Below are 88,824 nucleotides of genomic sequence, written 5' to 3' on the forward strand. Positions count from 1 at the left end.
ACCCGGCGGCCCCGCGGCTCCCCCGGCGCGTGCGCCACGGCGGCGAGTTCGACGGCCGGCGCCGTAGCCCGGGCGGAGGCGGCGGGGGGCACGGACCGCGCGGCGCGATGAGGGGCGGGCGCCGTAGCGCCAGCCGAGACGGCGGGGCGCACGGGCCGGGCCGCCGGCCGCAGGCCGGACCAGGTCAGGTCAGGCCAGGTCCGTGCGCAGCACGACCCGGCGGCCCCGCAGCTCCCCCCGCTCCATCCGCGCGTGCGCCTCGGCGGCGGCGCCCAGCGGGAGCACCTCCAGGCTCCGGGGGCGCAGCAGACCCTGCCCCAGCAGGTCGTTGACGGCTCGCGCGGCGGCGGCGAGTTCGGCCGTCGTCGCGTGCGAGATGACGAAGCCCACGACGGAGCCGCCGTTCATGTACAGCGGCCCGGCGGGCAGCACGGGACGGGTCCCCGCACCGGCGAGCAGTACCACCCGGCCACGGCGGGCGAGCAGACCGACCGAGGTCTCCAGGTCGTTCACGCCCGCCGTGTCCAGGTACACGTCGACACCGGCCGGCGCCGCCCGGCGGATCTTCTCGGTCAGCTCCGTGTCGCGGTAGTCGAACACCTCGGCCGCGCCGGACTCGGCGCAGTACGCGGCGTCCCGGGCGCCGGCCGTGGCGAGGACCCGGGCCCCCGCCCGCGCGGCGAACGTCACCAGGGCGCTGCCGACGTTGCCCGCGGCGCCCGCGACCAGCACGGTCTCGCCGAGACGGAGGCGGCCGTGGACGAACAGGGCGAGGTACGCGGTGGCGGCCGGGTGCAGGGCGGCCACGGCGAGGTCCGGGTCGACGCCGCCGGGCAGGGGGTAGAGCCGGTCGGCCGCCACCACCGCCTGCTCGGCGGCCGCGCCCTGCCGCCCCTCGTGCCCGAGGCTGTCGCACCACACGCAGTCACCGGCCCGGAAGCCGGTCACACCGGGTCCGGTCTCCGCGACCGTCCCCACCAGGTCCCGGCCGATGACGAACGGGAACTCCACGGCCGTACGGAAGACCCCCGACCGGACGAGGGCGTCCACCGGGTCCACGGCGGTGGCGAGCACGTCCACCAGGACGTCGGTCGGGCCGGGGCGGGGCGCGGGCAGCTCGCCGTACCGGATGACGTCCGGGGGACCCAGCTGCTCGATGTACGCGGCACGCATGGCCCCCCATGCTGCCACCGGGGGCCGGCACGCGCGCGGCGCCTTCGCGAGCCCCTCGCGGCCACGACTGTTTCTTGACCGACCGGTTCAGTTGGGCCTAGCCTGCCCCCATGCCCCGACCCAAGGAATTCGACCCCGACGCGGCGCTCCAGTCGGCCCTGGAGCTGTTCTGGCGGCGCGGCTACGAGGCGACGTCGATGGCCGACCTGGTCGGGCACCTGGGCATCGGCAAGGCCAGCCTGTACGCCACCTTCGGCAGCAAGCACGAGCTGTACCTGCGGGCGCTGGACCGGTACGGGCGGACACAGGACCCGGTCCTGACGCGGGAGCTGTCCCGCCCCGGCCCGGTGCTGCCGGCCGTGCGCGGGCTGGTCCGGCGGTTCGCCGCCGAGGCCGCCGCCGAGGCGACCCGGGAGCAGGGCTGCCTGGTCACCAACACGGCGGTCGAGCTGGCCCCGCACGACCGGGAGGCCGCCCGCCGGGTGGAGCGCAGCTGGGACACCGTCGAGACCCTGCTGCACTCCGCCCTCGTCCGTGCCCAGGCACAGGGCGAGCTGGCCGGGGACCGCGACCCGCTGACCCTCGCGCGCATGCTGCTGGTCCTGCTCCAGGGCCTGCGGGTGGTGGGCAAGGCCTCGACGGACCCGGCCAGGGTCCGGGACGCGGCGGAGCAGGCCCTGGCACTGCTGGACGGCTGAACAGGGCCACGGAGAACGCGCCCCCTGGACGCGCTCCTTGCGGGGGGCGCGTTCCCGATGCGCCTTTTTCCTCACCCTCATACTGAACCGCTCGGTCTAGAAAAGGGAACCTCATATGACGCACCGCTTCTCCGGCCGGACCGCCCTCGTCACCGGCGCCGGCTCCGGCATCGGCCGCGGGGTGGCCCTCGCCCTGGCCCGGGAGGGCGCCCGGGTCGTCGTCGCCGGCCGGCGCCGGGAGCCGCTGGACGAGACCGTGGCACTGATCGAGGCCGAGGGCGGCAAGGGGCTCGCCGTCACCGCCGACGTCTCCCGCGCCGACGACCTGCGCGCCCTGGTGGACACCACCGTGGACCGGTTCGGCTCCCTGGACGTGGCCGTGAACAACGCCGGGGTGCTTCAGGGCAAGGGGCGGTCCGTGGGCGACCTGGCCGAGGAGGACTGGCGCCGGATGCTCGACATCAACGTCACCGGTGTCTTCCTCGCCCTCCAGGCCGAGATCGCCCGGATGCGCACCCAGCCGGACGGCGGCGCCATCGTGAACATCGCCTCCCGGATCGGCGTGCACAGCAGGCGGCCCGGCACCGGCGGCTACGCCGTCAGCAAGGCGGCCGTGTCCGTCCTCACCCGCGCCGCCGCCCTGGACCACATCGCCGACGGTGTGCGCGTCAACGCCGTCAGCCCCGGCCCCACCGCCACGGACATGTCGTTCCGGGACGGGGAGACCGAGGCCGGCCGGGCCGCGCGCATGCGCGAGGAAGTGCCCCTCGGCCGGGTCTCCACCGTCGCGGAGGTGGCCGCCGCCGTGCTGTACCTGGCCTCGGACGACGCGGCCTCGGTGGTCGGCGCCGACCTGGTGATCGACGGCGGCTCCACGGCCTGACCCCGGCCGCGTCAGTCGATCCCGGACCGCTCCACCCCGGCCACGATCCACCGCTGGAAGCACAGGAACACCAGGAGCAGCGGCAGGATCGACACGGCCGCCGCGACGAACAGTTCGTGCAGCCGTACGACCTGGGCGGTGGTGAACGACGACAGGGCCACCTGCACCGTCCAGGCGCTCTGGTCCTGCCCGATCACCAGCGGCCACAGGAAGGAGTTCCACGCGCCGAGGAACACGATCGTCCCGACGGCCGCGAACACCGGACGGGCGTTGGGTACGACGACGAGCCAGTACGTCCGCCAGTACCCGAGCCCGTCCACCTGTGCCGCGTCCTCCAGCTCCCGGGGGAAGCCCAGGAAGTACTGCCGGAAGACGAAGCAGGCGAAGGCCGGGAACAGGGTCGGCACGATCAGTCCGCGCAGCGTGGAGACCCAGCCCAGCGTCGACACCAGCACGAAGCTGGGCACGAAGGTGACGGCCGCCGGGACGAGCAGGGTGCCCAGGACGGCGTAGAAGACCTTGTTCGCGTGGCGGTAGGGGATGCGGGCGAGGCCGTACCCCGCGAGGGAGGCGAGGAGCAGGGTGCCGAGGGTGGTGGCGACGGCGATCAGCGCGGAGTTGAGCAGGGACCGGGCGAACGGCACGGACGGGTCGCCGAACAGTTCGCGAACGTTGCCCCACCGCACGTGGCGGGGGAAGAAGGTCCACTCGGGGGAGGTGATGTCCTTCTCGTCGGCCAGCCCGTTGCGCACGAGCAGGTAGAAGGGAATCAGGAAGAGCAGGGCCAGCGCGATCAGCAGCACCAGCCGCAGCGCCCGCCCGGCCCGTACCAGGGCGTCATCCATCGCCGTCCGTCCTCCCCAGCCGCAGCCAGCGCGCCTGCCCCACCGTGACGACGCCGATGACCAGCGCGAGGATCACCGCGCCCGCGCTGCCGAGCCCGAGGTTCTGCCCCTGCCCGAGGGCGGTGTAGTAGAGGTAGACCAGCGGGGGCCGGGCGTACGGCGGATAGCCCCGGGCGTCGGACAGCAGGTTGTAGAACTCGTCGAAGGCCTGGAAGGCGCCCACGACGAGCAGCAGCACCACCGCGGCCGACGTGGCCCGCAGCTGGGGCAGGGTGATGTGCCGCAGCACCGTCCAGCCGGGCCGGGCCCCGTCCACCGCCGCCGCCTCGTACAGCGCCGGGTCGATCCGCTGGAGCCCGGCGAGGAACAGGATCATGTAGAACCCGGCCTGGAGCCACAGCCGTACGGTGACGATGACCAGCCAGTACCAGGGCGGATCGGTGGTGGACAGCCAGGCCACGGGATCGCCGCCGAACCATCCCAGCACGGTGTTGGCGAGCCCGAACCGCACCCCGCTGAACAGCGACATCTTCCAGACGAGCGCGGCCACGACGTAACTGCACGCGGCCGGCAGGAAGAACACGGACCGGAAGAAGGCCCGGGCGGCCCTGAGGCGGTTGACCATCAGGGCGAGGGAGAGGGAGAAGACGTAGGTGACGGGCACGATGAAGGCCGTGAAGACGGCGAAGGTCTTCAGGCTGTCCACGAACGCCCCGTCCCGCAGCATGGCCGTGTAGTTGTCCAGCCCGACGAAGCGCGTCGGCGTGACCGTGTTGTGCGCGTCGAAGAGGCTGAGCGCCACGCTCCACAGCAGCGGGACGTACGTGAACAGCGCGAGCCCGAGCGCGAACGGCCCGACGAACACCCAGAACCAGAGTGCCCCGCGCCGCCTCACGACGCCTTCTTCACACGGTCGAGTTCGGCCGACACCTTCCGTACGACGGCCCGCAGTTCCCGCTCCGGCTCGGCCCCGTCCCTGATGATCCGGCTGAGCGCGTCCTGGTAGGCGGTCTGGCTCGCCGGGGTCCACAGCAGCGGCTGGGCGTAGCCGTGGTCGGTGGTGAAGCGGACGGCGTCGGCGGCGGGACCGTCCTTCAGCGCGGTGGCCTTCTCGGCGAGGGAGATCCGGGCGGGGATGTGGAACCCGTAGGAGAGCGCGAAGTCCTCCTGGTGGTCGGTGCGGTCGACCCAGAGCCACTTCACGTACTCCCTGGCCGGTTCCTTGTGCCGGCTGCGGGCGCTGACGGCGGCGCCGTACGCCCCGACGGGCACGGCGGGCCGCCCGTGGCTCCCGTCCCGCGGGAAGGGCAGCACCCCGAAATCGTCACCGAGTTCCTTGCGGATCTGCGGCAGCGCCCACAGCCCGGTCCACTGCATCGCGGTCAGCCCCTGGACGAAGGCGGACGGGTCCGACCAGTCGCTGGGCGCGCCGAGGAGCAGGGACTTGTCGGCGTACAGCCGGTGCAGCTTGCCGAGGGTGCGGGCGGCGGCGGGGTCGTCGAAGCCGACCTTGCCGTCGTCGCCGACGAACCGGAATCCGGCCGCGTACAGGGGGGTCCCGCCGAGCACGCCCGCCCCGCCGTCGTTGCCGAGGAAGAGCCCCTTCACCTTGCCGGTGGTGAGCCGGTGCGCGGCGTCGACCAGGGCGTCCAGGGTGGCGGGCGGCTCGACACCGGCGTCCTCCAGCAGGCTCTTGCGGTAGTAGAGCATCTGCATGTCGATGACCTGCGGAATGCCGTAGACCCTGCCGTCGTGGGTCTTCGGCGTGAGCACGGCCGGATTGAAGTCGTCCTTCACCTCCCGCACCAGGTCGGTGAGGTCGAGCACCTGCCCGCCCCGGATCTGGTCCAGGGTGGGCCCGTTGACCTCGAAGACGTCGGGCCCGGAGTCGGTGAGCAGCGCGGCGGCGATCTGCTGGTCGTAGTTCCCGGGCCGCCACTGCACCGAGACGCGCGCCTTGCCGAAGCCGGCGGCGTAGCGCCGCACGGCCCGCTCGGTGCCGGGCTCGCCGTACTGGTGGTACCACTGCGTCAGCTGCGGCCCCGAACCACCGCCACCCCGGCCGGTGTTGGACCCGCAGGCCGTGAGCGCTCCGGCGCCCACCCCCGCGGCGAGCAGCTCCCTACGGCTGATCGTCATCGTGTGCCCCCTGACGTCCGTCATCGATGCACGGCCCAACGATCAACCATGCGCCCCGATTACGAAAGACGAGTTGCGGCCGTGTGTCACCGGTCCCGCGAGAGGTCCCAGAGCCGGGCGGTCCCGCTCTCGTCCGACGCCACCAGGTGACGTCCGTCCGGGCTGAAGCCGATCTTCGAGACGTCGTCTTCGCAGCCTTCGAGCAGGGCGGTCTCCTCGCGCAGACGCATGTTCCACAGGCGGACGGTCCTGTCGCGGCCCCCGACGGCCAGGAGGGAGTCGTCCGCGCTGAACGCCACCGCCTCCAGCGCGTCCTCGTCCTCGGGCAGGAGGGGGTTGCCCGTGCGCAGGACGGCGACCCTCTCGGCCTGGTCCATGTCCCAGATCCCGATGTCCGGACCGTGTCCCACCGCGGCCATCAGGCGGCCGTCGGAGGTGAAGGCGAAGCGGGACGGCACCGTTCCGTGGCTTTCCGTGGCGATCCGCTGGATCCGGTCGCCGATGTGGAGGTTCCAGCTCCGCTTCTTCCCCGACCGCCTGCCGTAACAGGCCACCGGCACCCCCTGGGGGGATATGCCCCACGAGACGAGCCCGTCGGTCATGCCGTTCACGCCGGGAAACCGGAGCGGAGGCTGCCGTTCGCCCGTGAGCGCGGACCAGCGGTCCGGCGCCTCGTGCCCGAACACGGTGACCACCTGACCACCGCACTCCACCCGGCGCACATAGGCCATGTCGGGTCGCCCGTGTTCCGGACGCTCCCCGACGGTCCGCAGGACGGTGTCGGCTCGCACGTCCCAGATCACCGTCTCGTTGAGGAACGGGAAGTGGACCGCCAGCAGCGCGGGGGCGACGAATTCCAGACCGAGGACCTCGCTGTCCTCGGTGAAGGTCGCGACCTCCGCGCGGCTGGGCCACTCCTCGACGCGTACGGAGGTGAGCGTGTCCTTGTAGGCGATCATCGAGCCGTCCGGGCTGAACTCCGCGTAGTCGCCGTCCAGGAAGACCGGCTCGGTGAACCTCCGCACCGTGCGTGGGGGACCTTCCTCCCCCGCTTCCACGGGCCGGTGCGCGCGCTCCATCAGTTCCCGCGCGGAGGCGTTGCGGGAGGTGACCTCGCCGTCGGACGGCGAGTACTGGAAGCAACGGACACCGAGATCGTCCGCGCACTCCAGGGCCGCCTTCGTGTACCCGGAGTTCGAGAAGAAGAGCATCTCCCCCTCCCGGCGGCCCCGCGCACCGAACAGTTGCTGGATCAGGTTCGGTGCGATGGCCCGGCCGTGGAACTTGACCTGCCCGTACACGCCGGGCCCGTCGATGTCGAGTCCCCTGTCCGCACCGCCCGGCGTCCGCCGCGCTCCCGCGAAACCCAGCCACCGGGCCCACTCCAGGGCGTTCTCCTCGGCGTCCTCCCAGTCCGCCACGGGACGCGGCCGGGGACGCGGCGGTACCCGCGTGGCCTTGTCGTTCATCGTCGTTCTCCCGGCTCTCTCGGACCCCGCCCTTGAATGATCAACTGATCATAGGAAGCGGGAGGTGGTCCGGCCGCACAGAGGGGCGGCACCCCCCGCACCGGGGTGCCGCCCCTCCTCTTTCGTGCGCCGGAGCCGCCGCCGATCGGTGAGGGTCGGGGACCGACGGCGGCTCCGGGGACCGGGTGGGTCAGCGGTGGTCGCTGCCCGCCGACTGGGTGGCCGCGCGGCCCGCCTCCAGGCGGGCGACCGGGATGCGGAACGGGGAGCAGGAGACGTAGTCCAGGCCGGCCTCGTGGAAGAAGTGGACCGACTCCGGGTCACCGCCGTGCTCGCCGCAGACGCCGAGCTTGAGGTCGGGGCGGGTACGACGGCCCGCTTCGGCGGCCGCCTTCACCAGCGAGCCGACGCCGTCCTTGTCGATCGTCTCGAACGGGCTGACGCCGAAGATGCCCTTCTCCAGGTACGCCGTGAAGAACGAGGCCTCCACGTCGTCCCGGCTGAAGCCCCACACCGTCTGCGTCAGGTCGTTCGTGCCGAAGGAGAAGAACTCCGCCGCCTCGGCGATCTGGCCCGCCGTGAGGGCCGCCCGCGGCAGCTCGATCATCGTGCCGATCGCCAGCTTCAGCCGCGTACCGGTCGCCGCCTCGACCTCGGCGACCACCTGGTCCGCCTCCTCGCGGACGATCTCCAGCTCCTGGACCGTACCGACGAGCGGGATCATGATCTCCGCGCGCGGGTCGCCCTTGGCCGCCTTGCGCTCGGCCGCCGCTTCCGCGATGGCCCGGACCTGCATGGTGAACAGGCCGGGGATGACCAGGCCCAGGCGTACGCCGCGCAGGCCCAGCATCGGGTTCTGCTCGTGCAGCCGGTGCACGGCCTGGAGCAGGCGCAGCTCGTTCTCGTGCGGCTCCTGGCGGGACTCCGCGAGGGCCACGCGGACGGAGAGTTCCGTGATGTCGGGCAGGAACTCGTGCAGCGGCGGGTCCAGCAGACGGATCGTCACCGGGAGGCCGTCCATCGCCTCGAAGAGTTCGACGAAGTCCTTCTTCTGCAGGGGCAGCAGGGCCTTCAGGGACTCCTCGCGCTCCTCCTCCGTGTCGGCGAGGATGAGGCGTTCGACCAGCTCACGGCGGTCGCCGAGGAACATGTGCTCCGTGCGGCACAGGCCGATGCCCTGGGCGCCGAAGCGGCGCGCCCGCAGCGCGTCCTCGGCGTTGTCCGCGTTGGCGCGCACCCGCAGGCGGCGCTTGCGGTCGGCGAAGGCCATCATGCGGTGGACCGCCTCGACCAGCTCGTCGGCGTCGTCGGCGCCCGGGTGCATGCGGCCCTCGAAGTACTCCACCACCGGGGAGGGCACGACCGGGACCTCGCCCAGGTAGACCTTGCCGGACGAGCCGTCGATGGAGATCAGGTCGCCCTCCTCCACGACGCGTCCGCCGGGCACCGTCATCCGGCGGCGCTTGGTGTCGACCTCCAGCTCCTCCGCGCCGCAGACACAGGTCTTGCCCATGCCGCGGGCGACGACGGCCGCGTGGGAGGTCTTGCCGCCGCGGGAGGTGAGGATGCCCTCGGCCGCGATCATGCCGTCCAGGTCGTCGGGGTTGGTCTCCCGGCGGACCAGGATCACCTTCTCGCCCGAACGGGACCACTTCACCGCGGTGTACGAGTCGAAGACCGCCTTGCCGACCGCCGCGCCCGGCGAGGCCGCGATGCCCCGGGCGACCTGCTCGACCTTCGCCTGCTCGTCGAAGCGCGGGAACATCAGCTGTGCGAGCTGGGCCCCGGTGACGCGCTGGAGCGCCTCCGTCTCGTCGATGAGGCCCTGGTCCACCAGCTGGGTGGCGATGCGGAAGGCCGCGCCCGCCGTGCGCTTGCCGACGCGCGTCTGGAGCATCCAGAGCTGGCCGCGCTCGATGGTGAACTCGATGTCGCAGAGGTCCTTGTAGTGGTTCTCCAGGGTCTCCATGATCCGCATGAGCTGGTCGTACGACTTCTTGTCGATCTGCTCCAGCTCGGCGAGCGCCACGGTGTTGCGGATGCCCGCGACCACGTCCTCGCCCTGGGCGTTCTGCAGGTAGTCGCCGTAGACGCCCTGGTGGCCGGAGGCGGGGTCGCGGGTGAAGGCGACACCGGTGCCGGAGTCGGGGCCGAGGTTGCCGAAGACCATCGAGCAGACGTTGACGGCCGTGCCCAGGTCGTGCGGGATGCGCTCCTGGCGCCGGTACAGCTTGGCGCGGTCGCCGTTCCAGGAGTCGAAGACCGCCTTGATGGCGAGGTCCATCTGCTCGCGCGGGTCCTGCGGGAAGTCGCGGCCGGCCTCCTTCTTGACGATCTTCTTGAAGGTGGTGACCAGCTTCTTGAGGTCCGCGGCCTCCAGGTCGGTGTCGACCGCGACCTTCTTGGCCGCCTTCGCCTTGTCGAGGGCCTCCTCGAAGAGGTCGCCGTCGACACCGAGGACGGTCTTGCCGAACATCTGGATGAGGCGGCGGTAGGAGTCCCAGGCGAACCGCTCGTCGCCGGCCTGGGCCGCCAGGCCCTGTACCGACGTGTCGGACAGGCCGATGTTCAGGACCGTGTCCATCATGCCGGGCATGGAGAACTTCGCGCCGGAGCGGACGGAGACGAGCAGCGGGTCGTCGGCCTGGCCGAGCTTCTTGCCCATCTTCGCTTCGAGGGCTTCGAGGTGCGCGCTGACCTCGTCACGGAGTGCCGCGGGCTCCTCGCCGCTCTCCAGGTAGACCTTGCAGGCCTCCGTGGTGATCGTGAAGCCGGGAGGGACCGGGAGACCCAGGTTGGTCATCTCGGCGAGATTGGCACCCTTGCCGCCGAGCAGGTCCTTGAGGTCCTTGTTGCCCTCGGTGAAGTCGTAAACGAACTTCGCTGCCTGGGGTTCTTTGTTTTCCGACACGGGTCTCGACTCCTTGAGGCCACGGTGGCTGCCCTGATGGCGAGGAACATACCCAGATCGAAGGTGCCTGGGTACGTCCACTTGCGCGTCATGCGCCTGTAACCACCCGTCCGCCAGCGGATCGAAAGTCAAGGCTTGGCAAGCGAGGCCGGCCATATGTTTTCACTTCTTGAAGACAGCAGTGTCCACAGGTGCATTTTTCTGCTCATGTGAGCGGACCGCAGCACGACTGATTTCGATCGATGAACGATCAAGGGGTGGCACGCAGTGCCACCCCTTGAGGAAGTGCAGCCGCGCATGATCCGCTCATCTGAGCGCAACCCTTATCAAGGGTGGCGAGAATCACGCTGCCACAGACCGCTCCGTTCCACCATGCGGACCGCTCGGCGGACGCCGGTCAGGAGCGGCGGCAGCCCTGTCACACACCCAGCTCCGACAGCCGCTGCTCGACCCGGTCCGGGGCGTACAGGTGCTCCACCACCAGCGCGCCCGCGCCGATCAGCCCGGCCCGATCGCCGAGCCGCGAGGTGACGACGTCCAGGTGACCCGTGGAGCGGGGCAGCGCCCGCTGGTAGAGCAGCTCGCGCACACCGGTCAGGAAGGGGGTTCCGGCCAGGTCACCCGCGATCATCAGCACGCCCGGGTTGAGCAGGGTCACGACCGTCGCCAGCACGTCCCCGACCTGCCGCCCGGCCTCCCGGGCCAGCGCGGCGGCCTCCGGGTGCCCGGCGGCCAGCAGATCCCGCACGTCCGAGCCGGAGGCGGCCGGCACCCCCGCGGCGGCCAGCCGGCGGGCCACGGCACCGCCGCTCGCCACCGCCGCGAGACAGCCGTACGAGCCGCACCGGCACAGCGCGTCGGCGCCGACCCGGATGTGCCCGATGTCGCCCGCGCCGCCGTCGACGCCCCGGTACAGCTCACCGTCCACCACCACCCCGGCACCGATGCCCGTCGACACCTTGACCAGCACGAAGGCCCTGCAGTCGGGGTGTCCGGTGCGCTGTTCGCCGTACGCCATGAGGTTGGCGTCGTTGTCGACCAGGACCGGGACCGCGGGGGCCCCGGTGCGGTCGGTGAGGGCGCGGGAGAGCCGGCCCGGTATGTCGTAGCCGTCCCAGCCCGGCATGATCGGCGGCTGGACCACCCGGCCGGTCTCGCTGTCCACCGGGCCCGGCACCGCCAGCCCGATCCCGCACACCTCCTCGGCGCTCCGCCCCGCCTCGGCCAGCAGCCCGGCGAACCGGTGGCCCAGCTCGCCCAGGACCGCGTCGGGGCCGTCCTCGACCACCAGCGTGCCGGCCTGCTCGGCGAGGATGCGGCCGGTCAGGGTGAGGACGGCCGCGCGGGCGTGCCGGGTGTCCAGGTCGGCGACGAGGACCACCGCGTGGGAGTCGTCGAACTCCAGGGTGATGGAGGGGCGTCCGCCGAGCGGCGAGTCGACCGGGCCGCCGGCGCCCTCGCGCAGCCAGCCCGCCCGGAACAGCCGGTCCAGGCGCTGGCCGACGGTGGCCCGGGACAGTCCGGTCGCCCGCTGGAGCGCGCCGCGCGTCACGGCCCGTCCGCTGCGCACCAGTTCGAGCAGATCGCCGGCGCCCGCCTGGCTCCCGCTCTTGCCGGTCCTTCCCGGACGTCCGGTCATGCGCGCCCCCTTGTGCTTCTCAAGTCTGCCTTACATATTGAGTTTTGCATGCTGAATAGGCGTAACCCTACGGTGGCCGGGGCGGAACCGCGTCGGCCGGACGTCTCCGGGGAGCCCCGAGTGGATCGCACCGCCCAGCTCACTGCCCGTTCCACCCCGTACGAGACGGCATACGATCCACCGGCCACGGCCGTCACCCCGGTCACGACGTCCCTGCCCGCGAGGGCCGCCGGGGTGCTGGAGGCGAACTGGACCGGCGCGTCGACGGTGCCCTCCCGCGCCCTGTACCCGCACCAGTGGTCCTGGGACTCGGCGTTCATCGCCATCGGGCTGCGGCACGTCTCGCCGCGGCGGGCCCAGACGGAGCTGGAGACGCTGCTCGCGGCCCAGTGGGGCGACGGTCGCGTCCCGCACATCGTGTTCAACCCCTCCGTACCGCTCGACGCGTACTTCCCGAGCCCCGACTTCTGGCGCTCCGCCACCGCCGGGCGCACGGCGGGCGCCCCGCGCACGCTGCAGACCTCCGGCATCGTGCAGCCACCGGTGCACGCGCTGGCGGCCTGGCTGGTGCACCGCGCCGACCCCCGGCTGTCCCGGGCCCGCGGCTTCCTGGCCCGCGTCCACCCGCGACTGGCCGCCTGGCACCGGTACCTGCTGCACCGCCGGGACCTGGGCGGCGCAGGGCTGGTGTCCGTGGTCCACCCCTGGGAGCAGGGCATGGACAACAGCCCCTGCTGGGACGCCCCGCTGGCCCGGATCACCCCGGCCCCGGCCCGCTCCTTCCACCGCGCCGACCTCCGGCACGGCGCGGCCGGGGACCGGCCGACGGACCTGGACTACGGGCGGTACGTGCGGCTGGCCGCGGACTACCGGGACGCCGGGTACGCGGACGGGGGCGGCGGGTTCGCCGTGGAGGACCCGGCCTTCAACGCCCTCCTCATCGCCTCCGAGCTCGCGCTGGCCCGGATCGCCGAGGAACTGGGGGCGTCCGGCTCCGCCCGCCGGGCCCGCGCGCACCGGCTGACGGCGACGCTGGTGGAGCGGCTGTGGGACGCGGAGGCGGGGATGTTCCTGTGCCGGGACCTGCGGGACGAGGGCGCCGCCCCCGGACGGGACGCCTCCGGTTCCGGGCCGGGTTCCTCCGGTACCGGCCCCGCCCCCCTCCCCTCTCGCACGCACGGCGGCTCGGGGCGTTCTCGCCTCCTCCCCGAGCGCGCCGTCTCCGGTCTGGTGCCGTTGCTCCTGCCCGGCCTCCCCCGCGACATCGCCGCCGGCCTCGTGCACACCCTGCGCGGGCCGCACTTCTCGGTCGGTGACCGCACCCGGCTCGTGCCCAGTTACGACCTGCTCGGCGCGGCCTTCGACCCGCACCGCTACTGGCGCGGACCGGCCTGGTTCAACACCGGCTGGCTGCTGGAGCGGGGCCTGCGCACGCACGGTGAGACGGCGGCGGCCGAGGCCCTGCGCCGGGCGGTGCTGGACCTCGCCGGCGCCACCGGCTTCGCGGAGTACGTCGACCCGTACACCGGCGCGCCCTGCGGAGCCACGGGCTTCAGCTGGACGGCGGCCCTCGCACTCGACCTGTGCCACCGGCCGGCCGCCCCTCACGAGCGTCAACATCTGGACAAGAGCGGACAAAGAGTCGTACCCCCCACGGACACCGGAACGTTCGACAGGAGTGACAGAGGAGGGGACCGGGGATGACGGACCGGCATCATCTGCTCGTGCACGGCGCCACCTTCGCCGCCGTGGGCGACCGTGGCGACATCAGCGGGGTGCGGGGCGGCAGCTCCCCGGACGGGTTGTTCGTCCGGGACGCCCGGCATCTCAGCCGCTGGCAGCTCACCCTCGACGGCGCGGTGCCCGAGGTGCTCACACCGGTCACGGACGGGGACGAGGCCCGCTGTGCACTGGTCCCGCGCGGCGGCCGGCAGGAGCCCCCGGCGTACACCGTCTTCCGTGAACAGGCCGTCGGGGACAGCTCGTTCGTGGAGTCCGTGAAGGTCACCGGCAACCGCCCGGTGCCCACCACCGTACGGCTCGCGCTCACCGTCGACGCCGACTTCACCGACCAGTTCGAGCTCCGCTCCGACCACCGCACCTACGCCAAGCCCGGCGCCCTGCGCTCCCGCGGCGTCCTCCCCGACGGCATCGAGTTCACCTACCGGCGCGCCGAGTGGCGGTCCTGTACGACCATCACGGCCGACCCGGCCCCCGACGCCGTGGAGGAGACCGGCACCGGCGCCCGCCGCCTGGTGTGGACCCTCGACCTCGCACCCCACGGCACGACCGAGCTGCTGCTGCGGGTGACCGCCCGCCCGCACGGCGAGAAGCGCGCCCTGCGCGTGCCCCGCGACCCCGCCGCCGTACGGGAGCACCTCCTCGCGGAGGAAGCCCGCTTCATGGAGGGCGTGGCCTTCCCGACCGGCTGGCCGGAGCTGGCCGCCGCCTGCGCCCGGGGCCTCGCCGACCTGGCGGCGCTCCAGGTCCCGGCCACCGGGCCGGACGGCGAGGACCTGCGCGTACCGGCGGCCGGCGCCCCCTGGTTCCTCACCCTGCTCGGCCGCGACGCGCTCCTCACCTCCCTGTTCGTCCTGCCGTACCACCCCCGGTCCGCCGCCGCCACGCTCCTCGCCCTGGCCGCCGCCCAGGCCACCGGCACCGGCCGGTCCCCGGTCGCCCAGCCCGGCAAGATCGTGCACGAGGTACGCCACGGTGAGCTGGCCCACTTCGGCCAGGTGCCGTTCGGCCGCTACTACGGCTCGGTCGACGCCACCCCGCTCTTCCTGATCCTGCTCGGCGCGTACGTCGAGCGGACGGGGGACACGGAGCCGGCCCGGCGCCTGGAGCCGCACGCCCGGGCCGCCGTCGGCTGGATGCTCGACCACGGCGGCCTGACCTCGCGCGGCTACCTCGTCTACCGCGCCGACGAGGGCGGCCTCGCCAACCAGAACTGGAAGGACTCCCCCGGCGCGATCTGCTGTGCCGACGGCACCCGGCCCACCGGCGCGGTGATGGCGGCGGGCGCCCAGGGCTACGCCTACGACGCGCTGCGCCGCACGGCCGGGGTGGCGCGGACGGTGTGGGGGGACGAGACGTACGCCGCGCTGCTGGAACAGGCGGCGGCCGACCTCCGGGACCGGTTCCAGCGGGACTTCTGGATGCGGGAGCGGTCCTTCCCGGCGCTGGCCCTGGACGGGCGGGGCCGGCAGATCGACGCGCTGGCCTCCGACGCCGGGCACCTGCTGTGGTCGGGGCTGCTGGACAAGGAGTACGGCGAGGTGGTGGGCCGGCGGCTGCTGGAGCCGGACTTCTTCTCGGGCTGGGGCGTGCGCACGCTGGCCGCCGGCCAGGCCGCGTACCACCCGCTGTCCCACCACCGGGGATCCGTCTGGCCCCATGACAACGCGCTGATCGCCCTGGGCCTGGCGCGGTACGGGCTGCACGACGAGGCCCGCACGGTCGCCCACGCCCTGATCGACGCGGCGACGGCGGGCGGGCACCGGTTGCCGGAGGTGCTGGCCGGGTACGGGCGGGCTCCGGACGCCGCGCCGGTGCCGTATCCGCACGCGTGCGGGCGGGGGGCCCGGTCCGCCGCGGCGCCGCTCGCCCTGCTGACGGCGGTGGGAGGCGCCTAGGGTCTTTCGTTCGCGGCGCCGGGCACCGGGCGGCCCCTCCGGAAAGAAGTCGCGGGCCGCTGTCGATCCGGCCACGTCCCGTTCGACGTCATGGTGTGCGGCGCCCCGCCGCACGAGGACGCGACAGGACCTGACGAGGACAGACGTGGATCAACTGCTGAGAGTCATGAACTTCAGTGTCTCGAGTGAGGGAATCGGTGCGGGTGAGCACCAGAGTCTCGAGCGGCCGTTCGGCCACGACCACCCCGAGAGGCTGCTCGCCTGGGCCGGAGCCACGGCGAGCTGGCCCATGCGCACGGAACCCGGCGGCAGCCGTGGCCTCGACGACTACTTCACGCGGGACTTCGCACGCGGCATCGGTGCCGAGATCATGGGCCGCAACAAGTTCGGCCCCCAGCGTGGGCCCTGGCAGGACCACGAGTGGCGCGGCTGGTGGGGGGAGGAGCCCCCGTTCCGCACTCCGGTGTTCGTCATGACCCACCACGAACGTCCGTCCTTCACGCTCTCCGACACCACGTTCCACTTCGTCGACGGCGACCCGGCCACGGTCCTCGAACGTGCGCGGGAAGCGGCGCAGGGCCGCGACGTCCGACTCGGCGGCGGGGTCACCACCATCCGGCAGTTCCTCGACGCCGGCCTCGTCGACACCATGCATGTGGTGGTCTCGCCGGTGGAGCTCGGGTCCGGACTGCGGCTGTGGGAGTCACCCGACGAGCTGCTCGACCGGTTCCACCTGGAGGTCGTGCCCAGCCCGAGCGGCGTGACGCACCACCTGTTCTGGCGAAGGTGAGGCGAGGGCCGCCCGCGTGTTGACCAGGTGTTTGCCCGGCTGACCTGAACGGTGCCTCCCCGCGGGCCGTACGGGAGGGCATGAGCGCGCTCCAGCCTGCCTCTGCCGCCGCCTCTGCCGATTCCTCCGCCGAGGGCGTGGCCGCAGAGGTCACCGAACCCGCCGTACGCACGTTCCGCCGTCCGTGGGCCGCGTGGTCGGCCCGGCGCAGGCGCTGGCGGGAGGGGCATCCGGAAGCCGCGCGGGCCCTGTCCGTGACCGTCACCGTGCTCGCCGCGGCGCTGGTCGTCGCCGCGCTGGTGATGCCGAACACGGTCGTGCGGCTGGGGCCCGCGAAGTTCTTCCGCATACCCGCCGAGGCCGTCATCGGGGCGGCCGTGCTGCTCGCGCTGCCGCGGCGGCCCCGGGTGGTGCTGACGGCGGTGTCCGGGGTGCTGCTCGGGGCCATGACCGTGCTCAACGCGCTGGACATGGGGTTCCACGAGTACCTGGGCCGCGACTTCAACGTCGTACTGGACTGGGGCCTGTTCGGGGACGCGGAGTCGTATCTGGAGGACTCCCTCGGGCGGACGGCCACCCTCGCCGCCGTGGCCGGGCTGGTCGTGGCCGTCCTGCTGCTCTTCGTGCTGCTGGCCCTGGCGATGGTCCGGCTGGGCAATCTCCTCGCCCGGCACCCCGGCACCGCGACCCGCGGCACCCTGGTCGCCGGGGTCGTCTGGATCACCTGTTCCTCGCTCGGGCTCCAGGTGGCGGGCGTGCCGCTCGCCTCGTCCCGCACCGCGAACGCGATGAAGGTCCAGGCCCGCCGGGTGTCCGACACGCTGAAGGACGAGGCGGAGTTCCGGAAGGTGGCCCGGGTCGACGCGTTCGGGAACACGCCGGGCAGCCAGCTGGTCCCCGACCTGCGCGGCAAGGACGTGATCTTCACCTTCATCGAGAGCTACGGCCGCAGCGCGATCGAGGACCCGATCATGGCGCCCGGCGTGGACCGGACCCTCGACGTCCGCACCAAGGCGCTGGCCAGGGCGGGTTTCCACGCCAAGAGCGGCTGGCTGACCTCGGCGACGTACGGGGGCAGCAGCTGGCTCGGCCATTCCACCACCATGTCGGGGCTGTGGATCAGCAACCAGCAGCGCTACCGCACGGTGATGGCCAGTGACCACCTCAGCCTGACGGAGGCGTTCCGCAAGACCGGCGCGTTCGACACGGTGGGGGTCATGCCGGGGGTGCAGAAGGGGTGGCCGGAGCAGAAGTGGTACGGCCTGGACAAGGTCTACAACGCCTTCCAGCTCGGTTACCGGGGGCCGAAGTTCAGCTGGTCGACCATGCCCGACCAGTACGCCCTCCAGCAGTACCAGGAGCGGGTGCACAGCAAGCCGCCGGCCGCCGGCAAGTCACGGATGTCCCTGCTCATCCTGACGTCGAGCCATCAGCCCTGGGCGCCCATCCCGAAGAGGGTGGGCTGGGACCAGCTCGGCGACGGCTCGGTCTTCAAGGGCATCCAGGCGGCCGGGAACAAGCCGGCCGACGTCATCGCCGACACCACCAAGTCCCGCGAGGAGTACGGAAAGTCGGTCCAGTACTCGGTGACCGCGCTGACCGAGTGGCTGGAGCGGTACGGCACCGAGGACACCGTGCTGGTCTTCCTCGGCGACCACCAGCCCATCGCCCGGGTCAGCGGCAACCACGCCAGCCGAGACGTGCCGGTGTCGATCGTCGCCAAGGACCCCAGGATGCTGGACAAGATCGCCGCCTGGAACTGGACGGACGGGCTCCGTCCCGCCCACGACGCCCCGGTGTGGAAGATGAGCTCCTTCCGCGACCGCTTCCTGACGGCCTACGGCTCAACACCCCACCCGAAGAACGGCTGACGCCGGATCCGCGGACACGGAACCCTCCAGCCGACCGAGTCGGGTGGTGGGTGGGCGAGGCCGGGGTCCAGGGGCGGAGCCCCTGGCGGGATTTGGGGCGGAGCCCCAAGGCGAGGTCCAGCGCGGAGCCCAAGACGCGGGGTCCGGGGCGGAGCCCGGGGCGTTCACCCACCCGACGTGTCGAGCTCCGCTTCCTCGGTGATCCCGGAACAGTCGTACGGATCCCTCAACCACCCGTCCGGCAGCACCACCCGGTTGTTCCCGGACGTCCGCCCCCGAGGCCCCTCCGCACCGACCGGCCACGCCTGGTCCAGATCCAGCTCATCCAGCCCCGCCCGCAGCTCCTGGAGCGACGACGTGATCGCGAGCCGCTTGCGCATCTCGGACCCGACCGCGAACCCCTTCAGGTACCAGGCGACGTGCTTGCGGAAGTCGACCACGCCCTTGGACTCGTCCCCGAGCCACTCCCCGAGCAGGGTCGCGTGCCGCACCATGACGTCGGCGACCTCCCGCAACGTGGGCCGCAGGAAGCCGTCCCGCCCCTCGAACGCGGCGACGAGGTCCGCGAACAGCCAGGGCCTCCCCAGACACCCGCGTCCCACGACCACGCCGTCGCACCCGGTCTCCCGGACCATCCGCAGCGCGTCCTCGGCCGACCAGATGTCACCGTTGCCGAGCACGGGGATCTCCGGCACGTGCTCCTTCAGCCGCGCGATGGCGTCCCAGTCGGCGGTGCCGCCGTAGTGCTGGGCGGCGGTGCGGCCGTGCAGGGCGATGGCCGTCACGCCCTCCTCGACGGCGATGCGGCCGGCGTCGAGGTAGGTGATGTGGTCGTCGTCGATGCCCTTGCGCATCTTCATGGTCACCGGCAGGTCACCGGCCCCGGACACCGCCTCCCGCAGGATCGCCCGCAGCAGGTTCCGCTTGTACGGCAGCGCGGACCCGCCGCCCTTGCGCGTCACCTTCGGCACCGGGCAGCCGAAGTTCAGGTCGATGTGGTCGGCCAGGCCCTCCTCCGCGATCATGCGGACGGCCTTGCCGACGGTCGCGGGGTCGACGCCGTACAGCTGGATCGAGCGCGGCTGCTCGCTCGGGTCGAACCTGATCAGCTGCATGGTCTTCTCGTTGCGCTCGACCAGCGCCCGAGTGGTGATCATCTCGCTGACGAACAGCCCCTTGCCGCCGCTGAACTCCCTGCACAGGGTACGGAAGGGCGCATTGGTGATCCCCGCCATGGGTGCGAGCACGACGGGCGGTGTCACGGCGTGCGGGCCGATGGAGAGCGGGTGGGTCATCGTCAGGACTCCGGGACGGATCTACGGCACAGGACGGACGCGGGAACACTGGGCAAGCACCCATTGTCCCTCACCCGCCGGGCGGCTCGTCCGCGGGCGCCACCGGCCGACACCCAGAGACCATGCATGACTCATTAGTTAGACGCACTATCGAGTTCGGCGTACGATGGGACCCATGCCAGAGCTGAGCCCTCGCCGACGCCTGCTCGTGCTCCTGATCTGCTGCATGAGCCTGCTGATCGTGAGCCTCGACAACACCGCGCTGAACGTGGCCCTCCCCTCCATGCAGCGCGACCTGCACGCCACCACCTCCGGCCTGCAGTGGACGATCGACGCCTACACACTGGTCCTGGCCTCGCTGCTGATGCTGGCGGGCTCCACGGCCGACCGGATCGGCCGCAAACGCGTCTTCATGGCGGGCCTGGTGGTGTTCACCGCCGGCTCCGCGCTGTGCTCCGTCGCCCCGAACCTGGAACTGCTGATCGTGTTCCGCATGGTCCAGGCAGTGGGCGGCTCGATGCTCAACCCGGTCGCCATGTCGATCATCACCAACACCTTCACCGACGCCCGCGAACGCGCCCGCGCGATCGGGGTGTGGGGCGCGGTGGTCGGCATCTCCATGGCGGCGGGTCCGCTGGTCGGCGGACTGCTGGTGCAGTCGGTGAGCTGGCGCTCGATCTTCTGGGTCAACCTCCCGGTCGGCCTCGCGGCCCTGCTGCTCACCCTCCGCTTCGTCCCGGAGTCGCGCGCGCCCAAGGCCCGCCGCCCCGACCCGGTCGGACAGCTGCTGGTGATCGCCCTGTTCGGCTCGCTGACGTACGCGATCATCGAGGCGCCGGAGTCGGGCGCCGGCCCGGTGGCGCCGTTCGCCGTGGTCGCCGTCGCCGCGCTGCTGGCCCTCCTGTGGTACGAGCCCCGCCGCGACGAACCCCTCATCGACCTGCGCTTCTTCCGCTCGGCCCCGTTCAGCGGCGCCACCGTGATCGCGATCAGCGCGTTCGCGGCCCTCGGCGGCTTCCTGTTCCTGTCCACCCTGTACCTGCAGAACGTGCGCGGCCTCGACGCCCTGCACGCGGGCCTGTGGATGCTCCCGATGGCCCTGCCGACGTTCCTGTGCGCCCCGCTGTCCGGCCGCCTGGTGGGCAGCCGCGGCCCCCGCCTGCCGCTGCTGGTGGCGGGTACGGCGATGACCGCGAGCGCTGTCCTGTTCGCCGCGTTCGAGGCGGAGACCTCCGACACCACCCTCCTGCTCGGCTACGTCCTCTTCGGCATCGGCTTCGGCTTCGTGAACGCGCCGATCACCAACACGGCCGTCTCCGGCATGCCGCGCACCCAGGCCGGGGTCGCCGCCGCCGTCGCCTCCACCAGCCGCCAGCTGGGACAGACGCTCGGCGTCGCGGTCATCGGCGCCGTCCTGGCCTCCGGCATCGGCTCGTCCCCGTACCGGCAGGCGTTCGTCTCGGCGGCCCGCCCCGGCTGGTGGATCCTCACCGCCTGCGGCCTGGCCGTCCTGGCCCTCGGCTTCCTGACCAGCGGCCACTGGGCCCGCCGCACCGCCGACCGCACGGCGGAGAGCCTGCGGTCACCGGAGGTGCGCCAGGTCGTGGAAACCGCGAAGCAGGCGTAGCGGCGAGGCCCGGCGGGCCGCCGTTCAGGCTGCCGGCCGGCGCGGCCCGCACCGCGACCGGGGTGGACGGCCGGGCACCGGGGCGGACGGCCGGGGGTCAGCAGGCGCAGGCGATCTCGTACAGCTTCTCCAAGCGTTTCCTGGTTTCCTCGTTCCTCGGTGTGTACGTGACCATCCGGGCGCCCACCTCGGGGGCGAGCCACAGGTCCGTGTGCTCCAGGCTGAGGAGGCCCACGTGGGGGTTGAGGAACTCCTTGGACTTGGAGCGGGTGTCGACCACCTCGTAGCGCCGCCAGTTCTCGCGGAAGGCGGGTGACTCGTCCAGCCGCTTCAGGAGCACCTTCCAGGCGGGCTCGCCGAGATGGCCGGCCAGGGCGGCGCGCAGCCGGGCGGCCATCAGGCGCTGGGTCTTCTCCAGGTGGACGACCGCCGCCTGCCACTCCTTGTTCGTGTGGACGAGGAGCATGCAGTTGCGGTCCTCGGGCGGGACCGCGTCCAGGTCGCCCAGGAGGCGGGCGTAGGTGCGGTTGTAGGCGAGGATGTCGTACCGGCTGTTCTGGATGCAGGCCGGGACCGGCTCCAGCCCGGTCAGCATCTCGCGCAGCGCGGGGGTGACGCTCGGGCAGTTCGCCGCCGGGGTCGGGTCCGTCGCGCCGGCCAGCTGGAAGAGGTGGGCGCGTTCGCTGGCGTCCAGGCGCAGGGCGCGCGCGAGGGCGTCGAGGACCTGGACGGAGACCTGGATGTCACGGGCCTGTTCGAGCCAGGTGTACCAGGTGACGCCGACCGCGGAGAGGTGAGCGACCTCCTCGCGGCGCAGCCCGGGGGTGCGCCGGCGGGCCCCGCGCGGCAGGCCCACCTGCTCCGGCGTGATGCGCTCCCGTCTGCTGCGCAGGAACGCGGCCAGCTCGTGCCGGCGGATCTCCGCTCCCCGGGCGGGCGCCCGGGTTTCCTGGACCGAGGTCGTCATGGGTCCAGGGTGCCGGTCCGGCCAGCCTGTTTCCAGGTGCTCCGAGTACCAGGACAAGGGCCGCAGAGCACCAGCATGACCCGGAGTCGGGTCCGGAAACCGGCCCGGCCTGCTGGTGGTTCCGGGTAGTCCGGCTACCAGGATGAGGAGACTCTGGTACCAGCCTGGGCGGTATTCCAGGCTCGGGAGCATGAGTGAAACCGTCACCGCCCCCGCCGTCCGGCCGACGGCGGCGCCGCCCGCGCTCACCGGGCCCGGGCTGTTCACCGTCCTGCTGGCCGCGGCGCTGCCGCTGGTCGACTTCTTCATCGTCAACGTCGCGCTGCCGACCATCGGCGCCGATCTCGCCGCGGGCGAGGCCGTGCTGGAGCTGGTCGTCGCCGGGTACGGGGTCGCGTACGCCGTGCTGCTGGTGCTCGGCGGGCGGCTCGGGGACCTGTTCGGCCGGCGCCGGCTGTTCCTCGCCGGGATGGCCGCCTTCGGGCTCACCTCACTGGCCTGCGGGCTGGCGCCCGGCGCCTGGAGCCTGGTCGCGGCCCGGGTCGCGCAGGGGGCCTCGGCCGCCGCGATGCTGCCACAGGTGCTCGCCACCATCCAGTCCGCCACGAGTGGCACGCGCCGGGCCAAGGCCATGAGCCTCTACGGCGCCACGGCCGGGCTGTCCATGGTCGCCGGGCAGATCCTCGGCGGGGTGCTGGTCGCCGCCGACATCGCCGGGACCGGGTGGCGGGCCATCTTCCTCGTCAATGTGCCGGTGGTCGTGCTGGGGCTCGTCCTCGCCGCGCGGTTCGTGCCGGAGACCCGGTCGCAGCACCCCGAGCCCGTGGACGGGCCGGGCACCGTACTGCTCGCGGTCTCCCTGCTGACGCTGCTCGCGCCGCTCACCGAGGGGCGGGCGGCCGGCTGGCCGCTGTGGACGTGGCTGTCGCTGGCCGCGTTCCCGTTCGCGGCGGGCGCGTTCTGGGTGGTGGAGCGGCGGGCGGACCGGTCGGGGCGGACGCCGCTGGTGCCGCCGAGCCTGTTCCGGGTGCCGTCGATGCGGCGCGGTCTGGAGCTGATGGTGCCGTTCTCCATCGGCTTCAGCGGGTTCATGTTCATGATCGCGCTGGCGTTGCAGCAGGGCGCCGGGCTCGGTCCGGTGCCGGCCGGGCTGGCGCTGGCGCCGATGGCCGTGGCGTTCCTGCTCGCCTCGCTCGCCGGGCCCCGGCTGATCGCCCGCTTCGGCACGCGGGTGGTCACGGCCGGGTCCGTGCTCCAGGGGGCGGGCGTGCTGCTGATCGCGCTGGCCGCGTGGCGGGACTGGCCGCGGCTGGACATCGTCTCCCTGCTGCCGGGCGCGGCGGTGGCCGGCGCGGGTCAGGCGCTGCAACTGCCCAACATCATGCGGCTGGTGATGTCGGAGGTGCCGCCCGCGCGGGCCGGGGTCGGCAGCGGGGTGATGGTGACGACGCAGCAGTCGGCGCTGGCGCTGGGGGTGGCGACGCTGGGCACGCTGTTCCTGACCCTGGTGCCGCACGTCGGCATGCGGGACGCGCTGGTCAGCACGTTGCTGGTGCAGCTGGCCGGGATCGTGCTGACGGGGCTGCTGAGCCTGCGACTCCCGCGCACGGTGGGCTGAGCGTGGGCCGACCCGGCCGGTTCGCCCCGGCTCACCCCTGCCCGTCGGCCATACCCAGCCCCCGGGAAGACGCTCGCTGGCGACGCCGGGCACGCTGCCGTCCGGGCAGCTGAGCCTCCGGCTCCCGCGCACGGTGGGCTGAGCGCGGGCCGGCCCGAGCGGGTCGCCCCCGCTCAGCCCCGCCCGTCGGCCGTGCGCAACCCCCGTACCAGCAAATCCACGACCGCCTCGAACTCCTCGTCGATGCCGGGGTCCGTCCACTCACGGGCGTAACCGGGGTCGTGGAACCGGCCGGTGGCGTGGAAGACGGCGCGGGCCGCGGTGGCCGGGTCGGACACGCGGAAGACGCCCGCTTCGGCACCCGCGGCGATGATCCGGGTCAGCTGGCCGGTGAGGTCGGCTATGTGCTCCCGGACCACGCCGCCGAGTTCCCCGGCCAGCACGGTGTAGGTGGCGAACAGCTCGGGATCGTCGCCCGCCTTGTGCCGCTTGGCGGCGAACAGGGCGGCGAGCCAGTCCCGCAGCCGCTGCTCCGGTGACCGGTCGTCGGCGCCGGCGATCCCGGCGAGCCGCTGCGAGGTCCGGTCCAGCCAGCGCTTGGTGACCGCTTCGCGCAGCGCCGCCTTGGTGCGGAAGTGCCGGTAGACGCTGCCGTGGCTGACGCCGAGCGCGCGGGCCACGTCGACCACGGTGGCCTTGGCGGGCCCGTGGCGGCGCAGCACCTCCTCGGTGGCTTCGAGGATGCGCTCGGCGGTCAGGGTCTCGCTGGTCGGTGGCATGCCTAGACCGTACCCGGCGTGCCGGTCACCGCTCGCTGTCGAGCTGGGCCATCTGTTCCGAGGCGTACCGCTCGCCGGCCGCCGCGTCCGCCGGTACGGCGCGTTCGATGGCGGCGAGGTCGTCCGCGTCCAGCGTCACGTCCAGCGCGCCCAGCGCTTCGCCGAGCCGCTCGCGGGTGCGGGCGCCGACCAGCGGCACGACGTCCTCGCCGCGCGACAGCACCCAGGCGATGGCGATCTGCGCGACCGTGACGCCCTTCTGCTCCGCGATCTTGCGCAGGGACTCGACGAGGGTCAGGTTGTGCTGGAGGTTGTCGCCCTGGAAGCGGGGCGAGTGGGCGCGGAAGTCGTTCGCGGCGAACTGCCGGCCGGCCGTGACGTGACCGGAGAGCAGCCCCCGCGAGAGCACGCCGTACGCGGTGACGGCGATGCCCAGTTCGCGCAGGACGGGCAGGATCTCCCGCTCGGGGCCGCGGGAGATGAGCGCGTACTCGATCTGGAGGTCGGCGATCGGGGCGGTGGCGGCGGCCCGGCGGATGGTGTCCGCGCCGACCTCGCTGAGGCCGATGTGCCGGACCCAGCCCTTCTCGACCAGTTCGGCGATCGCGCCGACGGTCTCCTCGATCGGCACGTCCGGGTCGAGCCGGGCCGGGCGGTAGACGTCGATGTGGTCGACGCCGAGGCGCTGGAGGGAGTACGCGGCGAAGTTCTTCACGGCGGCCGGGCGTCCGTCGGAGCCGGACCAGCCGCCGTCCGGGTCGCGCAGGGCGCCGAACTTCACGCTCAGCAGCGCGTTGTCGCGCAGGCCGGCCGGGGCGGAGCGCAGCGCCTCGGCGATCAGCAGCTCGTTGTGTCCCATGCCGTAGAAGTCGCCGGTGTCGAGCAGGGTCACTCCGGCGTCCAGGGCGGCGTGGAGGGTGGCGATCGACTCGGCGCGGTCCGCCTCGCCGTACATGCCGGACATGCCCATACAGCCGAGGCCGAGGGCGGAGACCTGGGGGCCGGTGGTGCCGAGGGTTCGGGTTCGCATCGTCATGACCCCACTGTCGCATGACAGGTGACAGATTTCAATATCTGTCACTCCAATCTTGTCAGCGACTCCCCCGCCGCCCCCGGCACACCACCCTCGATCGATTGGTCCAGACCTATTGACGAGAGGTCTGGACCACCCGCACTGTCATGACTACGACACCTCACCGCACCCCCACCGGGAGGCCCCGCATGATCAGACGACTGCTCGCCACCGCGCTCACCGCGGCGTTCCTCGTCCCGCTCGGCATCGCCACCGCGCCCGCCGCCTCCGCCGCCGACACCTGCGCGGTGAAGCCGAAGCCGGCGGGCAAGGTGCTCCAGGGGTACTGGGAGAACTGGGACGGCGCCGCCAACGGGGTCCACCCGCCCTTCGGCTGGACCCCGATCACCGACTCCCGCATCGCCGCGCACGGCTACAACGTGATCGACGCGGCCTTCCCGGTGATCCGCTCCGACGGCACGGCCCTGTGGGAGGACGGCATGGACGCCGGCGTGAAGGTGGCCACCCCGGCGGAGATGTGCGCGGCCAAGGCGTCCGGCCAGACGATCCTGCTGTCCATCGGCGGCGCGGCGGCCGGGATCGACCTCAGCTCCTCCGCCGTGGCCGACCGCTTCGTGGCGACGATCGTGCCCATCCTGAAGAAGTACAACTTCGACGGCATCGACATCGACATCGAGACGGGCCTGGTCGGCAGCGGGAACATCGGCCAGCTCTCCACCTCCCAGGCCAACCTGATCCGCATCATCGACGGGATCCTCGCGCAGATGCCGTCCGGCTTCGGCCTGACGATGGCCCCGGAGACGGCGTACGTCACCGGCGGCAGCGTCACCTACGGCTCCATCTGGGGCGCGTACCTGCCCATCGTCAAGAAGTACGCGGACAACGGCCGCCTGTGGTGGCTGAACATGCAGTACTACAACGGCAGCATGTACGGCTGCTCCGGCGACTCCTACGCGGCCGGCACGGTGCAGGGCTTCACCGCCCAGACCGACTGCCTGAACAAGGGCCTGGTGGTGCAGGGCACCACGATCAGGGTGCCGTACGACAAGCAGGTGCCGGGCCTGCCCGCCCAGTCCGGCGCGGGCGGCGGCTACATGTCCCCGTCGCTGGTCTCCCAGGCGTGGCAGCACTACGGCACGTCGCTCAAGGGCCTGATGACGTGGTCGGTCAACTGGGACGGCGCGAAGAACTGGACCTTCGGCGACAACGTCAAGGCGCTCCAGGGCCGCTGAGCCGGGGGCGGACACACGGATGCCGGGCGGCCCGCGTCGGCGGGCCGCCCGGCATCCGGTGGTGTGACTAGGCGCCGACGAGACGCTGGGCCAGGTAGCCCTCGATCTGGTCGAGCGACACGCGCTCCTGCTTCATGGAGTCACGCTCGCGGACGGTGACCGCGTTGTCCTCGAGGGTGTCGAAGTCGACGGTCACGCAGTACGGCGTACCGATCTCGTCCTGGCGGCGGTAGCGGCGGCCGATGGCACCGGCGTCGTCGAACTCGATGTTCCAGTTCTGCCGCAGCGCCTGGGCGAGGCCCTTGGCCTTCGGGGACAGCTCGGGGTTGCGCGACAGGGGCAGCACGGCGACCTTCACCGGGGCCAGGCGGTGGTCCAGGCGCAGCACCGTGCGCTTCTCCATCTTGCCCTTGGCGTTGGGCGCCTCGTCCTCGACGTAGGCGTCGAGCAGGAAGGCCAGCATGGTGCGGCCGACACCCGCCGCCGGCTCGATGACGTACGGCGTCCAGCGCTCGCCGGCCTCCTGGTCGAAGTAGGAGAGGTCCTGGCCGGAGGCCTTGGAGTGCGCCGAGAGGTCGTAGTCGGTGCGGTTGGCGACACCCTCCAGCTCGCCCCACTCCGAGCCGCCGAACTGGAAGCGGTACTCGATGTCGGCGGTGCGCTTGGAGTAGTGGGAGAGCTTCTCCTTGGGGTGCTCGTACCAGCGCATGTTCTCCTCACGCAGGCCCAGGCCGGTGTACCAGTTCCAGCGCTGCTCCATCCAGTACTCCTGCCACTGCTCGTCCTCGCCCGGCTTGACGAAGAACTCCATCTCCATCTGCTCGAACTCGCGGGTGCGGAAGATGAAGTTGCCCGGCGTGATCTCGTTGCGGAAGGACTTGCCCATCTGGGCGATGCCGAACGGCGGCTTGCGGCGCGAGGTGGTCTGCACCTGGCCGAAGTTGGTGAAGATGCCCTGGGCGGTCTCGGGGCGCAGGTACGCGACCGAGCCGGAGTCCTGGGTCGGGCCGAGGTGCGTGGAGAGCAGACCCGAGAACTGCTTGGGCTCGGTGAACTGGCCCTTGTTGCCGCAGTTCGGGCAGTTGATGTCCGCGAGGCCGTTCGCCGGGGCGTGGCCCTTCTTCTCCTCGTACGCCTCCTCCAGGTGGTCGGCGCGGAACCGCTTGTGACACGCGGTGCACTCGGTCAGCGGGTCCGTGAAGGTGGCGACGTGGCCGGAGGCCACCCAGACCTCGGGGGCCAGGATGACGGACGAGTCGATACCGACGACGTCCTCGCGCGACGTCACCATGTAGCGCCACCACTGGCGCTTGATGTTCTCCTTCAGCTCGACACCGAGCGGTCCGTAGTCCCAGGCGGCACGCTGTCCGCCGTAGATCTCACTGCAGGGGAAAACGAAGCCACGGCGCTTGCTCAGGCTGACGATGGTGTCGATCTTGTCGGCGGCCACGGTGCTCTCTTCATTACGACGACGGGCGTTGAAGCGAGATGCTTCCAGCGAATGATTCAGGTTACCGGCGCATGCTCCCCCACGACCAAATCGGCCCCTGCCCAGACCGCCTGACGAGCGTTGTTGACAACGGTTTCCATCTTTGTTGAAAATGACTGTCATGAACGTACGACGTCACACCCGGTCCCGCGCGCAGCGCCAAATACCCGCCGCCGCGGTCGCCGCGGTCACCGCACTCGGGATCGGCTCGCTGTCCGCCTGCTCCGGCGACAAAGCGGTCGCGGCCAACACGAGCAAGTTCGACGTCGTCGCGTCCTTCTACCCGATGGCCTTCCTCGCCGAGCGGATCGGCGGCGGCCACGTCCACGTCACCACCCTCACCTCGCCCGGCCAGGAGCCCCACGACCTGGAGATCAGCCCCCGGCAGATCGCCTCGCTGGAGGAGTCCGACGCGGTGCTGTACCTGAAGAACCTCCAGCCGTCCGTCGACGACGCCGTGGCCCAGTCCCCGGTCGCGACGAAGATCGACGCGGCCTCCCTGACCACGCTGGAGGAGCACGGCAGCGAGGTCGGCGGCCACGCGCCCGGGCACGACCACGAGGGCGGGGAATCCACCGGCAAGGACCCGCACATCTGGCTCGACCCGGTGCGCTACGCCCAGGTCGCCGAAGGCGTCGGCAAGGCCTTCGAGAAGGGCGACCCGAAGCACGCCGCCGACTACAGGAAGAACACCGCGGCCCTGGTGAAACAGCTGAACGGCCTGAACACGGAGTTCGAGGACGGCCTCGCCCACACCAGGAGCAAGGTCTTCATCACCACGCACGCCGCCTTCGGCTACCTCGCCGAGCGCTACGGGCTCACCGAGGAGGCCATCACCGGCCTCGACCCCGAGTCCGAGCCGAGCGCCGCCCGCGTCCGGGACCTGGAGAGGATGGCCAGGGCCGACGGCGTCTCCACGGTCTTCTACGAGACGCTCGTCAGCGACAAGACCGCCAGGACCATCGCGAAGGACGCGGGCCTGAAGACCGACGTCCTCGACCCGATCGAGGGCATCACCGGCAAGTCCCGCGGCACGGACTACTTCGCGGTCCAGCGGGCCAACCTCAAGGCGCTCCAGCAGGCGCTGGGCGCCAAGTGACAGGAGACGAGATGACCAGCGAGCCTGTCATAGCCCTGCGCGGCGTGACCGCCGAACTCGGCGCGCGCCCCGTACTGCGCGGCATCGACCTCACCGTCGGCCGCGGCGAGGTCGTCGCGCTGCTCGGCGCGAACGGTTCCGGCAAGTCCACGGCGATCCGCACGATCATCGGCCAGGTGCCGGTGAGCGGCGGCACGGTCGAGCTGTTCGGCACCCCGCGCCGGTCCTTCCGGGACTGGGCGCGCGTGGGCTACGTACCGCAGCGGACGACGGCCGCGGGCGGGGTCCCGGCGACGGTCACCGAGATCGTCTCCTCGGGCCGCCTGTCCCGCACCCGCTTCGGCGTCTTCCGCAGGAGCGACCGGGAGGCCGTGCGCTGTGCCCTGGAGCTGGTCGGCATGGCGGACCGCGCCAAGGACTCCGCGGGCGCCCTCTCCGGCGGCCAGCACCAGCGCGTGCTGATCGCCCGCGCGCTGGTCGCCGAGCCCGAGCTGCTGATCATGGACGAGCCGATGGCGGGCGTCGACCTGGCCAGCCAGGAGATCCTGGCGCGCACCCTGGAGCAGCAGGTCGCGGCCGGTACGACGGTCCTGCTCGTGCTGCACGAACTGGGCCCGCTGGAGCCCCTGATCGACCGGGCGGTCGTCCTGCGCGACGGCTGCGTGCTGCACGACGGCCCGCCCCCGCGCGCGGTCGGCCAGCACGCCCTGCCCGGCCACGACCACGTACACCCGCACGCACCCGCGGGCGCCGAACCGATCCGCACGGGACTGCTGAGCTGATGGACTTCCTGAACTACGCCTTCATGCAGCGGGCGCTGCTGGCCGCCGTGCTGGTCGGCATCACCGCGCCCGCGATCGGCATCTACCTGGTCCAGCGCCGCCAGGCCCTGATGGGCGACGGCATCGGGCACGTGGCCATGACGGGCGTCGGCCTCGGCTTCCTGCTGTCCACGTCGCCCGTGTGGATGGCGACGGCCGTCTCCGTCCTGGGCGCGGTCCTGATGGAACTGATCCGCTGGTACGGCAGGACCCGCGGCGACATCGCCCTGGCCATGCTGTTCTACGGCGGTATGGCCGGCGGCGTCATGCTGATCAACCTGGCGCCGGGTGGCTCCACCGCCAACCTGACGTCGTACCTGTTCGGCTCCCTGTCGACGGTGTCCGAGTCCGACGTGACCGCGATCTGCGTGCTCGCCGCGTTCGTCCTGCTGGTCACGCTGGGCGTGCGCCGCCAGCTGTTCGCGGTCAGCCAGGACGAGGAGTTCGCGCGGGTCACGGGCCTGCCGGTGCGCGCGCTGAACCTGCTGACGGCGGTCACCGCGGCCGTCACCGTGACGGTCGCCATGCGGGTCGTCGGCCTGCTGCTGGTGTCCGCGCTGATGGTCGTCCCCGTGGCGGCGGCGCAGCAGCTCGCCCGCAGCTTCACCGTCACCTTCGTCACCGCGGTGGCGATCGGGGTGGTGGTGGCCGTCGGCGGCACGGTCACGTCGTACTACCAGGACGTCCCGCCCGGCGCCACGATCGTCCTGCTCACCATCGCCGCGTTCCTCGCGCTGACCGCGCTGGCCGGTTCGCTGGCCCGGCGACGCGCCCGCGCGGCCGCCGCGGCCCGGCCCGCCGGGGACCCCGCGGAGTGCGTGATTCCGGCCGCGCGGGGTGCCGGAGAGGAAGCCGGCGTCTGACCGCGGACGGCCCGGGCTGGCACAATGGCCCGGGCAGCAGCAGACGTGAGGAGGCAACGGTGACGACCGCTGGACCGCCCGTGAAGGGCCGCGCGACCCGCCAGCGTGCAGCCGTGGCGGCGGCCCTGGACGAGGTCGACGAGTTCCGCAGCGCGCAGGAACTGCACGACATGCTCAAGCACAAGGGCGACTCCGTCGGCCTGACCACGGTCTACCGCACCCTCCAGTCCCTCGCCGAGGCCGGCGAGGTCGACGTCCTGCGCACGTCCGACGGCGAGTCCGTCTACCGCCGCTGCTCCAGCGGCGAACACCACCACCACCTGGTCTGCCGCGCCTGCGGCAAGGCGGTGGAGGTGGAGGGCCCGGCGGTGGAGAAGTGGGCCGAGGCGATCGCCGCCGAGCACGGTTACGTCAACGTGGCCCATACCGTGGAGATCTTCGGCACGTGTGCCGACTGCGCCGGCTGCGCCCAGGGCTGACCGCCCGGGCGCCCGCCCCGGCTCAGCCGCGCCCGAAGCAGCGCTCCAGCTCGTCCAGGTCGTAGAAGGCGCTGCCCTTCGCGACCGGGCGGCAGCCCTCCTTGAACGCCGTCTCCTTCTCGTTGTAGAGCATCCGCACCAGCCAGCGGCCGCCCCCGCGGTAGACGTCCCACTGGATGTTCGCGCCCAGCGGGGAGACGGCGGCGCCCCGCCACGGGTTGTCCGCGTAGGTGTACGGCTCCCCCGGCGCCGCCGGCTTCGTGCTGCCCGGCAGACCCATCAGCGCGGCCAGCGGGATGATCTCCTCGGCGTGGGTGAAGCGCAGCTCGGCGCCGAGCCGGCTGGTGCCGGCGCGCTTGGCCTCCACCTGCCGGAACAGGTCGTCCAGCAGGACGTCCGCCATCTTGTAGGTGATGTCGCTGCCGGCGAAGCCGGGACCCTTCTCGTAGAAGTCCTCCGCGTCCCCGAGGTACCCGAACCAGGCCGCGTCCGCGGGGGAGACGAAGCGCTCCATGCCCCAGCCGGCGCCGCCCGGGCTCTCCTCGGTCATCGCGGGGGCGATGGCGTACAGGTTGTAGACGGCCTCCGCGGCACCCGCCTGGTCGGTGATCCGCTCCACGAAGGCGTCCTTGAAGATCTTCCGCAGCACGCTGCGGGCGGCCTGCCGCGTCCGTGCCTGGCCGGTGATCCGGCTCAGGGTGTCCTTGAGGCGCTGGTCGCCCGCGATGTAGTCGCGGTAGGCGGCACCGCCCGCCGCCTTGTGGAAGTACAGCAGGTCCTTGTCGGTGCGGGCCGGCCCGATGAGCGGCTCCAGCGCCGGGTCGGCCCCGGCGAGGGCGTCCGTGAACGCGGTGCCGCTGTCCACGGCCCGCCCCTGCCCCGAGGTGACGACGTCGATCCGCTCCCCGTCGTCCGCGATCTCCTTGAACAGGGCGGGCAGCCGCCGCTGCATGCGGACGGCCGTGTCCGCCAGCTCCCGCTTGCCGCGCCCGCTGAGGTTGCCGTAGCCGACCTCGGCCATGGCGGCTTCCAGGGCGCGGACCGTCGGGCCGAACTCCTCACCCTTGCGCGTGAGTTGTCCCTCCGCCTCGGCCTTGTCCCACAGCGCGAGGACCAGGTCCCCGTCCTCGCTGTCCGTGGCCGCGCGGGAGCCGTGCCGGGACACGTTCTCGGTGAAGACCGGCTCGAACCCGGCCGGGGGCCGCTGGTACCCGTGCGGGTCCTGCCGCGGCGCGTAGGGCGCCTTGGTGCCGTAACTCCCGCGGTGCGCGGGCCCTTCCGCCGCGTGCGCGGGCAGGGCGGCGAGCAGCAGGGCGCCGAGGGCGAGGACAGGGGTCAGACGTCTCATGGGTCCCGTATCCTCGGCGGCCCGCGTGAACCCCCGGTGGCTACGAGGTGGAATCGCCCTTCATGGCGGCTTCCATGGCGAGCAGTTGCTCGTTCGGGACGGCGCCGCCGAAGCGGCGGTCGCGGGAGGCGAACTCGACGCACGCCCGCCACAGGTCACGGCGGTCGAAGTCGGGCCACAGCACGTCCTGGAAGACCATCTCGGCGTACGCGCTCTGCCAGAGCAGGTAGTTGGACGTGCGCTGCTCACCGCTCGGCCGCAGGAACAGGTCGACGTCCGGCATGTCCGGGTAGTACAGGTACTTCTGGACGGTCTTCTCGTTCACCTTGGACGGGTCGAGCCGGCCCGCCTTCACGTCCTCGGCGAGCCGCTGCGCCGCGTCGGCGATCTCCGCACGGCCGCCGTAGTTCATGCAGAAGTACAGGGTGAGCAGGTCGTTGCCCTTGGTCTGCTCCTGGGCGACCTGGAGCTCCTTCGCCACCGACTTCCACAGCTTCGGCATCCGGCCCACCCAGCGCACCCGGACGCCCAGTTCGTCGAGCTGGTCGCGGGTCTTGCGGATGAAGTCCCGGTTGAAGTTCATCAGGAAGCGGACCTCCTCCGGCGACCGCTTCCAGTTCTCGGTGGAGAAGGCGTACAGGGAGATGTTGCGGACGCCGATCTCGATGGAGCCCTGGAGCACGTCCAGCACCCGCTCGGCGCCGACCTTGTGCCCCTCGGTGCGCGGCAGCCCCCGCTCCTTGGCCCACCGCCCGTTGCCGTCCATGACGATCGCCACGTGCTCCGGGACCAGCTCACCCGGGAGCTTGGGCGCGCGGGCACCGGAGGGGTGCGGCTCCGGCGCCCTGTACTCGCGCCGCTGGCGCCCCAGGATCCCGCGTACGACCATGTGCTTCTCGTCTCCTCGAACGTGCCGTGGTTACTTCTCTACGTACCGCAGGGAGCGCAGCCCGCGCTCCAGGTGCCAGTGCAGGTAGGCGGACACCAGCCCGCTGCCCTCGCGGACGTACCGTGCCTCGCACGCGTCCGCCGTCTCCCAGTCTCCCGTAAGCAGCGCCCCCAGCAGCACCAGGGTCTGCGGGGACGGTACGACACTGCCGGGCACCCGGCAGTCGGCGCAGACGGAGCCGCCGGAGGCCACGGAGAAGAACCGGTTGGGGCCGGGCATCCCGCACTTCGCGCAGTCGCCGAAGCTGGGCGCGTAGCCGTTGACGGCGAGGGAGCGCAGCAGGAAGGCGTCGAGGACGAGGTGCGGCGCGTGCTCGCCCCGGGCGAGCGTCCGCAGGGCCCCGACCAGCAGCAGGTACTGCTGGACGGCCGGCTCGCCCTCGTGGTCCGTGAACCGCTCGGCCGTCTCCAGCATGGCGGTTCCGGCGGTGTAGCGCGCGTAGTCGGTGACGATGCCGCCGCCGTAGGGCGCGATGGTCTCGCTCTGCGTGCACAGCGGCAGTCCGCGTCCGACCAGCTCGCTCCCCCGCGCGAAGAACTGCACGTCGACGTGGGAGAAGGGTTCGAGCCGGGCGCCGAACTTGGACTTCGTACGCCGCACGCCCCGGGCGACGGCCCGCACCCGGCCGTGGCCGCGGGTGAGCAGCGTGATGATCCGGTCCGCCTCACCCAGCTTCTGGGTGCGCAGCACGATGCCGTCGTCGCGGAACAGACTCATGGCCCCATTCTCGCCCATGCCGGGGGCGGCGCCGTCGCGCGCGGGGCGGTGCGGCCGGGCCGACGGTGAGCGGGGTCGCCCCGGCCGGGGTGGAGGTGGCCGCCCGGAGCCCGTCGGACAGCTCGGCCGGGGCCGGACCGGAGGGACCGGAGCCGGCCGCGCGACGGCGCGACGGCGTGGGCCCCAGGGCGGACGCGAGGGCGCGTGCGCGCCGGTGCGCGGTCGCTCGGTCGGTGGCGCGCAGGGGCGTCCGCTCCTCGCCGGACAGGCCCCCTCCGGGCGCGGCCGGTGTCAATCTCCCCTCGTTGCGGGCCCATTGGTGCGACCTCTGGCGGATGCGCCATTCGTGTGTGCCGTCTTGACCGGTTCCGGGGGCCCTCCTATGGTCGCGCTACCGGTCGGACGTAGGACGTAGGACGTCGTATCACCCCCCGCCCTCACCCCTCCCCCACCCCCCTGCTGGAGGACCCGTGCGCGACGACGTGAACCCCGGCGTACCGGCACCGCTTCGCCGGCAGTTCCTGAAGTACTCCGGCGCGCTCGGCGCCGCCGCCGCCCTGCCCCCCGCGCTGGCCGCCTGTTCCGCCGGTCCGCAGTCGACGAACGACACCGGAGGCGGTGGCAGCGGCAAGGACCGGACGCTGACCGCCGTGATCGGGTACGGCAACGACGGCAGCTGGGACCCCACGCAGACCGCGTCGGCGTTCGCGATGGCCGCCAACAACCACATCTACGAGGGGCTGCTGGACACGGACCCGATCACCCGGGAGCCGTATCCGGCGCTGGCCACCGCGATCCCCCGCGACCCGTCCGCCACCACCTGGCGGTTCTCGCTGCGCCCCGGTGCCACCTTCCACGACGGCAAGCCCGTCACCGCCGACGACGTCGTGTTCGTCTTCGACCGGATCCTCGACCCGGACACCCAGACGCTCGCCAAGGGCTTCTTCGCCCCCTGGCTGGACTCCGTGCGGAAGATCGATGCCCGGACGGTCGAGCTCGTCCTCAAGTTCCCCTTCCCGGACGGTCTGTCCCGGCTCACCCTCGCCAAGGTCATGCCCCGGCACGTCTTCTCCCGGCCCGGCGCCTGGGACGACGCGGTCAAGGGGCTGGCCGTGGGCTCGGGACCGTACCGGCAGACCGCGCACCACCCGAAGTCGAACACCGCCTTCGAGGCGTTCGCCGCCTACAACGGTCCCCGCAGGCCCGCCTTCCGGAGGATGAACTGGCTGACCATCGTGGACGCGGCACCCCGCGTCGCGAAGATCTCCGGAACCGGCGCCGGCGCGCAGATCGCCGACAACATCCCCTACGCCAACATCCCCCGGCTGGAGCAGGGCGGGCTGAAGGTGGCCGGCGGCGCCGGGATGAACAACCTCTTCCTGATGTTCAACACCCGGCACAAGCCCTTCGACGACGTCCGCGTCCGCCAGGCGCTGCACTACGCCATCGACACCGAGAAGATGGTGCGGGTCGCGCTGAAGGGCCACGGCAGGCCCGCGTCCTCGTTCCTCAACGAGGGCAATCCGGGCTACCGCCGGGCCGCGACCGTCTACGACCACGACCCCGGCAAGGCCAAGGCCCTGCTGAGGGCCGCCGGTGTCACCGGCCTCAGGGTCGAGATCCTCGCCGTCAACGTCAGCTGGATCGTGGACTGCCTGCCGACCATCAAGTCCTCCTGGGACGCGATCGGCGTGCGGACCACCCTGGCGCCGCAGGAGACCACGGCCGTCTTCACCAAGATGGACCAGAAGCAGGACTACCAGGTGGTCGCTGCGGCCTCCAACCCCAACCAGTTCGGGCGCGACGCCGACCTGATCATGCACTACAACTACGGGCCCGGGAACCTGTGGATGCGGTACACGCGGTGGGAGGGCCACCCCGTCGCCCAGCGGCTCTTCCGGGACATGGACCGGGCGACCCGGGAGCCGGACCCCGCGCGGAAGAAGGCGATGATCCAGGACTACGTCGACGTCGTCGCCGAGCAGGCCGTGCTCTACCCGGTCGTCCACAACGAGCTGATGACCGCCTGGGACCCGCGCGAGCTCAGCGGGATACGGGCCCAGCCGTACCCGGGGATCAACGTGCTCCAGGCCAAGTGGACCTGACGGCATGACGACCGTCGTACGGATCCTGCTGCGCCGCGTCGCCCTGCTCGTGCCCCTGCTCCTCGGCATCGTGCTCTTCGTGTTCCTGGTGATGCGGTTCTCGGACGCCGACCCGGCGTCCGCGTTCTTCCAGGGCGCCAACCCGACCCCCGGGCAGCTCCACGAGTTCCGGGAGCGCAACGGGCTGCTGGACCCGCTGCCCCTGCGGTACGCGCACTTCGTCGGCGACCTGCTCCACGGCGACCTCGGCACCAGCGCCCTCACCCGCGCGCCCGTGGCCGGCCAGGTCACCACCGCGCTGCCGCTCACCCTCCAACTGACCTTCCTCGGTCTCGCGCTCGCGGTCGTGCTGGCGCTGGCGGGCGGGGTGACGGCGGCGGTGTACCGGGACCGGCTGCCGGACCAGGTCATCCGGGTCGTCTCACTGGTCGGGGTGGCCGCGCCCGGCTTCTGGCTGGCGCTGCTGATGATCCAGTACCTGGCCGTGGACCGGGGCTGGTTCCCGACCGGCGGCTACATCAACCCCGCCGACTCCCTCACCGGCTGGCTGAGGACCATGGCCCTGCCCGCGTTCGCGCTGTCCCTGCCGGTCGCCGCCCAGCTCACCCGGATCGTGCGGACCTCCGTGGTGGAGGAGCTGGACAAGGACTACGTCCGGACGGCGATCGGCAACGGGCTGCCGCCCCGGGTCGTCGTCGGCCGCAACGTGCTGCGCAACGCGCTCGTCAATCCGCTCACCGTGCTCGGGCTGCGGGTCGGCTACCTCCTCGGCGGTGCCGTCGTCATCGAGACGATCTTCTCGCTGCCCGGCATGGGCAAGCTGATGATCGACGCCGTGCAGAACGGCGACCCGGCCGTCGTGCAGGGGGTCGTGCTGACCACCGCGACCGGGTTCGTCGTCGTCAACCTGGTCATCGACATCCTGTATCTGCTGGTCAACCCACGCTTGAGGGCGGCCTGATGATCACGCGCGCGCATCTCGGCAAGCGGTTCTCCCGGCCCGGCGGCGTCCGGCCGCGCGGCTGGCGCCGGCTGCCGCCGCTGTCCCGGGCCGCCGTCTGCTTCCTGGCCGTCGTCATCGTCGTCGCCGTCCTCGCCCCCGTCCTCGCCCCGCACGATCCGCTCGACCAGCAGGACCCGGCCGGCGGGACCGGGGCGCCGTCGGCCGCGCACTGGCTGGGGCAGGACAGCCTCGGCCGGGACGTCCTGAGCCGGCTGATGTACGGCGCCCGCTGGTCCCTCGCCATCGGGCTGGGCGCGACCGCGCTCGCGCTCGCCGCCGGCGCCGTCGTCGGGGCGCTGGCCGCCACCTCCCGCAAGGCGGTGGACGAGACGCTGATGCGCTGCCTGGACGTGGTGATGGCGTTCCCGGGCATCGCGCTCGCGGCCGTGCTGGTGGCCGTGTTCGGCGGCGGCATCGGCGTGCTGATCGGTGCGATCGCGTTCCTCTTCACCCCGCCCGTGGCACGGGTCGTACGGGCCAATGTGCTGGACCAGTACGGCGAGGACTACGTCACCGCCGAGCGGGTCATCGGTGCCCGCACCCCGCACATCGTGCTGCGGCACGTGGCCGTCAACTGTGCCGCGCCGGTGCTGGTGTTCTGCACGGTCCAGGTCGCCGAGGCCATCGTGTTCGAGGCGTCGCTGTCCTTCATCGGCGCGGGCGTGCGGCCCCCGGACCCGTCCTGGGGCAGTGTCATCGCCGACGGCAAGAACATGGTGCTGACCGGCGGCTGGTGGGCGACCGTCTTCCCCGGGCTGCTGATCCTGCTCACCGTGCTGGCGCTGAACATCCTCTCCGAGGGCGTCTCGGACGCGTGGGCGGCGCCCGCGCCCCGCGAGGTGGACGGGCCCCCGGCGGACCGCCTGGAGACCCCGGAACCCGGCACCGGCGAGGTGCTGCCGCTGCCCGGTCTCACCGAGGCCGCCCGGCGGCTGCGCGCCCGGGCCCGGCCGCTGCCGGACCGCGGCGGACAGCCGGTGCTCGCCGTGGAGGACCTCGCCATCGGCTTCCCGGACCGGCACCGGGGCGTGGACATCGTGGCCGGGGTCGGTTTCGAGGTGTACCCCGGTGAAGTGCTGGGGCTGGTGGGCGAGTCGGGCTGCGGGAAGTCGCTGACCGCGCTGACCGTGATGGGGCTCCAGCCGAAGGGCGCCCGGGTCGGCGGCCGGGTCCGGTTCCGGCAGCGGGACCTGCTGGCCGAGCCGGCGCGGGCGCGGCGGCGGCTCCTCGGCCACGAGATGGCCATGGTGTACCAGGACGCCCTGTCCTCCCTGAACCCGGCCATGACCGTCCGGGCCCAGCTGAAGCAGCTCGTCCGGCGCGGCGGCAGGCGCGGTCCGCGCGAGCTCGTGGAGCTGGTCGGCCTGGACCCCGACCGCACCCTGAGCAGCTATCCGCACGAGCTGTCCGGCGGGCAGCGCCAGCGGGTGCTCATCGCGATGGCCCTCTCCCGCGACCCCGCGCTGATCGTCGCCGACGAGCCGACCACCGCCCTGGACGTCACCGTGCAGGCCCAGGTCATGGAGCTGCTGCTCAGGCTGCGGGCCGAGCTGGGCTTCGCGCTGATCCTGGTCTCGCACGACCTGGCGCTGGTCGCCGACGTCACCGACCGGGTGGTGGTGATGTACGGCGGGCAGATCGTGGAGACCGGGGTGACCGCCGGCCTGGTGGCGGCACCGGCCCACCACTACACGCGCGGGCTGCTCGGCAGCGTGCTCTCGCTGGAGTCGGCCGCGGAGCGCATGACCCAGATCAAGGGGGTCGTACCGGCCCCGGCCGACTTCCCGGCGGGCTGCCGGTTCGCCGACCGCTGCCCGCTCGCCACCGAGGTCTGCCACACCACCGCCCCGGTCCTGACGGGCACCCCCGCCCACGCGGCCGCCTGCCACCACCCGGCGGTCGGCCTGGCGTCGGCGCAGAGCGAGGAGGCCCTGTGGTGAGCGCTGTCGTGGAGGTGCGGGAGGCGCACGTCGTCCACCGGGCGCGCAGCGGCGGCCTGTTCCGCCGGGACCGGGTGTACGCCCTGACCGGCGCGGATCTGCGCGTCGCGCCCGGTGAGACGGTCGGGGTGGTCGGCGAGTCGGGGTGCGGGAAGTCGACGCTGGCGAAGGTGCTGGTGGGCATCGAGCGGCCGGTGTCCGGGACGGTGGCGTTCCGGGGCCGGGACCTGTGGGCGATGCCGGCCGCCGAGCGCAGGGCCACGGTCGGCGCGGGCACCGGCATGATCTTCCAGGACCCGTCGACCGCGCTGAACCGCCGGCTGACGGTCCGCCGTATCCTGCGCGACCCGCTGGACGTCCACCGGCGCGGCACGCGGGCCGGACGCGAGGAACGGGTGCGGGAGCTGATGGCCCTCGTGGGCCTGCCCCGGGCGCTCGCCGACGCCCTGCCCGGACAGCTCTCCGGCGGACAGCGGCAGCGGGTCGCCATCGCCCGCGCGCTCGCCCTCGACCCGGACCTGGTCGTCGCCGACGAGCCGACCAGCGCCCTGGACGTCTCGGTCCGCGCGCAGATCCTCAACCTGCTGCTCGACCTGAAGGAGCGCCTCGGTCTCGCCCTGGTGTTCGTCTCGCACGACATCCAGACCGTACGGCGGATGAGCGACCGGGTGATCACCATGTACCTCGGCCGGATCGTGGAGGAGACCCCGGCGGACCGGGTCACCGGTGCGGCCCGGCACCCGTACACCCGCGCCCTGTTCTCGGCCACGCCGGGCCTGCTGGACCCCGTCGAACCGATCCCGCTGACCGGGCCCGTCCCCTCGGCGGCCCGCCCGCCGAGCGGCTGCCCGTTCCGCACCCGCTGCTGGAGGGCCGACGGGGTCTGCGCCGCGTCGATGCCGGACTTCTCGGCCGCGTCACGGCCCGGACACCGCTACCGGTGCCACCATCCTGTGCAGGAGGACCAGCCGGTCCGAGACCCAGCGCCCCAGGAGCCGTGAATGACCCTTCCGACCCCGCTCACCGGTGTCGTCCCGCCCGTCTGCACGCCCCTGACGCCGGAACGCGAGGTGGACGTGCCCTCGCTGCTGCGCCTGGTGGACTTCCTGGTGGAGGCCGGGGTGCACGGGCTGTTCCTGCTGGGCTCGACGTCGGAGGCGGCCTTCCTGACGGACGCGCAGCGCGAGCGGGTGGTGGCGGCCGTGACCGCGCACGTGGGCGGTCAGCTCCCCGTGCTCGCCGGGGCCATCGACATGACCACCCCGCGCGTCCTGGACCACGTGGCGGCGGTCACCTCGGCGGGCGCGCGGGCCGTCGTCGTCACCGCGCCGTTCTACGCCCGCACCCACCCGGCGGAGATCGTCCACCACTACCGCCGGATCGCCGCCGCCAGTCCGGTCCCGGTGATCGCCTACGACATCCCCGTCGCCGTGCACGCCAAACTCCCCGCCGACCTGCTGCTGGGGCTCGCCGGGGACGGCGTACTGGCCGGGGTCAAGGACTCCAGCGGGGACCTGGGGGCGTTCCGGGAGGTGGTCACCGGCGCCCGCGCCCACCCCGGGTTCAGCGTGCTGACCGGCTCGGAGCTGATCACCGACGCGGCACTGGCGCTGGGCGCCGACGGGGCCGTGCCGGGCCTGGCCAACGTCGACCCGCACGGATACGTGCGCCTGTACCGCCAGTGCCGGGCGGGCGACGCGGAGGGGGCGCGGGTCGAACAGGAGCGGTTGTGCGCGTTGTTCGGGATCACCGGTGTCGGCGACCCCGCGCGGATGGGCGGCAGTTCGGCGGCGCTGGGCGCGTTCAAGGCGGCGCTGCATCTGCGCGGGATCATCGACTGCCCGGTGACCGCCGAGCCGCAGGTCCCGCTGACCGGCGCGGAGGTCGAGCGCATCGGCAAGCTGATGGCGGCGGCGGGCCTGCTCGGCCTCGACGGCTAGTTCGTGCCGCGGACCCCGCCGGCGGGGACCGGAGCGTCCAGGCGGAGTCTGCGGAACCGAAGGGACTCGTACGGGCCGCGGACGCCGGTCTCGTAGAGGACGCCGATCGTGCCGGGGGCGAGCTGGACCAGGTCGGAGTAGGCGGCCGGGTGGTCGGAGAGGGTGAGCAGCCTGCGGAAGGTGCGGCCGGCGTCCGTGCTCGCCCACAGGGTCAGGGCGCGCCGTGCGGTCGGCACGGAGGGCGCGGAGAACAGCAGGGGCGCGCCCGGCTCGCGCGGCTGGAGGACGCTGCCCTGGACCACCGGGACGGCGTCCAGGGCGGGCTGGACGGCGTAGGGGCGGTCCAGGGTCAGGCCGCCGTCGCCGGAGTAGGTGTCGAGGCGGTTGCCGGGGGCGGTGCCGTTCTGGTCGCGGGAGCTGAAGTAGACGCGGCCGTCGGGGAGCTGCGCGGCGCTGGTCTCGTTGGCGTTGGTCACGCCGTCGTACCCGGCGTCCACGGCACCCAGCTGCCAGGTGCGGCCGGAGTCGTCGCTGTAGAGGACGTGTGCGCCGTAGTACCTGGCCTCCTGGCCGGTGTCCCGGGAGCCGGCGGGCGGGGCGGCGGAGTGGTCGGCGGGGACCAGCAGGCGGCCGGCGGCGCCCCCTCTGGGGGAATGCGGGCCGCGGGTGAGGGCGACGGCGTGGCCGGGACCGGTGGCGTACCAGCGCCAGCCGGGCCGGGTCACCCGGGCCGTGATGTCCCGGGGGGCGGTGAACCGGCGGCCGTCGTCCGAGCTGCGCTGCACGAAGATCCGGCGGCCCTGTTCCGGGGTGACCTCGCCGCGCATGATCCGTGCCTCCGTCACGGTCCCGCCGTTGGCGCAGGTGACCAGGACGACCGCGCCGGTGCGCGGGTCGACCACGGGCGCCGGGTTGCCCCGGGTGCGGCCCCGCCCGGCGGCCACCACGGTCAGCGGGCCCCAGGTGCAGCCGCCGTCGGTGGAGCGGCGCAGGACGACGTCGACGTCACCGGTGTCTCCCGCGCCGTCGCGCCGGCCCTCGGCGAAGGCCAGGACGGTGCCGCGCCGGGTCGTCACCACGGCCGGGATGCGGTAGGCGGCGTACCCGCCCCGCCCGGACACGTACGGCACCGAGGAGGCGCAGCCGGCGGGCGTCGCGTGGGCGGGCAGCCCGGTGGTGAGCGGGGCGAGGAGCGCCAGGCTGGTGAGCAGGGAGCGGCTGCGCGGGGTCACGCCCTGATGCTCCCCAGGATCACCGGGGCGGTCTTACTCCGTCCGGGTGATCAGGGGCGGGTCGCCGGGGACGGGGGCCGGGCGGCCGGTCACCGCGGTGGTCAGGACGGGGTCCGGGCCGCGGCCAGGAGGCGGGTCACGTCGTCGGAGCAGATGGTGAGGGCCGCGCCGACGGTGGCGAGGGCGTCGCGTTCGGCGGGGGTGTAGGGGCCGTCGGCGAGGGCGATGCGGGCGGCCTGGAGCAGCAGGGACTCGCGTCCGGCCGGCGCCAGGTGCGGGGCGAGCGGGTCCAGGGACTCGTGCAGCTCTATGGTCAGCCCGGCCCCGCACGGCTGCTCGAAGTACCGGCCGGTGTCGGCGGCGAGGGCGTCGACCAGGGCGGCCAGCTGGTCCTCGGTGCACTCGGCGAAGCCGGCCGCGCGGACCGTGGCGGCGGCCGTCTCCAGGGCCGTACGGGAACCGGTGCCGCCCGCGGCGAGCACGGCGAGGGCGACGGTGTGCACGGCGTCCCGGAGCATCGCGGAGAACCGGCGGGTGGTGGGGTGGTCCAGCACCTCGGTGCCGAAGTGGTGCTCGCAGGCCGCGCACTCCACGACCGGTCCGGCCGTCCCGCGCGGCAGCACGGGCACGCCGAGCAGGGTGAGCCGGCGTCGTCCGGTGAGCCGCTGGTAGTTGCGGTCGCCGCCGCAGCCGGGGCAGAAGAACTCGCCGTCGCCCACGGCCGTCCACGCGGTGCGGGTGCCCAGGATGCGCGCAGCCCTGGCGGCTTGGCCGTCTCGTCCCCGTACTGGCAGCACGTCGCACCTCCGTAACCGCACGGCAACATCGCCGCGCTGGCGTGATGTTAGCCACATCACCGAGGCGGAGTCAGTACCCCGTAAGAGACCTTTCTGTGACCTGGGGGGCGCGTTGGCCGGAAACAGACGATCCCCGCCCACCGGTGCACGGCGGGCGGGGACCTGTGAACGCCGGGGCGGGACCGCGTCTTGGCCCGCTGCCCGGCGAAGTGCTAGCGCGTCGCGCGGTTCACCGCGGAGACGACCGCCTTCAGCGACGCACGCGTCGTGTTCGCGTCGATGCCGATGCCCCACAGGACCTTGTCGTCGATCGCGCACTCGATGTAGGAGGCGGCCTGCGCGGAGGCTCCCTCGCTCATCGTGTGCTCCTGGTAGTCCAGCAGGCGTACGTCGATGCCGATGGACTGCAGGGCATCGAAGAAGGCCGAGATCGGACCGTTGCCGGAGCCGGTCAGGACCCGGTCCTCGCCGTCGACGGTGGCCTCGACGGTGAGGGTGTCCACACCGTCGGTGTCGGTGGTCGACTGGCCGGTCCTGACCTGGACGCGGCCCCACGGGTTCGCGGGGTTCGGCAGGTACTCGTCCTGGAAGACCTCCCAGATCTCCTTCGGCGTGATCTCGCCGCCCTGGGCGTCGGTCTTCGCCTGGATGATCTTCGAGAACTCGATCTGCATCCGGCGCGGCAGGTCGAGCTTGTGGTCGTTCTTCAGGACGTAGGAGATACCGCCCTTGCCCGACTGCGAGTTGACGCGGATGACGGCCTCGTAGGAGCGGCCGACGTCCTTCGGGTCGATCGGCAGGTACGGCACCGCCCACTCCAGGTCGTCCACGGTGACCCCGCGGGCCGCCGCGTCGGCCTCCATGGCGTCGAAGCCCTTCTTGATGGCGTCCTGGTGGGAGCCGGAGAAGGACGTGTAGACCAGGTCGCCCACGTACGGGTGGCGCGGGTGGACCTCCATCTGGTTGCAGTACTCCCACGTACGACGGATCTCGTCGATGTCGGAGAAGTCGATCTGCGGGTCGACGCCCTGGGAGAACAGGTTCATGCCCAGGGTGACCAGGTCGACGTTGCCGGTGCGCTCGCCCTGCCCGAACAGGCAGCCCTCGACGCGGTCGGCGCCGGCCATCAGCGCCAGCTCGGCGGCGGCCACGGCCGTGCCGCGGTCGTTGTGCGGGTGGACGGACAGGCAGACGTACTCGCGGCGGCTCAGGTTGCGGTGCATCCACTCGAAGCGGTCCGCGTGCGTGGACGGCGTGGAACGCTCCACGGTGGCGGGCAGGTTGAGGATGATCTCGCGGCCCGGGCCCGGCTGGTAGACGTCCATCACCGCCTCGCAGACCTCCAGCGCGAAGTCCAGCTCGGTGTCGGTGAAGATCTCCGGGGAGTACTGGTAGCCGAACTCGGTCTCCGGGCCCAGCAGCTTCTCGGCGTACTCCATCACCAGGCGGGTGCCGTCGACGGCGATCTGCTTGATGTCGTCCTTGGAGCCGCGGAAGACGACCCGGCGGAAGACCGGGGCGGTGGCGTTGTACAGGTGGACGGTGGCGCGGCGCGCGCCCTTCAGGGACTCCACGGTCCGCTCGATCAGGTCCTCGCGGGCCTGGGTGAGGACGGAGATCGTCACGTCCTCGGGGATCGCGCCCTCTTCCTCGATGATCGAGCGCACGAAGTCGAAGTCGGTCTGGCCGGAGGCGGGGAAGCCGACCTCGATCTCCTTGTAGCCCATCTTGACCAGCTGGTCGAACATGCGCCGCTTGCGCTCGGGCGACATGGGGTCGATCAGGGCCTGGTTGCCGTCGCGCAGGTCGGTGGAGAGCCAGCGGGGTGCGGTGGTGATCCGCTTGTTCGGCCAGGTGCGGTCCGGGATGTCGACCTGCTCGTAGCGGCCGTACTTGTGGATCGGCATGGGGCTGGGCTGCTGGCGGTTGGCCATGATGGCGTGGGCTCCTCAGGATGTCCGGATATCCGAGTGGACGGCCGACGACGCAACGCCAAGCTCCGCGGGGAGGGAGTCGGCCTCGACTACAGGCCCTCGCCGCGGCAGCTAAGAAGAAGCAGCCATGAACGCATGATGCTCCGCAGCCTAGCCGAGCCGTTCCGGGTGCGCGGGCCTGTCCCAGTATGCGGGACCGCACGGCAAAACAGGACAAAAAGTGCGACATACCACATCGTCCTACCACACAGTCACGATCTGTCGCGGTTGGTGTCCTGGTATTTCACCAATCATGGTGGCAGGTAGTGACAGTCACATCACGCAGTGCAATGGTGCGGAACATGACGACCAACGGGGGCTTCCAGCCCGTCTTCTGCACGATCGTGCCGCCGCACGTCCTCGACCGGCTCGCCCGCAACGAGGACCCCGCGCTCTCCGGTCCGGCCCGCCGGTCGCTGGAGCACGACGCCTACCAGCGCACCAAGCGCCGCCTGACCACGGTGATCGGTGCCGCCTCCGCCGCCCCGCCCGCGGGCGCCGCCGCCGACAAGCCGCACCGCACCGTCTACGACGCCGGGCACTCCCAGGACCTGCCCGGCACCAAGGTCCGCGAGGAGGGCTCCGAGCCCGGCTCCGACGCCACGGTGAACCGCGCCTACGCGGGCCTCGGCGCCACCTTCGAGCTGTACCTCAAGGCCTACGGCCGGCACTCCATCGACGACAACGGGATGCCGCTCGACGCCACCGTGCACTTCGGCGAGAACTACGACAACGCCTTCTGGAACGGCGAGCAGATGGTGTTCGGCGACGGCGACAACGAGATCTTCCTCGACTTCACCATCCCGGTCGACGTCATCGGGCACGAACTGACCCACGGCGTCACCCAGCACACCGCGAACCTGGAGTACTACGGCCAGTCGGGCGCCCTGAACGAGTCGGTGTCGGACGTCTTCGGCTCGCTGATCAAGCAGTACACCCTCGGCCAGACCGCCGCCGAGGCCGACTGGCTGATCGGCGCCGGGCTCCTCGCACCGCGCGTCACCGGCACCGCCCTGCGCTCGATGAAGGCCCCGGGCACGGCGTACGACGACGACGTCCTCGGCAAGGACCCGCAGCCGGCGAAGATGGAGGACTACGTCCGCACGGGCCGCGACAACGGCGGCGTGCACATCAACTCCGGCATCCCCAACCACGCCTTCTACCTGGCCGCCACCGCCCTCGGCGGCTACGCCTGGGAGAAGGCCGGGCAGATCTGGTACGACGTGCTGACCGGCGGCGAGCTGAAGGAGGACGCCCTCTTCGCCGACTTCGCCACGCTGACGGCGAAGGCGGCCAGGGAGCGGTACGGCGCCGGGGACGAACTCCAGGCCGTGCAGAAAGCCTGGGGACAGGTCGGGGTGCGGACGCTGTAGTTCCGTACTACACAGAGACCCATGCGTATTCGAGTGCGGCGCACGGGCGGTTTCGCGGGGATCGAGCGCCGGGCCGAGGTGGACACCTCGGGCCGGCCCGACGCCCAGGAGTGGCGGTCCCTGGCCGAACGCGCCCTGGTGTCCGGCCGGGGCACCCCTCCGGCGGGCGTCCCGGACGGCTTCAGCTACGAGATCACGGTGGACGGCCGCACGGTGTACACGGCGGATCCCCTGCTGACCGAGGCCCAGCGGGAACTGGTCTCGCGGATCCTGAAGGAGGGCGCGTAACGGCCTTCCCGCGCACGGGCGTTGACTTCCGTTACCGCCGGTACGGATGATCCGGCCATGGCGACTGACACCGGCACGGCGATCCCCCGGTTCCCGCCCGGCTTCCTGTGGGGCGTGTCGACCTCCGCGCACCAGATCGAGGGCGCGGCCGAGGAGCGGGAGCCGTCCGTCTGGGACGTGTTCACGGCCGGGCCCGGGCGGGTGAAGGACGGCTCGACGGCGGCGGTGGCCTGCGACCACTACCACCGGTACCGGGAGGACGTGTCCCTCCTCGCCGGTCTCGGCGTGGACGCCTACCGCTTCTCCGTCTCCTGGCCCCGGGTGAACTCCCCCGGCGGCGCGGACTTCTACGACCGCCTGGTGGACGAGCTGTGCGCGGCCGGCGTCCGGCCGGTCCCGACCCTGTTCCACTGGGACCTGCCGGCGCACCTGGACTGGCTGGACCGGGACACGGCGGCCCGGTTCGCCGACCACGTGGCGGTGGTGGCGGACCGGCTCGGCGACCGGGTGCGCACGTGGATCACCCTCAACGAGCCCGCCGAACACACCCTCCTGGGGCACGCGATCGGCGCCCACGCCCCCGGCCGGCGCCTGCTCTTCGACGCCCTCCCGGTCGCCCACCACCAGCTCCTCGCCCACGGCCTCGCGGTCCGGGCCCTGCGCGCGGCCGGCGCCACGGACATCGGCATCGCCAACTCCCACGGCCCGGCCTGGCCCGCCTCACCGGAGCCGGCGGACGTGGAGGCGGCCGGCTTCTACGACCTGCTGCTCAACCGGCTGTTCGCCGAGCCGGTCATCCTGGGCGCGTACCCGGAGGGCATGGGCGAGCTGATGCCGGGGGACGCCGAGGCCGACCTGGAGGTGATCGCCGAGCCGGTCGACTGGTACGGCGTCAACTACTACGCCCCGACGCGGGTGGGCGCCCCGCAGGGCACCGACACCGAGTTCGGCGGACTGACGGTGCCGGCCGGACTGCCCTTCTCCGTGCGGGAGATCGAGGGCCGGCCGGTGACCGACTTCGGCTGGCCGGTCGTACCGGAAGGGCTGACGGAACTGCTCACCGGGTTCCGTGAGCGCTACGGCGACCGGCTCCCGCCCGTCGTCATCACCGAGAACGGCTGCTCCTACGAGGGCGTCGACGACCAGGACCGCATCGCCTACCTGGACGCCCACGTCCGTGCCCTGCACCGGGCGATCGAGGCCGGCGTCGACGTGCGCGGCTACTTCGTGTGGTCCCTCATGGACAACTTCGAGTGGGCCGAGGGCTACGCCCGCCGGTTCGGCCTGGTGCACGTGGACTTCGCGTCGCTGGAGCGCACGCCCAAGGCCTCCTACCACTGGTTCCGGGAGCTGCTGCGGGCGCAGCACCTGCCCTCATAGGGCGCCGGCGTCCCGCGCGGCCCACAGGGTCGGGAAGTGGGGCCGGTACCCCAGTTCGCGGCGGACGCGGTCGGTGGAGGCGATGCCGTACCAGGGGTCCGGGTCGGGTCCGTCCGCCGGCGGTTCCGCGCCGAGGAGCTGGTGGATCTCCAGCGCGGTGACGGGGGCGTCGTCGGCGATGTTGTAGACGCGACCGCCGGCGCCGGGGGCGTGCAGCAGGCGCAGCAGGCCCTGGGCGGTGTCGGCGACGTGCACCAGGTGGTGCCGCTTGGTGGCCGGCTGGGTCGCGGTCCAGCGGGTGATGCCCGGCAGGTGCGGGTCGCCCTCGCCGTAGACGAAGGCGAGGCGGCCGATCCGGACGTCCAGCCCCTCCAGCGCGAGCAGGCCGTGCTCGGCCTCCAGCTTGGTCTCCGGGTACGTCATCCACATGGGGCCGCCCGGCACGGACGGGTCGTCCTCGACGTGCGGCCGGCCGCGTCCCGCGCCGTACACCAGGATGGTGCTGGCCTGCACGAACCGCCGTACCCCGGAGGCGACGGCCGCCCGGCCCAGCTCCACCGCGGCGTCCCGGTTGACCGCCCGCATCTCCTCGTCCGGCACGCCCCGGAAGGAGGCGGCGATGTTCACGACGGCGTCCGCTCCGGTGAGCGCCTTGCCGAGGACGTCGGTGTCGCGCAGGTCGCCGACGACGACCTCGGCGCCGCGCTCGGCGAGGGCGGCGGCGCGGGTACCGTCGCGGACGATCACCCGCACCCGCTCGCCGGGCCGGGCCTGGGCGAGCAGCCGGGGGACGAAACCGCGGCCCACCTGTCCGGTGGCGCCGGTGACCAGGGTCAGCATGGTGGTGCTCCTTCTCGATCAAGTCTCGTTCGGTGCGCCCAGCCTCTGCGGTGGGCGGCGCCGCCGGGAGAGACCTCCTGATCGGGGGATCGGCAGTCCCTGGATAAGCCGGCCGGTCTGCCGCAGCCTGGAGGGGTGAACCGAGCCGAACTCGCCGACTTCCTGCGCCGTGGCCGCGCCCGTCTGGAACCGTCCGAGGTGGGCCTGGCGCCCGGCGCCCGCCGCCGCACGCCCGGACTGCGCCGGGAGGAGGTGGCGGCGCTGGCCGGGATGTCGGTCGACTACTACACGCGCCTGGAACAGTCCCGGGGCCCGCGTCCGTCCCGTCAGATGCTCACGGCGCTGGCACGGGCGCTGCGGCTGACGGACGACGAACGGGACCACCTGTTCCACCTGGTGGGCGAGGAGCCGCCGCGCCGTGACGCGGCCTCGGCCCATGTCCGGCCGGGGCTGCTGCTGGTCCTGGACCGGCTGTACGACTCACCGGCGCAGGTGGTCACGGACCTGGGGGCGGTGCTGGCACAGAACGCGCTGGCGAAGGCGCTGGTCGGGGACGTGCTCAGCCGTCCGCCACGCGAGCGGAACCTCACCCGCCGGTTCTTCCTGGATCCCACGGCTCGCGCGCTCTTCCCGCCGGAGGACCTTCCGGCCCACGCCCGGGACCATGTGGCCAACCTCCGCGCGGTGGCCGCGGCCCGCCCCGGCGACCCGGAACCGGCGGCCCTGGTGGCCGAACTCCGTGCGGGGAGCGAGGAGTTCGCCCGGCTCTGGGAGGAGCACGAGGTGTCCCTGCGCCGCCCGGGCACCAAGCGCTTCCTGCACCCGGTGGTGGGCCTGCTGGAACTGGACTGCGAGGTCCTGCTGAGCCACCACAGCCACCATCACCTGATCATCCACACGGCTCGCCCCGGCACGGAGTCGCACGAGCGGCTGGAACTGCTGCGGGTGGTGGGGACGCAGGACATGACCCCCATGGGAACCGTCGGTTAGTCAGAAACCCAGCCGGCGCAGCTGCTTGGGGTCGCGCTGCCAGTCCTTGGCCACCTTCACGTGCAGATCGAGGAAGACCGGCGTCCCGAGCAGTGCCTCGATGTGCTTGCGGGACTTGATGCCGACCTCCTTCAGGCGCTTGCCCTTGGGCCCGATGATGATGCCCTTCTGGCTGGGGCGCTCGATGTAGACGTTGGCGTGGATGTCCAGCAGCGGCCGGTCGGCGGGCCGGTCCTCGCGCGGCAGCATCTCCTCGACGACGACCGCGATGGAGTGCGGCAGCTCGTCCCGGACGCCCTCCAGCGCGGCCTCCCGGATCAGCTCGGCCACCATCACCTGCTCGGGCTCGTCCGTCAGGTCGCCCTCGGGGTAGAGCGCGGGTCCCTCCGGCAGCAGCGGTACCAGGAGGTCGGCCAGGAGGTCCACCTGCCTGGACCCGACCGCCGACACCGGGACGATCTCCGCCCACTCGATGCCCAGCTCCTTGCCCAGCTGGTCGACGGCGATGAGCTGTTCGGCGAGGGCCTTGGAGTCGACGAGGTCGGTCTTCGTCACGATGGCCACCTTCGGGGTCTTCCTGATCCCCGCCAGTTCCTTCGCGATGAACCGGTCACCCGGGCCGATCTTCTGGTCCGCCGGCAGGCAGAAGCCGATCACGTCGACCTCGGCCCAGGTGGTGCGGACCACGTCGTTGAGGCGTTCGCCGAGCAGCGTGCGCGGCTTGTGCAGCCCCGGGGTGTCGACCAGGATGAGCTGGGCGTCGGGCCGGTGCACGATGCCCCGTACCGTGTGCCGGGTGGTCTGGGGGCGGTTGGAGGTGATCGCCACCTTCTGCCCGACCAGAGCGTTCGTGAGGGTGGACTTGCCCGCGTTGGGGCGGCCCACGAAGCAGGCGAAGCCGGCGCGGTGGACGGCCTCGGCCGGCTGCTCGGAAGTCTGGGTACGAACGCTCATGCCGCCCATTCTCCCTGATCCACAGAGCGGCGCCGCACCACGGCCACCGCGCACCCCGCGCGGTGAGCTTCCGGAAACCCGCACGCAACGAAACGTCACGGAAACACACCCGTACGCGACCGGAAACGCACACCGGTGACCCTCTGACGCAGCCCCCGCCCGTTGGAGACGCCCGTGACCCACGCCGCAGCCCACGTGAACACCGGCGACACCGCCTGGATGCTCGCCGCAACCGCCCTCGTTCTGCTGATGACCCCGGGCCTCGCCCTGTTCTACGGCGGCATGGTCCGCACGAAGAGCGTCCTCAACATGCTGATGATGAGCTTCGTGTCGATCGCCCTGGTCACGGTGGTGTGGCTGGCGGCCGGCTACTCCCTCGCCTTCGGCGACGACAGCGGCGGCGGGCTGATCGGCGGTCTCCAGCAGGCCGGGATGCGCGGGCTGGGCCCGGACAGCGTGCACGGCACGGTCCCGGCCGTCCTGTTCGCCACCTTTCAGCTGACCTTCGCGATCGTCACGGCCGCCCTGATCAGCGGCGCCGTCGCCGACCGCACGAAGTTCTCGGCGTGGCTGGTCTTCGTGCCGCTGTGGACGCTCCTCGTGTACGTCCCGGTCACCCACTGGGTGTGGGGCCCGGGTGGCTGGATCCTCGGCAGGCTGGGCGCCCTGGACTTCGCGGGCGGTCTGCCCGTCGAGATCACCTCCGGCGCCTCCGGGCTGGCGCTGTGCCTCGTCCTCGGCCCCCGCCTGGGTTTCAGGAGGGACGCCATGCGCCCGCACAACCTGCCGATGGTCGTCCTCGGCGCCGGCCTGCTCTGGTTCGGCTGGTTCGGCTTCAACGCCGGCTCCGCGCTCGGCGCGAACGGCCTGGCCGCCGCCGCGTTCCTCAACACGCTCGCCGCCGGCTGCACCGGCCTGCTCGGCTGGCTCTTCGTCGAGCAGCGGCGCGACGGCCACCCGACCACCCTGGGCGCCGCCTCCGGCGCGGTGGCCGGCCTGGTCGCCATCACCCCCTCCTGCGGCACGGTCTCCCTGCCCGGCGCCCTGGTCGTGGGCCTCGCCGCCGGTGTCGTCTGCTCCTACGCGGTGAGCTGGAAGTTCCGGCTGAACTACGACGACTCCCTGGACGTCGTCGGCGTCCACCTGGTCGGCGGCGTCATCGGCACCCTGCTGATCGGCCTGTTCGCCCAGAAGGCGATGACCGGCGGGACGGAGGGCCTGTTCTACGGCGGCGGACTCGCCCCGCTCGGCAAGCAGCTGCTCGCCGTGGTCGTCGTCGCGGGGTACGCCTTCTGCGTGACGTACGGCCTGGGCAGGCTGCTCGACAAGGCGCTGGGCCTGCGGGCGAGCGAGGAGCAGGAGCACACCGGCCTCGACCTCACGGTGCACGCCGAGACCGCATACGATCACGGCGTCCTGGGCCATGGCGCCCCGGTCGGCTCGTCCGTCCTCTCCCCCTCCGCCCAGAAGGTCGAGTAGCAGGCATGAAGCTCATCACCGCGATCGTCAAGCCGTACCGGCTGGACGAGGTCAAGACCGCCCTGCAGGAGCTGGGGGTGCACGGGCTGACCGTGACCGAGGCGAGCGGCTACGGCCGGCAGCGCGGCCACACCGAGGTGTACCGGGGGGCCGAGTACCGCGTCGACCTGGTGCCGAAGGTGCGCATCGAGGTCGTGGTGGAGGACGCCGCCGCCGACGACGTGATCGACGCGGTCGTCAGGGCCGCGCGGACGGGGAAGATCGGGGACGGGAAGGTGTGGGCCGTTCCCGTGGAGACGGTCGTCCGGGTGCGGACCGGCGAACGCGGACCCGACGCGCTCTGACCGGCAGCGTCCCGGCCGGCACCCCGGCGGCGCACACCGGCGCCACCGGCGGCCGGGGCAGCGCGCGGAAGCCGGCGGACCGCTCAGCCGGCGGAGACGGTGACCCGCACGGTGCCGTCGGGTGCGGCCAGCAGCACCGGCGTCCCGGCACCACCCAGGTCGGCGACGGCGGCCAGGTCCTCCGCCGGCACGGACTCCGCTTCGCTCACCACGGCCGCCGCCTCCAGCGACCGGGCCCCCGAGGCCACGGCCATGGCGACCGCCGTACGCAGCGCGCTCAGCTTCAGCGAGGCCAGCTCCACCGACCCGGCGACATAGGTGCGCCCGGTCTCGTCCCGCACGGCCGCCCCCTCCGGCACGCCGTTGCGGGCCCGCGCGGAACGGGCCAGGGTGACGATCTTGCGGTCCTCGGGATCAAGCGCGGTGCTCTCGGTCATGCCCCGAGCATACGAAGCCCCGGCGGGCCAGCCCGGCGCGGGTGCGCTCACGGACGGTCGAGCCGCAGCCGCTCGGCCCGCGGCAGACCGGCCACCACCAGGTCGTACGAGTCCTCGACCAGCTCCCGGACCAGCCGGTCCGGCAGCCCCCCGTCGACCGTCACGGTGTTCCAGTGCCGCTTGTTCATGTGCCAGCCGGGGACGATCAGCCCCTCGTGCTCCCCGCGCAGCCGGACGGCGTCCTCCGGGTCGCACTTGAGGTTGACCGTCAGGGGCCGCGCGTCCAGGTGGGTCAGGGCGAACATCTTGCCCAGCACCTTGAAGACCGAGATCTCGGGGCTGAACGGGAAGTCCTCGACGGCCGCGTTGAAGGACAGGCACAGGGCGCGCAGCTCCCGGGGCGTCACTCGGCCGTCTCCCCCTCGGCGACGGGCACGGGCACGGGCTCCACCAGCACCGTGACGATCTTGTTGCGGCGGCCGGCCGCGGCCTCCGCCGTCAGCTTCAGCCGGCGCTCGTCGGGCAGCTCGACCTCGGCGGAGGCCCCGGCGATGGGGACGCGGCCGAGCGCCTTGGCGAGCAGCCCGCCGACGGTCTCCACGTCCTCGTCGTCGTACTCCTCCAGGCCGTACAGCTCGCCGAGGTCGGTGATGTCGAGGCGGGCGGTGACCCGGAAGCGGTCGTCGCCCAGGTCCTCCACGGGCGGCAGTTCCCGGTCGTACTCGTCGGTGATCTCGCCGACGATCTCCTCCAGGATGTCCTCGATGGTGACGATCCCGGCCGTGCCGCCGTACTCGTCGATGACGACGGCGACGTGGTTGCGTTCCTTCTGCATCTCGCGCAGCAGGTCGCCCGCGTTCTTGGTGTCGGGCACGAACATCGCCGGGCGCATCGCCGTGGACACCAGGTCGCCCTCCGCCTCCCGGCTGATGTGCGTCTTGCGGACCAGGTCCTTCAGGTACACGATCCCGACGACGTCGTCCTCGCTCTCGCCGGTGACCGGGATGCGGGAGAACCCGGAGCGCAGGGCGAGGGTGAGGGCCTGCCGGATGGTCTTGAAGCGCTCGATGGTGACCAGGTCGGTCCGCGGGACCATGACCTCGCGCACCAGCGTGTCGCCCAGCTCGAAGACCGAGTGCACCATCCGGCGCTCGTCGTCCTCGATCAGCGACTCCTTCTCGGCGAGGTCGACCAGCGCGCGCAGCTCCGCCTCGGAGGCGAAGGGCCCGCGCCGGAAGCCCTTGCCGGGCGTGAGCGCGTTGCCGATGAGGATCAGCAGGGAGGGGACCGGGCCCATGATCCGGGCCAGCGGCAGCAGCACGTAGGCCGCCGCGGTCGCGGTGTTGACCGGGTGCTGGCGGCCGATCGTGCGCGGGGACACCCCCACGGCGACGTACGACACGAGGACCATCACCCCGATGGCGACCAGCAGGGCCTGCCAGGTGGCGGCGAACTCCTGGAGGCATGCGTACGTCACCAGGGCCGCGGCGGCCATCTCGCAGGCCACGCGGACCAGCAGGGCCACGTTCAGATAGCGGGTGGGGTCGGCGGCGACCTGGGCGAGCCGGGCGCTGCCCCGCCGGCCGGACTTCACGGCCTCCTCGGCGCGGAAGCTGGAGACGCGGGCGAGGCCCGCCTCCGCGCAGGCGGCGAGCCAGGCCACGACGACCAGCGCGATCGCGCCGATCACGATCTGCGGAGACATGCGGCCCCTACGAGACGGTCGGCGCCGGGGACGGCCCGGTCAGGCCGTGCTCGGCCCGCCATCCGTCCACGATGGCGGCCTGGAGCCCGAACATCTCGGCCTTCTCGTCGGGCTCCTCGTGGTCGTACCCGAGCAGGTGCAGCACCCCGTGGACGGTGAGCAGCTGGAGCTCCTCGTCCATGGAGTGCCGCGTCGGGGCCTCCGCCCCCTGCTTCGCTGCGACCTCCGGGCACAGCACGATGTCGCCGAGCAGGCCCTGCGGCGGCTCGTCGTCGTCCTTGGACGGCGGGCGCAGCTCGTCCATCGGGAACGACATGACATCGGTGGGGCCCGGCAGGTCCATCCACTGGATGTGCAGCTGCTCCATGGCGTCGGCGTCCACGACGATCACCGAGAGCTCGGAGAGCGGGTGGATGCGCATCCGCGCGAGCGCGTAGCGGGCGATGTCGAGGATCGCCTGCTCGTCTACCTCGGTGCCGGACTCGTTGTTGACGTCGATCGACATGGTCGTGCTGGTCTACTTCCCCTTGGTGCCCTTGACGGCGCCGGACTTGCCACGGACGCCCTTGGGAGCGCCGTTCTCGGTGCCGTTCTTGCTGTCGTACTTCTCGTACGCGTCGACGATACGGCCCACCAGCTTGTGCCGGACGACATCGTGGGACGACAGCCGGGAGAAGTGGACGTCCTCGACGCCCTCCAGGATCTCCTGCACCTGCCTGAGGCCCGACTTCTGCCCGTTCGGCAGGTCGACCTGGGTGACGTCACCCGTGATCACGATCTTCGAGTCGAAGCCGAGGCGGGTGAGGAACATCTTCATCTGTTCGGGGCTCGTGTTCTGGGCCTCGTCCAGGATGATGAAGGCGTCGTTGAGCGTGCGGCCGCGCATGTAGGCGAGCGGCGCGACCTCGATCGTCCCGGCCGCCATCAGCCGCGGGATCGAGTCCGGGTCGATCATGTCGTGCAGCGCGTCGTACAGCGGGCGCAGGTACGGGTCGATCTTCTCGTAGAGCGTGCCGGGCAGAAAGCCGAGCCGCTCCCCCGCCTCCACCGCCGGACGGGTCAGGATGATCCGGTTGACCTGCTTGGACTGCAGGGCCTGCACGGCCTTGGCCATGGCCAGGTAGGTCTTGCCGGTACCGGCGGGGCCGATGCCGAAGACGATCGTGTGCTTGTCGATCGCGTCGACGTACCGCTTCTGGTTGAGCGTCTTCGGGCGGATCGTACGGCCTCGCGAGGACAGGATGTTCTGCGTCAGCACCTCGGCCGGGGTCTCCAGGCCGTCGCTCGTCCCTGCCTCGCTCGCCTTCAGCATGGCGATCGAGCGTTCCACTGCGTCCTCCGTCATCGGCTGCCCGGTGCGGAGCACCAGCATCATCTCTTCGAACACGCGCGAGATGAGGGCGACGTCGACCGGGTCGCCGACCGCGCTGATCTCGTTGCCCCGGACGTGGATGTCGGCCGCCGGGAAGGCCGTCTCGATCACGCGCAGGAGGGAGTCGCCGGAACCCAGCACGGTCACCATGGGGTGCTGGGCGGGGACGGTGAACTGCGCTCTCGCCTGCTCCTGCGCGGGGGTGCGAGCTGTGGGTGTCTGTGTCATGGGCCGGCTCTTAAGGCCTGCGCTTCCTCCTCGTCACGGCCGCGTAGCTGAGGGCGGCCTCGCACTGTCCAGGGTACGACGGGGGGCTGACAACACCGTAGGGCTTTTCATACGAGTCACACGCCGCACGCTTCCCAGCCGCCCCAGCCCCCGGGCCCCACCTCGTGCCCCCGGCCGCCCGAGCCACACCCCGGGCCCCTCGCCCCGGCTGACCGAGCGGCACCCCGGGCGCCTGCCAGCCGCCCGAGCGGCACTCCACCGGCCGCCTCCCGGCCGCCCAAGTCACAACCTCGCGAGCCGCGCCCCCGCCGCCCGAGCGGGCACCGCGCACGCTTCCCAGCCGCCCAAGCGGCACCGCACACGCTTCCCAGCCGCCCGAGCGGCACTCCACCGGCTACCTCACCGCCGACCGGGTCGCGCCTCCCAAGCCTCGGCTCAGCCGACCGAGCCACCCACGCCGGTCCCCAGCCGCCCGACCACACCCCCGCGAGCCTCGGCTCAGCCGAGCGAGCGGCACCCCGCACGCCACCCAGCTGCCCGAGCCACGGCCGACCGGCCGCCCCCAACCCACCCCCGGCCGACCGCGTCACGCCCCGCACGCCTCCCAGGCGACCGAGCCGCACCCCACGGGTCACCTCTCAGCGGGCCGAGTCGGGTGGGCGGGTGGGAAAGAACGGCGAACCCGGCACAGCCCCCGGTCAGCCGGAGCGGCGGAAGCCGATCGTCGGGACGGCCCGCCGCAGCGGCCAGGGCCGGTCCAGTTCCTCCGGCACCAGCCCCTCGAGGAACTCGTACCGCCGGAGCGCCGCAGGCGACTGCCCCGGCAGGGACTGCACGCGCCGCCACCACGCCCCGATCTCCGACCACCCCGGCGCCGACAGGGATCCCCCGAACTCCTGTACCGACAGCGCGGCCGTGAGCCCGGCGAAGGCCAGCCGGTCGGCCAGCGGCCACCCCGCCAGGGACCCGGTCACGAACCCGGCGACGAACACGTCCCCCGCCCCGGTCGGATCCAGCGCCTCCACCTCGATGGCCGGCACCTCCGCCGTCTCCCCGGTCCGCCGGTCCACCGCGTAGGCGCCGTCCGAGCCCAGCGTGACCACGGCGACCGGCACGTACTCGGTCAGGGCGTGCGCGGCGAGCCGCGGACAGTCGGTGCCGGTGTACCGCTTGGCCTCCTCCGCGTTGGGCAGGAAGGCCTCGCAGTGCTCCAGGTCGGCCAGCCCGGCCAGGTCCCACGCGCCCGTCTCGTCCCAGCCGACGTCGGCGAAGATGCGGGTCCCCGCGTGGGCGGCCTGCGCGATCCAGGGCGCGCTGCGGCCGGGCGTGAGGGAGGCGACGGCGGCCCGCGCGCGGGGCGGCCGGACCGTGGCGTCCTCCTGGAGGAGCACGGCCTCCGCCGGCGGCTCGTGCCCGTGGGAGACCATGGTCCGCTCGCCCTCGTAGGCCATGGAGACGGTCACCGGCGAGTGCCAGCCGGGCACGGTCCGCGAGGCGGACAGGTCGATGCCCTCCCCCTGTTCCAGCGCGTCCCAGCAGTACTCGCCGTAGTGGTCGTCGCCGAAGGCCGCCGCGAGCGCGGTCCGCAGGCCGAGCCGGGCCAGGGCGGCGGCCATGTTGGCGACCCCGCCGGGGCTGGAGCCCATGCCCCGCGCCCAGGACTCGGTGCCGCGCACCGGCGCCGACTCCAGGCCGGTGAAGATGATGTCGAGGAAGACCGTGCCGGTGAGGTAGACGTCCCAGGGCGGGTCACCGGGGGCGCGCAGCGCGGCGAGCGGGTCCACCTTGATCTGGCAGCGCGCTGCCTGGGTGAGGTGTTCCGGTTCCTCTCCGGTGAAGGTGTGCGACGGCGTCACGGTGCGCTCCCTGGCGTGGTGCGGTTTCGGCCAGTGTGCACCAGGCCACGCACCGGCATGCCGTGTGGCGCCGGGTCACCAGCGCGGCATCGCCGGTGTCCGCCAGTCCGGTTCGGCGGCGCGCATCGCCGCCGCGTCGTCGCGGTCGCGCAGCGAGCCGTCGTCCTCGGCCCACCGCCGGTGCAGCCGGGCCAGTTCGTCCCGGTCCAGTTCGACGCCGAGGCCCGGCGCGTCGGACACCGCGACCCGGCCGCCGTCGAAGGCGATCCGTTCGGTGAGGACGTCCTCGGACTGCCAGGGGTAGTGGGAGTCGCAGGCGTGGTGGAGGTCGGGGACCGTGGCCGCCACCTGGGTCATCGCGGCGAGGCTGATGCCGAGGTGGGTGTTGGAGTGCATGGACACCCCGACCCCGAAGGCGGCGCAGATCGCGGCGAGGTGCTGGGTGTTGCGCAGTCCGCCCCAGTAGTGGTGGTCGGAGAGGACGACCTGGACGGCGTCCTTCGTGAACGCCTCCTTGATCTCGCCGAAGGTGGTGACGCACATGTTGGTGGCCAGCGGGACGTCCGTGCCGGCGGCCACCCGCGCCATGGCGGGTGTGCCGAGCGTCGGGTCCTCCAGGTACTCCAGGACGTCGCCGAGTTCCTGCGCGACCTTCAGCGAGGTCTCCACCGACCAGGCGCCGTTGGGGTCGAGCCGCAGCGGGCTTCCGGGGAAGGCGGCGGCGAGGGCACGGACGGCGGCGATCTCCTCGTCGGGCGGGAACACCCCGCCCTTGAGCTTGAACGAGCCGAAGCCGTGCCGCTCCTGGAGCCGGCGCGCCTGTTCCACCACACCGGCCGGGTCGAGCGCGGCGCCCCACTCGTCCGGCTCGGCGGGGACGCCCGCCGGGTGCCGGTCCCACTTGTAGAAGAGGTAGGCGCTGTACTCGACCGCGTCCCGGACCCTGCCGCCGAGCAGCGCGTGCACCGGCAGGCCGAGCGCCTTGCCCTGGGCGTCGAGGCAGGCGACCTCGAAGGCGGACAGCACGGAGAGCCGGAGCTTGTCGGCGGTCTGCACCCCGCGCAGCCCGCCCGCGTCCGCCTGCCCCTCGACCCTGGAGGCATCCACGGCGAGGTCGATCCCGAAGAGGCCGTTCACGTCCATGACCGACCGTCCGGTGAGCCGGTCGGCCAGCGGCCGGGCCAGCTCCAGGTACTTGGTGTCGCCGTAGGTCTCGCCGAGCCCGGTGGTCCCGTCGGCGGTGACGACCTCCACGATCAGCCGGGGGGTGTACGGCTGGTGCACGCCCTGGGTGTTGAGCAACGGCGGGTCGGCGACCAGGATCGGCGTCAGCCGCACCTCGGCGATGGTCAGGTCACGGGTCACAGGGGGCTCCTACGAGGTCGGGGCCGGCGGCGAGGAGTGCCTTCGGGCCGACGAGCTTCCCTCCAGCCATCTCCCCTTATGAATAACATCCACATATGAGAACGGAGGCTAGAGCCTCCTACCCGCGGGCACCACCCGCAAACGCCATCGTGATCCGGATCACACCCACCGGTCTTCTTCGGGAACCACGTGCTTGATACAACTTGCTCGCGCGTTCCTGTCCGTCGACGGCCGCAGCCCCTCCCCCTTTTTCTTTCCGAGCCGTGCCGCTCGCCTGCCCTGGGAACCCCCGTGTCCGCCCCCCGCACCCTGCCCTGGCCCCTCGTCGCCCTGTTCGCGGCCGGGTACCTCGCCTCCTACCTGCTGCCCACGACCGTCGGCAGACTCGACAGCGGACTCCCGCTCAGCGCGACCCAGGCGGGGGCCGTCGGCAGCGCCCTGCTGCTGGGTTCGGCGACCGCCGGCTTCCTGCTGGCCTCCCGGGTCGACCGGACCGGCCCGCGTGTCCTCGCCCGTGCCGGCCTCGCGCTCGCCGCCCTCGGCTACGGCGGCGCCGCCCTCACCGGCGCCGTACCGGCCGTCGTCGCGGGCGCGGTCGTCGGGGGCCTCGGATCCGGCACGGTGACGGCGGTGGCCGTGAGCGGCATCGCCGGTCAGCGTGACCCGCACCGGGTCACCACCCTCGGCCTGCTCGGCGTCTCCGCCCTCGCGGGCGCCCTGTACCTGACGATCCCTCACCTGGGCCCCGGCCACGGCCTCCCGCTCGCCGCCCTCGCACTGACCGCGCTCGCCGTCTGGCCGCTCACCGGCCGCCTGTCCGGCCGGAGCGCCCCGGTCCGCCCGGCCGCCGGCTACGACCGGCTCCCCCACCGGCGCTCCGGACTGCTGCTGACCGCCGCGATGCCCTGCTGGTCCCTCGCCCAGAACGCCCTGTGGGGCGTCAGCGGCCGGATCGGCCTCGAACAGGCGCACCTCACCGAGGTCACCGTCGGCGTGGTCTTCGCGGTCGCGCTCGGCGCCGGACTCCTCGGCGTGGTGGGCGCGGGCGCGCTCGGCCCGCGGCTGGGCCGCGCCCTGCCCATCGGTGCCGGGACCGCCGTCATCGCGGGGTGCGTCGCCCTCGGCGCGGCGGCCACGGACCTGTCGGCCTTCGCGGCGGGCGAGATCGCCTGGAACCTGCTCTACCCGGTCGTGCTGTCCTACGTCATCGCCCTGGCCGCGTCCCTGGACCCGCGCGGCCGCTGGACGGTCCTGGTCGGCTCGGCGTCCTCGCTGGGGACGGCGGCGGGGCCGCTGGCGGGCAGTGCGCTGGCGGCCGGGGCGGGCTTCCCGGCGATGGGGCGGGTGCTCGGCGCCGGGCTGCTGCTGATCGCCGTGCCGATGACGGCGGTGGCACTGCGGACGGGCAGGCGCCCGCTGCCGGCCGTGGACGTACCGGTCATGGAGGTACCGGTCATGGGAGTACCGCCCGTGGACGTACCGGTCGCCGGAGTCCCCGTCACCGAAGTCCCGCTCGCCGCCATCCCGGTCGTGGACATCCCGGTCGTCGAGGTCCCGGTGCGGACGCCCGCCGTACCCGCCCGGCGTGCCTACGAGACGGCGTCACCGAACTCGTAGGCGTCCACCTCGGCGAGGTAGCGGGCCCTGCGCTCCTCGTCGTCCTCCAGGAAGGAGGCGAGGAAGGAGTTGCGGGCCAGGTCGCGCAGCCGGTCCCGCGACAGCCCCAGGGCCTCGTGCGCGGCCGCGAAGTTGTCGCCGGCGTACCCGCCGAAGTACGCGGGGTCGTCGGAGTTGACCGTGCACAGCAGACCGGCGTCGAGCATGGCGGGCAGGGGGTGGTCGGCGAGGGTGTCGACGGTCCGCAGCCGGACGTTGGACAGCGGGCACAGGGTGAGCGGGATCCGCTCCCGCACCAGCCGCTCGACCAGCGCCGGGTCCTCCACGCAGCGCAGGCCGTGGTCGACGCGCTCCACGCCGAGCACGTCCAGCGCCTCGGTGATGTACTCCGGCGGCCCCTCCTCGCCGGCGTGCGCGACCCGGCGCAGCCCGAGCGCGGCGGCGGCCTCGTAGACCTCCCGGAACTTCACCGGCGGGTGCCCGACCTCGGCGGAGTCCAGACCGACCCCGGTGATCCGGTCCAGGTAGGGCTTCGCGGCCTCCAGGGTGGCCAGCGCCGACTCGGCGGACTCGTCCCGCAGGAAGCACATGATCAGCCTGGTGGAGACGCCGTGGGTGGTCTCGCTGCCGCCCAGCGCCCGCCACAGCCCCTCCACGACCGTGCCCATGGCCACGCCCCGGGCCAGGTGGGCCTGCGGGTCGAAGAAGATCTCCGCGTGCCGCACGCCCTGCGCCGCGGCCCGCGCGAGGTAGGCGTTCGCCAGGTCGGCGAAGTCCTGCTCGGTGCGCAGGACGGCCATCAGCTCGTAGTACAGGTCCAGGAAGGACTGGAGGTCCTCGAACCGGTAGGCCTCGCGGAGGGCCTCGGTGTCCGCGTACGGGAGGCTCACGCCGTTGCGGGCGGCGAGCTGGAAGGCAAGCTCCGGCTCCAGGGTGCCTTCGATGTGGAGGTGCAGTTCTGCTTTCGGGAGGGGCATCAAAGCATCGTACGGGGGTTTTACCGGCGTTTCGGAACCGGCACCCGCAGCAGGTCGTAGGCCACGGTCAGCTCTCCCGCGAACCCGGCCGCCCGCGCCTGCCGCTCGAACTCCCCGGGGTCGGTGTAGCGCTGGCTGAAGTGGGTGAGCACGAGGTGGCGCACCCCGGCGTCCCGGGCGACGGCGGCGGCCTGTCCGGCCGTCAGGTGCCCGTGCTCGACGGCCAGTTCGACGTCCTCGTCGAGGAAGGTGGACTCGATGACGAGCAGGTCGCAGCCCTCCGCGAGCGCGTGCACGCCGTCGCAGAGCCGGGTGTCCATGACGAACGCGAACCGCTGCCCGCGCCGCACCTCGCTGACGTCCTCCAGCTTCACGTCCCCGAGCCGGCCCTCGCGCTGGAGACGGCCCACGTCCGGTCCCCTGACGCCGTGCGCGGCGAGCCGGTCGGGCAGCATCCGGCGGCCGTCGGGTTCGATCAGCCGGTAGCCGTAGGACTCGACCGGGTGCGAGAGCCGGCGGGCCTCCAGGGTGTACGACCGGGTCACCGCGAGGATGCCGTCGGCGGCGACCGGGGCCTCGGTCAGGCCGACGGTCTCGCGGTAGGCGGTCGCGTAGCGCAGCCGGTCGAAGAAGCGCCGGCCCGAGCGCGGGTAGTGCGCGGTGACCTCGTGCGGCACCTGGTCGAGGTTGATCCGCTGGATGACCCCGGCGAGACCGAGGCAGTGGTCACCGTGGAAGTGCGTGACGCAGATCCGGTTCAGGTCGTGGGCGGCGACCCCGGCGCGCAGCATCTGCCGCTGCGTGCCCTCGCCGGGGTCGAACAGGAGGCCCTCGCCGTCCCACCGCAGCAGGTAGCCGTTGTGGTTGCGGTGCCGGGTCGGGACCTGGCTGGCGGTGCCGAGGACCACCAGTTCACGGACGGACACGGCTGCCTATCCGGGCGGCCACTGCAGGCCGCGGCCGCCGAGGACGTGGGCATGGGCGTGCCAGACGGTCTGGCCGGCGCCGCTGCCGGTGTTGAAGACGAGGCGGTAGCTGTCGAGCTTCTCCTCGTCGGCGACGGCCTTGGTCTCGGCGAGCACGTCGGCCGCGATCCGCGGGGCGCCCGCGGCGAGCTCGGCCGCGTTCTCGTAGTGGGCCTTGGGGATCACCAGGACGTGCGTCGGGGCCTGCGGGTTTATGTCCCGGAAGGCGACGGTCGTCTCCGTCTCGCGGACGATCGTCGCCGGGATCTCGCCCGCGACGATCTTGCAGAACAGGCAGTCGTTCTGCGGCTCTCCGGCCATGGGTGTGCCTCCTGTGATCAATACCGTGGGCATCGTAGTCGGTCAGACGGGCATGTCAGGCGGTGTTTTCGCGGGACTGCCCGCCAGCGCCTCCAGCGCCAGCCGGATCGCCTCGTCCAGCTGGGCGTCCCGGCCGGCCACCCAGTCCTGCGGGCGCTGGACGACCTCCACGTCGGGGTCCACCCCGTGGTTCTCCACGTCCCAGCCCACGCCCTCCAGCCACATCGCGTACTTCGGCTGGGTGACCAGGGTGCCGTCGAGCAGGTGGTAGCGGCTGTCGATGCCGATGACGCCGCCCCAGGTGCGGGTGCCGACGACCGGGCCGATGCCCAGGGCCTTGATCGCCGCGTTGACGATGTCGCCGTCGGAGCCGGAGAACTCGTTGGCGACGGCGACGACCGGGCCGCGCGGGGCGTCCAGCGGATAGCTGGTGGGGCGCATGCCGCGCGGGAGGTCCCAGCCGATGATCCGGCGGGCCAGTTTCTCGACCACGAGCTGGGAGGTGTGGCCGCCGCGGTTCTCCCGGACGTCGACCACGAGGCCCTCGCGGGCGACCTCGACGCGCAGGTCGCGGTGGATCTGCGCCCAGCCGGGGGCCTGCATGTCCGGGACGTGGAGGTAGCCGAGGCGGCCCGCGGAGGCCGTGTGGACGTGGGCGCGGCGATCGGCGACCCAGGCGTGGTAGCGCAGGGCCTCCTCGTCGGCGACGGGGACGACGACCGTGTGCCGGGGTTCGCCGCCGCCGGCCGGGGAGACGGTCAGTTCCACCGGCTGGCCGGCCGTGCCGACGAGCAGCGGGCCGGGGCCCGTGACCGGGTCGACCTGGTGGCCGGCGACCGCGATGATCGCGTCTCCGGGACGGACCGCGGCGCCGGGCGCGGCGAGCGGGGAGCGGGCCTCCGGGTCGGAGGTCTCCGAGGGCAGGATGCGGTCGATGCGCCAGCTCCCGTCCTCGTGGCGGGAGATGTCGGCGCCCAGCAGACCCTGCCGGGCGCGGCGGCCGGAACCGCCGCGCGGGATGACGTAGGCGTGCGAGGTGCCCAGTTCGCCGTGCACCTCCCAGAGCAGGTCGACCAGGTCGCTGTGGGTGGCGAGGCGGGCCAGGAGCGGGCGGTAGCGGGCGAGGACGCCGTCCCAGTCGGTGCCGCCGAGGTCGGGGCGCCAGAAGTGGTCGCGCATGAGGCGGCCGGTCTCGTCGTACATCTGCCGCCACTCGGCGGCCGGGTCGACGGTCTGCCGGACCCGGGCGAGGTCGACGGTGACGCTGGTGTCGCCGTCGTCGTCGGTGCCGGTACGGCGGTCGCTCGGCACGACCCGGAGCCGGCCGTCGGCCCAGAGCAGGACGCGTTTGCCGTCGCCGCTGACCTCGAAGTGGTCGGCGTCGGAGGCGAGGTGCTCCAGACGGCGCTGGGCGAGGTCGTAGCGCTCCAGCTCGGTGTGCGGGTCGGGGTCCTCGGGGTGGGCGCGGGTGGCGCCGAGGACACCCTGCACGGGGTGGCGCAGCCACAGGACGCCGTCCTTGGCTGCCCGGAGCGTGGAGTAGCGGCCGGCCTCGACCGGGAAGGGGACGATCCGGTCGGCCAGGCCGTCCAGGTCGATGCGGGTGGCCGGTGTGCCCTCGCCGTCGGGGGTCTCGTCCTTGTCGGAGGTCTCGAAGGGGCGGCCGTGGCGCTGCGGGCCGAACGGCGAGGGGGTGGTGGCGGCCAGCGTGATCAGGTGCGGGCGGGCCCCGACCACGAACGCGAGGTCGAAGACGTGCTCGTCGTAGACCGGGTCGAAGGCGCGGTTGGAGAGGAACGCGAGGTGCTTGCCGTCCAGGGTGAAGGCGGGCGCGTAGTCCTGGAAGCGCAGCGGGGTCGCCTCGGTCACCGACAGGTCGGTGGTGTGGGCGACGCGCAGCTGGGACAGCGGGCGGGGGCCGGGGTGGGACCAGGCGAGCCAGGCGGAGTCGGGGGAGAAGGCGAGGCCGGACACCTCGCCGTCGGCGCTGCGGTCGACCTCGCGGACCTCGCCGGTCTCCCGTTCGACCATCAGCAGTCTGCCGTCGTGCGCGGCCACGGCGGCCCGGCTGCCGTCGGGGGCCATGGCCAGCTCCAGGACCCGGCCGAGCTGTCCGGCGGCGAGCCGGCGCGGCGGGGCGCCGGGCACGGTGCCGGTCGCGGGCGCGAACTCCAGGGCGTCGTCGCCCTCGGCGTCCGTCACCCACACCACCCACTCCTCGCCTTCGGCGCGGAAGACGCGCGGCGTCCGGGCGCGCACGCCGGGGGTGGCGGCCAGGGCTCGGGCGGGGCCGTTGCGGTGGGTGACCCAGTGGATGCCGCCGCGCACGCAGACGGCGCTGCCGCGCGCGGTGTGGTCGGGAGCCGCCTCGCCGAGCCAGCGGGAGGCGTTGACGGGGTACGGCCGCAGGTCGACGCGGGGTCCGCCGAGCCGTACGTCCAGCCGGCGCGGTTCGGCGCCCTCCAGGTCGTCCAGCAGCCAGAGTTCGCCGGCCGAGCTGTAGACGACACGGGTGCCGTCACCGGCCGCGTGCCGGGCGTAGAAGCCGTCGAGCGGGGTGTGCCGGCGCAGGTCGGAGCCGTCGGCGAGGGAGGAGTAGAGCGCGCCGGTGCCCTCGTGGTCGGAGAGGAAGGCGATGCGGTCCCCGGCCCACACCGGGCACTCGACGTTGCCGTCGATGTCCTCGTGCAGCCGGACGAACTCGCCGGCACCCTCCCCGCCTCCGGCGGCACGGTCGATCCACAACTTGCCCGCCGTGCCGCCCCGGTAGCGCTTCCAGTGCGCGGCCTCACGGCCCATCGGCGCGGACAGCAGCACGGTGGCCGGGCCGAGGGCCACGTCGCCGACCGGGCCGTACGGCAGGGCCTCGGCGGGTCCGCCGTCCAGCGGGACGGCGTGCGCCCAGGTCTGCCGGAGGCTGTGCCGGCCCTGCGCGCCGAGCGCGAGCACCCGGCCGTCCGGGGTCCATCCGCGCACCTCGGTACGGCTGTTGCCCCAGTACGTCAGCCGCTCGGCGGGACCCCCGTCGACCGGGGCGACGTGCACCTCGGGGGCGCCGTCCCGGGTGGAGGTCCAGGCCAGGTGCCGGCCGTCCGGTGATATCCGGGGCCGGGTCACCGGCACGTTGTCGGCGCTGACCCGCCAGGCCCGGCCGCCGTCGACCGGCGCGAGCCAGACGTCGTCCTCGGCGACGAAGGTCACCAAGTCCCCGTGCGGATGGGGGAATCGGAGATAGGCGGAGTCTGCCGTGGTTCCCGTCGAAGCACCCTGAGTCACGCCGTCACTCTACGCAGCGACCGGGTGCCTCCGCTCGCGGTTTCGGATCACTTGCCCGGCACGGGCCAGACGGTGCGGGTGACGGTGACGGTCACGGTCGGCCGTCCCCCGGTGGGCGGCCGGTACGTCGGCCCGGTCGGGGCGGAGCAGTCGCCGAGCCCGTCGACGCGGAACACCTGTCTGCCGTCGACCTTGGCGGTCAGGTCGCCGCGCACGCAGGCTCCGTCGACGGCCCTGGTCACCAGACCGGCGACGACGATCCTCCGCCCGTCGTCCGTCTCGCCCCGGCAGTCGACGGAGACGACGGTGGTCTCGCTCGGCGCGGGCGAGCCGCGGCGCGCGCCGTCGTCACCGCGGTGACCGCCGGTACAGGTGAGCCAGGCGACGTTCACGTGCCGGTGCTCCAGCGCGGCGGTCGCGGTCTGGTCGGTGGTGTAGGCGACGCTCGCGGAGCCGAGCCCCCCACCGGGCTGACAGGCCACGGCAGTTCCGCCGCCCACCGCGACGAGCCCCGCCACGGCCACCGCCCGCACCCGACCCCGCGTCCGCCTCGAAGCCCCCATACAGGGCAGCGTCCCACCGGCCCCCACCGCGGGGAAGCCCGGATACGGCCACTCACCCGTTCGGGGGGCCGGCCGTCTACGCCGGCCGCGTGCGCAGTCATCACAGGCTCAGACGGCTCGTGGTGGCGGACGGCACCGTCCACCGGTGGACCGTCCGCCACAAGCACGCGGACCGCGACGCCTGCCGGGAGGTGCTCTCGCTGTACCGGAACGGCGTCCCCACCCGGATCGTCTTCCGGGCCGGCGAGGTCGGCTCCGGCCGCTATGTCTCCGACGGCTACGGGTACGCGGGCTGCGTCCTGGACGGCCGCGGCAACCCGCTCAATCTGCGCGAACCCCGCGTCGTCCGGGCCGTCGTGGACGAAGTGGAGCGGCCAGGGCTGCTGCCGGGGCGCGGCGAGGTGGACGGCCGGGAGCTGTTCCACCGGGTCGTCGAGGCCGTGGACGCCGTCGAAGGCGCCCGGGCCGCCACGGCGGCGGACGTCAGCCGCGCAGCAGCAGCCACTCCTGCAGTTCGACGAGGTTGCCCTCCGGGTCCTTGAGGTGCGCCACGCGCATCCGGTCGGTCATGGGGGCCGGTCCGTGCAGCAGGGTCGCGCCCCGGGCGGTGATCCGCGCGCAGTAGGCGTCGAGGTCGTCGACGCGCAGGACGACCAGGGACCGGTGGCCGGTGGCGGTGTCGCCCAGCTCGGCCAGCACCCCGGCCATCATCGCGCGGTCCTGGAGCGCGATCCCGGCCGAGCCGGCGTGCGGGCTGAACTTCTCGTACGGCCCCTGCACCGCGCCGGACTGCGGCTTGAGGCCGAGGACGCCGGCGTAGAAGCGGTAGCAGGCGGCGAAGTCGGTCACCAGGAGCCGGACCTGGACGAGTTCCACGGTGTCTCCGGGGGTCAGGACCAGCGGCCGGTGCGGCCCAGCAGCAGGGCCACGGCGGCGGTGCCGGCGGTGGAGGTGCGCAGGACGCTGGGGCCGAGGACGCAGGCCCTCGCGCCCGCCTCCTCGAAGAGCGCCAACTCGTCCCGCGACACACCGCCTTCGGGACCCACGACCAGGACGATCTCGCCCTCGGCGGGGAGTTCGGCGGTGGCCAGGGGCTCGCTGACGTGGTCGAAGTCGGAGTGGAGCACGGCGGCGAAGTCCGCCGCGGCGAGCAGCGCGGCGACCTGCTTGGTGGACGCCAGGTCCGCGACCTCGGGGAAGCGCAGCCGGCGGGACTGCTTGCCGGCCTCCCGCGCGGTGGCACGCCACTTGGCGAGCGCCTTCAGCCCCCGCTCGCCCTTCCACTGGGTGATGCACCGCGCGGCCTGCCAGGGCACGATCGCGTCGACGCCGGTCTCCGTCATCGTCTCCACGGCCAGTTCGCCCCGGTCGCCCTTGGGCAGGGCCTGGACGACGGTGATACGGGGGCGGGGCTCGGGCTCCACCGGGAACTCGAACGGCTCGACCACCAGGTGGTCCTTCCCCGACACGCCGACGACGACCCCGGCCGCGCCCCGGCCCCTGCCGTCGGTGAGCACCACGTTCTCGCCCGGCTGCAACCGCCGTACGGAGACCGCGTGCCGTCCCTCGGGGCCCTGGACGTCGACGACCGAGCCGGGGCCCACGCCCTCCAGGGAGTCGACGACGAACACCGGCGCGGTCATCGGGAACCCCCGGCCGACAACGCTGTCCGGGCCTCGGCGAGTTCGGCGGCCAGCACCTCCACCAGCCGGCCCGCGGGCAGTTCCCGGGCCATCCGGTGGCCCTGCCCGGCCCACATCGCCATGCCCTGCGCGTCCTCGGCCTTGGCGGCGGCCTTGCGCAGCGGCGCGGTGAGGTGGTGGACCTCGGGGTAGGCGGCGGGGGCGTACCGGCCGTGCTCGCGCAGGAAGCGGTTGACCAGCGCGCGGGCCGGGCGGCCGGTGAAGGCGCGGGTCAGCTCGGTGCGCGGGAACAGCGGGTCGGTCAGCGCCCGCTTGTGCAGGGGGTGCGCGCCGGACTCGTGGGCGGCGACGAACGCGGTGCCCAGCTGCGCCGCGCTCGCGCCCGCGGCGAGGACGGCGGCGATCTGGCCGCCGCGCATGACGCCGCCGGCGGCGACGACCGGGATGCGCACGGCCTCGCGGACCTGCGCGAGCAGCGACAGCAGGCCGACGCCGGCACCGTCGTTCTCGGGGAGGTCGCGGTGGGTGCCCTGGTGTCCGCCGGCCTCCACGCCCTGCGCGATGACCGCGTCGGCCCCGGCCCGCTCGACGGCGCGGGCCTCCTCGGCGGTGGTGGCGGTGACCAGAGTGAAGGTGCCGACGCGGTGGAGCTTGTCGAACACCTCGCGCGGCGGCACCCCGAAGTGGAAGGAGACCACCGGCACCGGGTCGTCGAGCAGGACGGCGAGCTTGGCGTCGTAGCCGTCGTCCCGGCCGCTGTCCGGGTCGCCCAGCTCGGTCTCGTACCAGGCGGCCTCGCCGGCCAGCTGGTGCGCGTAGAGGTCGACGGCCCCGGACTCCGCGTGCTCGGGCTGCGGCATGAAGAGGTTCACGCCGAAGGGGCGGCTCGTGAGCCCGCGCAGCTGCTTGATCTCCTGGTACATGCCGTCGGCTGTCTTGTACCCGGCGGCGAGGAACCCGAGGCCACCGGCCTCGGAGACGGCGGCGGCGAGCTGCGGGACGGAGACACCGCCCGCCATGGGGGCCTGCACGATCGGGTGGGGGAAGAGATCGGTCAGCGCGGAGGACATGACCGCATGTTGTCACGTCCTTCGGACAAGTCCGAATCCGGGCATCCACCGGCACATGCCCACGGCATACGGGGTGCCGGGGCACCCCGTCCGTCACCGCTCAGCGCCCGTTGAACGCATCCTTCAGCCGCGAGAACAGCCCCTGCTGACCCGGCTGGAACTGGCCCTGGGGCCGTTCCTCGCCGCGCAGCTTGGCCAGCTCGCGCAACAGCCGCTCCTGCTCCGGGTCCAGCTTGGTCGGCGTCGTCACCTCGACGTGCACGATCAGGTCGCCCCGGCCGCCGCCGCGCAGATGCGTGACGCCCCGGCTGTGCAGCGGGATCGACTGGCCGGACTGGGTGCCGGGCCGGATGTCGACCTCCTCCAGGCCGTCCAGCGTCTCCAGCGGCACCTTCGTGCCGAGGGCCGCCGCCGTCATCGGGATCGTGACCGTGCAGTGCAGGTCGTCGCCGCGCCGCTGGAACCTCGGGTGCGGCAGCTCGTGGATCTCGACGTACAGGTCGCCGGCCGGGCCGCCGCCGGGGCCGACCTCCCCCTCGCCGGCGAGCTGGATGCGCGTGCCGTTGTCGACGCCGGCCGGGATCTTCACGGTCAGCGTCCGCCGCGAGCGCACCCGGCCGTCGCCGGCGCACTCCGGGCACGGCGTCGGGACGACCGTGCCGAAGCCCTGGCACTGCGGGCACGGCCGCGAGGTCATGACCTGGCCCAGGAAGGACCGGGTGACCTGGGAGACCTCACCCCGGCCGCGGCACATGTCACACGTCTGGGCGGACGTGCCGGGCGCCGCGCCCTCGCCGTTGCAGGTGTTGCAGACGACGGCCGTGTCGACCTGGATGTCCTTGGTGGTCCCGAAGGCCGCCTCGTCCAGCTCGACCTCGATCCGGATCATCGCGTCCTGGCCGCGCCGGGTGCGCGAGCGCGGCCCGCGCTGCGACGCCGTACCGAAGAACGCGTCCATGATGTCGGAGAAGTTGCCGAAGCCGCCGGCCCCGAAGCCGCCCGCGCCCGCGCCGCCCGACTGGGAGAGCGGGTCGCCGCCGAGGTCGTAGACCTGCTTCTTCTGCGGGTCCGACAGCACCTCGTAAGCGGCGTTGATCTCCTTGAACCGCTCCTGGGTCTTCGGGTCCGGGTTGACGTCCGGGTGCAGCTCGCGCGCGAGCCTGCGGAACGCCTTCTTGATCTCATCCTGCGACGCGTCGCGGCGCACGCCGAGAACGGCGTAATAGTCCGTGGCCACTTACGACTCCGCCAGGATCTGTCCGACGTACCGTGCCACTGCGCGTACCGCTCCCATCGTTCCCGGGTAGTCCATGCGGGTCGGTCCGACCACGCCGAGCTTGGCAACCGCCTCGCCGCCCGAACCGTAGCCGACCGACACGACGGAGGTGGAGTTGAGTCCCTCATGGGCGTTCTCGTGCCCGATGCGCACGGTCACGCCCGGATCCTTCGCCTCGCCGAGGAGCTTGAGGAGCACGACCTGCTCCTCCAGGGCCTCCAGGACGGGCCGGATCGTGAGGGGGAAGTCATGTCCGAAGCGGGTCAGATTGGCGGTGCCGCCGATCATCAACCGCTCCTCGTTCTCCTCCACGAGTGTCTCCAGAAGAGTGGAGAGCACCGTGGAGACCGTACCGCGGTCCTCCGGCTCGAAGGCGTCCGGGAGGTCCTCGACCAGTTTCGGCACGTCCGTGAACCGGCGACCGGCGACCCGGCTGTTGAGCCGCGCCCGCAGGTCCGCCAGCGAGCCCTCGCCGAACGGCGCCGGGCAGTCGACCATCCGCTGCTCGACCCGGCCGGTGTCCGTGATCAGCACCAGCATCACGCGCGCGGGAGCCAGCGACAGCAGCTCCACGTGCCGGACGGTGGACCGGGTCAGGGACGGGTACTGCACGACGGCGACCTGCCGGGTGAGCTGCGCGAGCAGCCGCACGGTCCGCGCCACGACGTCGTCGAGGTCGACGGCGCCCTCCAGGAAGTTCTGGATCGCCCGCCGCTCGGGCCCGCTCATCGGCTTGACGCCCGCGAGCTTGTCCACGAACAGCCGGTAGCCCTTGTCGGTGGGAATCCGCCCCGCGCTGGTGTGCGGCTGGGCGATGTACCCCTCGTCCTCCAGGGCCGCCATGTCGTTGCGGACGGTCGCCGGGGACACGCCGAGGTTGTGCCGCTCGGTGAGCGCCTTGGAACCGACCGGCTCCTCGGTGCCCACGTAGTCCTGGACGATGGCGCGCAGTACCTGAAGCCTGCGTTCACTCAGCATTCGCGCGCACCTCCAGCACGTCGTCCCCTCGTCCGCTCGGGTCGTCCGCCTGGCACTCCACCCATGCGAGTGCCAGCGTTCCCCGGCCAGTGTACGGCTGCCGGGTACACCCTGGGCAAGGTCGGGCCGCCGTACCGGCTCGTACCGCTAGCGTCGCGGGTATGACCGTGACTTGGGAAGAGCTGGGGTGGCAGCGGCTGGCCGCGGGGGTGGGCCGGTGCCGGCTGCCGGGCTGGGACTGCACGGCGGGGCTGGTCCTCGGGGAGGGTACGGCCCTGCTCGTGGACGCCGGTTCGAGCCTCGCGGAGGGGGTCCGGCTGCGTGGGCAGGCCGAGGCGCTGGCGGGCGGCCGTGTGACCCATCTCGCGCTCACCCATCCCCACTTCGACCACGTCTTCGGCGCCGCCGCCCTCGCCGGGGCGGAGGTGTACGGGGCGGTGGGACTGGACGCGGTGTTCGCGTACGAGCGCGCGGACCTGCGGCTGGACGCGATCCGCAACGGGCTGCCGGTGGCCGACGCCGACGAGGCGGTGGACGCGCTGGTCCCGCCCCGCCACGCGGTCTCCGGCGAGTGGACGCTGGACCTCGGCGGCGGCCGCCAGGCGCTGCTGGCCAACGTGGGCCCCGGCCACACGGCGCACGACCTGGCCGTCCTGGTCCCGGGCGACCCGGAGGTGGTGTTCTGCGGCGACCTGGTGGAGGAGTCCGGCGAACCGCAGGCGGGCCCCGACGCGGTCCCGTCCCGCTGGCCGGACGCGCTCGACCGGCTGCTGGCGCTCGGCGGCGAGGACGCGCTGTACGTGCCCGGTCACGGAGCGGTGGTGGACGCGGGGTTCGTCCGCCGTCAACGCGACGCCCTGGCAACGCGGTTCGGCGTGATCTGAGCGGCTCTTCGCGGCCGGCCCCGGCGTGTCGTACGCCTCACCGCACGGCTTCTCCTATCGTCATCCGAATGCGCCAGTACACCTCCGACCTGACCCCTCCCTGGAAGAAGCCCAAGCCCGTGCCGGAGGTCCCGGCCGAGCCGGGTCTGGTGGTGGAGGAGCCCGGCACCGGGTTCTGCGGCGCGGTGATCCGCTGCGAGGCGGGCACGGTGACCCTGGAGGACCGCTTCGGCAAGCACCGCGTGTTCCCGCTGGAGCCGCGCGGCTTCCTGCTGGAGGGGCGCGTGGTGACGCTGGTCCGCCCCGCCTCCTCGGCGCCGGTACGCCCCTCCCGTACGGCGTCCGGCTCGGTCGCCGTCCCCCAGGCACGCGCGCGCGTGGCGCGCGCCGGACGCATCTACGTGGAGGGCCGGCACGACGCCGAGCTCGTCGAGAAGGTGTGGGGCGACGACCTGCGGATCGAGGGCGTGGTCGTGGAGTACCTGGAGGGCGTCGACGACCTCCCGTCGATCGTGGAGTCCTTCGCCCCCGGCCCGGACGCGCGCCTGGGCGTCCTGGTGGACCACCTGCTGCCCGGCACGAAGGAGTGGCGCATCGCGCAGTCGGTGACCAGCGAGCACGCGCTGGTGGTCGGCCACCCGTTCATCGACATCTGGCAGGCGGTGAAGCCGGCGTCGCTGGGCATCGGGGCGTGGCCGGCGGTGCCGAAGGGGCAGGACTGGAAGACGGGCGTGTGCCGGGCGCTGGGCTGGCCGTCGGAGAACACCGGGGCGGTGTGGCAGGCGATCCTGAAGCGGGTGGGGTCCTACAAGGACCTGGAGCCGGAGCTGCTGGGGCGCGTGGAGGAGCTGATCGACTTCGTCACGGGTAGCGGTGGGGCCTGACGTCGGGGAACGTCCCGAACTCGGTGGTGTCGAGTTCGAGTCCGAGAGCCTCCAACGGGACCGGATCGCCGAACTTCACGATCTCCTGGCTCAGATAGTCGGCGTCCTCTCCGTGGCCCGACGGCTTCGTCATGAGAACGCAGTGGGCCATGATCGGGTCGACGACGAGGTAGGCGGGGATCCCCCCCGCCGCGTAGATGGAGCGCTTGACCACGTAATCCTGGTGGACGCTGTACTTGGAGACGACCTCCAACACCATCGTGATCAGCCGACTGGGCAACAGCCGTCCCGAACTCGGCAGGACATCGGGTGAGAGGACCACCAGATCCGGCACCGGCTCGCTCGACTCACCGGCGATGTCGACGTCCTGGGTCTGGAGGGGGTACCACCGCTCGAGGGGCATCTGCCGCTGTGTGTGCAGCACGATCAGGTTGTGCACCAGATCGGGGCTGGCCATCATCACGATGACTCCTCGGAGGAGCTCGGCCTTGACGCCCTCGGGAGGCTCGAACTCGTCGAGGTACCTGGCCATCCCACGCTCGTCCACAGCGGTCATCTCCGTGGCCTCCACATCCGCCGCGTCCTGTCAGCGGCAGCCTACGAACCAGGTTAGGGACCGAACCGGCGTTCCGGGGGGATTCACCCGCCGGGGTGATCAGTCCACCAGGTCCCGCACCACCGCGTCCGCCAGCAGCCGCCCGCGCAGGGTCAGCGCGGCCCGGCCCTTCTCGTACGGCCCCTCCTGGAGCAGCCCGTCCGCCAGCGCGCGCCGGGAGGCCGCGAGCCCCTCCTCCCTCAGCAGGGACAACGGGACCCCTTCGCGCAGCCGCAGCTCCAGCAGGACGCGCTCCACGCGCCGGTCCTCGTCGGACAGCAGCTCCCGGCCCGCGCCCGGCGACTTCCCCGACGCCAGCGCCGCCGCGTACGCGCCCGGGTGCTTGACGTTCCACCAGCGGACCCCGCCCACGTGCGAGTGGGCCCCCGGGCCCGCGCCCCACCAGTCGGCGCCGCGCCAGTACAGCTCGTTGTGCAGGCAGCGGCCCGCCTCGGAGGTGGCCCAGTTGGAGACCTCGTACCAGTCGAAGCCCGCCGCGCTCAGCATCTCCTCGGCGATCAGGTACCGGTCGGCGTGGACGTCGTCGTCGGTCATCGGGATCTCGCCCCGGCGGATCCGGCGGGCGAGCTGGGTGCCCTCCTCCACGATGAGCGCGTAGGCGCTGATGTGGTCGGGTCCGGCGCCCAGGGCGGCCTCCAGGGACGCCCGCCAGTCGTCGTCGCTCTCGCCGGGCGTGCCGTAGATCAGGTCGAGGTTGACGTGCTCGAAGCCCGCCGCCCGCGCCTCCGCGACGCACCGCTCGGGGCGGCCGGGGGTGTGGGTGCGGTCCAGGATCCTCAGCACGTGCTGCTTGGCGCTCTGCATGCCGAAGGAGATCCGGTTGAAGCCGCCCTCGCGGAGCGTGGCGAGGTACGCGGGGTCGACGGACTCCGGGTTCGCCTCCGTGGTGATCTCCGCGTCCGGTGCCAGCCCGAACTCGTCCCGGACGGCCCCGAGCATCCGTACGAGGTCGTCGGCGGCCAGCAGCGTCGGCGTACCACCGCCGACGAACACCGTGCGGACCTCGCGCGGGTCGTCGCCCAGCACCTTCCGGGCCAGCCGGATCTCCTCGGCCAGCGTGTCCGCGTAGTTGTCGCGGGAGGCCAGCACCCCGCCCGTGCCGCGCAGCTCGGTCGCGGTGTAGGTGTTGAAGTCGCAGTAGCCGCAGCGGGTCGCGCAGTACGGGACGTGCAGGTAGAAGCCGAGCGGGCGGGCGGCGGCCCCGGCGAGCGCGTGCGCGGGCAGCGCGCCGTCGGTGGGGACGGGCTCGCCGTCGGGGAGTGCGGAAGGCATGCCCTCCATTGTCCAGCACCGTGGGCGTTACTCCGCCTGGAGCACCAGCAGGGCCAGGTCGTCCTCGGGCAGGCCGCCGCCGAAGTCGTGGACCAGGCGGCGGATCCTTTCAGCTATCAGCTCGGCGCCGAGCCCGGCGCAGCCGGACAGGGCGCGGGCGAGGCCGTCGCCGTCGTCGAACTGGCGGCTGCCGGAGCGCCGCTCGGTCACGCCGTCGGTGACGCAGAGCAGGCTGTCGCCGGGGCGCAGGTCGAGGGTCTCGCTGGTGTAGGTCTCGTCCTCGACCACGCCGAGCAGGGTCTGCGGGCGGGCGGCGGTGCGCACGGTGCCGTCGGGGCTGAGGACGAGCGGCAGCGGGTGGCCGGCGGCGGCGAGGGTGCAGCGGACCCCGCCGTCGTACGGCGTCAGCTCGCCGTAGAGGAGGGAGAGGAAGCGGGTCTGCGGGCTCTCCCCGGTGGCCAGCGGCCGGCCGCCGACGGCGACGAGGGCGCGGGCGGCGGCGTCGGCGGCCTCGGTGGCGTCGTCCAGGAGGAGCTGGTTGAGGCGGTCCAGGACGTCGGCGACCCGGTAGCCCTCGCGGGCCAGCAGGCGCAGCCAGGGGCGGGCGAGGCCGATCACCACGGCGGCCTCCGGGCCCTTGCCCTGGACGTCGCCGACGGCGAAGCACCAGCGGCCGTCGCCCGCCGGGAACAGGTCGTAGAAGTCGCCGCTGGGGCCGCCCTTGTCGCAGGGTTCGTAGACGAGCGCGCTGCGCACGCCGGGGATCTCGGCGACGGCGCCGGGCAGCAGGCCGCGCTGGAGGACGGCGCTGATGGTGGCCTGGCGGGCGTACTGGCGGGCCGCGCCGATGGCCAGGGCCACCCTGCGGCCGAGGTCCTCGACCAGCCCGGTGATCTCGTCCGGGAAGCCCGTCAGCCCGCACCGGCCGATGACCAGCGTGCCGAGCGGCCGGCCGCCCGCGATGAGCCGGTACGACAGCGCCGTCCCGTCGGCGCCCTGCGGGCCGAGCGCGTGGCCGGGCCAGGGGTAGGGCTCGGGGCCGGCGCGCAGCCCGCCCGGCGGGCCCGGCGGTTCCTTCTCCAGGGCGCACCGCAGCTCCTCGATCCGGGCCTCGCTGGCGTGCCAGACCCGGGCGGGTCCGCCGCCGGCGCCGCCCCGGACGGTCGCCTCGTCCTCCAGCCAGACCGCGCACCAGTCGGCGAGCCGGGGCACGATCAGCTGTCCGGTGAGCGCGGCGACCAGGTTCTCGTCCAGCTGTCCGGCGAGCAGGTCGGAGGCCTCGGCGAGGAAGGACAGGGCGCCCCGGCCGAGCCAGTCCCGGTCGCCCTCGACGCGGTGCGGCTGCGGGGCGAGGTCCTCGGCGACCTCCAGGGCGGGCTCGGGGCCGGGTCCGTCCAGGGCCTCGCTGCCGCCCGGGGGCAGCCGCGCCCAGACGGTCTTGGCGCCGGTGCGGTAGGTGACGCCCCACGACTCGGCGAGCGTGGCGACGAGCCGCAGGCCGCGCCCGTACTCGGGGGTGTCGTACGGCCCCTCGCCGCTCGTGGCGTCCCGTGGGGCGCGGGACGGGTGCTGGTCGTGCACCTCGACCACGAGCGCGCCGGTGTCCTCCAGCCGCCACTCGACCTGCACCTCGGTGCCGGCGTGCACGACGGCGTTGGTGACCAGCTCGCTGACGACGGCCATGGCGTCGTCGGCGAGCCGCGCGCAGACCCCGGGCATCCCGTCCAGCGCGGCCCGCACGAGCGCGCGGGCCGAGCCCGGGGCCAGAGGGCTCCCGGGCAGCGTGGCCCGCCCGCGCGTCTCACCGGGCTGCGTGCCGCTCTCCCGCTGCGTGGGTATGGCCGCCATATCCATGCGGCCAGGGTGACAGACGGGGGGCGGCTATAAGCGGCGAGTTACCGAAGTGGCCAGAAGACGGAACGTTTCGGGCGCGCGTGAGCAGGAAAAGGGGCGCAGGACCCGTCGACGGGGACCGCGCTACGCCTCCTTCGTTCCCGCGTACATCTCCTCGATGAGGTGCTTGTACTCCCGCTCCACCACCGGCCGCTTCAGCTTCAGGCTCGGCGTGATCTCCCCGTGCTCCACGTCGAGGTCCCGCGGCAGCAGCCGGAACTTCTTGATGGTCTGCCAGCGCTGGAGGCCGGAGTTGAGCTCCCGCACGTATCCGTCGACCATCTCCACCGTCTGCGGCGCGGCGACGATCTCGGCGTACGGCCTGCCCTCCAGTCCGTTCTCCTTCGCCCACTCCTGGATCGCGATCTCGTCCAGGGCGATGAGGGCGGTGCAGTAGTTCCGGTCGGCGCCGTGCACGAGGATGTTGGAGACGTACGGGCACACCGCCTTGAACTGCCCCTCGACCTCCGCCGGGGCGACGTACTTGCCGCCGGACGTCTTGATGAGGTCCTTCTTGCGGTCGGTGATGCGCAGATAGCCGTCGGGCGACAGCTCGCCGATGTCCCCGGTGTGGAACCAGCCGTCGGACTCCAGCACCTCGGCGGTCTTCTCGGGCAGCTTGTGGTAGCCCTCCATGACGCCGGGGCCGCGCAAGAGGATCTCGCCGTCGTCGGCGATGCGGACCTCGGTGCCGGGCAGCGGCTTGCCGACCGTGCCGGTGCGGTAGGCCTCGCCGGGGTTGACGAAGGAGGCCGCGGAGGTCTCGGTGAGGCCGTAGCCCTCCAGGATGTGGATGCCGGCGCCGGCGAAGAAGTAGCCGATCTCCGGGGAGAGCGCGGAGGCTCCGGAGACACAGGCCCGCAGCCGGCCGCCGAAGGCCTCGCGGAGCTTGCCGTAGACGAGGGTGTCGGCGACCTTGTGCTTGGCGGCGAGCCCGAACGGCACGGAGGCGGTGCCGGTGCGCCGGAAGTTGTCCTGGCTGGCCTTGGCGTACTCGCGGGCGACCTCGGCGGCCCACTGGAAGATCCTGTACTTGGCCGCGCCGCCCTCGCGGGCCTTGGCCGCGACGCCGTTGTAGACCTTCTCGAAGATGCGCGGCACGGCCGCCATGTACGTCGGCCGCACCACGGGAAGGTTTTCGATGATCTTGTCGACCCGGCCGTCCACCGCGGTGACGTGCCCGACCTCGATCTGGCCGGAGGTGAGCACCTTGCCGAAGACGTGCGCGAGCGGCAGCCACAGGTACTGCACGTCGTCCATGGTCACCAGGCCGGTCGCGGCGATGGCCTTCGCCATGTAGGCCCAGTTGTCGTGCGGCAGCCGCACGCCCTTGGGACGGCCGGTGGTGCCGGAGGTGTAGATGAGGGTGGCGAGCTGGTCCTTGGTGATCGCGCCGACCCGCTCCTTGATCAGCTGGGGGTGCTGTTCCAGGTAGGCGGCGCCGCGCCGCTCCAGCTCGGCGAGGGTGATCACCCAGTCGTCCGTCTCCACGCCGGCCGGGTCGACGACGACGACCTTCGTCAGGTCCGGCAGCTCGGCGCGCTTCTCGACGGCCTTGGCGAGCTGGGCCGCGTCCTCGGCGATCAGCACCCGGCTCTGGGAGTCGGAGAGGATGAACGCGGACTCGTCGGCGTTGGTCTGCGGGTAGACGGTGGTGGTGGCACCGCCGGCGCACATGATGCCGAGGTCGGCGAGGATCCACTCGACGCGGGTGGAGGAGGCGAGCGCCACCCGCTGCTCGGGTTCCACGCCCAGCTCGATGAGCCCGGCCGCGATCGCGTACACCCGGTCGGCCGCCTGCGCCCAGCTGAGCGACTTCCAGTCGTCGGGGCCCTGCCCGGCGGACGGAGGAACGGGGTAGCGGTAGGCCTCGGCGTCGGGTGTCGCCGCCACGCGCTCCAGGAAGAGGGCCGCCACGGAGGGCGGACGGTTCTCGATCAGGGTCTGTGTGTCGCTCACGACATCCTCCGGGGGGCCCGCGACGGTGCGGCTGACTCGGTGCGGCTGGCTTAACTCACGGTGGGGTTTCGGTCTGTTGTTTAACTCGCGAGTAACTATCGAGCAGGGATCAGGGTAAGGGGCGACCGCCCGCTGCGTAAGGGGCCTCGGCCTGTCACTTTCCACTCAGAGCGACGTTACGCACGCGTAGGGCCCGCCGCACTTTCGCACGACGGGCCCCCACATGCCCGGTTTACGGGCGTCACCGGCAGTTACCCCTGGTTACTTCTTGCCCTTGGCCGACGCCGCGCTGTCATCGCTGGACAGCACGGCGATGAAGGCTTCCTGCGGAACCTCCACGGAACCCACCATCTTCATCCGCTTCTTGCCTTCCTTCTGCTTCTCCAGCAGCTTCCGCTTACGGGAGATGTCACCGCCGTAGCACTTGGCGAGGACGTCCTTGCGGATGGCGCGGATGGTCTCGCGGGCGATCACCCGGGAGCCGATGGCGGCCTGCACCGGCACCTCGAAGTTCTGCCGCGGGATCAGCTCCTTGAGCTTGGCGACGAGCCGCACGCCGTACGCGTACGCCTGGTCCTTGTGGGTGATCGCCGAGAACGCGTCCACCTTGTCGCCGTGCAGCAGGATGTCGACCTTGACGAGGCTGCTCGACTGCTCGCCCGTGGGCTCGTAGTCCAGCGAGGCGTAGCCGCGCGTCTTGGACTTCAGCTGGTCGAAGAAGTCGAACACGATCTCCGCGAGCGGGAGCGTGTAGCGGATCTCGACCCGGTCCTCCGAGAGGTAGTCCATGCCGAGCAGCGTGCCGCGCCGGGTCTGGCACAGCTCCATGATCGCGCCGATGAACTCGGTGGGCGCGAGGATCGTCGCCCGCACGACCGGCTCGTACACCTCGGCGATCTTCCCCTCGGGGAACTCGCTCGGGTTGGTGACGGTGGCCTCGCTGCCGTCCTCCATGATCACGCGGTAGACCACGTTGGGGGCGGTGGCGATCAGGTCGAGCCCGAACTCCCGCTCCAGCCGCTCCCGGATCACGTCCAGGTGCAGCAGGCCGAGGAAGCCGACGCGGAAGCCGAAGCCGAGGGCCGCGGACGTCTCCGGCTCGTAGACCAGCGCGGCGTCGTTGAGCTGGAGCTTGTCCAGCGCCTCGCGCAGCTCCGGGTAGTCGGAGCCGTCCAGCGGGTACAGACCCGAGAAGACCATCGGCTTCGGGTCCTTGTAACCGCCGAGCGCCTCCGTCGCGCCCTTGTGCTGGCTGGTGACGGTGTCACCGACCTTCGACTGCCGGACGTCCTTCACACCGGTGATGAGGTAACCCACCTCACCCACGCCCAGGCCGTCCGCCGGCAGCATCTCGGGCGAGTTGACGCCGATCTCCAGCAGCTCGTGCGTGGCGCCGGTCGACATCATCCTGATGCGTTCACGCCTGTTGAGCTGACCGTCGATGACACGGACGTACGTCACGACACCGCGGTAGGAGTCGTACACCGAGTCGAAGATCATGGCGCGGGCGGGCGCGTCGGCGACCCCGACCGGCGCCGGGATCTCCTTGACGACCTTGTTCAGCAGCGCGTCCACGCCGAGCCCGGTCTTCGCGGAGACCTTGAGCACGTCCTGCGGATCACAGCCGACCAGGTTCGCCAGCTCCTCGGCGAACTTCTCCGGCTGGGCGGCCGGCAGGTCGATCTTGTTCAGCACCGGGATGATCGTGAGGTCGTTCTCCATCGCCAGGTAGAGGTTGGCGAGGGTCTGCGCCTCGATGCCCTGGGCGGCGTCGACGAGGAGGATGGTCCCCTCGCAGGCGGCGAGCGACCGCGAGACCTCGTAGGTGAAGTCGACGTGCCCCGGGGTGTCGATCATGTTGAGGATGTGGGTCGTGCCCTGGTCGGGGCCCTCGGTCGGGGCCCAGGGCAGACGCACCGCCTGGGACTTGATCGTGATGCCGCGCTCGCGCTCGATGTCCATCCGGTCGAGGTACTGAGCACGCATCTGCCGCTGCTCGACCACACCGGTCAGCTGGAGCATCCGGTCGGCGAGGGTGGACTTGCCGTGGTCGATGTGCGCGATGATGCAGAAGTTGCGGATCAGAGCCGGGTCGGTACGGCTCGGCTCGGGCACATGGTTAGGGGTCGCGGGCACGCAGGGTCCTGTCTCTTGAGGCGCCTTATGCCTCGGGTCGGATCGTTACGTAGTCTCCATGGTCCCACGCGCAGGGACCGGGGGCCGTTTTGGGCCGTCCGGAGGGCCACTGGTACTGTAGATGGCTGTGCCTCATGCCCTCTCAGCGCGAGGCACGGCAAATAATGCTGGATCACCGGCACGGGACCCACGCGGCCCCGCGCCTGAACCTGAAAAGGCTCCTTCGTGGCGAACATCAAGTCCCAGATCAAGCGGATCAAGACCAACGAGAAGGCCCGGCTGCGCAACAAGGCCGTCAAGTCCTCCCTGAAGACCGCGATCCGCAAGGCCCGCGAGGCCGCTGCCGCGGGTGACGTCGAGAAGGCCACCGAGCTGCAGCGCGCTGCCGCGCGTGCGCTCGACAAGGCCGTCTCGAAGGGCGTCATCCACAAGAACCAGGCCGCCAACAAGAAGTCGGCGCTTGCTTCCAAGGTCGCGTCCCTCAAGGGCTGAACTCCCTTCTGATCTGACCGCCGGAAGGACCCAGAGCGGGCCCTCTCTCATCCGCTCCCGCCCGGCACCCCCGAGCCTGTTCGCGGCCTGCGTTCGCCACGCGGGAACGGGCTCACCAGCTTGAACCGATGACCCCGCTTCCCTCGCCCTTCCCCAGGGTGGGGGGACCGGGGTCTTCGTTCGTCTGCTGCCTGGATACGGCCTGGGCGTCTTGGGGCCGGGCCCGGGCGCCCCGAAACCGGCCCGGGTGCCCAGGGGTGCGGGGTGCTCGGGATCCGGGATGCGGACCAAGGGCTGGTCGCCCTTCTCCGCACCCCTTTCTCGCCGGTTCGCTCCCGGCGGTCGCTATCCGCGCCCGCGGGAACGGGCGGCCCGGGCGATCGTCACGACCGCCTTCTCCAACGCGTACTCGGGATCGTCCCCGCCCCCCTTCACGCCGGCGTCCGCCTCGGCGACCGCCCTGAGCGCCACCGCGACCCCGTCCGGCGTCCAGCCCCGCATCTGCTGCCGGACCCGGTCGATCTTCCACGGCGGCATGCCCAGCTCACGCGCCAGGTCGGCCGGCCGGCCGCCCCGGGCCGAGGACAGCTTCCCGATCGCCCGCACACCCTGCGCCAGCGCACTGGTGATCATCACCGGCGCCACGCCCGTCGCCAGCGACCATCTGAGCGCCTCCAGCGCCTCCGCCGTCCGGCCCTCCACGGCCCGGTCGGCGACCGTGAAGCTGGACGCCTCGGCACGCCCGGTGTAGTACCGCCTGACGACCGCCTCGTCGATCGTCCCCTCCACGTCGGCGACCAACTGCGAGACCGCCGAGGCAAGCTCCCGCAGATCGCTCCCGATGGCGTCGCAGAGCGTCTGGCACGCCTCGGGCGTGGCCGACCGCCCGGACGAACGGAACTCCCCTCGCACGAAGGCCAGCCGGTCCGCCGGCTTGGTCATCTTCGGGCAGGCCACCTCCCGCGCCCCCGCCTTGCGCGCGGCGTCCAGCAGCCCTTTGCCCTTGGCACCGCCGGCGTGCAGCAGCACCAGCGTGATCTCCTCGGCGGGCGAACCGAGGTATGCCTTCACGTCCTTGACCGTGTCGGCGGACAGGTCCTGCGCGTTGCGTACGACCACGACCTTGCGCTCGGCGAAGAGCGACGGGCTGGTCAGCTCGGCGAGTGTGCCGGGCTGCAGCTGCTCCGGAGTCAGGTCACGTACGTCCGTGTCGGCGTCGGCGGCCCTGGCGGCGGCCACCACCTCCCGCACGGCACGGTCGAGCAGGAGGTCCTCCTGGCCCACGGCGAGGGTCACCGGGGCGAGAGGGTCGTCATTCGCAGTCTTCCTGGCCATCACTGACAGCATCCCACGCGGCACTGACAACGAAGCGCTCCCGGCACCCTGACCGGGCCCCGAGCGGACCCTGAGGACGGCTCGGGGGCGGGCCCCGACGCGAGCGGCGCGCCGGGCCCGGGGTCACGGCTCCTCGCGCCAGCCGTCCCGCTCCCCCGCGAACGCGTCCAGCTCGGCGGGGTCGAGCCGCTCGCCCTCGTCCCGCAGCACCACCAGCCACTGGGCGTCCTCGGCGTCGTCCTCACCGGCCAGCGCGTCCCGGACCAACCTGGGTTCCTCGGCGATGCCGAACCGCTCCCCGAGCGCCTCGGCCGCCTCCTCGGCGGCGTCGCGATCAGGCAGCACCAGCACATGTCTCACATCACTCACGGGGCCATTGTCCGGCACCGCGCGGGACGAAGGGGCAGGTCAGTCCTGGGGCGAGCGGGGCGTGCGCCGTTTCGGGGGACCACGGGCCCACATCACGCCCGGCACCCACCATCAGCGGTCCGGGTCGGGGTCGCGCACCGTCGGCACACGGCTCAACTCGATGCCGAAGCGCTCCCGGTAGACCGTCAGCACCTCTTCGTCCGTCTCCAGTTCCCGCGTCTCCTGTGTGCCGTCCACCGTGGTCGTCTTCAGCCCGCGCCCGCTGAGCGTGATCCTTCCTCCGTCCTCCGTGAGCCGCGAACAGACCAGCGACCGGGTGAAGTGCGACCGTGGCGACGTGTTGTGCCACCAGGCGCCGGCCGCGAAGTCCCCGAGCGCCCGGGGGCGGGTCTCCAGCCGGTACTGCGGCTTGCCGTCCCGCACGACGTCCAGGTCCCCGGTGCCCGGCGCGGCACCGCCACGCACCCCGGCCGGATCCGGCCCGGCGTCCACCACCCGGAAGCTCCCACCGGGGTCGTCCTGCTCCCCGCGTTCCGCACAGGCGAGCGGCCAGTGGCTGTGCGCCCCGAACCCGACGTCGGCGAGCCAGGTGTCCCCGTCCGCCGTCCGCACCCGCAGCGCCAGATGGTCGTAAGGGATCCCGAGCTGCCCCTCGTCGCCGTACACGCGTCCGGCGAGCAGCTCGACCTCGTAGCCGAGGGCGGCGAGCAACGTCCCGAAGGCGCCGTTCAGTTCGTAGCAGAAGCCGCCCCGCCGGGCCTCGGTCACCTTGTCCAGCAGCCGCTTCTCCTCCAGGGTGACCTCCTCTCCGAGGTGGACCGACAGGTTCTCGAAGGGAACGGTCCGCAGATGGCGCAGGTGCAACTCGCGCAGCGTCTCGCTGGTGGGCCGTGGCGGGCGGGTGAGGCCGAGTCGGCGGATATAGGCGTCGATCTGTACCGAGGTCATCGGCCCAGTCTGCTCCAGCCCCTGCTCGTCCTCACCGAGCAGGGACGTCTCCCTGTCTTCTCGTCAGTCCTCTCTCACCACCCCCATCCGCCCGTTCCTCCCCCCGGTCCCGGTGACCGCGAGCGCCCCGTCCCGGTCGGTGCGCAGGACCACCGTGCCGCCGGCCCGCAGCGCGGCCACGGTCGCCGGAGCCGGGTGACCGTAGGGGTTGCCGACACCGGCGGACACCAGCGCCACCCGAGGGGCCGCCAGGCGCAACAGCTCCGGTTCCTGATAGGCCGAGCCGTGATGGGCCACCTTCAGGACGTCCACTCCGGCCAGCTCGGCCGCCATCGGGGACCGCACCAGCGCCTGCTGGGCGGGGGGTTCGAGATCTCCCAGCAACAGCAGCCGCAGCCCGCCCGTGCGCACGAGCAGTGCGACGCTGGCGTCGTTCGGACCCTCCGGCTCCCACCCGGCACCCACGCCCTGCCCTATCGGGGGTACGCGCGGGCTCTGCGACGGCGAGGGCGGTGGTGATGGCGGTGGCGGGGGCTGTGCCGGTGGCAATGGGCGTGGCGATGGTGGTGGCCACAGCACCCGCCAGGTGAGCGGTCCGGTGCGCCGTTCCTCTCCCGCGACGGCGGTCGTCACCGGGATGTGCCGCTCGGCCGCCTCTCTTCGGACGAACTCCGCCTGCTCCGCGGGTTCCGCGAACGTCGTGGTCTCGATCGCGGCCACCGCGCGGCCCCGCAGCACGCCGGGCAGGCCCGCCACATGGTCGGCGTGGAAGTGGGTGAGGACGAGGAGGGGGACACGAGTGATGCCCAGCCGTCGCAGGCAGTCGTCGACCAGTGCTGGATCGGGTCCGGCGTCCACCACCACACCGGCGCCGTCGCCCGCCGCCAGCACGGTGGCGTCGCCCTGGCCGACATCGCACATCGCGAACCGCCAGCCCGGTGGCGGCCAGCCCGTGATCACCCGGGTCAGCGGCGCCGGCCGCGTGATCAGCAGCACGAGCAGCACTCCGAGCAGCCCGCACCACGCCGGGTGCCGCAGCAGTCTCCGGCCGGCCAGGACAACGGCCACGGTGACCAGCGCCAGCGCCAGTGCTCCCTGCCAGCTCCCGGGCCAGTCCACTCCCGCGCCGGGCAGTGCCGCCCCGGTGCGGGCGACGCCGGCGATCCACCGCGCCGGCCAACTCGCGCACCAGGCCAGCACCTCGGCCACCGGCATCGCCACCGGCGCCGTCGCGAGCGCAGCGAACCCCAGGACCGTCGCCGGCGCCACCGCCACCTCGGCCAGCAGGTTGCACGGCACCGCCACCAGGCTCACCCTCGCCGACAGCACCGCCACGACGGGCGCGCAGACGACCTGTGCGGCGGCGGCCGCCGCCAGCGCCTCGGCGAGCCGCGGGCCCACCCCGCGCCGCCGCAACGCCTCGCTCCAGCCCGGCGCCAGCACCAGGAGCGCACCGGTGGCCAGCACGGACAGCACGAAGCCGTAACCGCGGGCGAGCCACGGGTCGTAGAGCACCAGCAGCAGGACGGCCGTGGCCAAGGCCGGCACCAGTGATCTACGGCGCCCGGTGGCCAGGGCGAGCAGCGCGACCGCGCCGCAGGCGGCGGCCCGCAGCACGCTGGGGTCGGGTCGGCAGACGACCACGAAGCCCAGTGTCAGCGCCCCCGCCAGCAGGGCCGTCGCCCGCAGGGAGAGCCCCAGGCGTGGCGCCAGGCCACGGCGCTCGGCGCGTTGAGCCAGGCCGGGCGGTCCGATGAGCAGCGCGAGCAGGACGGTGAGGTTGCTGCCGGAGACGGCGAGCGTGTGCGCCAGGTCCGTCTCCTCGAAGGCGTGGTCCAGTTCGGGCGTGATCCGCGAGGTGTCCCCGACGACCAGCCCTGGCAGCAGCGCCCGCGCGTCCCCCGGCAGCTCTTCGGTCGCTTCCCGCAGGCCGGTTCGGAGCCGCCCCGCCAGACGTTGCGGCCCGCTCGGCCCGGCCACGATCCGCGGCTCCGGACGGCCGCGCACCCGCAGCACGGCCGCGGTCCGGTCACCGCCGGCCAGCGCAGGCGCCAGCCGCCCCGCCACCCGCAGCCGCGTGGACGGCAGCAGACCCAGCCAGGCGGCTCGCCCAGCCGGCCCGCCCTGTCCGGCGCGGTCCGGTGGCGGCCCGGAACTCCGGCTTCCCACGGCGCTCTCCTCCGGTGCCGGGACATCCGGGTCGACGATCAACAGCACGGGCGTCCGCGTCAGCGCACGTCTTCCGTCGGCCTCCTCGACGCTCCGCACCTCGGCCCGGGCCAGCACCGCCACGGGTGCCGCGTGATCGCCGCGCACGTGTGGCCTGCTCAGCCGGGGATCGCCGCTCAGCTCGACCTCGGCGGTCACGGTCGCGAACCGCCGGGCCAGCTCGGGCACCGGCCCGCGCCGCACGTCGGCCCCGTGCAGCCAGGCGGAGGCGGCTGCCGCGGCGGCACAGAGCAACACCGCGGCGACGGCGGCACGCGCCCATCCGAACCGAGCGCGTACCCACCGCACCCGTTCCGCCCATCGGGCCCGCTCTACCCACCGGGTTCGGTGGGTCCGCTGCGTCCCACGGGTCCGCTCCGCCCGGCGGCACTGCCGCGGCACCGCCCTGCCCGGCACCGCCGTGCCGGTCACCGCCGGTCTCGTTCCCGCCATCCCCATCACGGCCGACCAAGTCACCGCCGACCACGTCACCGACGTCCCCGGCACCGTCGACCCTGTCGACGCCGCCCGAGGTGCACCGGCCGCGTCATCCGTCGGCGGGTCCGTCTCTGCCCGTCCGGCCCCGTCCGCCCGTCCCGGTCGCCGCACCGACAGCAGGAGCACCCCTGCGGCCAGGCAGACCACGGCGGTCACCGCGGTCCAGGCTCCCGGTGCGTCCACGGTCAGGGCCGCCGTGGCCCAGGCCGCGAGTGCGGGCGGCACCAGGCGCAGGTCCATGGGGCCGCTCCGGTCGGTGCGCGCGGTGCCGTCCCCCTCGGGCTCGGAACGCGGCCCGGTCCCGTCGAGCACGCGGCTCATGGCCGTACCAGGTCGCGCAGATCGGAGAACCGGCGGTCGCCGATGCCGTTGACCTCGCGCAGTTCGTCCACCGAGCGGAACCCGCCGTGCTGGGTGCGGTAGTCGATGATGTGCTGGGCCAGTACCGGGCCGACTCCGGGCAGGGTGTCGAGCTGGTCCACCGTGGCCGTGTTCAGGGAGACCGGTGCCGGCGGCCCCGTGCCGGTGGATCCGGTGAACGGCCCTCCTGCCGGGGCGGGCGGAGCGGCGGCCCCGGCGGGGGCGCCGACGACGACCTGTTCGCCGTCGACGAGGAAGCGGGCGCGGTTCAGTCCTTCCGTGCTCACGCCCGGCCGGACCCCGCCCGCCGC

76 protein-coding genes are annotated in these 88,824 nt (G+C 72.8%); 29 read left to right on the plus strand and 47 right to left on the minus strand.

The features are described 5' to 3' along the window. Positions 1 to 189 precede the first annotated feature (189 nt). On the minus strand, positions 190 to 1,173 hold the full coding sequence (locus AB0947_RS08390; RefSeq protein WP_366749487.1) for an NADPH:quinone reductase: 984 nt from the start codon (positions 1,171 to 1,173) through the stop codon (positions 190 to 192). A 110-nt stretch (positions 1,174 to 1,283) separates the two neighbouring features. Between AB0947_RS08390 and AB0947_RS08395 the strand changes: the two genes are divergently transcribed. Further along, on the plus strand, positions 1,284 to 1,871 hold the full coding sequence (locus AB0947_RS08395) for a TetR/AcrR family transcriptional regulator (protein WP_366749488.1): 588 nt from the start codon (positions 1,284 to 1,286) through the stop codon (positions 1,869 to 1,871). A 115-nt stretch (positions 1,872 to 1,986) separates the two neighbouring features. Further along, positions 1,987 to 2,754 (plus strand): glucose 1-dehydrogenase, encoded by a 768-nt coding sequence (locus AB0947_RS08400; RefSeq protein WP_366749490.1) that lies wholly within the window; start codon positions 1,987 to 1,989, stop codon positions 2,752 to 2,754. 11 nt (positions 2,755 to 2,765) lie between these two features. Here AB0947_RS08400 and AB0947_RS08405 read toward each other — a convergent pair whose 3' ends face one another. The 6 genes from AB0947_RS08405 to AB0947_RS08430 all read right to left on the minus strand — a co-directional run bounded on the left by AB0947_RS08405 (position 2,766) and on the right by AB0947_RS08430 (position 11,757). After that, on the minus strand, positions 2,766 to 3,599 hold the full coding sequence (locus tag AB0947_RS08405) for a carbohydrate ABC transporter permease (protein WP_366749491.1): 834 nt from the start codon (positions 3,597 to 3,599) through the stop codon (positions 2,766 to 2,768). After that, positions 3,592 to 4,494: a sugar ABC transporter permease gene (locus tag AB0947_RS08410; protein WP_366749493.1), complete on the minus strand. Its 903-nt coding sequence runs from the start codon at positions 4,492 to 4,494 to the stop codon at positions 3,592 to 3,594. Before AB0947_RS08410 ends, AB0947_RS08405 begins: the two co-directional genes overlap by 8 nt. Beyond that, positions 4,491 to 5,738 (minus strand): sugar ABC transporter substrate-binding protein, encoded by a 1,248-nt coding sequence (locus AB0947_RS08415; protein ID WP_366749494.1) that lies wholly within the window; start codon positions 5,736 to 5,738, stop codon positions 4,491 to 4,493. Before AB0947_RS08415 ends, AB0947_RS08410 begins: the two co-directional genes overlap by 4 nt. 86 nt (positions 5,739 to 5,824) lie before the next feature. Then, positions 5,825 to 7,207, minus strand: coding sequence for a restriction endonuclease (locus tag AB0947_RS08420; RefSeq protein ID WP_366749495.1), 1,383 nt, complete (start codon positions 7,205 to 7,207; stop codon positions 5,825 to 5,827). Between the two features lie 190 nt (positions 7,208 to 7,397). Continuing rightward, positions 7,398 to 10,118, minus strand: coding sequence for a pyruvate, phosphate dikinase (gene ppdK / locus AB0947_RS08425; RefSeq protein ID WP_366749496.1), 2,721 nt, complete (start codon positions 10,116 to 10,118; stop codon positions 7,398 to 7,400). Positions 10,119 to 10,536: 418 nt separating this feature from the next. After that, positions 10,537 to 11,757, minus strand: coding sequence for an ROK family protein (locus AB0947_RS08430; RefSeq protein WP_366749497.1), 1,221 nt, complete (start codon positions 11,755 to 11,757; stop codon positions 10,537 to 10,539). Positions 11,758 to 11,877: 120 nt separating this feature from the next. Between AB0947_RS08430 and AB0947_RS08435 the strand changes: the two genes are divergently transcribed. The 4 genes from AB0947_RS08435 (at position 11,878) to AB0947_RS08450 (ending at position 18,056) form a co-directional block, all read left to right on the plus strand. Beyond that, on the plus strand, positions 11,878 to 13,461 hold the full coding sequence (locus tag AB0947_RS08435) for a hypothetical protein (RefSeq protein ID WP_366749498.1): 1,584 nt from the start codon (positions 11,878 to 11,880) through the stop codon (positions 13,459 to 13,461). After that, positions 13,458 to 15,395: a glycogen debranching N-terminal domain-containing protein gene (locus AB0947_RS08440; protein WP_366749499.1), complete on the plus strand. Its 1,938-nt coding sequence runs from the start codon at positions 13,458 to 13,460 to the stop codon at positions 15,393 to 15,395. The genes AB0947_RS08435 and AB0947_RS08440 overlap by 4 nt, the downstream gene beginning before the upstream one ends. Positions 15,396 to 15,540: 145 nt before the next feature. Next, entirely contained in the window at positions 15,541 to 16,185 is a 645-nt protein-coding gene (locus tag AB0947_RS08445; protein ID WP_366749500.1) for a dihydrofolate reductase family protein, read from the plus strand. Positions 16,186 to 16,265: 80 nt separating this feature from the next. Continuing rightward, positions 16,266 to 18,056, plus strand: coding sequence for a CDP-alcohol phosphatidyltransferase (locus AB0947_RS08450; protein WP_366749501.1), 1,791 nt, complete (start codon positions 16,266 to 16,268; stop codon positions 18,054 to 18,056). A gap of 164 nt (positions 18,057 to 18,220) precedes the next feature. Here AB0947_RS08450 and dusB read toward each other — a convergent pair whose 3' ends face one another. After that, complete coding sequence (gene dusB, locus AB0947_RS08455; protein ID WP_366749502.1) at positions 18,221 to 19,351, minus strand: tRNA dihydrouridine synthase DusB; 1,131 nt, start codon at positions 19,349 to 19,351, stop codon at positions 18,221 to 18,223. Positions 19,352 to 19,526: 175 nt separating this feature from the next. Between dusB and AB0947_RS08460 the strand changes: the two genes are divergently transcribed. Beyond that, on the plus strand, positions 19,527 to 20,978 hold the full coding sequence (locus AB0947_RS08460; protein ID WP_366749503.1) for an MFS transporter: 1,452 nt from the start codon (positions 19,527 to 19,529) through the stop codon (positions 20,976 to 20,978). 97 nt (positions 20,979 to 21,075) lie between these two features. Here the strand turns inward: AB0947_RS08460 and AB0947_RS08465 are convergent, their stop codons facing one another. Next, on the minus strand, positions 21,076 to 21,945 hold the full coding sequence (locus AB0947_RS08465; RefSeq protein ID WP_366749505.1) for a helix-turn-helix transcriptional regulator: 870 nt from the start codon (positions 21,943 to 21,945) through the stop codon (positions 21,076 to 21,078). Positions 21,946 to 22,135: 190 nt separating this feature from the next. Here AB0947_RS08465 and AB0947_RS08470 point away from each other — a divergent pair, with 190 nt between their 5' ends. Beyond that, positions 22,136 to 23,563, plus strand: a complete 1,428-nt coding sequence (locus AB0947_RS08470; protein WP_366749507.1) for an MFS transporter — start codon at positions 22,136 to 22,138, stop codon at positions 23,561 to 23,563. Between the two features lie 173 nt (positions 23,564 to 23,736). Here AB0947_RS08470 and AB0947_RS08475 read toward each other — a convergent pair whose 3' ends face one another. Together AB0947_RS08475 and AB0947_RS08480 are read right to left on the minus strand one after the other, a co-directional pair. Beyond that, complete coding sequence (locus tag AB0947_RS08475; RefSeq protein ID WP_366749508.1) at positions 23,737 to 24,342, minus strand: TetR family transcriptional regulator; 606 nt, start codon at positions 24,340 to 24,342, stop codon at positions 23,737 to 23,739. 25 nt (positions 24,343 to 24,367) lie between these two features. Next, positions 24,368 to 25,378, minus strand: a complete 1,011-nt coding sequence (locus AB0947_RS08480; RefSeq protein WP_366749509.1) for an aldo/keto reductase — start codon at positions 25,376 to 25,378, stop codon at positions 24,368 to 24,370. Positions 25,379 to 25,563: 185 nt separating this feature from the next. Here AB0947_RS08480 and AB0947_RS08485 point away from each other — a divergent pair, with 185 nt between their 5' ends. Next, a complete protein-coding gene (locus AB0947_RS08485; RefSeq protein WP_366749510.1) occupies positions 25,564 to 26,607 on the plus strand; it encodes a chitinase in 1,044 nt (347 codons plus the stop codon). 67 nt (positions 26,608 to 26,674) lie between these two features. Here the strand turns inward: AB0947_RS08485 and AB0947_RS08490 are convergent, their stop codons facing one another. After that, positions 26,675 to 28,057: a glycine--tRNA ligase gene (locus AB0947_RS08490; protein ID WP_366749511.1), complete on the minus strand. Its 1,383-nt coding sequence runs from the start codon at positions 28,055 to 28,057 to the stop codon at positions 26,675 to 26,677. A gap of 160 nt (positions 28,058 to 28,217) precedes the next feature. Here AB0947_RS08490 and AB0947_RS08495 point away from each other — a divergent pair, with 160 nt between their 5' ends. The 4 genes from AB0947_RS08495 to AB0947_RS08510 are packed head-to-tail and all read left to right on the plus strand — an operon-like array spanning position 28,218 to position 31,358. After that, positions 28,218 to 29,195, plus strand: coding sequence for a metal ABC transporter substrate-binding protein (locus AB0947_RS08495; protein ID WP_366749512.1), 978 nt, complete (start codon positions 28,218 to 28,220; stop codon positions 29,193 to 29,195). A gap of 11 nt (positions 29,196 to 29,206) precedes the next feature. Further along, positions 29,207 to 29,977: a metal ABC transporter ATP-binding protein gene (locus AB0947_RS08500; RefSeq protein ID WP_366749513.1), complete on the plus strand. Its 771-nt coding sequence runs from the start codon at positions 29,207 to 29,209 to the stop codon at positions 29,975 to 29,977. Then, positions 29,977 to 30,879, plus strand: a complete 903-nt coding sequence (locus tag AB0947_RS08505) for a metal ABC transporter permease (RefSeq protein WP_366749515.1) — start codon at positions 29,977 to 29,979, stop codon at positions 30,877 to 30,879. Before AB0947_RS08500 ends, AB0947_RS08505 begins: the two co-directional genes overlap by 1 nt. A gap of 59 nt (positions 30,880 to 30,938) precedes the next feature. Beyond that, positions 30,939 to 31,358: a Fur family transcriptional regulator gene (locus AB0947_RS08510; RefSeq protein WP_366749516.1), complete on the plus strand. Its 420-nt coding sequence runs from the start codon at positions 30,939 to 30,941 to the stop codon at positions 31,356 to 31,358. 22 nt (positions 31,359 to 31,380) lie between these two features. On the opposite strand, the gene AB0947_RS08515 is transcribed toward AB0947_RS08510, so the two are convergent. Genes AB0947_RS08515 through recO form a run of 3 tightly spaced genes read right to left on the minus strand, consistent with a single transcriptional unit; the run spans position 31,381 to position 34,372 of the window. Then, entirely contained in the window at positions 31,381 to 32,706 is a 1,326-nt protein-coding gene (locus tag AB0947_RS08515) for a histidine-type phosphatase (RefSeq protein WP_366749517.1), read from the minus strand. A gap of 40 nt (positions 32,707 to 32,746) precedes the next feature. After that, positions 32,747 to 33,595 carry an isoprenyl transferase gene (locus AB0947_RS08520; RefSeq protein WP_366749518.1) on the minus strand — a complete coding sequence of 283 codons (849 nt, stop codon included), beginning with the start codon at positions 33,593 to 33,595 and terminating at the stop codon, positions 32,747 to 32,749. 30 nt (positions 33,596 to 33,625) lie between these two features. Continuing rightward, on the minus strand, positions 33,626 to 34,372 hold the full coding sequence (gene recO, locus AB0947_RS08525; RefSeq protein ID WP_132783564.1) for a DNA repair protein RecO: 747 nt from the start codon (positions 34,370 to 34,372) through the stop codon (positions 33,626 to 33,628). Between the two features lie 470 nt (positions 34,373 to 34,842). Between recO and AB0947_RS08530 the strand changes: the two genes are divergently transcribed. From AB0947_RS08530 to AB0947_RS08550, 5 genes are read left to right on the plus strand one after another with little or no spacing between them, the layout of a single operon-like run. Further along, positions 34,843 to 36,477: an ABC transporter substrate-binding protein gene (locus AB0947_RS08530; protein WP_366749519.1), complete on the plus strand. Its 1,635-nt coding sequence runs from the start codon at positions 34,843 to 34,845 to the stop codon at positions 36,475 to 36,477. Between the two features lie 4 nt (positions 36,478 to 36,481). Then, positions 36,482 to 37,438 (plus strand): ABC transporter permease, encoded by a 957-nt coding sequence (locus AB0947_RS08535; RefSeq protein WP_366749520.1) that lies wholly within the window; start codon positions 36,482 to 36,484, stop codon positions 37,436 to 37,438. After that, positions 37,438 to 39,420, plus strand: a complete 1,983-nt coding sequence (locus AB0947_RS08540; protein ID WP_366749521.1) for a dipeptide/oligopeptide/nickel ABC transporter permease/ATP-binding protein — start codon at positions 37,438 to 37,440, stop codon at positions 39,418 to 39,420. Before AB0947_RS08535 ends, AB0947_RS08540 begins: the two co-directional genes overlap by 1 nt. After that, positions 39,417 to 40,421, plus strand: coding sequence for an ABC transporter ATP-binding protein (locus AB0947_RS08545; protein WP_366749522.1), 1,005 nt, complete (start codon positions 39,417 to 39,419; stop codon positions 40,419 to 40,421). The genes AB0947_RS08540 and AB0947_RS08545 overlap by 4 nt, the downstream gene beginning before the upstream one ends. Next, positions 40,422 to 41,360 (plus strand): dihydrodipicolinate synthase family protein, encoded by a 939-nt coding sequence (locus AB0947_RS08550; protein WP_366749523.1) that lies wholly within the window; start codon positions 40,422 to 40,424, stop codon positions 41,358 to 41,360. It abuts the gene before it with no gap. On the opposite strand, the gene AB0947_RS08555 is transcribed toward AB0947_RS08550, so the two are convergent. The 3 genes from AB0947_RS08555 to leuA form a co-directional block, all read right to left on the minus strand. Next, the gene (locus AB0947_RS08555) at positions 41,357 to 42,592 is read right to left on the minus strand and encodes a sialidase family protein (RefSeq protein WP_366749524.1); all 1,236 of its coding nucleotides are present in this window, start codon (positions 42,590 to 42,592) and stop codon (positions 41,357 to 41,359) included. The two genes, AB0947_RS08550 and AB0947_RS08555, sit on opposite strands and share 4 nt — an antisense overlap. A 101-nt stretch (positions 42,593 to 42,693) precedes the next feature. Continuing rightward, entirely contained in the window at positions 42,694 to 43,389 is a 696-nt protein-coding gene (locus AB0947_RS08560; RefSeq protein ID WP_366749525.1) for a TerB family tellurite resistance protein, read from the minus strand. 212 nt (positions 43,390 to 43,601) lie between these two features. Further along, positions 43,602 to 45,323 (minus strand): 2-isopropylmalate synthase, encoded by a 1,722-nt coding sequence (leuA, locus tag AB0947_RS08565; protein ID WP_366749526.1) that lies wholly within the window; start codon positions 45,321 to 45,323, stop codon positions 43,602 to 43,604. A gap of 341 nt (positions 45,324 to 45,664) precedes the next feature. Between leuA and AB0947_RS08570 the strand changes: the two genes are divergently transcribed. The 3 genes from AB0947_RS08570 to AB0947_RS08580 are packed head-to-tail and all read left to right on the plus strand — an operon-like array spanning position 45,665 to position 48,403. Further along, the gene (locus AB0947_RS08570) at positions 45,665 to 46,735 is read left to right on the plus strand and encodes a M4 family metallopeptidase (protein ID WP_366749527.1); all 1,071 of its coding nucleotides are present in this window, start codon (positions 45,665 to 45,667) and stop codon (positions 46,733 to 46,735) included. A 21-nt stretch (positions 46,736 to 46,756) separates the two neighbouring features. Continuing rightward, positions 46,757 to 47,023, plus strand: coding sequence for a protealysin inhibitor emfourin (locus tag AB0947_RS08575; protein ID WP_366749528.1), 267 nt, complete (start codon positions 46,757 to 46,759; stop codon positions 47,021 to 47,023). A gap of 57 nt (positions 47,024 to 47,080) precedes the next feature. Continuing rightward, positions 47,081 to 48,403: a GH1 family beta-glucosidase gene (locus AB0947_RS08580; protein ID WP_366749529.1), complete on the plus strand. Its 1,323-nt coding sequence runs from the start codon at positions 47,081 to 47,083 to the stop codon at positions 48,401 to 48,403. Here AB0947_RS08580 and AB0947_RS08585 read toward each other — a convergent pair. Next, on the minus strand, positions 48,398 to 49,243 hold the full coding sequence (locus tag AB0947_RS08585; RefSeq protein WP_366749530.1) for an NAD(P)-dependent oxidoreductase: 846 nt from the start codon (positions 49,241 to 49,243) through the stop codon (positions 48,398 to 48,400). The genes AB0947_RS08580 and AB0947_RS08585 overlap by 6 nt on opposite strands. 135 nt (positions 49,244 to 49,378) lie before the next feature. On the opposite strand from AB0947_RS08585, the gene AB0947_RS08590 reads away from it, so the two are divergent. Further along, positions 49,379 to 50,233 (plus strand): helix-turn-helix transcriptional regulator, encoded by an 855-nt coding sequence (locus AB0947_RS08590; RefSeq protein WP_366749531.1) that lies wholly within the window; start codon positions 49,379 to 49,381, stop codon positions 50,231 to 50,233. On the opposite strand, the gene era is transcribed toward AB0947_RS08590, so the two are convergent. Beyond that, a complete protein-coding gene (gene era / locus AB0947_RS08595) occupies positions 50,234 to 51,187 on the minus strand; it encodes a GTPase Era (RefSeq protein ID WP_366749532.1) in 954 nt (317 codons plus the stop codon). A 174-nt stretch (positions 51,188 to 51,361) separates the two neighbouring features. On the opposite strand from era, the gene AB0947_RS08600 reads away from it, so the two are divergent. Together AB0947_RS08600 and AB0947_RS08605 are read left to right on the plus strand one after the other, a co-directional pair. Next, positions 51,362 to 52,666, plus strand: coding sequence for an ammonium transporter (locus AB0947_RS08600; RefSeq protein ID WP_366749533.1), 1,305 nt, complete (start codon positions 51,362 to 51,364; stop codon positions 52,664 to 52,666). A gap of 5 nt (positions 52,667 to 52,671) precedes the next feature. Then, positions 52,672 to 53,010: a P-II family nitrogen regulator gene (locus AB0947_RS08605; RefSeq protein ID WP_171156495.1), complete on the plus strand. Its 339-nt coding sequence runs from the start codon at positions 52,672 to 52,674 to the stop codon at positions 53,008 to 53,010. Between the two features lie 83 nt (positions 53,011 to 53,093). On the opposite strand, the gene AB0947_RS08610 is transcribed toward AB0947_RS08605, so the two are convergent. From AB0947_RS08610 to AB0947_RS08640, 7 genes are all read right to left on the minus strand, one after another. Continuing rightward, positions 53,094 to 53,447 (minus strand): cytidine deaminase, encoded by a 354-nt coding sequence (locus AB0947_RS08610; RefSeq protein WP_366749534.1) that lies wholly within the window; start codon positions 53,445 to 53,447, stop codon positions 53,094 to 53,096. A gap of 47 nt (positions 53,448 to 53,494) precedes the next feature. Further along, positions 53,495 to 53,854 carry an MmcQ/YjbR family DNA-binding protein gene (locus AB0947_RS08615; protein ID WP_366749535.1) on the minus strand — a complete coding sequence of 120 codons (360 nt, stop codon included), beginning with the start codon at positions 53,852 to 53,854 and terminating at the stop codon, positions 53,495 to 53,497. Continuing rightward, positions 53,851 to 55,152, minus strand: a complete 1,302-nt coding sequence (locus AB0947_RS08620) for a hemolysin family protein (RefSeq protein WP_366749536.1) — start codon at positions 55,150 to 55,152, stop codon at positions 53,851 to 53,853. The genes AB0947_RS08615 and AB0947_RS08620 overlap by 4 nt, the downstream gene beginning before the upstream one ends. A 7-nt stretch (positions 55,153 to 55,159) precedes the next feature. Beyond that, the gene (gene ybeY, locus AB0947_RS08625; RefSeq protein WP_189882633.1) at positions 55,160 to 55,657 is read right to left on the minus strand and encodes an rRNA maturation RNase YbeY; all 498 of its coding nucleotides are present in this window, start codon (positions 55,655 to 55,657) and stop codon (positions 55,160 to 55,162) included. Positions 55,658 to 55,669: 12 nt separating this feature from the next. After that, complete coding sequence (locus AB0947_RS08630; protein WP_366749537.1) at positions 55,670 to 56,752, minus strand: PhoH family protein; 1,083 nt, start codon at positions 56,750 to 56,752, stop codon at positions 55,670 to 55,672. Positions 56,753 to 57,450: 698 nt separating this feature from the next. Continuing rightward, positions 57,451 to 58,542: a PfkB family carbohydrate kinase gene (locus AB0947_RS08635; RefSeq protein WP_366749581.1), complete on the minus strand. Its 1,092-nt coding sequence runs from the start codon at positions 58,540 to 58,542 to the stop codon at positions 57,451 to 57,453. 141 nt (positions 58,543 to 58,683) lie between these two features. Next, positions 58,684 to 59,973 carry a glucarate dehydratase family protein gene (locus AB0947_RS08640; protein WP_366749538.1) on the minus strand — a complete coding sequence of 430 codons (1,290 nt, stop codon included), beginning with the start codon at positions 59,971 to 59,973 and terminating at the stop codon, positions 58,684 to 58,686. A 291-nt stretch (positions 59,974 to 60,264) separates the two neighbouring features. Between AB0947_RS08640 and AB0947_RS08645 the strand changes: the two genes are divergently transcribed. Beyond that, complete coding sequence (locus AB0947_RS08645) at positions 60,265 to 61,590, plus strand: MFS transporter (protein ID WP_366749539.1); 1,326 nt, start codon at positions 60,265 to 60,267, stop codon at positions 61,588 to 61,590. Here the strand turns inward: AB0947_RS08645 and AB0947_RS08650 are convergent. From AB0947_RS08650 to AB0947_RS08670, 5 genes are all read right to left on the minus strand, one after another. Continuing rightward, positions 61,563 to 62,567 carry an adenosine deaminase gene (locus tag AB0947_RS08650; RefSeq protein WP_366749540.1) on the minus strand — a complete coding sequence of 335 codons (1,005 nt, stop codon included), beginning with the start codon at positions 62,565 to 62,567 and terminating at the stop codon, positions 61,563 to 61,565. The two genes, AB0947_RS08645 and AB0947_RS08650, sit on opposite strands and share 28 nt — an antisense overlap. 20 nt (positions 62,568 to 62,587) lie before the next feature. Further along, entirely contained in the window at positions 62,588 to 63,493 is a 906-nt protein-coding gene (locus AB0947_RS08655) for a ribonuclease Z (protein WP_366749541.1), read from the minus strand. Between the two features lie 6 nt (positions 63,494 to 63,499). Further along, positions 63,500 to 63,853, minus strand: a complete 354-nt coding sequence (locus tag AB0947_RS08660; RefSeq protein ID WP_171156474.1) for a histidine triad nucleotide-binding protein — start codon at positions 63,851 to 63,853, stop codon at positions 63,500 to 63,502. A gap of 42 nt (positions 63,854 to 63,895) precedes the next feature. Continuing rightward, positions 63,896 to 67,057, minus strand: coding sequence for a PDZ domain-containing protein (locus tag AB0947_RS08665; protein ID WP_366749582.1), 3,162 nt, complete (start codon positions 67,055 to 67,057; stop codon positions 63,896 to 63,898). A gap of 119 nt (positions 67,058 to 67,176) precedes the next feature. Further along, the gene (locus AB0947_RS08670) at positions 67,177 to 67,692 is read right to left on the minus strand and encodes a hypothetical protein (protein ID WP_366749542.1); all 516 of its coding nucleotides are present in this window, start codon (positions 67,690 to 67,692) and stop codon (positions 67,177 to 67,179) included. 89 nt (positions 67,693 to 67,781) lie between these two features. On the opposite strand from AB0947_RS08670, the gene AB0947_RS08675 reads away from it, so the two are divergent. Continuing rightward, the gene (locus tag AB0947_RS08675) at positions 67,782 to 68,234 is read left to right on the plus strand and encodes a hypothetical protein (RefSeq protein ID WP_366749543.1); all 453 of its coding nucleotides are present in this window, start codon (positions 67,782 to 67,784) and stop codon (positions 68,232 to 68,234) included. Here the strand turns inward: AB0947_RS08675 and AB0947_RS08680 are convergent. The 5 genes from AB0947_RS08680 to hrcA form a co-directional block, all read right to left on the minus strand. Further along, positions 68,176 to 68,568, minus strand: coding sequence for a VOC family protein (locus AB0947_RS08680; protein ID WP_366749544.1), 393 nt, complete (start codon positions 68,566 to 68,568; stop codon positions 68,176 to 68,178). The genes AB0947_RS08675 and AB0947_RS08680 overlap by 59 nt on opposite strands. 14 nt (positions 68,569 to 68,582) lie before the next feature. Further along, a complete protein-coding gene (locus AB0947_RS08685; protein ID WP_366749545.1) occupies positions 68,583 to 69,335 on the minus strand; it encodes a 16S rRNA (uracil(1498)-N(3))-methyltransferase in 753 nt (250 codons plus the stop codon). Then, on the minus strand, positions 69,332 to 70,405 hold the full coding sequence (locus tag AB0947_RS08690; protein WP_366749546.1) for a nitronate monooxygenase: 1,074 nt from the start codon (positions 70,403 to 70,405) through the stop codon (positions 69,332 to 69,334). Before AB0947_RS08690 ends, AB0947_RS08685 begins: the two co-directional genes overlap by 4 nt. Before the next feature lie 100 nt (positions 70,406 to 70,505). After that, entirely contained in the window at positions 70,506 to 71,642 is a 1,137-nt protein-coding gene (gene dnaJ, locus AB0947_RS08695; protein ID WP_366749547.1) for a molecular chaperone DnaJ, read from the minus strand. Next, positions 71,643 to 72,659, minus strand: coding sequence for a heat-inducible transcriptional repressor HrcA (gene hrcA / locus AB0947_RS08700; RefSeq protein ID WP_366749548.1), 1,017 nt, complete (start codon positions 72,657 to 72,659; stop codon positions 71,643 to 71,645). 161 nt (positions 72,660 to 72,820) lie between these two features. On the opposite strand from hrcA, the gene AB0947_RS08705 reads away from it, so the two are divergent. Continuing rightward, positions 72,821 to 73,543, plus strand: a complete 723-nt coding sequence (locus AB0947_RS08705; protein WP_366749549.1) for an MBL fold metallo-hydrolase — start codon at positions 72,821 to 72,823, stop codon at positions 73,541 to 73,543. A 68-nt stretch (positions 73,544 to 73,611) separates the two neighbouring features. After that, positions 73,612 to 74,427 (plus strand): DUF3097 domain-containing protein, encoded by an 816-nt coding sequence (locus AB0947_RS08710; protein ID WP_366749550.1) that lies wholly within the window; start codon positions 73,612 to 73,614, stop codon positions 74,425 to 74,427. Here the strand turns inward: AB0947_RS08710 and AB0947_RS08715 are convergent. The 5 genes from AB0947_RS08715 to lepA all read right to left on the minus strand — a co-directional run bounded on the left by AB0947_RS08715 (position 74,405) and on the right by lepA (position 82,303). Then, positions 74,405 to 74,983, minus strand: a complete 579-nt coding sequence (locus tag AB0947_RS08715) for a Uma2 family endonuclease (RefSeq protein WP_366749551.1) — start codon at positions 74,981 to 74,983, stop codon at positions 74,405 to 74,407. The genes AB0947_RS08710 and AB0947_RS08715 overlap by 23 nt on opposite strands. A 99-nt stretch (positions 74,984 to 75,082) precedes the next feature. Continuing rightward, on the minus strand, positions 75,083 to 76,315 hold the full coding sequence (gene hemW / locus AB0947_RS08720) for a radical SAM family heme chaperone HemW (RefSeq protein ID WP_366749552.1): 1,233 nt from the start codon (positions 76,313 to 76,315) through the stop codon (positions 75,083 to 75,085). Positions 76,316 to 76,342: 27 nt separating this feature from the next. Beyond that, on the minus strand, positions 76,343 to 78,163 hold the full coding sequence (locus AB0947_RS08725) for an ATP-binding SpoIIE family protein phosphatase (RefSeq protein WP_366749583.1): 1,821 nt from the start codon (positions 78,161 to 78,163) through the stop codon (positions 76,343 to 76,345). 129 nt (positions 78,164 to 78,292) lie between these two features. Next, complete coding sequence (locus AB0947_RS08730) at positions 78,293 to 80,167, minus strand: AMP-dependent synthetase/ligase (protein ID WP_366749553.1); 1,875 nt, start codon at positions 80,165 to 80,167, stop codon at positions 78,293 to 78,295. Between the two features lie 261 nt (positions 80,168 to 80,428). Further along, complete coding sequence (gene lepA / locus AB0947_RS08735; RefSeq protein WP_366749554.1) at positions 80,429 to 82,303, minus strand: translation elongation factor 4; 1,875 nt, start codon at positions 82,301 to 82,303, stop codon at positions 80,429 to 80,431. A gap of 225 nt (positions 82,304 to 82,528) precedes the next feature. Here lepA and rpsT point away from each other — a divergent pair, with 225 nt between their 5' ends. Beyond that, positions 82,529 to 82,795 (plus strand): 30S ribosomal protein S20, encoded by a 267-nt coding sequence (gene rpsT / locus AB0947_RS08740; RefSeq protein ID WP_004001350.1) that lies wholly within the window; start codon positions 82,529 to 82,531, stop codon positions 82,793 to 82,795. Positions 82,796 to 83,140: 345 nt separating this feature from the next. On the opposite strand, the gene holA is transcribed toward rpsT, so the two are convergent. The 5 genes from holA to AB0947_RS08765 all read right to left on the minus strand — a co-directional run. Next, positions 83,141 to 84,130, minus strand: coding sequence for a DNA polymerase III subunit delta (gene holA / locus AB0947_RS08745; protein ID WP_366749556.1), 990 nt, complete (start codon positions 84,128 to 84,130; stop codon positions 83,141 to 83,143). A 123-nt stretch (positions 84,131 to 84,253) separates the two neighbouring features. Then, positions 84,254 to 84,499, minus strand: a complete 246-nt coding sequence (locus tag AB0947_RS08750) for a hypothetical protein (RefSeq protein ID WP_366749557.1) — start codon at positions 84,497 to 84,499, stop codon at positions 84,254 to 84,256. Between the two features lie 111 nt (positions 84,500 to 84,610). Then, positions 84,611 to 85,447: an arylamine N-acetyltransferase gene (locus AB0947_RS08755; protein WP_366749558.1), complete on the minus strand. Its 837-nt coding sequence runs from the start codon at positions 85,445 to 85,447 to the stop codon at positions 84,611 to 84,613. A 63-nt stretch (positions 85,448 to 85,510) separates the two neighbouring features. Continuing rightward, positions 85,511 to 88,474: a ComEC/Rec2 family competence protein gene (locus AB0947_RS08760; protein ID WP_366749560.1), complete on the minus strand. Its 2,964-nt coding sequence runs from the start codon at positions 88,472 to 88,474 to the stop codon at positions 85,511 to 85,513. Beyond that, a partial coding sequence (locus tag AB0947_RS08765; protein ID WP_366749562.1) for a ComEA family DNA-binding protein occupies positions 88,471 to 88,824 on the minus strand: 354 nt, incomplete at its 5' end. The genes AB0947_RS08760 and AB0947_RS08765, both read right to left, overlap by 4 nt.

The organism is Streptomyces sp. NPDC047841 (assembly GCF_040704085.1).
Taxonomy (GTDB): domain Bacteria; phylum Actinomycetota; class Actinomycetes; order Streptomycetales; family Streptomycetaceae; genus Streptomyces; species Streptomyces argyrophylli.

Coding starts and splice junctions, on each gene's coding strand:
- AB0947_RS08390 (WP_366749487.1), bottom strand. CDS start 1,173: ATGCGTGCCGCGTACATCGAGCAGCTGGGTCCCCCGGACGTCATCCGG.
- AB0947_RS08395 (WP_366749488.1), top strand. CDS start 1,284: ATGCCCCGACCCAAGGAATTCGACCCCGACGCGGCGCTCCAGTCGGCC.
- AB0947_RS08400 (WP_366749490.1), top strand. CDS start 1,987: ATGACGCACCGCTTCTCCGGCCGGACCGCCCTCGTCACCGGCGCCGGC.
- AB0947_RS08405 (WP_366749491.1), bottom strand. CDS start 3,599: ATGGATGACGCCCTGGTACGGGCCGGGCGGGCGCTGCGGCTGGTGCTG.
- AB0947_RS08415 (WP_366749494.1), bottom strand. CDS start 5,738: ATGACGATCAGCCGTAGGGAGCTGCTCGCCGCGGGGGTGGGCGCCGGA.
- AB0947_RS08420 (WP_366749495.1), bottom strand. CDS start 7,207: ATGAACGACAAGGCCACGCGGGTACCGCCGCGTCCCCGGCCGCGTCCC.
- AB0947_RS08430 (WP_366749497.1), bottom strand. CDS start 11,757: ATGACCGGACGTCCGGGAAGGACCGGCAAGAGCGGGAGCCAGGCGGGC.
- AB0947_RS08440 (WP_366749499.1), top strand. CDS start 13,458: ATGACGGACCGGCATCATCTGCTCGTGCACGGCGCCACCTTCGCCGCC.
- AB0947_RS08450 (WP_366749501.1), top strand. CDS start 16,266: ATGAGCGCGCTCCAGCCTGCCTCTGCCGCCGCCTCTGCCGATTCCTCC.
- dusB (WP_366749502.1), bottom strand. CDS start 19,351: ATGACCCACCCGCTCTCCATCGGCCCGCACGCCGTGACACCGCCCGTC.
- AB0947_RS08460 (WP_366749503.1), top strand. CDS start 19,527: ATGCCAGAGCTGAGCCCTCGCCGACGCCTGCTCGTGCTCCTGATCTGC.
- AB0947_RS08465 (WP_366749505.1), bottom strand. CDS start 21,945: ATGACGACCTCGGTCCAGGAAACCCGGGCGCCCGCCCGGGGAGCGGAG.
- AB0947_RS08470 (WP_366749507.1), top strand. CDS start 22,136: ATGAGTGAAACCGTCACCGCCCCCGCCGTCCGGCCGACGGCGGCGCCG.
- AB0947_RS08475 (WP_366749508.1), bottom strand. CDS start 24,342: ATGCCACCGACCAGCGAGACCCTGACCGCCGAGCGCATCCTCGAAGCC.
- AB0947_RS08480 (WP_366749509.1), bottom strand. CDS start 25,378: ATGACGATGCGAACCCGAACCCTCGGCACCACCGGCCCCCAGGTCTCC.
- AB0947_RS08485 (WP_366749510.1), top strand. CDS start 25,564: ATGATCAGACGACTGCTCGCCACCGCGCTCACCGCGGCGTTCCTCGTC.
- AB0947_RS08495 (WP_366749512.1), top strand. CDS start 28,218: ATGAACGTACGACGTCACACCCGGTCCCGCGCGCAGCGCCAAATACCC.
- AB0947_RS08500 (WP_366749513.1), top strand. CDS start 29,207: ATGACCAGCGAGCCTGTCATAGCCCTGCGCGGCGTGACCGCCGAACTC.
- AB0947_RS08505 (WP_366749515.1), top strand. CDS start 29,977: ATGGACTTCCTGAACTACGCCTTCATGCAGCGGGCGCTGCTGGCCGCC.
- AB0947_RS08515 (WP_366749517.1), bottom strand. CDS start 32,706: ATGAGACGTCTGACCCCTGTCCTCGCCCTCGGCGCCCTGCTGCTCGCC.
- AB0947_RS08520 (WP_366749518.1), bottom strand. CDS start 33,595: ATGGTCGTACGCGGGATCCTGGGGCGCCAGCGGCGCGAGTACAGGGCG.
- recO (WP_132783564.1), bottom strand. CDS start 34,372: ATGAGTCTGTTCCGCGACGACGGCATCGTGCTGCGCACCCAGAAGCTG.
- AB0947_RS08535 (WP_366749520.1), top strand. CDS start 36,482: ATGACGACCGTCGTACGGATCCTGCTGCGCCGCGTCGCCCTGCTCGTG.
- AB0947_RS08540 (WP_366749521.1), top strand. CDS start 37,438: ATGATCACGCGCGCGCATCTCGGCAAGCGGTTCTCCCGGCCCGGCGGC.
- AB0947_RS08550 (WP_366749523.1), top strand. CDS start 40,422: ATGACCCTTCCGACCCCGCTCACCGGTGTCGTCCCGCCCGTCTGCACG.
- leuA (WP_366749526.1), bottom strand. CDS start 45,323: ATGGCCAACCGCCAGCAGCCCAGCCCCATGCCGATCCACAAGTACGGC.
- AB0947_RS08570 (WP_366749527.1), top strand. CDS start 45,665: ATGACGACCAACGGGGGCTTCCAGCCCGTCTTCTGCACGATCGTGCCG.
- AB0947_RS08575 (WP_366749528.1), top strand. CDS start 46,757: ATGCGTATTCGAGTGCGGCGCACGGGCGGTTTCGCGGGGATCGAGCGC.
- AB0947_RS08580 (WP_366749529.1), top strand. CDS start 47,081: ATGGCGACTGACACCGGCACGGCGATCCCCCGGTTCCCGCCCGGCTTC.
- AB0947_RS08585 (WP_366749530.1), bottom strand. CDS start 49,243: ATGCTGACCCTGGTCACCGGCGCCACCGGACAGGTGGGCCGCGGTTTC.
- era (WP_366749532.1), bottom strand. CDS start 51,187: ATGAGCGTTCGTACCCAGACTTCCGAGCAGCCGGCCGAGGCCGTCCAC.
- AB0947_RS08605 (WP_171156495.1), top strand. CDS start 52,672: ATGAAGCTCATCACCGCGATCGTCAAGCCGTACCGGCTGGACGAGGTC.
- AB0947_RS08610 (WP_366749534.1), bottom strand. CDS start 53,447: ATGACCGAGAGCACCGCGCTTGATCCCGAGGACCGCAAGATCGTCACC.
- AB0947_RS08620 (WP_366749536.1), bottom strand. CDS start 55,152: ATGTCTCCGCAGATCGTGATCGGCGCGATCGCGCTGGTCGTCGTGGCC.
- ybeY (WP_189882633.1), bottom strand. CDS start 55,657: ATGTCGATCGACGTCAACAACGAGTCCGGCACCGAGGTAGACGAGCAG.
- AB0947_RS08630 (WP_366749537.1), bottom strand. CDS start 56,752: ATGACACAGACACCCACAGCTCGCACCCCCGCGCAGGAGCAGGCGAGA.
- AB0947_RS08650 (WP_366749540.1), bottom strand. CDS start 62,567: ATGCCCCTCCCGAAAGCAGAACTGCACCTCCACATCGAAGGCACCCTG.
- AB0947_RS08660 (WP_171156474.1), bottom strand. CDS start 63,853: ATGGCCGGAGAGCCGCAGAACGACTGCCTGTTCTGCAAGATCGTCGCG.
- AB0947_RS08670 (WP_366749542.1), bottom strand. CDS start 67,692: ATGGGGGCTTCGAGGCGGACGCGGGGTCGGGTGCGGGCGGTGGCCGTG.
- AB0947_RS08685 (WP_366749545.1), bottom strand. CDS start 69,335: ATGACCGCGCCGGTGTTCGTCGTCGACTCCCTGGAGGGCGTGGGCCCC.
- AB0947_RS08690 (WP_366749546.1), bottom strand. CDS start 70,405: ATGTCCTCCGCGCTGACCGATCTCTTCCCCCACCCGATCGTGCAGGCC.
- hrcA (WP_366749548.1), bottom strand. CDS start 72,659: ATGCTGAGTGAACGCAGGCTTCAGGTACTGCGCGCCATCGTCCAGGAC.
- AB0947_RS08705 (WP_366749549.1), top strand. CDS start 72,821: ATGACCGTGACTTGGGAAGAGCTGGGGTGGCAGCGGCTGGCCGCGGGG.
- AB0947_RS08710 (WP_366749550.1), top strand. CDS start 73,612: ATGCGCCAGTACACCTCCGACCTGACCCCTCCCTGGAAGAAGCCCAAG.
- AB0947_RS08715 (WP_366749551.1), bottom strand. CDS start 74,983: ATGACCGCTGTGGACGAGCGTGGGATGGCCAGGTACCTCGACGAGTTC.
- hemW (WP_366749552.1), bottom strand. CDS start 76,315: ATGCCTTCCGCACTCCCCGACGGCGAGCCCGTCCCCACCGACGGCGCG.
- AB0947_RS08725 (WP_366749583.1), bottom strand. CDS start 78,163: ATGGCGGCCATACCCACGCAGCGGGAGAGCGGCACGCAGCCCGGTGAG.
- holA (WP_366749556.1), bottom strand. CDS start 84,130: ATGGCCAGGAAGACTGCGAATGACGACCCTCTCGCCCCGGTGACCCTC.
- AB0947_RS08755 (WP_366749558.1), bottom strand. CDS start 85,447: ATGACCTCGGTACAGATCGACGCCTATATCCGCCGACTCGGCCTCACC.
- AB0947_RS08760 (WP_366749560.1), bottom strand. CDS start 88,474: ATGAGCCGCGTGCTCGACGGGACCGGGCCGCGTTCCGAGCCCGAGGGG.